The 115,343-nt window shown below is 47.8% G+C and carries 92 protein-coding genes, 17 tRNA genes, 4 rRNA genes and 1 riboswitch (2 of these 114 only partly in view); of the genes, 91 read left to right on the forward strand and 22 right to left on the reverse strand.

Going from position 1 to position 115,343, the window contains the following annotated elements; translation table 11 throughout:
• The 23 genes from MHI14_RS28150 to MHI14_RS28260 form a co-directional block, all read left to right on the forward strand.
• Positions 1-273, forward strand: the end of a protein-coding gene (locus tag MHI14_RS28150; RefSeq protein WP_047841485.1) for a hypothetical protein. The gene continues 759 nt to the left of window position 1, outside the view; only the last 273 of its 1,032 coding nucleotides appear in the window; the start codon falls outside the window, past its left edge; it ends in the stop codon at positions 271-273.
• Positions 270-1,070: a TPM domain-containing protein gene (locus MHI14_RS28155; protein WP_091038678.1), complete on the forward strand. Its 801-nt coding sequence runs from the start codon at positions 270-272 to the stop codon at positions 1,068-1,070. The genes MHI14_RS28150 and MHI14_RS28155 overlap by 4 nt, the downstream gene beginning before the upstream one ends.
• Positions 1,071-1,118: 48 nt before the next feature.
• Complete coding sequence (locus MHI14_RS28160; RefSeq protein WP_076210220.1) at positions 1,119-2,162, forward strand: SPFH domain-containing protein; 1,044 nt, start codon at positions 1,119-1,121, stop codon at positions 2,160-2,162.
• 245 nt (positions 2,163-2,407) lie between these two features.
• A complete protein-coding gene (locus tag MHI14_RS28165; RefSeq protein WP_341131828.1) occupies positions 2,408-2,638 on the forward strand; it encodes a DUF896 domain-containing protein in 231 nt (76 codons plus the stop codon).
• Positions 2,639-2,769: 131 nt separating this feature from the next.
• Positions 2,770-3,726, forward strand: a complete 957-nt coding sequence (locus tag MHI14_RS28170; protein WP_249913679.1) for a ring-cleaving dioxygenase — start codon at positions 2,770-2,772, stop codon at positions 3,724-3,726.
• A 240-nt stretch (positions 3,727-3,966) separates the two neighbouring features.
• Positions 3,967-5,055, forward strand: coding sequence for a low temperature requirement protein A (locus MHI14_RS28175; RefSeq protein WP_339311693.1), 1,089 nt, complete (start codon positions 3,967-3,969; stop codon positions 5,053-5,055).
• Positions 5,056-5,549: 494 nt separating this feature from the next.
• On the forward strand, positions 5,550-8,333 hold the full coding sequence (locus MHI14_RS28180; protein ID WP_341131829.1) for a glycoside hydrolase family 3 C-terminal domain-containing protein: 2,784 nt from the start codon (positions 5,550-5,552) through the stop codon (positions 8,331-8,333).
• A 187-nt stretch (positions 8,334-8,520) separates the two neighbouring features.
• The gene (locus MHI14_RS28185) at positions 8,521-8,712 is read left to right on the forward strand and encodes a hypothetical protein (protein ID WP_062837718.1); all 192 of its coding nucleotides are present in this window, start codon (positions 8,521-8,523) and stop codon (positions 8,710-8,712) included.
• Positions 8,713-9,166: 454 nt separating this feature from the next.
• Complete coding sequence (locus MHI14_RS28190) at positions 9,167-9,931, forward strand: copper homeostasis protein CutC (protein ID WP_341131830.1); 765 nt, start codon at positions 9,167-9,169, stop codon at positions 9,929-9,931.
• 30 nt (positions 9,932-9,961) lie between these two features.
• Positions 9,962-11,437: an alpha-L-fucosidase gene (locus MHI14_RS28195; RefSeq protein WP_341131831.1), complete on the forward strand. Its 1,476-nt coding sequence runs from the start codon at positions 9,962-9,964 to the stop codon at positions 11,435-11,437.
• A complete protein-coding gene (locus tag MHI14_RS28200) occupies positions 11,425-13,206 on the forward strand; it encodes a glycoside hydrolase family 35 protein (RefSeq protein ID WP_341131832.1) in 1,782 nt (593 codons plus the stop codon). The genes MHI14_RS28195 and MHI14_RS28200 overlap by 13 nt, the downstream gene beginning before the upstream one ends.
• Positions 13,207-13,296: 90 nt before the next feature.
• Entirely contained in the window at positions 13,297-13,419 is a 123-nt protein-coding gene (locus MHI14_RS28205) for a hypothetical protein (RefSeq protein ID WP_341131833.1), read from the forward strand.
• Between the two features lie 54 nt (positions 13,420-13,473).
• A complete protein-coding gene (locus MHI14_RS28210) occupies positions 13,474-14,340 on the forward strand; it encodes a sugar phosphate isomerase/epimerase family protein (protein WP_341131834.1) in 867 nt (288 codons plus the stop codon).
• A 255-nt stretch (positions 14,341-14,595) separates the two neighbouring features.
• On the forward strand, positions 14,596-15,654 hold the full coding sequence (locus MHI14_RS28215; protein WP_341131835.1) for a Gfo/Idh/MocA family protein: 1,059 nt from the start codon (positions 14,596-14,598) through the stop codon (positions 15,652-15,654).
• Between the two features lie 800 nt (positions 15,655-16,454).
• On the forward strand, positions 16,455-17,867 hold the full coding sequence (locus MHI14_RS28220) for an alpha-L-fucosidase (RefSeq protein WP_341131836.1): 1,413 nt from the start codon (positions 16,455-16,457) through the stop codon (positions 17,865-17,867).
• A gap of 314 nt (positions 17,868-18,181) precedes the next feature.
• On the forward strand, positions 18,182-19,159 hold the full coding sequence (locus MHI14_RS28225) for an ABC transporter permease (protein WP_074093076.1): 978 nt from the start codon (positions 18,182-18,184) through the stop codon (positions 19,157-19,159).
• A 15-nt stretch (positions 19,160-19,174) separates the two neighbouring features.
• Positions 19,175-20,083 (forward strand): carbohydrate ABC transporter permease, encoded by a 909-nt coding sequence (locus MHI14_RS28230; protein ID WP_082763028.1) that lies wholly within the window; start codon positions 19,175-19,177, stop codon positions 20,081-20,083.
• Between the two features lie 129 nt (positions 20,084-20,212).
• Complete coding sequence (locus tag MHI14_RS28235) at positions 20,213-21,850, forward strand: extracellular solute-binding protein (RefSeq protein ID WP_083679689.1); 1,638 nt, start codon at positions 20,213-20,215, stop codon at positions 21,848-21,850.
• Positions 21,851-22,026: 176 nt separating this feature from the next.
• Positions 22,027-24,243 (forward strand): helix-turn-helix domain-containing protein, encoded by a 2,217-nt coding sequence (locus MHI14_RS28240; RefSeq protein ID WP_341131837.1) that lies wholly within the window; start codon positions 22,027-22,029, stop codon positions 24,241-24,243.
• A gap of 45 nt (positions 24,244-24,288) precedes the next feature.
• Entirely contained in the window at positions 24,289-26,601 is a 2,313-nt protein-coding gene (locus MHI14_RS28245; RefSeq protein WP_339311712.1) for a glycoside hydrolase family 3 N-terminal domain-containing protein, read from the forward strand.
• Positions 26,598-29,705: an alpha-mannosidase gene (locus tag MHI14_RS28250; RefSeq protein WP_339311714.1), complete on the forward strand. Its 3,108-nt coding sequence runs from the start codon at positions 26,598-26,600 to the stop codon at positions 29,703-29,705. The genes MHI14_RS28245 and MHI14_RS28250 overlap by 4 nt, the downstream gene beginning before the upstream one ends.
• Before the next feature lie 17 nt (positions 29,706-29,722).
• A complete protein-coding gene (locus tag MHI14_RS28255; RefSeq protein ID WP_091038699.1) occupies positions 29,723-30,598 on the forward strand; it encodes a sugar phosphate isomerase/epimerase family protein in 876 nt (291 codons plus the stop codon).
• 12 nt (positions 30,599-30,610) lie between these two features.
• Positions 30,611-31,483, forward strand: a complete 873-nt coding sequence (locus MHI14_RS28260) for a sugar phosphate isomerase/epimerase family protein (RefSeq protein WP_091038701.1) — start codon at positions 30,611-30,613, stop codon at positions 31,481-31,483.
• 48 nt (positions 31,484-31,531) lie between these two features.
• On the opposite strand, the gene MHI14_RS28265 is transcribed toward MHI14_RS28260, so the two are convergent.
• Together MHI14_RS28265 and MHI14_RS28270 are read right to left on the reverse strand one after the other, a co-directional pair.
• A complete protein-coding gene (locus MHI14_RS28265; protein WP_339311719.1) occupies positions 31,532-32,293 on the reverse strand; it encodes a MerR family transcriptional regulator in 762 nt (253 codons plus the stop codon).
• 16 nt (positions 32,294-32,309) lie between these two features.
• On the reverse strand, positions 32,310-33,185 hold the full coding sequence (locus MHI14_RS28270) for a CPBP family glutamic-type intramembrane protease (protein ID WP_339311721.1): 876 nt from the start codon (positions 33,183-33,185) through the stop codon (positions 32,310-32,312).
• A gap of 177 nt (positions 33,186-33,362) precedes the next feature.
• Between MHI14_RS28270 and MHI14_RS28275 the strand changes: the two genes are divergently transcribed.
• The 3 genes from MHI14_RS28275 to MHI14_RS28285 all read left to right on the forward strand — a co-directional run bounded on the left by MHI14_RS28275 (position 33,363) and on the right by MHI14_RS28285 (position 34,825).
• Positions 33,363-33,590 carry a hypothetical protein gene (locus MHI14_RS28275; protein WP_062837704.1) on the forward strand — a complete coding sequence of 76 codons (228 nt, stop codon included), beginning with the start codon at positions 33,363-33,365 and terminating at the stop codon, positions 33,588-33,590.
• Between the two features lie 79 nt (positions 33,591-33,669).
• On the forward strand, positions 33,670-34,230 hold the full coding sequence (locus MHI14_RS28280; RefSeq protein ID WP_339311723.1) for a hypothetical protein: 561 nt from the start codon (positions 33,670-33,672) through the stop codon (positions 34,228-34,230).
• A gap of 166 nt (positions 34,231-34,396) precedes the next feature.
• Entirely contained in the window at positions 34,397-34,825 is a 429-nt protein-coding gene (locus tag MHI14_RS28285) for a VOC family protein (protein WP_091038708.1), read from the forward strand.
• Positions 34,826-34,942: 117 nt separating this feature from the next.
• Here MHI14_RS28285 and MHI14_RS28290 read toward each other — a convergent pair whose 3' ends face one another.
• Positions 34,943-35,797, reverse strand: coding sequence for a hypothetical protein (locus tag MHI14_RS28290; RefSeq protein WP_091038758.1), 855 nt, complete (start codon positions 35,795-35,797; stop codon positions 34,943-34,945).
• Between the two features lie 416 nt (positions 35,798-36,213).
• Here MHI14_RS28290 and ytxJ point away from each other — a divergent pair, with 416 nt between their 5' ends.
• The 8 genes from ytxJ (at position 36,214) to MHI14_RS28330 (ending at position 46,421) form a co-directional block, all read left to right on the forward strand.
• Positions 36,214-36,753, forward strand: a complete 540-nt coding sequence (gene ytxJ, locus MHI14_RS28295) for a bacillithiol system redox-active protein YtxJ (RefSeq protein ID WP_256332447.1) — start codon at positions 36,214-36,216, stop codon at positions 36,751-36,753.
• Positions 36,754-36,830: 77 nt separating this feature from the next.
• The gene (locus MHI14_RS28300; protein WP_341131838.1) at positions 36,831-37,013 is read left to right on the forward strand and encodes a hypothetical protein; all 183 of its coding nucleotides are present in this window, start codon (positions 36,831-36,833) and stop codon (positions 37,011-37,013) included.
• 156 nt (positions 37,014-37,169) lie between these two features.
• Positions 37,170-38,849 (forward strand): potassium-transporting ATPase subunit KdpA, encoded by a 1,680-nt coding sequence (kdpA, locus tag MHI14_RS28305; protein ID WP_371129109.1) that lies wholly within the window; start codon positions 37,170-37,172, stop codon positions 38,847-38,849.
• Between the two features lie 208 nt (positions 38,850-39,057).
• Complete coding sequence (gene kdpB, locus MHI14_RS28310; protein WP_341132033.1) at positions 39,058-41,058, forward strand: potassium-transporting ATPase subunit KdpB; 2,001 nt, start codon at positions 39,058-39,060, stop codon at positions 41,056-41,058.
• A 61-nt stretch (positions 41,059-41,119) separates the two neighbouring features.
• On the forward strand, positions 41,120-41,680 hold the full coding sequence (gene kdpC, locus MHI14_RS28315; RefSeq protein WP_091038712.1) for a potassium-transporting ATPase subunit KdpC: 561 nt from the start codon (positions 41,120-41,122) through the stop codon (positions 41,678-41,680).
• Positions 41,681-41,772: 92 nt separating this feature from the next.
• Positions 41,773-44,112 carry a histidine kinase gene (locus tag MHI14_RS28320; protein ID WP_341131839.1) on the forward strand — a complete coding sequence of 780 codons (2,340 nt, stop codon included), beginning with the start codon at positions 41,773-41,775 and terminating at the stop codon, positions 44,110-44,112.
• A 7-nt stretch (positions 44,113-44,119) separates the two neighbouring features.
• Complete coding sequence (locus MHI14_RS28325) at positions 44,120-45,718, forward strand: ATP-binding protein (RefSeq protein ID WP_249913669.1); 1,599 nt, start codon at positions 44,120-44,122, stop codon at positions 45,716-45,718.
• 1 nt (position 45,719) lies between these two features.
• Complete coding sequence (locus tag MHI14_RS28330) at positions 45,720-46,421, forward strand: response regulator (protein ID WP_091038717.1); 702 nt, start codon at positions 45,720-45,722, stop codon at positions 46,419-46,421.
• 116 nt (positions 46,422-46,537) lie between these two features.
• On the opposite strand, the gene MHI14_RS28335 is transcribed toward MHI14_RS28330, so the two are convergent.
• Positions 46,538-47,839: an alpha-glucosidase/alpha-galactosidase gene (locus MHI14_RS28335; RefSeq protein WP_339311735.1), complete on the reverse strand. Its 1,302-nt coding sequence runs from the start codon at positions 47,837-47,839 to the stop codon at positions 46,538-46,540.
• 203 nt (positions 47,840-48,042) lie between these two features.
• Here MHI14_RS28335 and MHI14_RS28340 point away from each other — a divergent pair, with 203 nt between their 5' ends.
• A complete protein-coding gene (locus tag MHI14_RS28340; protein WP_133387237.1) occupies positions 48,043-48,870 on the forward strand; it encodes an AraC family transcriptional regulator in 828 nt (275 codons plus the stop codon).
• Positions 48,871-48,947: 77 nt separating this feature from the next.
• Positions 48,948-49,140: riboswitch (cobalamin riboswitch) on the forward strand.
• Between the two features lie 384 nt (positions 49,141-49,524).
• On the opposite strand, the gene csaA is transcribed toward MHI14_RS28340, so the two are convergent.
• The 5 genes from csaA to MHI14_RS28365 form a co-directional block, all read right to left on the reverse strand.
• Complete coding sequence (csaA, locus tag MHI14_RS28345) at positions 49,525-49,854, reverse strand: chaperone CsaA (protein ID WP_047841512.1); 330 nt, start codon at positions 49,852-49,854, stop codon at positions 49,525-49,527.
• Between the two features lie 112 nt (positions 49,855-49,966).
• Positions 49,967-50,599: a uridine kinase gene (udk, locus tag MHI14_RS28350; RefSeq protein ID WP_036616377.1), complete on the reverse strand. Its 633-nt coding sequence runs from the start codon at positions 50,597-50,599 to the stop codon at positions 49,967-49,969.
• A 200-nt stretch (positions 50,600-50,799) separates the two neighbouring features.
• Complete coding sequence (locus MHI14_RS28355; RefSeq protein WP_133387236.1) at positions 50,800-51,381, reverse strand: VanZ family protein; 582 nt, start codon at positions 51,379-51,381, stop codon at positions 50,800-50,802.
• Between the two features lie 32 nt (positions 51,382-51,413).
• Positions 51,414-52,538: a DUF4179 domain-containing protein gene (locus MHI14_RS28360; protein ID WP_289390873.1), complete on the reverse strand. Its 1,125-nt coding sequence runs from the start codon at positions 52,536-52,538 to the stop codon at positions 51,414-51,416.
• Positions 52,522-53,058 (reverse strand): RNA polymerase sigma factor, encoded by a 537-nt coding sequence (locus MHI14_RS28365; protein WP_249913665.1) that lies wholly within the window; start codon positions 53,056-53,058, stop codon positions 52,522-52,524. The genes MHI14_RS28360 and MHI14_RS28365 overlap by 17 nt, the downstream gene beginning before the upstream one ends.
• Positions 53,059-53,387: 329 nt before the next feature.
• Between MHI14_RS28365 and MHI14_RS28370 the strand changes: the two genes are divergently transcribed.
• The 4 genes from MHI14_RS28370 (at position 53,388) to MHI14_RS28385 (ending at position 58,812) form a co-directional block, all read left to right on the forward strand.
• A complete protein-coding gene (locus tag MHI14_RS28370; RefSeq protein ID WP_235200849.1) occupies positions 53,388-54,233 on the forward strand; it encodes a PRD domain-containing protein in 846 nt (281 codons plus the stop codon).
• A 138-nt stretch (positions 54,234-54,371) separates the two neighbouring features.
• The gene (locus tag MHI14_RS28375) at positions 54,372-56,300 is read left to right on the forward strand and encodes a beta-glucoside-specific PTS transporter subunit IIABC (RefSeq protein ID WP_341131840.1); all 1,929 of its coding nucleotides are present in this window, start codon (positions 54,372-54,374) and stop codon (positions 56,298-56,300) included.
• An 88-nt stretch (positions 56,301-56,388) separates the two neighbouring features.
• On the forward strand, positions 56,389-57,846 hold the full coding sequence (locus MHI14_RS28380; RefSeq protein ID WP_341131841.1) for a glycoside hydrolase family 1 protein: 1,458 nt from the start codon (positions 56,389-56,391) through the stop codon (positions 57,844-57,846).
• Between the two features lie 6 nt (positions 57,847-57,852).
• Positions 57,853-58,812, forward strand: a complete 960-nt coding sequence (locus tag MHI14_RS28385) for a 2-keto-3-deoxygluconate permease (protein ID WP_341131842.1) — start codon at positions 57,853-57,855, stop codon at positions 58,810-58,812.
• 103 nt (positions 58,813-58,915) lie between these two features.
• Here MHI14_RS28385 and MHI14_RS28390 read toward each other — a convergent pair whose 3' ends face one another.
• Complete coding sequence (locus MHI14_RS28390) at positions 58,916-59,599, reverse strand: type 1 glutamine amidotransferase domain-containing protein (protein WP_341131843.1); 684 nt, start codon at positions 59,597-59,599, stop codon at positions 58,916-58,918.
• Between the two features lie 384 nt (positions 59,600-59,983).
• Between MHI14_RS28390 and MHI14_RS28395 the strand changes: the two genes are divergently transcribed.
• Positions 59,984-60,448 carry a hypothetical protein gene (locus MHI14_RS28395; RefSeq protein ID WP_133387230.1) on the forward strand — a complete coding sequence of 155 codons (465 nt, stop codon included), beginning with the start codon at positions 59,984-59,986 and terminating at the stop codon, positions 60,446-60,448.
• 139 nt (positions 60,449-60,587) lie between these two features.
• Here MHI14_RS28395 and MHI14_RS28400 read toward each other — a convergent pair whose 3' ends face one another.
• Positions 60,588-63,608 (reverse strand): DEAD/DEAH box helicase, encoded by a 3,021-nt coding sequence (locus MHI14_RS28400; RefSeq protein WP_341132034.1) that lies wholly within the window; start codon positions 63,606-63,608, stop codon positions 60,588-60,590.
• Between the two features lie 5 nt (positions 63,609-63,613).
• Positions 63,614-65,389, reverse strand: a complete 1,776-nt coding sequence (locus tag MHI14_RS28405) for an SWIM zinc finger family protein (RefSeq protein WP_253504981.1) — start codon at positions 65,387-65,389, stop codon at positions 63,614-63,616.
• Between the two features lie 283 nt (positions 65,390-65,672).
• Here MHI14_RS28405 and MHI14_RS28410 point away from each other — a divergent pair, with 283 nt between their 5' ends.
• Positions 65,673-66,491 (forward strand): endonuclease/exonuclease/phosphatase family protein, encoded by an 819-nt coding sequence (locus MHI14_RS28410; RefSeq protein WP_133387229.1) that lies wholly within the window; start codon positions 65,673-65,675, stop codon positions 66,489-66,491.
• 162 nt (positions 66,492-66,653) lie between these two features.
• Here the strand turns inward: MHI14_RS28410 and MHI14_RS28415 are convergent, their stop codons facing one another.
• Positions 66,654-67,481: a methyl-accepting chemotaxis protein gene (locus tag MHI14_RS28415; RefSeq protein ID WP_133387228.1), complete on the reverse strand. Its 828-nt coding sequence runs from the start codon at positions 67,479-67,481 to the stop codon at positions 66,654-66,656.
• 370 nt (positions 67,482-67,851) lie between these two features.
• On the opposite strand from MHI14_RS28415, the gene MHI14_RS28420 reads away from it, so the two are divergent.
• The 36 genes from MHI14_RS28420 to MHI14_RS28595 all read left to right on the forward strand — a co-directional run bounded on the left by MHI14_RS28420 (position 67,852) and on the right by MHI14_RS28595 (position 95,509).
• Positions 67,852-70,095, forward strand: a complete 2,244-nt coding sequence (locus MHI14_RS28420) for a glycoside hydrolase family 88/105 protein (RefSeq protein ID WP_289392651.1) — start codon at positions 67,852-67,854, stop codon at positions 70,093-70,095.
• Positions 70,096-70,437: 342 nt separating this feature from the next.
• Positions 70,438-71,778 carry an ABC transporter substrate-binding protein gene (locus tag MHI14_RS28425; protein ID WP_341131844.1) on the forward strand — a complete coding sequence of 447 codons (1,341 nt, stop codon included), beginning with the start codon at positions 70,438-70,440 and terminating at the stop codon, positions 71,776-71,778.
• A gap of 47 nt (positions 71,779-71,825) precedes the next feature.
• The gene (locus MHI14_RS28430) at positions 71,826-72,776 is read left to right on the forward strand and encodes a carbohydrate ABC transporter permease (RefSeq protein WP_206105824.1); all 951 of its coding nucleotides are present in this window, start codon (positions 71,826-71,828) and stop codon (positions 72,774-72,776) included.
• Positions 72,773-73,621 carry a carbohydrate ABC transporter permease gene (locus tag MHI14_RS28435; RefSeq protein ID WP_036616400.1) on the forward strand — a complete coding sequence of 283 codons (849 nt, stop codon included), beginning with the start codon at positions 72,773-72,775 and terminating at the stop codon, positions 73,619-73,621. Before MHI14_RS28430 ends, MHI14_RS28435 begins: the two co-directional genes overlap by 4 nt.
• A gap of 28 nt (positions 73,622-73,649) precedes the next feature.
• On the forward strand, positions 73,650-75,518 hold the full coding sequence (locus tag MHI14_RS28440; protein WP_091038745.1) for a sensor histidine kinase: 1,869 nt from the start codon (positions 73,650-73,652) through the stop codon (positions 75,516-75,518).
• Positions 75,518-77,119, forward strand: coding sequence for a response regulator (locus MHI14_RS28445; RefSeq protein ID WP_091038746.1), 1,602 nt, complete (start codon positions 75,518-75,520; stop codon positions 77,117-77,119). Before MHI14_RS28440 ends, MHI14_RS28445 begins: the two co-directional genes overlap by 1 nt.
• A 52-nt stretch (positions 77,120-77,171) precedes the next feature.
• Positions 77,172-77,717, forward strand: a complete 546-nt coding sequence (locus MHI14_RS28450) for a GNAT family N-acetyltransferase (RefSeq protein WP_091038769.1) — start codon at positions 77,172-77,174, stop codon at positions 77,715-77,717.
• A 631-nt stretch (positions 77,718-78,348) separates the two neighbouring features.
• A 16S ribosomal RNA gene (locus MHI14_RS28455) occupies positions 78,349-79,901 on the forward strand.
• A gap of 310 nt (positions 79,902-80,211) precedes the next feature.
• Positions 80,212-83,140, forward strand: a 23S ribosomal RNA gene (locus MHI14_RS28460).
• Positions 83,141-83,215: 75 nt separating this feature from the next.
• Positions 83,216-83,332, forward strand: a 5S ribosomal RNA gene (rrf, locus tag MHI14_RS28465).
• Together the 16S, 23S and 5S rRNA genes with 17 tRNA genes alongside form the textbook arrangement of a ribosomal RNA operon.
• A 38-nt stretch (positions 83,333-83,370) precedes the next feature.
• A tRNA-Ile gene (locus MHI14_RS28470) sits at positions 83,371-83,444 on the forward strand.
• A gap of 35 nt (positions 83,445-83,479) precedes the next feature.
• A tRNA-Ala gene (locus MHI14_RS28475) sits at positions 83,480-83,555 on the forward strand.
• Between the two features lies 1 nt (position 83,556).
• Positions 83,557-83,632, forward strand: a tRNA-Asn gene (locus MHI14_RS28480).
• A gap of 4 nt (positions 83,633-83,636) precedes the next feature.
• Positions 83,637-83,708 (forward strand) — tRNA-Glu (locus MHI14_RS28485).
• A gap of 122 nt (positions 83,709-83,830) precedes the next feature.
• A tRNA-Val gene (locus MHI14_RS28490) sits at positions 83,831-83,906 on the forward strand.
• A 16-nt stretch (positions 83,907-83,922) separates the two neighbouring features.
• Positions 83,923-83,996, forward strand: a tRNA-Met gene (locus tag MHI14_RS28495).
• A 26-nt stretch (positions 83,997-84,022) separates the two neighbouring features.
• Positions 84,023-84,100 (forward strand) — tRNA-Asp (locus tag MHI14_RS28500).
• Positions 84,101-84,115: 15 nt separating this feature from the next.
• Positions 84,116-84,191 (forward strand) — tRNA-Phe (locus MHI14_RS28505).
• Between the two features lie 20 nt (positions 84,192-84,211).
• Positions 84,212-84,287 (forward strand) — tRNA-Thr (locus MHI14_RS28510).
• Between the two features lie 9 nt (positions 84,288-84,296).
• Positions 84,297-84,382: transfer RNA gene (locus MHI14_RS28515), tRNA-Tyr, on the forward strand.
• Positions 84,383-84,391: 9 nt separating this feature from the next.
• Positions 84,392-84,467: transfer RNA gene (locus MHI14_RS28520), tRNA-Lys, on the forward strand.
• A 6-nt stretch (positions 84,468-84,473) separates the two neighbouring features.
• Positions 84,474-84,554: transfer RNA gene (locus MHI14_RS28525), tRNA-Leu, on the forward strand.
• Positions 84,555-84,564: 10 nt separating this feature from the next.
• Positions 84,565-84,639: transfer RNA gene (locus MHI14_RS28530), tRNA-Gly, on the forward strand.
• A gap of 7 nt (positions 84,640-84,646) precedes the next feature.
• Positions 84,647-84,723: transfer RNA gene (locus tag MHI14_RS28535), tRNA-Arg, on the forward strand.
• A 17-nt stretch (positions 84,724-84,740) separates the two neighbouring features.
• Positions 84,741-84,819, forward strand: a tRNA-Leu gene (locus MHI14_RS28540).
• A 7-nt stretch (positions 84,820-84,826) separates the two neighbouring features.
• Positions 84,827-84,900, forward strand: a tRNA-Pro gene (locus tag MHI14_RS28545).
• A 10-nt stretch (positions 84,901-84,910) separates the two neighbouring features.
• Positions 84,911-84,981, forward strand: a tRNA-Gly gene (locus MHI14_RS28550).
• 393 nt (positions 84,982-85,374) lie between these two features.
• The gene (gene iolD / locus MHI14_RS28555) at positions 85,375-87,240 is read left to right on the forward strand and encodes a 3D-(3,5/4)-trihydroxycyclohexane-1,2-dione acylhydrolase (decyclizing) (protein WP_341131845.1); all 1,866 of its coding nucleotides are present in this window, start codon (positions 85,375-85,377) and stop codon (positions 87,238-87,240) included.
• Between the two features lie 53 nt (positions 87,241-87,293).
• The gene (iolE, locus tag MHI14_RS28560; RefSeq protein ID WP_339311761.1) at positions 87,294-88,196 is read left to right on the forward strand and encodes a myo-inosose-2 dehydratase; all 903 of its coding nucleotides are present in this window, start codon (positions 87,294-87,296) and stop codon (positions 88,194-88,196) included.
• Between the two features lie 198 nt (positions 88,197-88,394).
• Complete coding sequence (gene iolC, locus MHI14_RS28565; RefSeq protein WP_339311763.1) at positions 88,395-89,405, forward strand: 5-dehydro-2-deoxygluconokinase; 1,011 nt, start codon at positions 88,395-88,397, stop codon at positions 89,403-89,405.
• Between the two features lie 99 nt (positions 89,406-89,504).
• The gene (locus tag MHI14_RS28570; protein ID WP_341131846.1) at positions 89,505-90,980 is read left to right on the forward strand and encodes a CoA-acylating methylmalonate-semialdehyde dehydrogenase; all 1,476 of its coding nucleotides are present in this window, start codon (positions 89,505-89,507) and stop codon (positions 90,978-90,980) included.
• Positions 90,981-91,048: 68 nt separating this feature from the next.
• Entirely contained in the window at positions 91,049-92,101 is a 1,053-nt protein-coding gene (iolG, locus tag MHI14_RS28575; protein ID WP_289390885.1) for an inositol 2-dehydrogenase, read from the forward strand.
• Between the two features lie 108 nt (positions 92,102-92,209).
• Complete coding sequence (gene iolB, locus MHI14_RS28580) at positions 92,210-93,016, forward strand: 5-deoxy-glucuronate isomerase (protein ID WP_249913853.1); 807 nt, start codon at positions 92,210-92,212, stop codon at positions 93,014-93,016.
• A 122-nt stretch (positions 93,017-93,138) separates the two neighbouring features.
• Positions 93,139-94,146 carry a LacI family DNA-binding transcriptional regulator gene (locus MHI14_RS28585; protein WP_091039288.1) on the forward strand — a complete coding sequence of 336 codons (1,008 nt, stop codon included), beginning with the start codon at positions 93,139-93,141 and terminating at the stop codon, positions 94,144-94,146.
• 332 nt (positions 94,147-94,478) lie between these two features.
• A complete protein-coding gene (locus tag MHI14_RS28590; RefSeq protein WP_341131847.1) occupies positions 94,479-95,006 on the forward strand; it encodes a hypothetical protein in 528 nt (175 codons plus the stop codon).
• On the forward strand, positions 95,003-95,509 hold the full coding sequence (locus tag MHI14_RS28595) for a GNAT family N-acetyltransferase (RefSeq protein ID WP_091039285.1): 507 nt from the start codon (positions 95,003-95,005) through the stop codon (positions 95,507-95,509). The genes MHI14_RS28590 and MHI14_RS28595 overlap by 4 nt, the downstream gene beginning before the upstream one ends.
• A gap of 147 nt (positions 95,510-95,656) precedes the next feature.
• Here the strand turns inward: MHI14_RS28595 and MHI14_RS28600 are convergent, their stop codons facing one another.
• The 3 genes from MHI14_RS28600 to MHI14_RS28610 form a co-directional block, all read right to left on the reverse strand.
• A complete protein-coding gene (locus MHI14_RS28600) occupies positions 95,657-96,016 on the reverse strand; it encodes a hypothetical protein (RefSeq protein ID WP_338590089.1) in 360 nt (119 codons plus the stop codon).
• Positions 96,017-96,278: 262 nt separating this feature from the next.
• Positions 96,279-97,118 (reverse strand): DUF4261 domain-containing protein, encoded by an 840-nt coding sequence (locus MHI14_RS28605; protein ID WP_341131848.1) that lies wholly within the window; start codon positions 97,116-97,118, stop codon positions 96,279-96,281.
• 78 nt (positions 97,119-97,196) lie between these two features.
• Positions 97,197-97,553 carry a DUF1304 domain-containing protein gene (locus tag MHI14_RS28610; RefSeq protein WP_036608019.1) on the reverse strand — a complete coding sequence of 119 codons (357 nt, stop codon included), beginning with the start codon at positions 97,551-97,553 and terminating at the stop codon, positions 97,197-97,199.
• Between the two features lie 266 nt (positions 97,554-97,819).
• Between MHI14_RS28610 and MHI14_RS28615 the strand changes: the two genes are divergently transcribed.
• Entirely contained in the window at positions 97,820-98,353 is a 534-nt protein-coding gene (locus MHI14_RS28615) for an MOSC domain-containing protein (RefSeq protein WP_341131849.1), read from the forward strand.
• 17 nt (positions 98,354-98,370) lie between these two features.
• Here the strand turns inward: MHI14_RS28615 and MHI14_RS28620 are convergent, their stop codons facing one another.
• Both MHI14_RS28620 and MHI14_RS28625 read right to left on the reverse strand, forming a co-directional pair.
• Positions 98,371-99,210 (reverse strand): helix-turn-helix transcriptional regulator, encoded by an 840-nt coding sequence (locus tag MHI14_RS28620; protein WP_341131850.1) that lies wholly within the window; start codon positions 99,208-99,210, stop codon positions 98,371-98,373.
• A 28-nt stretch (positions 99,211-99,238) separates the two neighbouring features.
• On the reverse strand, positions 99,239-99,976 hold the full coding sequence (locus tag MHI14_RS28625) for a WecB/TagA/CpsF family glycosyltransferase (RefSeq protein ID WP_249913854.1): 738 nt from the start codon (positions 99,974-99,976) through the stop codon (positions 99,239-99,241).
• 256 nt (positions 99,977-100,232) lie between these two features.
• Here MHI14_RS28625 and MHI14_RS28630 point away from each other — a divergent pair, with 256 nt between their 5' ends.
• Positions 100,233-100,682, forward strand: a complete 450-nt coding sequence (locus MHI14_RS28630) for an SRPBCC family protein (RefSeq protein ID WP_017691129.1) — start codon at positions 100,233-100,235, stop codon at positions 100,680-100,682.
• A gap of 176 nt (positions 100,683-100,858) precedes the next feature.
• Positions 100,859-102,388, forward strand: coding sequence for a methyl-accepting chemotaxis protein (locus tag MHI14_RS28635; RefSeq protein ID WP_341131851.1), 1,530 nt, complete (start codon positions 100,859-100,861; stop codon positions 102,386-102,388).
• A gap of 141 nt (positions 102,389-102,529) precedes the next feature.
• Here the strand turns inward: MHI14_RS28635 and pyk are convergent, their stop codons facing one another.
• Positions 102,530-103,945, reverse strand: a complete 1,416-nt coding sequence (gene pyk, locus MHI14_RS28640) for a pyruvate kinase (RefSeq protein WP_062838171.1) — start codon at positions 103,943-103,945, stop codon at positions 102,530-102,532.
• A 112-nt stretch (positions 103,946-104,057) separates the two neighbouring features.
• On the opposite strand from pyk, the gene MHI14_RS28645 reads away from it, so the two are divergent.
• Positions 104,058-104,837: a helix-turn-helix transcriptional regulator gene (locus MHI14_RS28645; protein ID WP_133387565.1), complete on the forward strand. Its 780-nt coding sequence runs from the start codon at positions 104,058-104,060 to the stop codon at positions 104,835-104,837.
• A 134-nt stretch (positions 104,838-104,971) separates the two neighbouring features.
• Here MHI14_RS28645 and MHI14_RS28650 read toward each other — a convergent pair whose 3' ends face one another.
• A complete protein-coding gene (locus MHI14_RS28650) occupies positions 104,972-105,643 on the reverse strand; it encodes a phosphatase PAP2 family protein (RefSeq protein WP_249913857.1) in 672 nt (223 codons plus the stop codon).
• A 306-nt stretch (positions 105,644-105,949) separates the two neighbouring features.
• Between MHI14_RS28650 and MHI14_RS28655 the strand changes: the two genes are divergently transcribed.
• The 4 genes from MHI14_RS28655 (at position 105,950) to MHI14_RS28670 (ending at position 108,136) form a co-directional block, all read left to right on the forward strand.
• Positions 105,950-106,738, forward strand: coding sequence for a CPBP family intramembrane glutamic endopeptidase (locus tag MHI14_RS28655; protein WP_091039270.1), 789 nt, complete (start codon positions 105,950-105,952; stop codon positions 106,736-106,738).
• Between the two features lie 150 nt (positions 106,739-106,888).
• Positions 106,889-107,125 carry a DUF6953 family protein gene (locus MHI14_RS28660; RefSeq protein WP_036607962.1) on the forward strand — a complete coding sequence of 79 codons (237 nt, stop codon included), beginning with the start codon at positions 106,889-106,891 and terminating at the stop codon, positions 107,123-107,125.
• A 394-nt stretch (positions 107,126-107,519) separates the two neighbouring features.
• Positions 107,520-107,720: a cold-shock protein gene (locus MHI14_RS28665; RefSeq protein ID WP_024633772.1), complete on the forward strand. Its 201-nt coding sequence runs from the start codon at positions 107,520-107,522 to the stop codon at positions 107,718-107,720.
• A gap of 188 nt (positions 107,721-107,908) precedes the next feature.
• Positions 107,909-108,136 carry a cold-shock protein gene (locus MHI14_RS28670; RefSeq protein WP_017691121.1) on the forward strand — a complete coding sequence of 76 codons (228 nt, stop codon included), beginning with the start codon at positions 107,909-107,911 and terminating at the stop codon, positions 108,134-108,136.
• Between the two features lie 244 nt (positions 108,137-108,380).
• Here MHI14_RS28670 and MHI14_RS28675 read toward each other — a convergent pair whose 3' ends face one another.
• The gene (locus MHI14_RS28675; RefSeq protein ID WP_249913859.1) at positions 108,381-108,728 is read right to left on the reverse strand and encodes a hypothetical protein; all 348 of its coding nucleotides are present in this window, start codon (positions 108,726-108,728) and stop codon (positions 108,381-108,383) included.
• Positions 108,729-108,892: 164 nt separating this feature from the next.
• Between MHI14_RS28675 and MHI14_RS28680 the strand changes: the two genes are divergently transcribed.
• Complete coding sequence (locus tag MHI14_RS28680; RefSeq protein WP_341131852.1) at positions 108,893-109,627, forward strand: class I SAM-dependent methyltransferase; 735 nt, start codon at positions 108,893-108,895, stop codon at positions 109,625-109,627.
• Between the two features lie 57 nt (positions 109,628-109,684).
• On the opposite strand, the gene MHI14_RS28685 is transcribed toward MHI14_RS28680, so the two are convergent.
• Complete coding sequence (locus MHI14_RS28685) at positions 109,685-110,329, reverse strand: GntR family transcriptional regulator (protein ID WP_036671927.1); 645 nt, start codon at positions 110,327-110,329, stop codon at positions 109,685-109,687.
• Between the two features lie 322 nt (positions 110,330-110,651).
• On the opposite strand from MHI14_RS28685, the gene MHI14_RS28690 reads away from it, so the two are divergent.
• The 5 genes from MHI14_RS28690 to MHI14_RS28710 form a co-directional block, all read left to right on the forward strand.
• Positions 110,652-111,473: a transporter substrate-binding domain-containing protein gene (locus MHI14_RS28690; protein WP_341131853.1), complete on the forward strand. Its 822-nt coding sequence runs from the start codon at positions 110,652-110,654 to the stop codon at positions 111,471-111,473.
• Between the two features lie 23 nt (positions 111,474-111,496).
• Positions 111,497-112,153, forward strand: coding sequence for an amino acid ABC transporter permease (locus MHI14_RS28695; protein ID WP_338590123.1), 657 nt, complete (start codon positions 111,497-111,499; stop codon positions 112,151-112,153).
• Between the two features lie 141 nt (positions 112,154-112,294).
• The gene (locus MHI14_RS28700) at positions 112,295-113,515 is read left to right on the forward strand and encodes an ornithine--oxo-acid transaminase (protein ID WP_341131854.1); all 1,221 of its coding nucleotides are present in this window, start codon (positions 112,295-112,297) and stop codon (positions 113,513-113,515) included.
• Positions 113,505-114,470, forward strand: coding sequence for an arginase (rocF, locus tag MHI14_RS28705; protein WP_091039258.1), 966 nt, complete (start codon positions 113,505-113,507; stop codon positions 114,468-114,470). The genes MHI14_RS28700 and rocF overlap by 11 nt, the downstream gene beginning before the upstream one ends.
• A gap of 618 nt (positions 114,471-115,088) precedes the next feature.
• Positions 115,089-115,343: ribosomal RNA gene (locus MHI14_RS28710) — 16S ribosomal RNA — on the forward strand; it runs 1,298 nt beyond the window's last position.

Raw genomic sequence — 115,343 nt, forward strand, 5'->3', positions numbered from 1 at the left:
ACCGTATCCGGTTATAGCAGCGTGAGCTACACGGACAAACAGATTGATACTACGCTCAAAAATGCAGACTATGTGCTGCTCCCGGTGTGGATGGTCAACTATGACTATAATCGGGCACAGTATACCTTTGCCATGAATGGTCAGACAGGTAAAGTGGTCGGTAAACCGCCGATCAGCAAAGCCAAAGTGGCCGGCTGGTTCGCAGGAGTATCTGCGGTGTCGTTGCTGTCACTGAAGCTGGTTTCCTGGATGATGGGAGGTGGATTCTTATGAGAAAAAGAACCCCTCTGGCCGTGATGGCTACGCTCATTTTACTTATGATCACCTTTGTCGCACCGTCGATTTCCATGTCATCGGCATCCGCAGCTGATAGCAAAAACCTTATCTACGATGAGGCCAACCTGCTGAGTGAGCAGGAGAAAAGTGAATTGAATCTACTTGCGAATCAGTATGGTGCGGAACGGCAGACGGACTTTGTTATCTATACAACAAATAATGTTGAGAATCAGGATGTTATGCTCTTAACAGAAGATTTTTATGATAAGCAGGGGCTAGGGTACGACAAGAAATTTGGCAATGCTGTCATATTAACGATGGATATGAATAATCGCGAAGTGTATCTGGCTGGATTTTATAAGGCAAAAGAATATTTGAACGATCAGCGGCTTGATGCTATCCGTAATCGAATTACCTCTGAATTATCCAGTGGGGATTATAAACTCGCATTTGAGAAATACATTGAGCTCTCTTACAAATATATGGGGTATGAACCTGGTGTGAATCCGAACAACATTTTGTTCAACGGCTGGTTTCAGTTAGGAGTATCTGTGGTTCTTGGCGGTATTGTTGTTGGTGTGATGACCTATCGTTCTGGGGGACGTGTCACGGTCAATCGTGCGACTTATGAGGATTCAAGCAATTCCAGTGTCATTGATCGTCAGGATCGTTATATCCGTACAACCGTCACCAAGCGCAAAATAGAGAAGAACAATAACAACGGTGGCGGAGGAGGAGGCGGGGGTACCTCCCGAGGCGGTCATTCACACAGTGGAAGTAGAGGTTCGTTCTAGTCACTACGGAGTATGCGGATTTTTTAATTAGAAGGGATGGAAACGAGTATGGGATTTTTCAGAAATCAATTTTCGAATGTGGTGGAATGGGAAGAGTTCAGAGATGACATGATATTTTGGAAATGGAGCAACCGGGAGATCAAGAAGGGGAGTAAACTTATCATCCGTTCGGGTCAGGACGCCATTTTCCTGAATAACGGTAAAGTGGAAGGGATTTTCGAGGACGAAGGATCGTTTAATATCGATTCCGAGATCATTCCGTTTCTTTCTACCTTAAAAGGGTTCAAATTCGGATTCAACAGCGGCATGCGGGTCGAAGTATTGTTTGTAAATACCAAAGAGTTCACCGTGCGCTGGGGCACGCAAAGTCCAGTATTAATTCCAACACCACAGCTCCCGGGCGGTATGCCGATTCGAGCCAACGGAACATTTAATTTCAAAGTAAGTGACTATGTGACCCTGATTGATAAGATTGCAGGCATCAAACAGAGTTATCTGGTCGAGGATGTCAAAATCCGAATTACTTCCGTGCTGGATCAGCTTCTAATGAAGTGGATTAGCCGTGAAGGGAAGGATATGTTCAACCTGCAGGCCAATGCATCCGATATTGCCAAGGGGATTCAGGAAGATCTGGATATGCAGATGATGGACATCGGAATTGGGATTACCGGTTTCCAGGTGATGAGCTTCAATTATCCAAAAGAGATTCAGGACATGATTACAAAGACTGCTTCGCATGAGATGATTGGTAATCTGCAAAAGTATCAGCAGGTCAGCATGACAGACGGCATCTCATCCGGTAAAGTACAGGGCGGCGGCGCAGCTTCGGATATGGCGGGCATGATGATGGGTATGAACATGGCCAATGAAATGATGAAAAACATGAACCAGAACCAAGGCCAAAACCAGAACAATAATTCCAATTCATCTCAGAATCAAAATAACGACCAGAAACCAGCGGGAAATAGCAACGGTGATTCGAATACATCTTCATCTACAGAAGGCAACAAGAAGCCAAACTTCTGCCCGAACTGTGGAGCCAAAAATGAAGGTGCCAACTTCTGTCCGAACTGTGGTCAAAAGCTGGGCTAATGAATTAAATACATGAAGGGCTAGTTCAGCAAGGGTTGAGATATTGCGGAGCTATCCCTTTTTTGTTTGGAGTCATACTTAAAGCAACATGGAGTAGAGCAGAGGAACAGGTTCATTTATTTTATTTTAGATAAAAGAGTTGACAACCGATCACAAATCATTTATCTTTAACTTAAGATATTTAATTTAAATATAAATAGCAGCCAAGAACAAATATCTTTAATCCATTATGAGGAGAGATCAAGATGATTATCCCAACATTGACCAGAATAAATGAACTTTCTAGAAAAGCCAAAGAGGGCGGATTGACGGAGATGGAGAAAGAGGAACAGGTTCGTCTTCGCCAAGAATATCTGCAAACTTTTCGTGGTTCGGTCAACGACATTCTGCTGAATGCAACCATCTATGATCCAAACGGCGATGACGTGACTCCTGATAAATTGAAACAAGAACAGGCCAATCAAAATAAAAACTAGCATATAATTCGCCAGATCATATATCTTAATTTTAAGATAATACAAACTTACTATAAATCAATTAACTAACTCAAATACTCTAACATCTACTCAATTCAAAACATGCTTACCAAACCAAGGAGGAATTAATCATGACTATTCAAACAGCAGGTATTCACCATATTACAGCTTTCGCAGGAGATCCACAGGCCAACGTTGATTTTTATGCCGGAGTTCTGGGACTTCGTCTCGTGAAAAAAACAATTAATTTCGATGCACCTGATGTGTATCATCTGTACTTTGGTGACGAACACGGAAGCCCGGGTACCATCATTACCTTCTTCCCATCGGCTGGATCACCACGAGGCAAAATTGGCGGAGGTCAGGTCGGCATCACTTCCTATGTCATTCCTCCTGGGTCGATTGGCTTCTGGCAGAAACGGCTGGAACAGTATAACATTGAGGTAACCAAAACAAGTCGTTTCAATGAAGACCTGCTTCAATTCGAAGATAGCGAAGGCCTGCGGCTTGAGCTTGTTGAACGTGAAGAAGGAGCAACCAGCACTTGGGCACACGAAGGGATTCCAGCAGATAAAGCGATCAAAGGTTTCGGTGGTGCTGTCCTGTTCAGTGTAAATCCGCAAAGAACGATGGATGCTCTTGAGAAAATCATGGGATTTGTCAGAGTGAGTGAAAATGAAGAGTACGCCCGTTTCCGGTCCAGCGGGGATATCGGTAATGTCGTAGATGTTCCAGTGACCCGTATGGCTCTGGGGATGGGCGGCGCAGGAACCGTGCACCATATTGCATGGCGTGCCAAAGACGATGAGGAGCATGCACAGTGGAGCGAAGCTGTACGTGATTACGGGTACCAACCGACTCCAGTTCGGGATCGTCAGTACTTTAACGCAATCTACTTCAGAGAAGCTGGCGGCATTCTGTTCGAGATTGCTACCGATCCTCCTGGCTTTGCCAAAGATGAACCTGCTGATTCGCTCGGACAAAAATTGATGCTGCCAGAGTGGTTTGAGAAATACCGCCCTCAAATTGAGGACAATCTGCAACCAATTGTGGTAAGAACGCTCGTACCTGCTACAGCTGCGAATTAATAAGAGTTCTATTACTATATAGGTTGAACTATCCATTTACACAATAACGGAGAGGACAGAAAAAACCTGAAAAAGCGAAGCTACAAGCTTTCTGCAAGAAAGCTACTTCGAAAGCATACGCTATCCCCGGATTTTCACTTAGGAAAAGGGAATCAAAAAAATCTGGGGATAACAGCGATTGGAGGGTTATTCTGTCATCGGAGTGTATGTGTGAATTAAAACCTAAAGGAGCAACGAAGGATGATGGAGAAAAAGGTTACCTGGCTGGAGCTGTTTTACGATCTGCTCTTCGTAGCAGCGGTCTCCAAAGCGGGTCATGTCTTGTTACATGCCGAACATGGAGTAATTACGTTTGAATATTTAATGAAGTTTGTGCTTATTTTTATCCCTGTTTGGTGGGCATGGGTCGGTCAGACCTTGTTTATTAACCGCTATGGTCAAGATATCCTGATCCATCGAATATTCCTCATCCTTCAGCTTCTGTCCGTTATGGTCATGACGGCGAGCCTCTCTACCCATTTTGACCAATACTACCTGTCCTTCTTCATTGGATATATCGGCTCAAGGGCATTTACGGCGATTCAGTATCTGACAGCTCACAAGTCAAAAGGCGAGCATCAGCAGCAAGCCGCTCGTTACTTGGGTACATGTTTCCTCATTGGTATATTGATCTCATCGGGTTCATTATTCTTCGATTCCTGGCTGCGCTACTTGATTTTGTATGTGGGGATTGCAGTGGATATTGTGCTTCCGCTGATCGGACGCAAAAACTTGGTGAAAGTGCCAGTTCAGACCCATCACTTGTTGGAACGTTTCGCGTTATTTACACTCATCCTGCTGGGTGAATCGGTGGTGAGCATTATCGCTGTGTTGCAAGCCGATCATTGGGATATGAAATCGATTTTGTTTGCCGCCTTTACGTCCATCTTTGTCATTGCGATGTGGTGGCAGTACTTTGACAACGTGGAGAAAAAGGTCAGCAAAGAGATCCAGACTGCCGGGCAAGCGATCATATACGGTCATCTGTTCATCTACATCTCCATGAGTATGATCGCTGCTTCAATTCAGCTGTTATATCAGAATCAGTTAAACTATGTGTTCATGCTAGGGTTTGTATTTGGATCAACGCTGTTGTATTTCTTGTCGACTTCCCTTGTGTTTCATCGCTACAGACACGCACATCTGCGGTTGGGCCCGCGTCATCTGGCAGTCATGGTAGGGTTGCTTGTGGCATTTGTCCTTGTGGATCTGGTCTACCAGGTTCCGGGTTATGTCATCATGGGCGAAGAAATGTTATTCTTCCTGGTGTATGCAAAACTTACAACTTGATATGCGTAATCTAAAATGAAGAAAAGTCACGGACAACAGGCGTCCGTGGCTTTTTATTATGCTGCTAATCGAGGACAAGTTTTAATAATATAAATAAAGCACAAATCTAATTTAATTTCTTCTATAGAATCTGTTAATATGAGACTAGGTACAAGTGAATCTACCAGATCATAGAATATCTTTTTATAAAATGAGTGTACGTTTTGTTATATAAATTGAACTAAACATTTACACGAAACGGAGAGGACAGAAAAAAACTGAAGAAGCGAAAGTGTTCGCCTAAAAGCTTTCTGAAAGAAAGCTGCATCGGAAGCATACGCTATCCCCGGATTTTCCCCATATAAGGGGGATTCATAAAATCTGGGGATAACAGCGATCGGAATGTTATTCTGTCATCGGAGTGTCCAGTGTAAATATTCTTTAGTTCAATTTATATAGTTCATTTTATATATAGCGATTCGTAGGTATGGGGATGACAATCAGGAGGGAAATCATTGAGCACACATCAAATCGGAGTTCCATTGGAAGGGTTTGCAGAGTTTAGTCGTACGGTTGCCGCTGAAGGAGCCGTTTTACTCAGAAATGAGGGCCAAGTGCTTCCACTTCGTGAAAACGAAAACGTTTCAGTTTTTGGACGGATTCAAGTCAATTATTATCGCAGCGGCACGGGTTCAGGCGGTAGCGTTCATGTGGCCTATACAACAAATCTGTTGGATGGTCTTCGCAGCAAAAAGAATATTACGGTAAATGAAGAATTGGCAGCTGTCTATGAGAAGTGGATCGAGGAAAATCCATTTGATGATGGCGGAAAAGTATGGGCGGCCGAGCCATGGAATCAGAAAGAAATGCCTTTGACGGATGAACTTGTTGCACAGGCTAGAAGCCAATCCAGCAAAGCCATTATCGTGATTGGACGTACAGCAGGAGAAGACCAGGATAATGCGGATGCACCAGGAAGTTACCAGCTGACAGAAGATGAGAAAGCGATGTTGAAGCAAGTTACTTCGCAGTTTGAACACACAATCGTTGTGTTGAATGTCTCGAATATCATCGATATGAGCTGGTTAAACGAAACGTATCTACATCCAATCCAAGGTGTAATTTACTCCTGGCATGGCGGTATGGAGGGTGGCAACGCGATTGCCGATGTGCTGGCGGGGGACGTTACACCAAGCGGTAAACTGACAGATACGATTGCATATTCCATTGAAGATTACCCTTCGACAAGCAACTATGGCAATGAGTTCAAGAACCTGTATCAGGAAGATATCTATGTAGGTTATCGATATTTCGAAACGTTTCGACCTGAGCGCGTTCAGTTTGAATTCGGTTACGGCCTGTCTTATACGACGTTTTTGGCCCAGCACGAAGAAGCAAAATCCGTGTCCAAAGACGGTGATACCTACATTGAAGTTCGTGTAAATGTGACCAACTCAGGTACAACATATGCGGGCAAAGAGGTTGTGCAGGTCTACTATGAAGCACCACAAGGCAAACTGGGACAACCGGTGAAGGCTTTGGTGGCTTTTGGAAAAACAGGATTGTTGCAGCCGGGCGAGTCAGAACTTCTGACGATCAGTTTCCCGATCCATGCGATGGCCTCTTACGATGATGCGGGTGTTACAGGTTATGCTTCCGCGTACGTTCTGGAAGAAGGCACATACCGACTGCACGTAGGAACCAGTGTGAAACAAGTGCAGCATATCAGCATTGATGGCCAAGATGGCTATAGTATTGAATCTCTTCAATTGGTGGAGCAACTGCAAGAAGCGATGGCCCCAACTGAAGATTTTACACGGATGAAACCAGGTTCGCGCAAGGAAGATGGATCTTATGAACTGACTTATGCAGAAGTACCGAAACGTAAGATTTCCATGTCGAACCGGATTGAGCAGAATCTCCCGCAAACGCTGGAGCAGACGGGCAACCAGGGCCACAAGCTGAGTGATGTTAAGGCTGGCAAAGTGAGTCTGGAAACCTTTATCGCTCAACTGAGTGATCAGGATCTGGCGGCGATTGTCCGTGGCGAAGGTATGAGCAGTCCGCTCGTTACTTCGGGAACAGCATCTGCATTTGGTGGTGTCAGCGACAGCCTGTTTAACTACGGTATTCCGGTAGCATGTACGGCAGATGGCCCGTCCGGTATTCGTATGGATAGTGGCGAGAAGGCAACACAGGTATCCATTGGTACGTTGCTTGCGGCGACATGGAACAAGGATCTCGTTGAAGAGTTATATGTGATGGAAGGACAGGAATTACTGAGAAATCAGGTGGATACCCTGCTCGGACCTGGACTTAATATCCGCCGGAGCCCGCTCAATGGCCGGAACTTTGAGTACTTCTCTGAAGATCCACTGATCTCGGGTGTATTTGCCGCAGCGTGTACAAAAGGTATTATGAAGGGTGGTTCCAATGCCACACTGAAACACTTTGCCTGCAACAACCAGGAGAAACACCGCAGTAAAGTAGATGCTGTTGTCTCCGAACGTGCACTGCGTGAAATTTACCTGAAAGGGTTCGAAATCGCTGTAAAAGAAGGCGGAGCGAACTCCATCATGACTTCCTACAACCCGGTTAACGGACACTGGGCGGCATCCAACTACGACCTGAACACCACAATTCTGCGCGGCGAATGGAATTTCGAGGGGATCGTAATGACCGACTGGTGGGCAATTATGAACGATGTGACCGAAGGTGGAGAAGCTGATCGCAAATACACCAACTGGATGATTCGTGCGCAGAATGATCTCTACATGGTTGTACCGAACTACGGCGCAGAGATCAATGGCTGGGACGACAACACGATTGAATCCTTGGAAAATGGAACATTGACTCGCGGAGAGCTGCAACGCTCAGCGATTAATATCTGCAAGTTCATCATGAATGCACCGGTGTCCGGTCGAAAACACGAAATTGTGGAGAACGTTGCTTCGTTCCAAGCGAATGCATCTATATCTGCTGCACAAGCTCAGGCGCTGGTTGAAAACGCACAGGTGAAACCTGCGGTAGCTGAACCCGTCTACATGAAAGTGGATGAGGCAGGCCATTACCGGATTATCGTACAGATCATGTCCCCTGAGCCGGAACTCGCTCAAAGTGCATGTAACCTGCTCCTGAATGACCAGTTGGTAACCACCATTCAAACGAATGGTACGGAAGGCAAATGGATCAGACAGAAACTTGTCAAAGTAGATCTTGAAGCAGGACTGTATGAATTGAAACTGGACTTCACCAAACCAGGCCTCGAGATTGACTGGATCGAATTCAAACAGGTGTAGAAGATAATCGGAAATATCAGGTGATAAGAGCAATCGAAAGGTTGTTCTGTTCCAAAGCAGAATACGTTGGTATATCACAAAGGACACTGTACGCGGGTGTCCTTTGTTGTAACACAGAATAGCTACTGTTATGATAGTGTTATGAGATTCGTAGTTCTGAACAATGGGGTCAGGGGTGTTGCGAGGAATGAGAAATTATAATTTTTTGAGTCCAATCCTGCTGGTTGTGGTGGCGCTGATTGTGAGAGGCCTGGTGACTAACCTGGGAGTGCTTTTCGGATTATCACAAGAAGTGGCGAGTAATATTGCCATGATAGCCATGATTATTGCTGCTCTGATTATGTTTAATCGAATGACGAAGGCTCGGCGTAAAAAATAGAAAAAGCTCGGATAACCGGAAGGTTATCCAAGACACGAAGACACCCTCCGGGTGTCTTTTTTTGTATTGACGTTCTGATCCTAACGTTTTAGACTATTGCTAATAAATAATAACATTATAAATAACAAAAATAACAAAATTCATTAGATGAAGTGATGAAATCGGTTGCGCTCTCTTTTTGCCAGCCTCCCCCATTCGGTCCTCAAAGGAGAATCCAATCATGAAGATCATTGCCTACAAACAATATATCTTTCAGGAAGGTCAGCCTATTCGGATTGCGTTCCGAGAAGCTGACCGTCGCCCATAATGATGAAGAAGGACCGCAGGAGCGCTGATGAAGCGTTCAGTCGGTCCTTTATGTCATGGATCAGGCTGTGTGCAGTTCGAGTGATGTCTATCGATAAGGGTTAACGGTTCTGGAATAATCTACGATGAAGTGAAGGGAGCGATCCTTATGAAGAGACAGCCTGTATTGGAAGTCATTGCTGTGGATGTGGAAGATGCCAAGGCAGCTGAGGAGGGAGGGGCTGATCGGATTGAGCTGGTGTCTGCGATGTCTGAAGGAGGACTTACTCCCAGTTATGGCGTCATGGAGCATGTGCTGTCTCAAGTCTCCATCCCAGTGTATGTCATGATCCGTCCGCATAGCCGCTCGTTCCGCTATAGCGCAGATGACATCCACGCTATGACCAGGGATGTACGCGTGGCGAGGGAACTTGGAGCCGCTGGCATCGTGATCGGCGCTCTTACAGGAGCTGGTGAAGTCGACCTCATATCCTTGCAATCATGTATGGCCGAAGCACAGGGTTTGGGCGTTACGTTTCATCGGGCAATTGATGTGAGCACAAGCCTGACTGAGGCGCTCAAGGCCATTAACACATTGGGAAACGTGGAGCGTGTGCTTACATCGGGAGGGAAACAGACAGCGCCTGAAGCCATACTGGAACTGAAACAGCTCCAGGACCTGGGGCAAACCTTGAACATCGCTGTCATGGCAGGGTCGGGGGTCACCATAGAGGGAATTCAAACGCTAGTGAGTCAGACGGGTATCACAGAGATACATATGGGATCAGGCGTGAGGTACAAAGGCAGCTTTAATTATCCCATTGATCCACATTTGGTTGAAGAAGCTAAGCAGCAGTTATTGCTTGCATCACAGCCATTCATGGACAGTAGTGTACTGAGTAGCGGTCCAAGCAAGGGTGGTCCAATGATATAGGGATGCGCTAAATAAAAGGAGTGATACGCCATGAATTATGAACTGCAACCAGCCGAATGGATTAAGTCCGCAGCACAGGTCAGCCCATCCGAACGCCAGCTGAGATGGCAGGAGATGGAGTTCTACGCGTTTATTCATTTTACGGTAAATACATTTACGGATCAGGAATGGGGCACTGGGGAGGAAGACCCGGCGATTTTCAATCCTTCTGAACTGAGCGCAGCGCAATGGGTGCAGGCGTGCAAGGCTGCCGGGATGAAGGGACTGATTTTGACGTGTAAGCATCATGATGGATTTTGTTTGTGGCCAAGCCAGTTTACAGAGCATACGGTTGCAGCCAGTCCGTGGAGGAACGGTGCGGGGGATTTGGTTCGGGAAGTCGCCGATGCCTGCCGTGAGGGTGGATTGAAGTTTGGCGTGTACCTGTCTCCTTGGGATCGGCATGAAGCCACTTATGGAGATTCCGAGAGGTATAACGAGTTTTTCCTCCATCAGTTGCGCGAGCTACTCACGAATTATGGCGACATCTTCTGTGTATGGTTCGATGGTGCATGTGGTGAGGGTCCGAATGGCAAAAGGCAGGTCTATGACTGGGACACCTATTATGCGCTTATTCGTGAACTTCAGCCCGAAGCTGTCATCTCGGTATGTGGCCCGGATGTACGTTGGTGTGGCAATGAAGCGGGACATACGCGTGATTCGGAATGGAGCGTTGTGCCAGCGCATATGCAGGATAATGAGAAGATTCAGGAGCAATCGCAACAGGTGGATGATGGTGAGTTTGCCACAAGGATCAATACGCAGGACAGTGATTTGGGAAGCCGAGAGGTCATTCGTTCCCAAGGTGACCAACTGATCTGGTACCCTGCCGAGGTGAATACCTCAATTCGCCCGGGATGGTTCTATCATGCCAGTGAAGATGATCAGGTCAAAACACTGGAAGAACTGCTCGCCGTCTATTACGGCGCAGTGGGGGGCAATGCCACCTTTTTACTCAATCTGCCACCTGATACGCGTGGTCTCATTCACGAAACGGATGTTGAGCGACTACAGGAATTGGGAGATTCGCTGCGCACCATTTTTCAGGAAAATTTCGCCTTGCAGGCGCTGGTAAAAGCATCGGAGACGATGGATGAACAACATGCCGTATCGGAAGTGCTGACGGAACGCCGGGAAACGTATTGGTGTCCTCACGAAGGAACGGAGCAGGCTTGGATCGAGCTGGATTTGCAGGAGGAACGATCGTTTGACCGGGTGGTACTGATGGAACATATCCAGACAGGCCAACGGATTGAGCGTTTTACACTGGAGTCGCAGAGAGCAGATGGTGGTTGGGAAGAGTTTTACAAGGGGACGGTGGTGGGGTATAAGCGAATTTGCTGTTTCCCACAGGTCACATCGAGAAAGATGCGATTAACCATTCATGAATCCAGATGGTATCCTACGTTGTCCGGGTTAGGCATATATCTGAGCGAGCGGGGAGGGGGGGCCAAATGGCGTTGCTAACGTATAAAGGTTCACAATTCATGTATGATGGCGAGCCCATTCGGATTTTGTCGGGTGCCATCCATTATTTCAGAGTGGTCCCCGAATATTGGGAGGACCGGCTACTCAAGCTGAAAGCCTGCGGTTTCAATACAGTGGAAACATATGTGCCGTGGAATGTCCATGAGCCGAAGCCGGGGCAATATCGTTTTGAGGGCATGGCTGATCTCGAACGTTTTATTCGCATTGCGGGAGATGTTGGTCTGCATGTGATTGTTCGTCCAAGTCCTTATATATGTGCCGAGTGGGAGTTTGGTGGGCTACCTTCCTGGCTGCTCGCTGATGATGATATTCGTCTGCGGTGTAATGATGCAAAATTTCTGGCGAATGTGGATCGTTATTATGATGTGCTTTTGCCCAGATTGAAACCTCTTCTTAGTACCCAAGGCGGACCGATCATCGCGATGCAGATTGAAAATGAGTACGGCAGCTTCGGGAACGACGCGAGTTACCTGCAATATTTACGGGATGGCATGGTGGAGCGCGGTATGGATGTGTTGTTATTTACCTCGGATGGACCGACAGACCACATGCTGCAAGCGGGATCAGTGCAGGGGCATCTGGCTACAGTCAATTTTGGATCAGGGACGCAGGGAACGTTTGCCAAGCTGCGTGAATATCAGGCAGAAGAACCTTTGATGTGCATGGAGTATTGGAACGGCTGGTTCGACCACTGGGGTGAGTCGCATCATACCCGAGAAGCCGCAGATGTGGCTGTTGTGTTTGAGGAGATGCTTCGAGCAGGAGCTTCGGTTAACTTTTATATGTTCCACGGTGGAACAAACTTTGGATTTTACAATGGGGCGAACTGTCAGCAGAAGGATCAATACGAACCCACAATTACAAGTTACGACTACGATTCACTGCTCAGCGAATCCGGGAAGCCGACAGCGAAGTTCCATGCGGTGAGGGACCTTATTGCTCGGTATAGCGACAGCGGTCTGGGTGAGCTTGTGCTGCCAGAATCGAAGGGGACTATCGGCTATGGGCGATTGGAGTTAAATCAGCAGGCGCCATTACTGGCGCAGTTGGACCGGATATCAGTCCCGTTGCATCGTACGAATCCAGAACCGATGGAGAAGCTGGGTCAAGATTATGGATTTATTTGTTATCAAACCCGAATTTCCGGGCCTAGAGAGCGACAGGAACTGGTGATTCAGGAGGTGCGTGACCGTGCGCTTGTGTTTGTTGATGGGCAATTTCAGGGCGTGCTCGAACGGGGGAATACCGAATTATCGGTATCCTTTGCAGTGCCGCCAGAGGGCGTAGATCTATTGATCCTTGTCGAAAATATGGGACGAATCAACTATGGCCCGTATCTGAGAGAGCCGAAGGGGATTACGGAGGGTGTGCGACATGGATTTCAATTTTTATATGATTGGACGATTCATTGTCTGCCATTAACTAATCTGTCGGGTTTGCAATTTAGTAATGTGATTAGCGAAGCAATTAATGAAACAATTAATGAAGTACAGGGACCAGCATTTTATCGAGGAGAGTTTAATATCACGGATGTAAGAGATACTTTTCTGCGACTGGATAGCTGGACCAAGGGAGTTGTATTTGTAAACGGATTCAATCTGGGGCGCTACTGGAATAAAGGACCGCAAAAAACGTTGTATGTACCTGCCCCGCTTCTTCGTGAAGGTGATAATGAAATCATCGTATTCGAGCTTCATCAGACGGCTGAACTGGCCGTAACGTTTGTGGATACACCGGATTTGGGCTAGGAAAAGGAAAATAGTAGAGCCAAACGATTATTGATAATTGTCGTGTCCGCCAGAAAAAGGTATACGTTGGGTATGGACATCGACTAGGGCGTGTCTGAAAACTCCGAAGGACGCAGATTTTCCCGAATTTTCGTTCCAAGCAAGGAGATTTTCCGCAGGCGTGCCGGGGCACGTCAAGGGAAAGTGACGCAGCAGGGGGCGAAAAGGCGGTAAAAGATGCACTTCAGTGAGTTTTGAGACACGTCCTACAGGAGAGGATGAGGGAAAATGAAAGTTGGACTCAGCACTTACAGTCTGCAACAAGCATTGGATCGTAAAGAATTAACCGTGCCCGATGCCATTCGCTGGATTGCCGATCAGGGCGGAGAACATGTGGAGATTGTTCCGATGGGATTCAGTCTGATCGATAATCCGGAGTTAGTTAATGAGATCAAAGCTGTGGCAAAAGAGGTAGGAATCGATATTTCCAATTATGCTATCGGCGCTAACTTTGCTGTGCAGGAGGACGCCGAAGCGTTGGAGCAAGAGATCCAGAATGTGATGCGACATGTGGACGTGGCTGCAGCGCTCGGCGTGAAGTTGATGCGTCATGACGTGGCTTTCCGCCCTGCACCAGAGGGAACTTTAGCACAGTTCGAGATCGACCTACCGGAACTGGTGAAAGCCTGTCAGCGGATAGCCGATTATGCAGCAGGTTTTGGAATCACAACAAGCGTCGAGAACCATGGGTACTATGTGCAGTCAAGTGAGCGAATTCAGCGTTTGTTACACGAAACAGCGCGGAGCAACTTCAAGACCACACTGGATGTGGGCAATTTCCTCTGCGTGGATGAAGATCCGGTGAGTGCCGTAAAAAATAACATTCCGTATGCGTCGATCGTGCACGCCAAAGACTTCTACTGGAGACCTTCGTACCGAAATCCCGGTGAAGGCTGGTTCCAAACCTCGCATGGCAATTACCTCCGCGGTGCCATTGTGGGCCATGGCGATATCGACATGCCTGAGGTATTCCGTGTGTTGAAACAATCCGGGTATGACGGATATATCTCGGTTGAATTTGAAGGCATGGAAGATTGCAAAACGGCCTCACGCATTGCCATGGATAACGTCCGCCGCCTATGGGAAGAGGCATAGGGCTGAGTACTTGTTTTAAATGAAATATGACTTGTTACGTATGGTTCAAACAGAAAGTTAGTTCAGTCAGGAAAAGTAGTGGAGGGGGCGAAATCGATTCTGAAGAAACGAAGTGTTCGCCTTTATCACCGGATTTCCCCTTTGCAATAAGGGGATTAAAGAAATCTGGGGATAAGAGCGATCGGAAGAACGATTCGCAACCGGAACGTCTACCCGCTGGACGTCAATTATTTTATTTATGGAGGAATCAGCACTATGTCCAAATTGAAAGTCGCCGTCATCGGTGCCGGATCCATATCCGATTGCCATTTGCAAGCCTACGCTAGTAACCCTGACGTTGAAATATACGCTATCTGTGACCTGAATGAAGCACGTGCCACAGAAGTGGCAAAGCAATATGATGCACCTCATGTGTTTACCGATTACAAAGAATTGCTCGCACTGCCCGAGATTCATTCCGTCAGCATCTGCACATGGAACGACTCCCATGCGGAGATTAGTATTGCTGCCCTGGACGCGGGCAAAAACGTGCTGTGTGAGAAACCACTCTGCCAAACGGTGGAGGATGCCCTCGAAGTAGAAAAAGCGGTCCATCGCAGCGGAAAGTTGCTACAAGTTGGTTTTGTTCGCCGCTATAGCGACAATGCACAGATTCTGAAGAAGTTTATTGATGAGGGTGAACTGGGCGAGATCTATTATGCCAAAGCCTCCAGTCTGCGTCGTCTGGGCAATCCGGGTGGCTGGTTCTCGGATGTCAAACGCTCTGGCGGCGGCCCGCTGATTGATATCGGGGTGCATGTGATCGACATTTGCTGGTATCTGATGGGTAGACCGAAGGTGAAATCCGTCTCCGCTAACGTGTCCAACCGATTGGGGAACCGCTCGAACATTAACAATCTGTCGTTCTACAAAGCAGCCGACTATGACGCGGAGCAAAACACCGTAGAGGATATGGCAAATGCCCTGATTCGTTTCGAGAACGGCGCGAGCCTGCTCGTGGATGTCAGTTTCACGCTCCATGCCAAAGCGGATGAGACTTCGGTCAAACTATATGGCGACAAAGGCGGTGCCGAGCTGGAGCCGGAAATTTCGATCATCGGTGAGAAATTCAACACCATTTTGAACATGACTCCACAGGTAGATTTCAAATCATTCGACTTTATGGGTTCGTTCCGCAATGAAATCAACCATTTTATCGATAGTACACAGGGCCGCAAAGAAACACTTAGTCCCGTCGAGGACGGCGTCGAAGTGATGAAAATGCTCTGTGCCATCTACGAATCAGCCCGTCAGGGTCGCGAAATCACGCTGTAAAGGGGCTTTGCAATACGGAGATGCTCCAAGTTGATACTTTACTACTCCCGTGGCATTGAACGTTATGAGCAATTCGCTCCTTTTCAATGAAAGGCTCCGCTCCGGGCGGATTCGGAGTCGTCCTTCCCGCTCGCCGTTGGAGCAGAGTAGGGAGCGAGCGCTAACGAATCTGAGGCGTCTTATTCAAGGATTTGAAGCGCTAGCAGAAATCTAAGGAACCTAGCCCACGCTATATAAGAATAAACAGCAGTTTACAGCGTTTTTACCACCTAATTTCGGGAAATAACGTGTCTGATGTTCCTTACAATTTAAAAAGAGGACCAAAAGGCTAAATAAGACGCCCTGTGTTCCTTAGAAAATTCTCTACCCATTCGCCAGGATCAGCCGCTTGGATTTCCCTATAGGAAGAAGGGAAATTCCATAGTAGTTGGAGAGGCACCGCAATCGAAATAACGGAGTTACTACGCCCCTTAATAGTTAAACCTACCGTTCACGCCAAAACGGAGGGTGCAAAATCAATCCGAAGCAGCGAAGCTAAAGCTTCGGAAGATCCTACCACGCTAACAGTGACAGGGCTTACTATGTCCTTCTTAGTTGAACTAAACGTTACACGATAACGGAGAGGGCAGAGAAATCTGAAGAAGCAAAGCGCTCGCCTTTATCCCCGGATTTTCCCTTTAGGGAAATAATCAAAAAATCTGGGGATAACAGCGATCGGAAGATTATTCTGACCGCGTAGTGGCCGAGTGTAAAGCAATGTGTTCAGCGTATGACATCCAATCCAAAGGAGATGAAACAGGATGAGCGAAACCAAAGAAACCGTACTGGAGCAGGAAGAGCAGATTGTCGAAGCCGGCGTGCACAATTTTAGCAAAGAGGAAGAGTGGATCAAACCGGAGGACCCGTTGCTGAATGAGCGGCTGGAGTGGTTCAAGGACCAGAAGCTGGGGCTGATGATGCACTGGGGGCCGTATTCCCAGCTTGGCCTCGTAGAGTCCTGGGCGCTGAGCGACGAGGATGGCGATTGGTCGCGCGATGACATCGACTGGACGGATGACATGGAAGACTTCAAGCGGGAATATTTCGATCTGAACAAAACTTTCAATCCGATTCGCTTCCAGCCCGAGGAATGGGCACAGATGGCGGCAGATAACGGGTTCAAATACTTCCTGTTCACCACCAAACACCATGACGGTTTCTGCATGTGGGATACCAAGACGACGGATTACCGGATTACGGGTAAGGACACGCCTTTTCATACCCATAAGTATGCGGACATCTGTCGATCACTATTTGACGCTTTTCGGGCCAAAGGACTCGGCATCTCAGCGTATTTCTCCAAAGCGGACTGGCATACTCCGTATTACTGGGCACCGGGCATGGAGCGTGGACGTCATATGTGGCGCGGGCCTTCGTATGATCCCCATAAATATCCGTGGCTGTGGGAGAAATTCGTGGAGTTCACGCATGAGCAGATCATGGAGCTGCTGACGAATTACGGGCGAATCGAATGTCTGTGGCTGGATGCTGGATGGGTGCGCGAAGGTCGCCATGGTCAGGATATCAGGCTGGGAGAAGTCGTGGAACGGGCGCGTCAGACCACACAACCTTGGCTCCTGTCTGCAGATCGCACCGTCGGTGGACCGTATGAGAATATCGTTACCCCCGAGCAGACCATACCGGAACATCCGATGAACATTCCATGGGAAAGCTGTATTACCGTGGGCAACTCCTTTGCTTTTGGTTTCGATGATCAGTATAAAACGGGAAGACAGCTGGCACATATTCTGCTCGAAGTCGTGTCCAAGGGTGGTAACCTGGCGCTGAATGTAGGACCGCAACCCGATGGGCGTCTGCCAAAAGGGGCAATTCGAGGCATCAAGGGCCTCGGTGAATGGTTAGGTACTCATGGAGAAGGCGTCTATGGAACCCGGATCTGCGGGCCATATTTTACGAAAGATTGGGCTTTCACACAGAAAGAAGAGATCAACACCGTATATGCCTTCCGTATATACCGAAATGAGAATGAGACCGTACAACCACAGTTGGTCATTCCTTATCTGGAAAAGGTAGAGCGGATCGAACTCATCGGTAGCGATGACGTACTTTCGTATCAGCATACGGAAGTCGGACTTCTCGTGGAACTGCCACAATCCGCTACAACCATTGAAGCGCCGATCACACATACGTTCAGGCTGGTCACAAGCACATAGAATGCCATGTCAATTCCGGGGGAGATATAACCACCTCCGGGATTTTTTTATTCATACATAAGGGACACAATTCCCAATAGAAATGGCTCGCAATTGCTTGTCACACAAGGGTTTGTGGAATAAAGAGAAGTCGGAGAAAATTGCAAATTGATAAAAGTTTACCGTGCGATGTACTATCAAATCAAGAAAGCGCTACCTGATATGAATGTTTACATCATCTTTGTTGAACAAGGAACTAGGAACAGAAAAAAGGATGTTTAAGGGATGTAAATGTAATGTATTATTACACTTGAGGTGTAGAAGGAGTGACGCAAATGAGTCGAGCTACGGAAAGCATACCCGCCAAGATGGAACTCCAGCAGAGGAAACATGTGGAGCCCAAGCGGCAGCATCCATTCATCAAAAGCCTCAAGAAACACTGGGAGCTCTACCTGCTCGTGCTGCCCCCGGTGTTGTATCTGTTGATCTTCAAGTACATCCCTATGGTGGGTGTCCAGATCGCCTTCAAGGACTTCAGTGTGGTCAAAGGAATCTGGGGAAGCCCGTGGGTCGGATTCAAACACTTTGAGGCCTTCTTCCAATCTCCAAACTTCTGGCTGTTAATCAAAAACACGATAGGCATTAGCTTCTATTCCTTAATTGCCGGTTTCCCTATTCCGATCCTGCTGGCCCTGGCGCTGAATGAGATTCGAACGGGTTACTTCAAGAAGACCGTACAGATGGTTACCTACGCTCCGCATTTTATCTCCACCGTTGTCATGGTATCCATTATCATTCTGATGCTCTCCCCACATGTGGGCGTGGTAGACAAGCTGTTCACACTGCTCGGCTTCCCGATGACCAATTTCATGGGCATCCCGGAATACTTCAAATCGATCTATGTCTGGTCAGGTGTGTGGCAGGGCATGGGATATTCATCAATAATATATATCGCAGCTCTTGCTGGTGTTGATCCATCTCTCTATGAAGCAGCAAAGATGGACGGCGCATCAAGGCTTCGGAAAATATGGCACATCGACCTGCCATCGCTCGTTCCAGTCACCGTTATCATGCTGATTCTGAGTCTGGGCAGCATTATGGGCGTGGGCTTCGAGAAAATATACCTGATGCAGAATCCACTCAACACAAGCGCTTCGGAGGTCATCTCCACGTATGTGTACAAGGTGGGTCTGATCGGAGCGAATTTCAGCTTCTCCTCGGCAGTAGGGTTCTTCAACTCCATTATCAACCTGATCCTGCTGGTTATCGTCAACGGCATATCTCGCAAAGTATCCCAGAACAGCTTGTGGTAAAGGAGGAGCTTATCCATGTTCAACCTGATTAATCGTAACCGGATCAAGGACCCGCTCGGTGACCGCATTTTCATGACACTTAACTACATCTTTCTGTTCGCCATACTGCTAACGGTGTTTTACCCGCTCTTGTATATCATCAGTTCTTCGTTCAGCTCTTCACGAGCCGTGACATCCGGCCAGGTGTGGCTGTTCCCGGTAGACTTTAACATTAAGGCGTACATCTCCATTTTCAAAAGCCAACAGCTTATGCTCGGTTTCTATAACACGATCATCTACACCGTGGTGGGTACGTTCATTAACGTGGTGCTGACCGTCATGCTGGCGTATCCTTTGTCACGAAAATCGTTTTATGGACGAGGGGCCATCATTATTTTCATGATGATCACGATGTTCTTTGATGGTGGTCTGATTCCCACCTACCTCCTGATGAAGGACTTACACCTGCTGGATACACGTTGGGCAATGTGGTTGCCCGGGGCGCTCGCGGTGTTCCAGGTCATCGTGGCAAGGACGTTCTTCCAATCTTCCATCCCGGAAGAGCTTGGAGAGGCCGCAGAAATGGATGGTTGCCGGGATATCCGGTATCTGATCAGCGTGGTTCTTCCCTTATCAAAGCCCATTCTGGCGGTCATGACACTCATGTATGCCGTAGGTCACTGGAATGCGTACTTTGATGCACTGATCTACCTGCGTTCCGAGAAGTTGTTCCCTCTGCAATACGTGCTTCGCAATCTGCTCATCCTGAACGCGGCTGATCCGGCGATGCTTGCCAATACCAGCCAACAGATGCGGGACCAAGGGTTCGAGCAGGTGTTGAAATATGCACTGATCGTTGTCGCGAGTATTCCAATTCTGATCATGTATCCATTTGTACAGAAGCATTTTGTTAAAGGGGTCATGGTGGGTTCCCTCAAAGGTTAATCCTTGTGAATTAAGCCCGGTTGCCTCTTGAAAGGAGGTGGAAGGAACACGCCGGCTTCCGGGGTCGATTTTATATACGTGCAGTACAAGTCAATAATTTGCCGTTATAAACAAAAAGGAGGAGTCAGATTGAGAAAATCTTGGATTTCGATGTTGTTTCTGGTCTTTGCTTCGATGGCTTTGTTGTCCGCATGCAGTTCATCCGAGGAATCGGGTGGAAGTAGCGACGGTAGCGGGGAGAGCGGCGGTCCTGTAACCATGACCCTCTTTGCTCCGCAAGGCAAAGCGTCCATGGAAGAGAATGAATTTACCCAATTTATCGAAGACAAGTTCGACGTTACCCTAAAATGGGATCTGGCCCCAACGGACGCTTTGCAGGATCGCAGACAATTGCTGCTAGCCAGTGGTGATTATCCGGAAGTGTTTCTTCACGGCAAGTTCACCACCTCAGATCTTCAAACCTATGGAAAACAGGGCGTGTTCCTTCCGCTACAGGATCTGATTAAGGAGTATGGTCCGAACCTGACCAAGATTATGGAAGAGAAGCCATACTTCAAAGAAGCCATCACGGCACCGGATGGCAACATCTATGCTTTGCCAATCTTCAATGAATGTTACCACTGCACGTATGCACAGAAATACTGGATCAACACGGAGTGGCTCGATAATCTGGGTCTGAAAATGCCAACCACAACTGATGAACTGTATACCGTTCTAAAGGCGTTTAAGACACAAGATCCGAATGGTAACGGGAAAGCGGACGAGATTCCACTCACGGGCGCACCGAACAAGTATGTATGGAATGGCAACATTGATGCCTACCTGATGAATAGCTTTATATACAATGATAACGACAAATACCTGATCGTGAACGATGGCAAGGTGAGTTTTGCCGCCAATCAGGAAGGCTGGAAGAAAGGGCTGGAGTACATGAACAAGCTGTATGCAGATGGCCTGATTGATCCGGCTTCCTTCACGCAAAACGATCAGGCGATTGGACAGCTGGGGAACAAGGAAGGCGATGAAGTGGTCGGTTCCATTACGACGGCGCTGGTCAGTTATCTCGTGAATACCTATGACAAAGACATCACCCGTCACCAGCACTGGGAGATCGTTCCTCCATTGAAAGGACCCGATGGAGTGCAGACGACAGGCGCCACGCAGAGCGTAGGTGAGTTTGAGTTTGCCATCACCAACAAAGCGACAGAAGCACAGCAGATTGCCGCTATCAAAATTGTAGACTACATGTTCAGTGAAGAAGGTGCGCTGTACGCGGAGTATGGTCCAACTGAAGGCAAAGGCTGGAAGAAGGCAGATGCCGATGAGAAAAACATCAATGGCGAGCCGGCCAAATACAGCTACTACAACCTGCCTGAGCGTGATCCGAACGTTGTTGTGAACGAGAGCTGGTCACAGATCGGAGCGCATGACTTATCCAACACGTTCCGTAATCTGTTTGCGGAAGGACAGAATCCTCTAGAAGCAGAGGGTTATGGTACACGTCTGGCTCAAGCTACCAATGTGTATGAACCTTATGCACCCAAAGAAGTATACCCTGCGAACGTATTTATTCGTCCAGAGGATACGGAATCAGCTGCACAACTGACTACGGCCATCAAGGATTATGTGCAGACAAATATGGCACAGTTCATTATTGGCAGCAAGAGCATTGATAAGGAATGGGATTCGTATGTCAAAGGCTTCGATGGTCTCGGACTGAGTAATTACCTTGAGATCTACCAGCGTGCCATTGAGAAGAATCAATAATTGAAGGATTCAATATAGAGGCTGTCCCGTCTGTCACCCGTGACCGGGACGGTCTTCTCCTATGACAACCCCACGTCATCCGATATAATGTACTGAATATTTATGGAAAATTAGCGATCAGCACAGATGTTTGTCGTCATTCAGCATGAACAGTAATGGTGGGGGGATCTTCGGAGATGAACAACAATTGGTTTAGGCGTTTGCTGTTATCGTATCTGCCTGTTTTCTTTATTGTGACGACCATTCTATTCTTTATTTTCTTTCAAGTATTCAATGAACAGAACCGTAGAGAAGCGCTCAAGGCCAATGAATTTTTGGCCTCACAGGTTACGCAATATCTGGACAACTCCCTGCGTTCCATCGACTTCAAGGTACTGCGTGAGATTTTGACCAACCCTAACTTGAAGAATTATTTCTCGGTATCTGGCAGCGATGATGTGTATGCCGGCATTCAGGCGGTCCAGGTGGTTGATGAATTGAAAATAGAGTATCCGCTGATCGATTCAATTTATCTCGTTCGTTATGGTGATGGCACGGTCTTCAGTAACGGGAAGGCAGTTCCGATTGAAGAGTTCCCGGATGCAGACTTTATTGCAGATAGCCGGTCAAGGGATGAACAGAAGTGGGCAGGGGCACGAGCGTTCCGAGCTTTTCCTTCGCAAGCGACTGAGCAGGTGATTACGATTGTGCGAAGTGTAGGAAACGGCAAAGGACTTGTGGTGACAAACGTGGACCTAAGTACCCTGAGAAAATCCATTATGCAGATGTATGATCCGGAATTTACGTTTGTGAACATCTTCAACCGTTCGGGTGGCAATCTGTGGGATAGCAGCATGCCAGGAGGGGTTGCAGCTTCTACTAAAACCACGTCGGGAGAAGTTTTCTCCGAATTTACGTCGAGTTATAGCGGTTGGAAGGTGCAGACAGGTCTCAATAATGGAAAAATCGTCAAATGGGCTCTGCAATTTTATAATATCTGGTTTGCCTTTGCTGTAGTGGTTGTGTTGATTGGCGTGGTGTGGGTGATCTATGTGACCCGCAGAAACTACAAGCCGATTCAGCAGATTGTCACGTTAATTCAGACCGTCTCTTCGCAGAAGCAATCCGGACTGAACTATGGCAAAGAGAATGAGTTCCGCTTCATCCATACAACGCTGGAACGCATGATTGATCAGACGAGACAATATCAGGAGGAACATGAAGAGAATCTGATTTTACAGAAAAGAATGTTCTTTCAGGAGTTGCTGGAGGGCACACGAGACTTTACGAGCATGGAGCTGACAGCGGAGATGAAAAAGTTCAAACTGCCTGAGCTGGAGCATCGCTGGGCCGTCATGGTAGTTGAGATGGACCGGTATGATGCATTTGTGACGGAGTATCATCAGGACCAATCCCTCCTGAAATTTGTGTTATCCAGTATTCTGCAGGAGAGTGCGCGCCATGAAGGAACGGAAGTATGGGCTGAATGGATCTCCGATCAGCGTCTGTACGCCATCCTCTGGATTCCGGACATGGAACAGGCTGAGGAGACGGAGCATCGATTGCTCGCTGGTTATCTGGACAGAATCGATCAGTATCTGAACTTCACCGTGACCATTGGTGTTGGTCGGGTTGCTGTCGATATTCGGGGGCTGAAAGCTTCATTGAAAGAAGCTGTGCACGCGCTGGAGTACAAGGCTGTACTGGGGATAAATCGTATCATTCCGTGTAGCGATGTGCCAAATTCGACCAATGATGTGTATGAGTTCCTGAAGACCATCTCACTGCTGGTACAGGCGATGCGTTTATCGGACGATGTGTGGGAAAAGCATTTTGAAAGACTGTTTGAACAAATCAGTGAGTCTGTTCTGTCCCGTCAGGAGATTATGAATACGATCCAATTGTTATTTCAACATTACAATCGGGAATTTGCCGAACTTCCACGGGAGTATCAGGATTCGTGGGCCGTTATATTCACCCCGCTTCTCCCAAGGCTTGAGGGCTGGGAGACGTTAGATGACCTGCGTGAGCTGTGCTGGGAAGGGTTCAGAGAACTGGCGCTGCAGATGCAGACGCTGCATTGTTCCCGAAAACACAGATCACATATTCTGGAGATTCGCAAATACATCGAAGAGCATTACAACAATCCTGATCTGTCGCTGAACTACCTTAGTGATCTATTCGATATTAATCCGAAGTATCTGAGCAAGCTTTTCAAGGATGAGATTGGGGAGAAGTTTGTGGATCTGCTCATTAGTCATCGCATCGAAAAAGCCAAGCTGCTCATGCAGGAGACCGATAAGGCCATTCAGGAGATCAGTGAAGAAGTGGGATATACGAACTATAATTCCTTCAACCGGGCTTTCAAGAACGTGGTGGGTGTGGCACCAAGTGACTACCGCAAAGCCATGTGAGTGCATGCGCCTAACTAATTCCGAACGCATAAGGAGAATGTGCATATGGACTATAAAGATGCTTCGCTTCCCATTCAGGAACGGGTTCAGGATCTAATCGGACGGATGACAACGGCAGAGAAGATTGGACAACTCATCCAGCCGATGGGCTGGAAGACGTATGATAAAGCAGCTGATGGTACAGTACGGGTGACGGAAGAGTTCAAAGCGGACATGGAACAGGGCGGTGTCGGTTCTCTGTATGGTGTGCTTCGGGCCGATCCATGGACTGAAGTGACGCTGGAAACGGGGCTTACTCCACGGCAGGGAGCCGTTGCCACAAATGTCATTCAGCAGTATGCCATGGAGCATTCTCGGCTAGGCATTCCCATCTTGTTCGGAGAAGAATGTTCCCACGGGCATATGGCGATTGGGGCGACAGTATTTCCGGTACCGTTAACCGTGGGCAGCACGTGGAATATGGAGTTATACCGCAAGATGTGTGAAGCCATCGCTGTGGAGACCCGGAGTCAGGGGGGAGCGGCAACGTATTCCCCGGTGCTGGATGTCGTACGTGACCCGAGATGGGGACGGACCGAGGAATGTTTTGCCGAAGATCCATACCTAATCGGTGAATTTGCAGTGGAAGCCATGAAGGGACTACAAGGTGAGCGTCTCGATTCCAACCGGACGATTGTGGCGACACTTAAGCATTTTGCGGCTTATGGCAGTTCAGAGGGTGGGCGTAATGCAGCACCTGTGCATATGGGCTTACGTGAATTGCATGAAATAGATCTGTTGCCGTTCAAAAAAGCAGTGGAAGCCGGAGCTTGCTCCGTCATGACCGCTTATAACGAGATTGATGGTGTACCTTGTACGTCCAGTACGTATCTGTTGAATGACCTTCTGCGTGAGCAGTGGGGGTTTGATGGATTCGTGATTACTGATTTTGGCGCCATTCAGATGCTGGTCCATGGACATAACACCGCTGAGAACGGGGAGCAGGCCGTAGCACAGTCCCTTCAGGCAGGTGTAGACATGGAAATGTCCGGGTACATGTACCGCAAACATCTTGGTCAGGCGCTTGAGCAGGGATTAATCGTAGAGAAGGATCTGGACTTGGCTGTGTGGCGGGTGCTGGAGATGAAATTCAGACTTGGGCTATTTGAACAGCCTTTCGTAGATCCAGAGTTTGCCGAACAAGTCATCGGATGTGAAGACCATATTCAGTTGGCAAGGGAAGTCGCACAAGAGGGAATTATTTTACTGAAAAATGAAGGGGCTACCCTCCCACTCGGCAAAACAGGTACAAAGCTAGCTGTCATTGGTCCGAACGCGAACCATATCTATAACCAACTTGGAGACTATACCTCGCCACAGCCGAGAGAACAGATCGTTACCGTACTGGATGGCATTACGCGCAATCTTGGCGCGGATTCGGGTCAGGTGCTGTACGCACCTGGTTGCCGGATTAAAGGCGATTCCAAAGAAGGTTTTGCACAAGCGCTCGCCTGTGCGGAACAGGCCGATGTCATCGTGATGGTGATGGGCGGGTCCAGCGCCCGCGATTTTGGTGAAGGTACCATAGACTTGCGGACAGGAGCGTCTGTGGTAACGGATGATCCATGGAACGACATGGAGTGTGGCGAGGGCATTGACCGGGCTTCCCTGAATCTCATGGGTGTTCAATTGGAGCTGGTGCAGGAGCTATATAAGCTGGGAAAACCCGTTATCGTGGTCTATATCAACGGCCGTCCCATTGCTGAACCTTGGATTGATGAGCATGTCCATGCGATTGTGGAAGCGTGGTACCCCGGGCAGGAAGGTGGTAACGCGATTGCGGATATTCTGTTCGGTGATGTGAATCCATCTGGCCGTCTTACCGTCTCCATTCCCAAGCATGTTGGGCAACTTCCGGTCTATTATCATGCCAAACGCACTCGTGGCAAGCGGTATCTGGAGATGGATCTTGCGCCGCAGTATCCGTTCGGATATGGACTGAGTTATACCGAATTCAAATACGAGAACGTAAGGGTTATACCGGATGTGATTGGGCCAGAAGATGAGGCACAGGTGATGGTTGAAGTCACAAATACCGGAGCGGTTGCGGGAAGTGAGGTTGTGCAGTTGTACATCGCGGATGTGTCGGCTTCGGTTACGCGGGCTGAAATGTCACTTAAGGGTTTTCGTAAAATCCATCTGGAGCCAGGACAGACTCATACCGTTACGTTCCCTGTGCAAAAAGAACACCTCGCACTTATCGACTCTCGTCTCCAGTCTGTCGTGGAACCGGGTGAATTCAGGCTCATGGTTGGCCGCAATTCGGCTGACTGGACCGCTTGTAGTCTGCATATCCAGAAGGTGGGGGTAGAGGTATGATTCGAATTCAGCGATTCATTGAAGATATGAACCGATCGCAGTGGCTGGATACGATCGAGCTTACGGCGTGGGAGATGCAGAAGGCCAGATACATTCGACCAGGGGAATACGAGTACGAGCAGGCAGACAAGGCAATGCAAAGCTTGAATCCGCTGAACAGCGTACACGGAACGACGTATTTTCTGAGCAAACGTATGGAGATTCCGGAGGAATGGCAAGATCAGGCTATTGGTCTGATCTTCGAGGCCGGAGGAGAAGGGCTGTTGAAGGTGAATGGCATGCCTTATCATGGATTGGATCGGAATCACTGGTTCGTACCCCTTCCGAGGAGTCGTGTTGGTAATACGCCGCAGTTGGAGATTGAACTCTATGATCCGATTCCAGAGCCGCATGACCCACTCAACCGACAAGCTGTTATTCAGCCGCCTATTCAGGGCATTCGGGCAGCATTGGTTCATGTTAATCAGCCACTGCAGAGCCTGATGTACAGCGTGACGGTACTCGCTGAGTCGCTCCGGGCATATAACGAGAAGGAGCCCAAGCGGATGGCTCTTATCCAGGCCATTCATCAGGTGATGGATGACATGTACAATGACCCGGAACGCTGGAGTGATGCAGCTTGGATACAGAACTTCGAATATGCATTAGCACAGTCGGTACAGCAGGAAGACCCGGAGGAATATCGAAGTGGCTTCATGCATCTGGTTGGACAATCCCACATTGATATTGCCTGGCTGTGGCCTGTACGTGAGACGGTTCGCAAGTCCAGTCGCACGTTTTCGACCATGTGTACCTTGATGGACACGTACCCGGATTTTGTGTATTCCCAGAGCCAGCCGCAGTTGTATGCCTTCGTGAAGGACCATTACCCGGAGTTGTATGAGCGAGTAAAAGCACGCATTGCTGAAGGACGCTGGGAGCTGGTCGGAGGCATGTGGGTGGAGCCGGATCTGAATATTCCGAGTGGTGAGTCGTTGGTTCGGCAAATTCTGTATGGACAGAACTTCTACCAGGCGGAGTTTGGCAAACGCTCCAACATCGAGTGGTTGCCCGACACCTTTGGCTACTGCGCTTCCTTACCGCAGATGCTGAAGCTTGCGGATATTCCTTATTTTATGACCACCAAGCTGAATTGGAATGACACCAATGCGTTTCCGTATGACCTCTTCAATTGGGTAGGCATAGATGGTACTTCGGTGCTGGCGTATCTGAACCATGGAGTGAATGAGCATACGCGGCCCAAAGATGTGGATGAACACTGGCAATCGTATAAACAGAGGGATGTGCATCCTGAGCAGATGTTGCTCTACGGACATGGTGATGGCGGTGGCGGTGTGACGAATGAGATGGTGGAGTTTGCAGAGCGATCCCACTTGATGGTGGGACAGCCAATCAGCAAATTCAGCACAGCAGGGGCTTTTTTTGAAGACATATCATTAAATAATCCGACGTTGCCAAAGTGGCACGGGGACTTGTACCTGGAGCTGCATCGAGGAACCTATACGACCCATGCAAGGAACAAACGTAGCAACCGTAAGGCAGAGGTATTGTACCGGGAAGCGGAGATCTGGGGGCAATTTGCCGGAGCTTGCGCCGCACACACGAAGAATGATCTGGATGAAGGCTGGAAGCTGATCATGCTCAACCAATTCCATGACATTATTCCGGGAACGTCGATTCCAGAAGTTTACGTAACGTCCACCGAGGAATACACGAAGGTATTTGCATTAGGTACATCCGCACTGCGGGAAACGCTGGATACCCTTGCGGAGAACATTACAACAGATGAGGTGGATGGTCTTCCCTACATTATATTCAACAGCCTTGGCTGGGAACGCGGAGAGAATATCACCATTACAGGCGATGCCCACCTCGCCGGGGTGGCTGCATTCGATCGTCAAGGGAACCGTCTGGCCTGTGATCTTGAGCAAAAGGAAGACAAGTACACGCTGCTCGTGTATGTTCCATCGATTCCTGCTTTTGGGTATACAACCATATGGCTGCGCGAGGCATCGGATGTTATCCTTCCAGTAAGGGAAGAAGAATCTTTCCCTTCCACATGGGAAACCGAATTTTACACTCTTGAGTTCAATGACTTGGGAGAGATCACGAGGTGGTATGACAAAACGGCAAGACGCGACTGGCTGAAGCCCGGTGATCGGGCGAATGAGTGGCAGTTTTTCCATGACAAACCGACGTACTGGGATGCTTGGGATATCGATCCGCGGTTTGAATCCCAGCGCGCAGGTGCGGTGCAGTTGATCTCCAGAGAGATTGTACAGCACGGGGCTACGCGAGATGTACTGCGTTTGGTCTGGAAGCTGAATCAATCCGAGATCAGCCAGGATATCATTTTGCATCGTTACCAGCGGCGTGTTGATTTCCATACAAAAGTGAAGTGGAATGAAAGTCATAAGCTGCTCAAGGTAGCATTTCCGGTGGATCTGGTGGCAGCCAAAGCAGCCTATGAAATCCCGTTTGGAGCGTTGGAGCGTCCAACCCATAACAACACCAGTTGGGAGCAGGCGCAGTTTGAGGTCTGTGGACATCGCTGGGCGGATATCTCGGAGGGCAACAGCGGTGTGAGTTTGCTGAATGATTGCAAGTACGGATACGACATCAAGGATCGGACGATCCGCCTGTCCCTGCTTCGTGCCCCGAAATGGCCGGATGAACATGCCGATCAAGGCCATCATGAATTCACGTATTCAATCCTGCCCCACCAGGGCGATTGGCGACAAGCTGCCGTCGTTCGCCGGGCGATGGAGCTGAATCATCCGGTGGAGGTTGTGACAGCGAGTCCATCTTCGGGTCACTTGCCATCTGAACACGCTTGGATGGAGTTTCGCAGTGAGCATGTCATTCTGGATGCAATCAAGCCCGCAGAAGACGGCTCGGGAACGGTGCTGCGTTTCTACGAATCATCAGGAGGTCGGGAAACAGTACAAGTTGAGTGGGCTGAAAAGGAAATTAAGGCGTCCATCATTAATCTGCTGGAGGATGAGATCCATCCGTTGGCTTGTCCAAACGGCACATTCGAGCTGACATTTAAACCCTATGAAATTAAGTCGGTGAAACTTGTTCCAATGAATCCAAATACGTAATCTTCAGGAGGTATGACATGAAATTAACGAATAAGATCGGTGTCATCGTGGATAGCTTTGGCGTAGGTGTACGGGAAGGGTTGAACAAGGCCAAAGACGTAGGTGCAGAAGGTGTGCAAATCTATGCCGTCAAGGGAGAGATGGACCCTGAAAATTTGTCGCCTGCGGCGCGCAAAGAGCTGAAGAGTTACATCAATTCGTTGGGTCTCGACATTTCAGCCCTGGTTGGCGATCTGGGCGGACACGGGTTTCAGGTCAAGGAAGATAATCCGTGGAAAGTAGAAAAGTCGAAGCGGATCGTGGATCTGGCCCTCGATCTGGGCACCAACATTGTCACAACACATATCGGTATTGTTCCACATGATCCTTCATCGGAAGTTTATGCTACGCTGCATGCTGCTTGTGAGGAACTGGGCCAATACGCCAAAAGCGTTGGCGCATACTTTGCCATTGAGACAGGACCGGAAACGGCTGCTGACTTAAAAGGATTCTTGGATACGTTGTCCACCAACGGAGTATCGGTGAATTTTGACCCGGCGAATATGGTGATGGTGACCGGAGATGATCCGGCGCGGGGCGTTCATCTGCTCAAGGATTACATCGTACATACCCATGTGAAGGATGGTGTGCGACTGAAGGAAGTTGACCCACGAGACGTATACGGAGCGGTCGGTTATGCGCCTATGGATCACGAAAAGATTGCCGAGATGGTCTCGTCCGGAACGTTCTTCCGTGAGGTGCCACTGGGCGAAGGTGGCGTTGATTTTGACGGATACTTTGCAGCGCTTCAGGAGATTGGCTACACCGGTTATCTGACGATTGAACGTGAAGTAGGCCATCAGCCGGAGCAGGATATTCGCAAGGCTGTTCAATTTATCCAACAATATCGATAGGGAGCTGAGCAGATGAAAGTGGGCCTGAGCACGTATAGTTTGTTGAACGATTTGAATTCGGGTGAGATGACGGTGCTGGATGTGATCGACTGGATTGCGGCGAACGGCGGCGAGCATATGGAGATGGTACCTTACGGTTATACCGTGGAGGATAATCACGATCTGGCGGATGCGATTCGGGAGCGGGCGGCGACTGCGGGTATTGAACTGTCCAACTACTCGATGCCAGCGAATTTTGTGCAGGAGACGGAAGAGGCTTTTGCAGAAGAGATGGCTCGGGTCAAAAGGCATGTGGATGTCGTACACCGAATGGGTGTAAAACATATGCGGCATGACGTCACGGCGTTTACCCTGCCAAAGGAGAAGATGACCATCACCTGGTTCGAGGAACATCTGCCGCTGATGGTGAAGGGAAGCCAGATCATTGCGGACTATGCCGCGCAGTTTGGCATCACCACAACCATTGAAAATCACGGCTTCAGCGTGCAGGCGAGTGATCGGGTGCAGCGTGTTCTGCATGCTGTAGATCGTCCGAACTTCAAAACAACACTCGATATTGGCAACTTCATGTGCGTGGATGAGAATCCGATCATCGGTGTCATGAAAAATCTGCCGTACGCTTCTCTGGTTCACTTCAAAGATTTCTACTTCCGTCCTTATGATGAGCATCCGGGTGAGGGTGAATGGTTCACGACAGCCTACGGTAACTTCCTGCGAGGGGCCATCGTTGGACAAGGTGACATTCCAATTCGTAAAATTGTAAAGTTGATCAAAGACTCCGGCTATGATGGCAACATTACGGTGGAGTTCGAAGGCATGGAGGAATGCAAATCCGCATCCAAGATCGCCATGGACAACCTGCGCCGCTTCTGGGAAGAGGCGTAACGAAGCATAAAGAGGGAATGGATCAAGGGCCACTTTTCGAAGTGGCTCTTATTGTTGATCATCAGGATTCTGGACTGCCCATCGATCCAGGATCATTTCGATGTAACGCATGGTATCCGTTGTCATACCATATACACGAGCTGACTGATCATCCTCTGGGGTGATATAATCCCAATATTTTTCTGCCAATTCTGCATTCCCGTGAAAAGTCCTTTCAGCATAATCAGAGATTCGGATGGCCAGTAACCGTGAGGCTTCGGAATCCGGAGGTTCCATCTTGCATGTATGAATATCTTTAAGAATATCAGCCCATTCCATGGATAATGAATTGTTCTGATTATTCAGAGGTAACGATTCCATTTCTTCAGGTGTAAAAACATCCTGACGGAACCTGCCCGGAGGTTGATCCAGTTCACGGATGAAACCCAACATCTCATCCAGACTGATTGTACCGGAGGCTCTGATGGCATATAGGGTTGAAAAAAGAAGATGCTCGACCTTGCTTAATCTCTCCTGCTGTTCCTTGACAACGGCCAGTTGTTGTTCCAACGTATTATTCCATAAAGTGAGTGTGCTCTCTGGTTCGGAACGAACAGCATCCTGATCGAGGAATTCTCCAATCTCATTCAATTTAAAATGCATTTTCTTCAGAATGGTAATCTGCTGAAGCCGTAAAATATCCTTTTCACCATATAAGCGATACTGATTGTTCTCATTACGGGCCGGTCGCAGTAAACCCAGCTTCTCATAATAATGCAGTGTTCGGATGGATACTCCGGTATGTTTGGATAGTTGTCCAACGGTATACAACAGGCAGATCCCTCCCTCATGATTTATGTATTCTCCACCAGCGCCATGCATTGAGTACCGCCAGAATGATCGCACCGACAAAGATTATCATCATATACAAAATAAATATTTCGGCCAACCCATTATCTTGCGCAGTATAGTTTAACAATGCCGGTCTATCACCTGGCATAACAACGAATCGGGCTACTTCCAGGTAAGCGATATGAAATCCGATGGAGGCCCATAAAGATCCGGTCAAACTCCGCAGAAGCTGTAACGTAATACCATAGGTCAAAATCAGGATCATATAATCCAAGGTTATCCGGTTTCCCGCATCCATTCCGACGAGCTCTTGCAATAGGCTCACACTAATCGGAACCAGCAGGAAGAGTATGACTTGAGTTACATAAGCGAAAAACACAGGAAGTCGCAGTCTGTAGCGTAATCCATCATAGACCATGCCTCGCATGGATAGTTCCTCTGGCAAAGCTTCATACAAGAAAGCAATACAACTATTAAGTACGACAGCAAGGAAGAGCTCGGCTGAGAAGTGCCACTCCGTAATCGTAATCCAGTTGTTCATACTGGCTATCGCTAACCCGATGAAGGCCAGAGAAGTGGCAAATAATGCGCCAGAGAGCAAGTGAATTATGCTTTTTCCTGTCAGAGGAAGAAGAACGGACTTCATATGGAAGTGTCTTCGAATGACGAATAGTACGGGCAAGACGATACTAATAATGACAACAGCTTGGGTGAGATGAACCATCCAATCATCAGCACCAATAGTGCTGACAAACTTCCCTGCGAGTGTAGCAAAAAACAGACCCAATGTCATCGTTAACCAACTCATTCCAATAATAGCTATTCCACTGCTACGTCGTTTCTTGGTTACATGTTCAGGTGACATACTCATGCTAATCCCCTCCTGAAGCCAGTATAAACCCTCGAGTTAACGTCAGGGTCAAGCAGGAAATATGCCTATCAGAATATGGTTCTGCGCAAGGATTAAGTTACGAGTAGCACAAGTGTGGTATACTGGATATATTCAGCCTGATAATAACTGGCTATGGATAGGAGATGTCACTGATCTATGCAGGTATTCGAGGACTGGAATCAGAAAGTAAAGAAGACGTTTAATGCTACGAACCCAGAGGTAGTGTTGACGGTATCGGAAGCTGGAAGTTTGCTTGGTTTGACCAAAGACCAGATGAAACTGTACGTGGACAAGAACAAACTAACGAAGGTCCCGATCATGAGAAGTGTTCACCGATACCTCTTATTGAAAAGTGAAATAGATAACATCGTTCAAGCTCGATAACTTCATAGGATTGAACACAACCATTTTACCGACAGGATTCGGGAGAGTGGTCTTTTTTTTATCGGAAAGGGGACAGAACGTGCTGAAAAAAGTGTCAAATTGGTTCTATCAGCGGGTGAATTGGAAATGGGTTGCAGCTGCGGTTGTTGTATTTGCTTGTTTTATTGCATTCATTCTGCCCTGGCAGGCGGCAAAGTCGGAGGAGGCCACAGGTGGTGGGCAGTCCCCGGATTCCTCTTTTCTGTACACTGCAAATGATCTTTATCAGATGGCTGAGCAGTATGGTGAAGCAGGGCGGAGCGCCTATATTCAGGCACGATTCACATTTGACCTCATATGGCCCTTGGCCTATCTGTTCCTCTTGGTTGTTCTGTTATCGATACTCTATCGCGTGCTTCCGGTAAAGAGTTGCTGGCGTTGGGTGAATCTGATTCCGGTCTTAGGTTGGGCTATGGACATGCTTGAAAATATAGGTGCGTCCCTGATCATGTATCGTTATCCTGAACGTACGCCTGTGCTTGCTGAACTCACTCCGATATTTACCCTGTTGAAATGGTGTCTGATCTATGCCAGTTTTGCAGCACTGGTTCCGGGTGTTCTGATCACGGTTCTCTACTATATACGCAGGCGCAAGAAGTAGTGGGAGAGGGATGGATTAAGAATATGTTGGTAACCCTAATCGTGTAAAGGTCCGCAGAGATAAGTGGAGAAATATACGCTTGTCAAAGGACAACCTGTTCATATATACTCATGTCGCAAGTGGCGTGAATCGTGTAATTACAAGAGCCCAAGGAGATGAAGAACGCATGTCGATCAGCTTGAATGTGTATCTGGTAACAGACGGTAATGGACGTGAAGCGGTAGAATTCTATCAAAAGGCATTTGGAGCCGAAGTGCTCGCGCTTCAAACATTTGGCGACGGTCCATCTGACCCGAATCACCCCATCCCGCCCGAAGCGAAAGACCGTATTATGCATGCTTCTTTGCAGATTGGCAGCTCGGTATTAATGTTGTCCGATACATTTCCAGGCATGCCGTACACTGTAGGTAATCATGTTACGGTTACGGTGAATACGGATACGGCGGATGAGGCCAAAGCAATTTTCAACCAACTGCAAGATGGCGGCGAAGTGAAAATGCCGATACAAGAGACGTTCTGGAGTCCAGCCTACGGCTCGGTTGTCGACAAATTTGGTGTACAGTTTCAAATTAGCGCTACGCCAGGACAAGCTTAAGAGCGTACTGTGCGTTAATATAACCTTCAAATGGAAAAAACCTCCGCGGTCTGCTTTGAGCAGTTGTGGAGGTTTTTTTGCTTTTTTTTGTAATGACTCGTGATTAATTTTCCTTGATTAGCCTTCCTTTTGAATCTTGGAAGGGTTGTTGATTTTATAAGGAACCGGGTTACGTGTCAGCTTCTTCTTGATAATTTTTGCTTCAAACGTAATGACATCTCCCACTTCCAGTTCTTGTTTCTTAACGGTGGCACTGTGGCTCGACCAGGCTTCCCCAACATCGATGACGTCTGGCTCTGTAATGGTAACTGCTTCATAGATAATGACCTCATCGTCATTGTCCGAGAAGTGATTTGGTACAGTGGTGAACTCTTTGACAACGGCACTCATCTTCACTTTACCTTCGGGCAGATCAATCTTAACGGTCTTGGCTTTGCTTGCTGTTTTGGCTTTAGGTTTGGCTTCACTGGCTGCCCCGGTTTGAGGTCCAACATACTCTTCTACGAGCCCATCCGGATCACCCTTCAACCCAGAGGAGAATTCATCTGTGTCCGTGTCGTACGAATCATCCTGATCCGCCGGAATTTCATCCGGGTTAACCAGGGCACCGGGAGTTGGCGTAACATCAGCAGCGACTGGTGCGACTGTATCCGAAGTTGTCGATTCTGTGCTTTGATCTGATCCGGCTGTGCTTATACTTCTGGCATTGTAGCTGGACGCTTGCATTTCTTTCAGATACGACGGGTGAATACAATGCTTTTGTCCATTATCCAGTTGAATAACGGCTGCCATGTGATCCACATATCCAATGATGGTGCACGGCATGTTTAATCCGTTTCCTTTATAATAGAACGTTTTGAGTTTGGTTGCTTTACCCGAAAGCAAGCCCCACTCCTGACATTTCTCAATCAGTTCATCTTCGTTATCCAGCGCAATAAAATCCTGCGGTTCAATCATAAACGCGTATGTCATATGGAATTTCCGCCCTTCCAATCCATTCTTCATGTTCATCGTTTCCAAATTACAACCAGTGTATCACAAATGAGCATTTTGCATAAATCCAAACGCTAAAATCTGTATTCGGAGATGAAGATTCTCAACGCCTGCTCACAGAGGCCTATGCTATAATTTGATCAGAATGTAAGGTGAGAAGTTGCTACTATATATGTTGAACTAAAGATTATTTACACAGACACTACGATGACAGAACAACCTTCCAACCGCTGTTATCCCAAGATTTTTTCGATTCCCTTTTTCTAAAGAAAAATCCGGTGATAAACGCGAACGCTTCGCTTTCTCAGGTTTTTTCTGTCCTCTCCGTTATCGTTTAAATGGTTAGTTCAATTTATATAGCCTTGATATACATATATCAGGAAGGGAAGATTCGTATGGGTAAAAAAGTAAATCATCAAGCCGTATGGCTTGCTATAGGTGTTGCCATGGGAGTCAGCATTGGTACGGCTACACAACAACTTGGACTTGGCATTGCTTTTGGTTTGGCGCTTGGCATTGTGATTGGTTCGGTGGTTAGCAAACGTGCAGGGTCAGACTCAGAACATATGCTCAGCGAACATGTCCGTGAATTGCATAAACCAGATGACTGGGAAGAAGCGCTTCATCGCTCGCAGGATCATCCGGTGCTTATCCTGAAACACAGCACAACTTGTCCGACCAGTGCGAGAGCGTACAGAGAGTTTATGGCGTTTGTAGGCACCAATGCATCAGATCCCAAACAACCTATGGACTACCGCATCGTCAAAGTGATTGAAAATCGCTCGTTGTCCCGCTACATTGCGGAAGAGACAGAGGTTCATCATGAGTCACCACAGGTGCTTCTGCTCGATCAGGGGCAAGTTGTCAAACATACCTCCCATGGCAAAATCACGAAGAAAAGATTATTGCAGTGGGCACAGAATCCATTTGGATAAATAGTACACCTTATAGACCCGTTCTTTTCAGCCCAGAGCTGAGGAGAACGGGTCTTTTTTACGCTTTTTTTACACCTGTGGAGGCATTTCTTTACCCCTTTTTTACAGCGTTTCATATTACGATTTTACATGTAGCAGGTGCAGAGAACGGTAGAGAGAGGGAGGAAGGGCGCATGGTGAATGATGCCACGATGATTGGATTGGTTGTGCTGCTGTTTGCGGTGTTTTGGGGATTCTTGAAATTCTGCGAAAAGGCTTGAGGGCAGAGAGGGGGAGCGGAATGATTGTCATCGGCATGATTGTACTCGCACTGGTGATTTATCTCGGTTATGTGCCGGTGAAGCCAGAAAAATTCTGATGCTGACGATGTACGTAATGCGGAACAAGGGAATGTCGAATAGGGAGGAAATGCGGATATGGGTATCGGTGTAGTGCAAGTAGCGGTGACGCTACTAATCATCCTGCTGCTGGTGAAACCGGTGGGAAAATATATAGTGAACGTGTTCGATGGACAGCGAACGGGGCTGGATCGGATTTTTGGTGGGCCGGAGCGACTGCTCTTTCGATTGATGGGAGTACGCGAGAACGAATCCATGGGGTGGAAAAAGTACCTCACGGCCGTTCTCCTCTCCAACTTTGTAATGTTGGTATTGATGTTTCTGGTGCTGCGACTGCAAAAATATTTACCACTCAATCCGGATGGCATCGGCAATATGCCAGTGGCGCAGGCATTTAATACGGCCGTTTCGTTCATGACCAACACGAACTGGCAGTCGTATACGGGCGAGAACGCCCTGTCGTACCTGTCACAGATGCTGGCAGTGACGTTCCCGATGTTTACGTCGGCAGCGACGGGATTTGCAGTGGCCATTGCGTTTATTCGCGGGCTGGTAGGCCGCCGGGATGAACTGGGGAACTTTTACGTCGACCTTGTACGGTCGATTACGAGAATTTTTTTACCGCTGAGTTTCATCGTGGCCCTGTTCCTCGTGTTCCAGGGTGTGCCCCAGACGCTCGCGGGAGCGGTGAACGCAACCACGCTGGAAGGTGCGCAGCAGACCATCTCACGTGGACTGGTCGCCTCACTGGAATCGATCAAACACATTGGCACCAACGGTGGTGGCTGGTTTGGAACCAATGCTGCACATCCATTTGAGAATCCGACGGCCCTGAGCAATCTGGTGCATATCGTCTGTATGATGCTGTTACCGACTGCACTGGTATACGCCTTCGGCTTGATGGTCAATAACCGGAAGCAGGGTTGGGCATTGTTCGCAGCGATGAGTTTTCTTTTCCTTGTGATGTTGACCACCGTATTTGTCTCCGAATATCGCGGTGTACCCGCGTTGGATGCAGCAGGTCTGCAGGGCAATATGGAGGGGAAAGAGGTCAGGTTTGGCATACCCGAATCGGCTTTATTCACGGCAGTCACGACAGCGGCCACTACAGGTTCTGTCAACAATATGCATGAGTCGCTTACTCCACTTGGAGGCATGGTATCACTGGCTCAGATGATGCTTAATAACGTGTTTGGTGGCAAAGGGGTAGGACTGATCAACGGACTGTTGTATGTGATTCTGGCTGTGTTTATCTGTGGATTGATGGTGGGACGAACACCTGAGTTCCTGGGCAAAAAAATTGAGGGCAAAGAAGTGAAGCTCGCATCCATCGCCTTGCTCATTCATCCTTTGATTATTCTGGCGCCAACGGCAATCGCGCTTATGCGGCCCGAAGCTATTGCGTCCATCTCGAACGGGGGCATGCATGGCCTGACCGAAGTTCTCTATGCTTTTGCCTCGGGTGCAGCCAATAATGGATCGGCCTTTGCCGGACTGAATGCCAATACAGACTTTTACAACATCGCGATTGGTATCGTTATGCTGCTGGGAAGGTACGTTTCGATGATCGCCATGCTGGCTATTGCGGGTTCACTCGCTACGAAACGGGTTGTACCGGTAACCACGGGCACCTTGCGGACACACACACCTCTCTTTGCTGGGATTCTGGTCATGATGATCGTTGTTGTCGGCGCACTCACATTCTTCCCGTCGCTTGCCCTTGGACCGATCGCAGAACACTTGGCAATGATTCAATGAGGGAAATGACAGGGGAGCAACAGAGGAATTGGTATAAGGACGTAACGTACGGAGGTGGCGGTGCATGATGAATGCAGTCGAACGAAAGAAGGAGCAGACGATGCAACATATGGATACAGAAATGTTTAGTACGAAGGGCAATGAGCCGGATAACAACCGAGGTAATATTCAACGTGATCCCGGATCAAAACGGTCTTTAAGCAAGGATATGATACTTCAGGCTTCGCTGGATGCGTTCAAGAAGCTAAATCCGGTGGTCATGATCAAAAATCCGGTTATGTTTATTGTTGAGATTGGCACATTCATTACGCTCTTATTATGCATTAATCCCGATCTCTTCACCGCATCCGAGGCTGGACGCGGGTACAACATTGCCGTATTTTTCATTTTGCTGTTCACGCTGCTGTTCGCTAACTTCGCGGAGGCACTTGCAGAAGGGAGAGGCAAGGCCCAGGCGGATACGTTACGCAAGACGAAGTCGGACACCATGGCCAATCTGGTGCAGAAGGATGGAACAATCCGGCAAGTGTCTTCGACCCAGTTGAAAAAAGGCGATATGGTCCGTGTGGAAGTCGGTGAACTGATCCCGACGGACGGTGAGATTGTGGAAGGCTTGGCCTCCATTGATGAATCGGCCATTACGGGAGAATCCGCCCCGGTTATCAAGGAGGCAGGAGGCGATTTCTCTTCCGTTACCGGGGGGACACGTGTCGTGTCCGATTACATCGTCATGCGTGTTCAGACGGATCCGGGTGAGTCATTCCTTGACCGGATGATCTCTCTGGTTGAGGGTGCTCAGCGCCAGAAAACACCTAATGAAATCGCGCTGACAACCCTGCTCGCCGTATTAACTCTGATCTTTCTGATCGTCATACTCACGATGGTTCCAATGGCAAATTACCTGGGTATTCGACTAGATCTGGCGACATTGATCGCACTTCTCGTCTGCTTGATCCCCACCACAATTGGTGGATTACTGTCTGCCATTGGTATTGCCGGGATGGACCGGGTTACGCAGTTCAATGTGCTCGCCATGTCAGGTAAAGCGGTGGAAGCGGCCGGGGATATTGATACATTGATTCTGGACAAAACGGGGACGATCACATACGGAAATCGCATGGCATCTGAGTTTATTCCCGTTCAGGGCATTACTTCGTCAGAAATGACGCAAGCTGCTTTACAGGCTTCTGTGCGAGATGAGACCCCGGAAGGACGTTCTGTTGTGGAACTGGCAGGTAAACAAGGCCAGAGCTGGGCTGAGACAGAGTATGCTAATGCGGAAAATGTGGAATTCACGGCAGAGACACGGATGTCCGGTCTGAATCTGAGCAGCGGAATGAAAATCCGCAAAGGTGCGGTGGATGCGATCAAAAGATATATTACTTCCGAAGGAGGCCGTATACCTGGTGATCTGGATGAGATTGCAAATCGAATTGCGAAGGCCGGGGGCACGCCGCTTGCTGTGGCCATCGATGAACGAATCTACGGTGTGATCTATCTGAAAGACACTGTGAAGCCAGGGCTGAAAGAGAAGTTCGCCGAGATGCGCGCCATGGGTATCAAGACCATTATGTGTACAGGTGACAATCCGTTAACCGCAGCGACCATAGCGCTGGAAGCGGGCGTGGATGATTTTATTGCTGAAGCGAAGCCCGAGGACAAGATTGCGGCGATCAAAAAAGAGCAGCAGGAGGGCAAGCTCGTCGCCATGACGGGCGACGGTACGAACGATGCTCCTGCTCTGGCGCAGGCCGACGTGGGCCTGGCGATGAATTCGGGCACCATGGCGGCCAAAGAAGCGGCCAACATGATTGACTTGGATTCGGACCCGACCAAGTTATTGTCGGTGGTCTCCATTGGCAAGCAGCTGTTGATTACACGCGGCGCACTCACAACCTTTTCGATATCCAATGATATCGCGAAATATTTTGCCATCATCCCAGCCATGTTTATTCTCGCCATGCCGCAGCTTCAGGCGCTGAATATTATGAATCTGGCTTCACCGCAGTCTGCGATCCTGTCGGCGCTGATCTTCAATGCCATTATTATTCCGTTGCTTATTCCCATCGCGATGAAAGGGGTTAAGTATCGGGCGATGTCAGCCGAACGATTACTTGGCCGCAATGTGTTCATCTATGGCGTAGGTGGTGTGATTGTACCTTTTATCGGAATTAAGCTGATTGACATGGTACTGTCGGGGATTCTTTAACGAGATAACAACGCTTATCAAAATTGTTCTTTTATCCTAATGAATTCAGGAAGTGATCTGTATGAACATGTTCTTACCCGCCATAAGGCTATCTGTTGTGCTTATGCTGATATGCGGCTTAATCTACCCGCTTGTAACAACTGGTGTAGCCCAACTTCTCTTTCCTGCGCAGGCGAATGGCAGTCTGATTACGCAAGATGAGAAAATCATCGGCTCGTCACTGCTGGCGCAGGAAATCCAATCGCCGGGGCTGTTCCAGCCCCGGGCATCAAATGCCGGTTATGACCCAACGGCTTCAGCCGGTTCAAATCGCGCTGTAGCTTCGGAGGAATATATCGGCGAGATGAAGGAAAAAATGGCTCAGCTCCAGCAGGAAAACCCGGGATTGAAGCAGATCCCCGCTGATCTCGTGACGGGTTCAGGCTCTGGACTTGATCCGGATCTCTCTCCCGAAGCCGCTGAGGCACAGATCCCACGTATTAGCGAAGCTACGGGGCTTAGTGAACAGCAGCTTGTGCAACTTGTAGATGAGCATATGGAAGGTCGTCAGATGGGTATATTCGGGGAACCGCGTGTAAATGTAACGGCTCTGAATCTGGCGCTGATAGCAGAAATGAACTAATGAACGAACATATTAGCCTGCTCGCGATATATCGGGAGGGGCTTTCTCCATTTTTTTCATCCTATTTTTAAAGGAAAGGGGGAGAGGGACGGATGGAAGAAAGCTTCAAGCGCAAGTCACCGGAAGAGATGTTGAAGATGATTACGAAGCTGCAGCAGGGTACGCTCAAAATCTACATCGGCCCAGTCAGCGGATCGGGCAAAACGTATCACATGTTACGAGAAGGGAATACGTTGCGTGAGCAGGGCATTGATGTGGTCATCTGCGCCGTCTCCACAATGCGCAGACCGGAAACGGTGGAGCAGCTTGGCGCACTCGAACGGATTCCAAGCATTCACTGGTTACGCGAGAGTGATGATGTAGAGATGAAGGATCTGAACTTGGATGCACTACTGGCACGTAATCCGGAGGTTGTGCTGGTGGATGGTTTGGCACATCGCAACAGAGAAGGCGCTCGCTATGCTACCCGGCTGGAGGACATTCAGTTCTTGCTCCGAAACAACATCAGTGTCATGACAACGGTGAATGTGTATGAGCTGGAAGGGTATACCGAGCTGGCACGACAACTTACAGGGATCGCAGCAGAACATACGGTACCTGCCGATACATTGGAGCTTGCGGATGAAGTGAAGCTGATAGACGTCACGCCGGAAACGATACTGAGCCGTCTTGCAGAAGGTCATTTGCAGGGGCATGAGGGAGAAGCTGTATTTCGTCAAGGCAATCTGGGTATTCTGCGCGAACTGGCACTGAGATTGGTGGCAGAAGGGGTGAATGAATCCCTGCGTGAGCATCGGGAAGAGATGGGAATTACCGTCACAACAGGCATCATGGAACGGATTCTGGTGTCCACGCAATATCATTGGAACGGCTCGATCTATATCCGGCGCGGACAACAGATTGCCAAACGGCTGAATGGGGATTTGTGCGCCGTGGTTTTTCGGAATATGAAGCAGCCATTAACCAAGGAGGCAACCGTATTTCGACGGAATATGATCAAACTGGTGGAGAAGTTTGGCGGCCATATGGAGGAGCTGTCTATATTACACCGTCGCAACATCCCGTCTACGCTGGCACGTTACGCCATGGAGCACCAGATTACCCGGATTGTGATGGGACACTCCCGGCGTACGCGCTGGCAGGAACTGTGGCAGGGGTCCGTTGTTAACTCGCTGCTGCGCAGATTACGTGGTGTGGATCTGTTTCTGGTTGCTGATCGAGCGGCCAGGGAGGGTGAACGGGTGGTTCCGGCCAAGGTAAACGATGTGGAATCACTGACATACCGCAGACTAAGCGAGCAGGAAATGAAGGATCAGATTGGCCAGATTCAGCGCGGCACATTCAAAATATATATCGGAGCCGCACCAGGTGTAGGCAAGACCTACATGATGCTGCGAGAAGGCAATGATTTGCTCCGTAAGGGCATCGATGTGCAAATCGGCTTGCTGGAGACACATGGGCGGGCAGAAACCGTGGAGCAGATGGGTCACCTGTCTGTGATCCCTCGCGCGAAGCGCGATTATCAGGGAACTCGTCTGGAAGAGATGGACACGGAGGCCATTCTGCATCTTTGTCCGGAAGTGGTGCTTGTGGATGAACTGGCACATACGAATGTACCCGGGAGTGTCCGACAAAAGCGTTATGAAGATGTCCTGCTCCTGCTGAATGCAGGCATCTCGGTGATTACCACAATGAACGTACAGCATCTCGAAAGTCTGAATGATGCCGTTGAACATATTACCGGTGTTCGTGTCCGCGAGACCGTACCGGATCGGATCATTCAGATGGCGGATGAGGTGCAGTTGATTGATGTGGCGCCTCAGGCCTTGCGGCAGCGCATGAGGGAGGGTAAAATCTATGCAACTGCCAAGGTCGAGCAAGCCCTTGCGAATTTCTTCAAAATTGGCAATCTGATTGCCTTGCGAGAACTTGCTCTGCGCGAGCTGGCGGACGATGTGGATGAACGGCTTGAAGCACAGCAGGCCAAAATTGCACTTCGAGGACCTTGGCGCAGACAGGAAGCGGTCTTTGTATGTGTAAGCAGTGATCGTCATGCCGAGCGGCTGATCCGGCGTGGATTCCGCATGGCTTTTCGTCTAAAAGCCATCTGGCATGTACATCATATCCACATCGGTGAGTCCATGAGTGACGAAGTGAAGTGCCATCTGGAAGCGTTGGAGCAGCTGACGATTCGGCTTGGCGGTCAATTTCATATTCATCACAGTCCAAGGCTGCGCGATGTACCTGAGATTTTGGCAAGAAAGGCATCGGAGGCGAGAGCAACCCAGTTGGTAGTCGGGCAGGCAAGACGGGTGTGGTGGCTGAATGGCTACCGCGGCTCAGGATCGGTGGTCAACCGACTTGTACGCTTGTCGCGGCATCTGGATGTATTGATCGTTGCAGATTACGATTATGAACTGAGCGGGATGTGAATGGATATTGTCTGAACGAATAAAAAAAGAAACACTGCCATCCCATGGGAAACGGATTCCGGCATATGTATGGGTGACCCTTGGGGTGACGCTGCTAACTTTGCTGCTTCATGCCATCGGCATGAGCGGTGATCTGGTTAACGTAGCGCTTGTATACCTGTTTCCCGTACTGGTGAGTGCCGTGTATTGGGGAATGGGGCCAGCTGTATATGCCGCCAGTTTTAGCGTCATTATGTTTGACTTCTTTTTTGTACCGCCGTATTTGAGCTTTACGGTTGAAGACTTGAGGTATCTCATTTCCTTTGTCGTGTATCTTGCGGTGGCGATCCTGACAGCGAGTCTTGCAGGTCGATTGCGACAACAACTGGAGATGGTAAAAGCACGCGAGGCCACGACTAACTCCCTGTACGCATTGAGTCGTCAGATGACAGCCATTACGGATCTGAATACGTTGCTGGTTAACATTGCAACCCAAGTATCGCTTACCCTGGGTAAGCCGGCGGCTGTGTATCTTCCGGATGGACAGGGGGATTTGCTGGTTACAAGCTCTTCCGCATCCACACCCGCATCAGAAGGGGAAAAGGATGGCTGGGGAGATGGGGAGTCGGAGATTGCCATTGCCAAATGGGTGTATCATCACGGACAGGTCGCTGGTAAAGGATCATCCACTTTGCGGGAATCTCTCGGGCTATATGTACCGCTACGCACAGAGGAGCAGGTTCATGGCGTGCTCGCCGTGAGCATGGACGCTGGCGAGATTCATGAGCAGCAAGAACAGCTTCGTCTGTTGGAGGCATGTGGTGGGCTGGCCGCAGGTGCCATTGCCCGAGTGAAGCTGGCTGAAGAGGCCCGATTGGCGCAGATCACTGCTGAATCGGAGCGCATACGCACAGCACTGCTGGATTCCGTCTCCCATGAACTGCGTACGCCCCTAACCGCCATTATCGGCTCGGCTACGGGATTGTTGGAGAATGATACTCTTTTTACACCCGAGGATCGGAGAGAATTAACAGGCAACATTCGGGATGGGGCCTTGCGTATGAATCGTCTCGTCACAAATCTGTTGGGCATGGTTCGGCTGGAGAGCGGCATGTTGCAGCTGAATCGGAAATGGTGTGACGTGGGAGACATGATCAGCGTTGTACTGACACAGGTTCGGGGATTCAGTCCGCATCGCAACATTCAAGTTGACCTGCCTGATGACCCTGCCTTCATTTACGGAGATGAAGTATTGCTGGAGCAGGTACTGGTCAATATCGTCAGCAACGCCATCAAATATTCGCCTGATGAGAGCCAGATTGTCATCACTGTGGCAAGCGATAAGAGTACAGATCAATTGACGATCTGGGTAGCTGATCAAGGCATAGGTATACCGGAAGCGGAAAGATTGCGTATATTTGATAAGTTCTATCGCTCAGAGTCGACTCAACATGTCACAGGAACGGGGCTTGGTCTGGCAATCTGCAAAGGCGTTGTGGAAGTCCACGGAGGTACCATTGTGGCAGAGCCGAATCCGGGCGGGGGAACGAGAATGCGCATAGATATCCCCATGGAGGCTCACGGATCGTCGTTTTCCTATTCAGAACAAGGAGAGGTTGAAGAATAACATGAACGCACCACTAGGGGCTCGCATACTGGTGATCGATGATGAGCCGCAGATTCGCAAATTGCTCAAGGTCACCCTTCAGGCACACCAATTCGAACTTCACGAGTGTGGGGATGGCGAGGAGGGCGTTATTCAGGCCAGTATTGTACATCCGGATTTGATCATCCTTGATCTTGGTTTGCCGGGCATGTCTGGCATGGAGGTCCTTCGCCGGATTCGCGAATGGTCGCAAGTGCCGATTATAGTGCTGACAGCGAAGGATCAGGAGGGAGACAAAATTGCCGCGTTGGATGGTGGTGCAGATGATTATGTGACCAAACCATTCGGAATGGGTGAGTTGGTCGCCCGTATTCGGGTGGCGCTTCGTCATGTAGCCAAAACGACGGATGAGCCGATACTGCACTTCGGATCACTCACGATTGATCTGGCCCAAAGGCAGGTCGAACTGGAGGGGGCTTTGGTCAAATTAACCCCAACGGAATATGAGATGCTGAAGGTGCTTGCCTCCAATGCAGGGAAAATCATCACTCAGCGCCAGCTTTTGCAGCAAGTATGGGGAGGGCATCATCATGAGTCCGACAGCCATTATCTTCGGGTATATGTGGGACATCTGCGTAAAAAATTAAATGAAGATCCAACAAATCCGCGATATATTCAGACGGAGCCAGGCATTGGTTATCGCTTTTTGCTCCCTGCCGAATAAGGTTCAAGGGAGCGAGACATTTCTTAACAATGATGTGATGCACGCTTCAGCGGGTGAGCGCTATAGAAGAACAAAGCACCGTCCCCTTTTGCAGCAAAGGAAACAGTGCTTTTATATTATGACGTGTATTTTGGCAACCAGTCGCCGTGAGCCTCAATCAACTCATCACACATCGCTACGATGTCATCGATAGACAACTCGGCAGCCGTATGTGGATCAAGCATGGCGGCGTGATAGATATGTTCTTTTTTTCCAGTGATTGCTGCTTCAATCGTCAGCAGTTGCGTGTTGATGTTTGTCCGGTTCAATGCCGCGAGTTGTGGAGGCAGATCCCCAATATACGTAGGGCTGATTCCTGATCCATCCACCATACAAGGTACCTCGACACATGCTTCACGCGGCAGGTTCGTAATCAGTCCGTTGTTCATGACGTTGCCGCCAATCTTGTACGGGTTATTCGTCTCCATCGCTTCGATAATATGCGATGCGTATTCACGGCTACGGGTATGTTCAATATTTTCGCTGGCAAACAGCTTGGTACGCATTTCTTTCCAGCCCTCAATCTGGTTTACACAGCGGCGTGGATACTCATCCAGTGGAATGTTGAAGCGTTCAATCAGCTCCGGGTAATTCCGCTTGATGAAGTAAGGGTGGTACTCGGCATTATGCTCAGAGGATTCCGTTACATAATAGCCAAAACGCTGCATCAGCTCAAAACGAACCATGTCGTCATGCTGTTCCTTCTGTTTTTCCTTCGCCAGACGTTTAATCTCAGGGTACAGATCCTGCCCGTCTTTGGTAACTTCGAGTAGCCACGCCATGTGGTTGATCCCTGCAATCTTAGCCACAACACCTGTCTGATCGATCCCCAGTGCATCAAACAGATGTGGTACACATACCTGTACACTATGACACAATCCTACGGTTTTGATCCCACCATGTACGTTCATGACGTTGGTAAGCACAGCCATCGGGTTGGTGTAGTTCAGGAACCACGCATCCGGACATACTTCCTGCATATCTCGGGCGAAATCCAGCATAACCGGAATCGTACGCAGATTACGGAAAATTCCGCCAATACCGAGTGTATCTGCAATTGTTTGACGCAATCCGTATTTCTTCGGAATTTCGAAGTCCGTAATGGTACATGGATCATATCCACCGACCTGGATGGCGTTGATGACATATTTGGCCCCGCGCAGCGCTTCTTTGCGGTCATGATATACGTTCACGACGCAACGACTTCCGAGTGAACGGGCCAGACTGGTCAGCAAACGCTCTGAATCGCTCAAACGTTCAGCATCGATATCAAACAATGCCAATTCAAAATCCTGCAGTGCTTCGGTCATCATGACATCACCCAATACATTTTTAACAAAGACGGTGCTGCCTGCACCGAGAAAAGTAATTTTGTTCATCTTAAGTTCAGCCTCCCTGAAAAATGTTGTACCCCAACTATAGGCCGATTCGGCACATATAACTATGGCTCAACCCCTTTCAAACATGTCATAATCCCATTTTTGTTCCCGCTTTCAACTAATATGGAAGCACTTTAGCTGTTATAATATAAATGGACTAAATGAAGAGGTAAGCGGAACGAAGTCAGGATGGAGGGCGAAAAATGAGTCGCATTGAGATGAATGTGGTTCCCGCAGGCTGGACACAGATGGAGCTGATGTTGTTGTTTTTTGGGTGGGAGGCATGTGACCCTGCGCATTATTGGGGACCGGGTGTACGTGATTCTTACATTGTGCACTACATTCATGAAGGACGGGGCACCGTGTACATGGGGGATCAGGAATACAAACTTAGCGAGGGACAGGGTTTTGTCATTCTCCCGGACACACTTATTCATTATGAGGCAGATCCGCAGGAGCCCTGGACGTATTCGTGGTTTGGTTTTAAAGGCGTACAAGCCAAAGCATTCATGCAACGTGCCCAATTAAGCCCGGAGCGTCCGATATATGATGCCCAGGATACAAATACGATGGAACAGTTGTATACGGAGTTGGTCCAGGCTTCTACGCGTCCAGGAGGCGATGTGATGAATCAGAGTCTCTTGTATCGCTTGGTGGCAGAATTAATCTCTTCTTCGCCTGTGAAGGAAGAAATAGGGCAACTCCTTTCGAACAAAGAGACGTACATCCGGCAGGCGGTGCAGTTTATGGAGAACAGGTACAGCCAGCGAACTTCCATTCTGGATATTGCCCAAGCTGTGGGGCTGGATCGCACGTATCTATCGGGATTGTTCAAAGAGCGATATGGCATGTCGCTACAGTCCTTTTTCCTGGAGTACCGTATGAATCGGGCTGCCGAACTTCTTCAGAATCCAGGGCTGTCGGTAAGTGAAGTGGCACATTCGGTTGGCTATACAGACCCATTACTGTTTTCCAAGATGTTCAAGCGAGTGACGGGTGTGTCTCCGAAGGGTTCGAGAAATCGAGATTAGACGTATTTCAGAGTTTCAAATTTGAAAGAAAAGTTCTGATCATTATCGTCATCCCGCTATTCTGATACAGAAGTGTAATTGAATATGTGGAACTTGGTGCTTTGCCCGTGAGGGTGGAAGCTTAATAGGGAAGTCCGGTGTGATACCGGCGCGGTCCCGCCACTGTAACAGAGGAGTCAAGTAGCGATAATCCACTGCTTTAAGCCGGGAAGGAGCTGCAAGTGACGATGATTCTGGAGCCAGGAGACCTGCCAGGTTTAACAAACACAGTAGTACCCTACGGGAGATAGGAAGGTGTTTAGAGAGCATGATTTTTTCTGAAAATCTGTTTATTTAAGGCGTCTTCATCCAGTAACACGGAGAGAGACGCCTTTTTTGATAGAATTTATAAGTTTTCAGCGGAGCTGTGGACGAAGAACATCATGGAAATCATCATTTTTCTCATGAATTTTACTCCTCTCAATTGTGAATTTCTCTCCTTGATATGTACTTTTCAGGCCCTCGAAAAAAAACAAAAAAGGCCACGAATCCGCAGATTCATAGCCTTATGCTTTAAGGTCTCCAACATACGTAGTTCCATCAATAATCAATAAATCAAGAATACTCGATTTCCAAACATTTGAAAAGCACATATTCTTCTTACTCCAAATAAAGTCAGGCTATCGGTGTTCCATTAGGTAATGGGCTATCCGGTGAGAGCAAGACAACATCGCCTTCACCAGGCACGCCGCCCAGCACAAGTACTTCAGAGACAAAACCGGCAATCCGCCGGGGTGGAAAATTAACTACAGCAACGACCTGTTTGCCAATGATCATGTCAGGCGTGTATCGCTGAGTAATCTGAGCACTAGAGCGCTTAAGACCAAGTGGTCCGAAGTCGATCGTCATTTTAATAGCGGGTATGCGAGCCTTGGGGAAGGGTTCGGCTTCCACCACGGTACCAACCCGGATGTCATGCTGCATGAACTCTTCAAAAGTAGCCATAGGGGTAGATCTCCTTTCAACTATTGGGGACTATTATAAATGAAAAATCAACAAAAAATCCAGATTACGCTGTATCGTAACCTGGATTTCTGTTGTGTTGCTTTGAAACAAACTAAGCGCCGTTCCAATTTTCCCCGGTGAGGTATTTCTCGGTGAGGATGGATAACATCTGAATACCTACTTCATTATGTCCGCCTTCTGGAATAATGATATCAGCATACTTTTTGGATGGCTCGATAAAAGCATCGTGCATTGGTTTTACCGTTTCGAGATATTGTTTGTATACGGATTGGATCGTGCGTCCGCGCTCTTCAATATCCCGCAGGACTCTCCTTAGAATCCGAACATCAGAATCAGTATCAACAAATACTTTGATGTCCATCAGACTGCGAAGATGTTCATCAATCAGCACATGCAATCCTTCTACAATGACAATATGGTTCGGTGCCAGTTCAACCGTCTCATTGGCAGCACGGTTATCTATGGTGAAGTCATATACGGGAGCATACGCCGCTTGGCCTTTTTTCAACAGGGTGAGATGCTCAATCAACAGATCATTATCGAATGCAAACGGGTGATCGTAATTGGTGAGTCGGCGTTGCTCAGGTGTGAGCTGCGACTGGTCTTTGTAATAATTGTCTTGGGATATAAAAGTAACTTTAGCTGATCCCAGACGGTCTATGACGGAGCGAGCTACCGTCGTTTTACCGGAGCCGGTTCCTCCGGCGATACCAATAATGAGCATGGTTGTTCCATAAGCCTCCCTAAAATGGCAGCATGATGAATGGATAAAAGCCCATCAGAAATCCTTCGTTCATGGCCTTTATCCACATGTCTGTCTCTGAATACACAATTCTTTCATTGTACCATAGCACACGACTTTTTTCATCTTGGTGTATGGACCATGTTTTGCCTTCAAGGGGGTTATGCATGCTAATATTCATTTTACTGTATATCTTTGGATGATACTCCCCGTGGTGACTCCCGCAGCGTCATGAGGCGCTGTCCGATGGAACTTTTTGTGAACAGATTTAGGATGACAAAACCAAGTACACTTCCCGTTGTATTGGCTATTATATCGTTCAGATCAGTACTGCGACCGTTGCCCAAGGTTACTCGGAGCAGCAACTGTGTTATTTCAATGAGGATACTTACAGCCAATCCCGCTAATGCTGCTGTTCGCTTCGAATGAATCCAAGGCTTTATGAAAGGAAGTATGAACCCCAGTGGCATAAACAGCACGATGTTTAGGAGAAAGCTAGGTGCATCCGCGGTCAGGAGCGGAATCCATTGAATGCTTTGATACCATGGAGTCTGATTGGCATAGATTCCGATGTTCACGTCGATAGGGAAGAATACAAAATGCATAACGCCCAACATATATATGGCAAATGCGAGCATCGACACATACTGTCTGACCGTATACCTGGTTTTACTCACCCTGGCGTGGAGCATCAGGGCGAGCAGGACCAGAACGAATAATGGGCCAAGTACGATAGGAGATGAGATTGAATATTGGATGGACATGAAATGACCCCTTCATAAGGAAATGAGATCAGCTATTGAAGCTGAATCTTCATTTCCATTCCCTTGATGAATTGTGTGTCTTTAACCTCTTCAGCGAAGTCATCCTTGATCTCGAAAGGTTTCACTATCAGGTATTTCACATCCTTGGCTGTTGTGGCATATATGCGTTCCGATTTCAGTTCGTTACCCTCGTATGTGCCCTCGCCGCTAAGTGAGGTCAGTTGCCGCCCCTGATCATCATAGACGGCAAATCCGATGTGACTCAGCTTTTCCTGCTCTTTTGCCGTAAGAGTACTCTTATCGTTCAAACTGATAACAGTAGTTAGACGAGTAGTGACAGGGGTAACCAAAGCTTCCGTAACAGCAGCAGTATACAGATCGTTGGTCATGGCTGTGTTAGGCAGAACCTGATGAATGTTTTCTGTTGATTTGGCAAAAGGAACCGTAAGCTCGAACTCATGATCGATGCCCTGCAACGTCAATTGAACTTGAGCATCAAACTGATCCGGCCAATGTGCCGTTCCCTGATCGGAGGAAATGACCTGCTCAAAGAGCAGTGTATCTGGCTGCGTTTCTCCTACCGAACTATAGAACAGTCCGCTATTCGGAAGAGACCCGTCGACTTTGAAAAAGACATTCTCAATTCCGCTACTCAGTTTCACGATGTCCTTGCCATTGTCATATTCGCCTTGATTCAGATTAGGCGCAGTGAAATGAACCAGAAACGCAGCACGGGTACCATCATATACCGCTTCAAGCACTTCCAGCTTCACATCCTGGTAAGCGACCTTGCTGTTAACAGGGGTAGTCAAGCCTTCGTTGCCCGCCGTTCGCAGACCCATATCGGCTTCTATCGAGCTGAAGAGGCTACCCACGAGTGGGATATTGCGCAAGGAGGCAGCCATGGCCGGTGATACAAAGCCGGATGCAAATACGGTCACGCCCAATACTCCGGCTGCAATCGTCGCAGCTGCAGCCTTGTGCCATCGCTTGTTCTGGCGACTGGAGCGCAAAGTCTGTTTGGTTTTCAATGTGTCTGGCGACGCCGGCAGAGATTCCAGCGTGGCATCAATCCGGTTACGAACGAGTTCAGACATCAGAGGACGCTCCTTCGCTTGGTTCTTTAATTCCTGATCGATATTAAACGGGTTTGACATGTAAGTTTACCTCCCGAAAATTTTTGAATTTCTGATATAACTCCTGCCTTGCCCGAGTAAGTCTCATTTTCACTGCACTTTCGGAAATATTCAGGGCATCGGCGACTTGACGGAGAGACAGGTCTTCAAAATAATGCAAAACGACAACAATTCGTTTCGATTCCTCCAGACGGTCCACCGCTTCACGCATATCGACCTCATCGTAAGGACTGGAATGCTCCCGCTTTTCTGAAGGTACTTCCGCATAAGCGGTGGAGAGAGAGCGGCGGGACAGCATCGTGTTGCATTCATTGAGGAGGATGCGAAACAGCCAGGTTTTGAAATACCGGGGTTCCCGGAGTGTATGCAACGATTTGTATGCGTTCAGGATTGTCTCCTGAATGGCATCGGCCACGTCCTCCTCTTTTCGCAGCATGGATTTTGCCGTATTGTACAAGGAGTTTTCAATGTCTCGAATAAGCCGGATAAAGGCTTCACGATCTCCTTGGATGGCCTGGTTAACGAGATCGGTTGAACCCATGGATAACAGCTCCTTTCGTATTGGAGGGATGAAGCCAGCACTTGGCTGGTTTTTATATGAATTAGACTGGCGAGTAGGGCATATGGTCACATTTTCTTTTTATAGTTTTAAAAAAGGGCGTTGTTATATATGACGTATCGGGTCTCTACGTTCCCTTCAATGATAAGAGTGGCTGATTTTTCCCTAAGATTGGATGATTGACTTTTTCAAAAACAGCACTATAATAAACTTATATTCATAACACGGACTGTTACTGGGGAAACCAGGCATGACCGAATTCGATTGCTTTACTGTAATCGCTTTCGGTCTTTTTTTATTTTTGTTGGGGGGTGAGAACATTGAAGGTTATCAAGAAAGTAAACAATAACGTGGCCATCGCTATTAATGAACATAACGAAGAGGTTTTTGTCGTAGGTAAGGGTGTAGGATTTCTGAAAACGCCCTATGAGCTGACGGAGACGGACTTGGTGGAGAAAATATTCGTAGCACCAAAGAACATCCGTATGTATGACCTGCTGAACAGTATTCCAATTGAGGATATTTATCTTGCTGAGGAAGTCATCAAGCTGGGCAGTCAGATCTTGAATAAAACATTTAACCCGAATCTGCTTCTCACCCTGTCCGACCATATCAGTTTTGCATTAACCCGAACCAGAGAAGGCATCCGTATCAAAAATCCGCTGGAATGGGAAGTGCGGACACTCTATCCGGACGAGACCCGGGTGGGGGAGGCTGCGCTGAAGCTGATTCAGGAAAAAACGGATATCGCTCTGCCAACAGCCGAAACAACACTGATTGCTCTGCATTTTGTTAATGCACAGGTGGGCTCTGGAGAGATGACGGATACCACCAAGGTAACCACAGTTACGGGCGAGATCCTGTCTGTGATTAAATATGCGCTCAAAATTGATTTTCAAGAAGACTCCATTCACTTTATGCGATTTGCCACACATATCCGATATTTCATTCTGAGGCAGATGAGCGGTAAATCGCTCAAAGACGAGAATGAATCTCTGTTCCTGATGGTGAAGGAGAAGTTTCCGAAAGAACTCGCTTGTGTGGAGAAGATTGCTGATTTCCTGAAAAATAATTATGGCTGGACCTGTTCCGATGATGAAAAATTATACTTGATTCTGCATATCCAACGATTGATTTCGAATGAACCAACGGAATGAACTAGTGAAGGAACTAACCGAATAATCCATATTGGACTGTTACTGATTCGATCAGGCATGACCAAGCGTAGGGAATGACGATTCCCCGGCTTGGTCATTTTTTATATATCCAATTTATTCATGTAGAGGAGAAGGGTCATGAACAACAAAGATTTGGCTAAAAACGTACTTGATCTCGTTGGCGGCGAGCAAAATATATCGGGTCTGACACACTGTGCAACCCGTTTGAGATTCGTATTAAAGGATGATAACAAAGCAGACCTCAAGGCGTTGGATCAGCTCGAAGGCGTGCTCAAGGCACAAAATTCCGGTGGACAGGTTCAGGTTGTTATCGGTGCCAAAGTAGACGCGGTATACAGTGAAGTGAAGAATTTAACTTCTGACAAGATTGGCGAGCTTACGGAGTCTACAGACAGTGGACCGAAAAAGAGACGTAACCCCGTCAATGTAGTGCTTGAAACCATCGCAGGTATATTCACACCTGTTCTGCCAGCACTTGTTGGTTGCGGGATGATCAAGTGTTTGGCTACCGTTATAACTGCCATGGGTTACCTGGAAGGCTCCGGTTTCCTGACGATCATTAACATGATCGGGGACTGCATTTTCTACTTCATGCCATTCTTCCTGGCTGTTAGTGCAGCAAATCGTTTCAAAACCAATCCCTACTTGGCGGTAGCTCTTGCTGCGGGACTAATGCATCCAACCATTTTGAACGCTGCGGCTCAGATTGCTGAGACGGGTGTAAACAGTATTGATTTTCTCGGCATGCCGATTCTGTTGATGAAATATTCCTCTTCCGTCATTCCAATCATTTTGGCGGTATGGATTATGAGTTATGTGTATCCGATCGTCAATCGAGTGATTCCCAAGTTTCTGCAGGTCCTGCTTACCCCAATGATTGTTTTGTTTATTATGATTCCAGTGGAACTAATCGTGCTTGGCCCAGTAGGATCATATATCGGTGACTGGTTGACCAATGGTATCAACTCATTGTTCTCAACCGCAGGTGTTCTTGCTGGTGCGATTCTTGGATTTTTCAAACCGATCATGGTCATGTTTGGTATGCACTATGCCATCATGCCAATTCAGGTTCAACAAGTGGCTACATTGGGTGCAACCGTGCTGTTACCAACAGCACTGGCAGCAAATTTGGCACAGGCTGGAGCAGCCTTCGGTGTGTTTGTCCTAACGAAGAGTAAAACGATGAAATCAGCGGCTGCTTCGAGTGGATTCACCGCGTTGTTCGGGATTACCGAGCCGGCGATCTATGGTGTAACGCTAAAATACAAACGTCCGTTTTTCGCAGGTTGCCTGGCAGGTGGATTAGTCGGTGGATTCTACAGCTTGGTGCATACAACAGCGAATGCAATTTCACTTCCAGGTGTATTGGCAATTGGCACGTATACATCTGATCGTTACATGTATGTTGTTATTGGTTGTATTGCCGCAGTTGTACTCGGGTTTGTGTTCACGCTGTTGGCTGGCATCAAGGAAGATACAGATGGAAATAAATCGAAGCAGCAAGCTACGAATAAAGTAAATAGCAATCAGGCGGCAGTTGCAACGGACACTACTCCGGAGTCAGTGCCATCACAGACATCCACATCTTCTGACATGCTTATCGTTAGTCCAATGACAGGGGAGATCAAACCGATCTCTGAGGTGGAAGATCAGGCATTTGCCCAAGAGTTGATGGGTAAAGGCATTGCAATCGTTCCGACAGATGGCAAGGTATACGCTCCATTTGACGGAGTAGTCGAAGCACTTTATCGCACTAAGCATGCCATCGGATTGAAAGCTGCGAATGGTGTCGAGATTCTGATTCATATCGGAGTGGATACCGTCAGTTTGAAAGGCAAATATTTTAACGCCCATATCGAGCAGGGACAGACAATCAAGGCCGGGGATTTATTGGTGGATTTTGATCCGGAGGGCATTACTTCAGCGGGCTACAACACCATTACGTCCATTGTCGTTACCAACATGCAACAGTACGGAGACGTGTTGACTACAGCGACCAGCGGCCCGATCCGAGAGAGTGGACCTTTGATTAAGCTGATTCCGTAAGAACTGCTCATCTTTTCATTAAGCTACAAGTTACAAGCTAGATGGTCTTAATAAGACTTAATAACACGTAATAACAGGAGGAACTAAAATGACAAATTCCAATTTTCCAAAAGGTTTTTTATGGGGCGGTGCACTGTCTGCCTGTCAGGCCGAGGGAGCTTATAATGTGGACGGCAAGAGTCTGACCATCCCAGAAGTGATGAAATTTAACGAGAAGAACGATCGCAAAGTGACCAAGCAGATCAGAGTGAATTGGGAGATGATTGAAGAGGCCAGGAATGACCCGGATACCGTGAAATATCCGAAGCGCCGGGGGATCGATTTTTATCATAACTTCCGTGAGGATATCGCTTTATTTGCCGAGATGGGATTCAAAGTCTTCCGTTATTCCATTTCATGGGCCAGAGTATTTCCAGGTGGCGACGATGCCGCTCCAAACGAAAAGGCACTAGAGTTCTATGATCAGGTTATTGATGAATGTCTAAAACATGGTATGGAGCCCCTGATCACCATCAGTCACTTTGATACGCCAATTGTACTGATGGACAAGTTCGGAGGATGGTATAACCGCAAATTGATCGATCTGTATGTGAACTATTGTGATGTGTTGTTCAATCGCTACAAGGGCAAAGTGAAATATTGGGTGACGTTCAACGAGATCAACATGAGCGTGAAAGCATCGGCCAAAACGCTGGGAATCATTGATTATGATGCTCCGAATTATGAGGAAATGCTGTTCCAGGGGCTGCATCATCAATTTGTAGCTGCGTCCAGAGCAACTAAGATGGCCCATGAGATTGATCCGAATAACCAGATCGGAAGTATGGTGGCATATTTTACAACGTATCCATACACATGCAAGCCGGAGGATGCCCTTCAGATGCAACAGGATGATCAGATGAAAAATCAATTCTATCTCGATGTGCTTAATAAAGGCGAGTACCCTTACTATAGTAAAACGTATTTCAAAAACAAGGAGATCCAGTTGAACATCGAGGACGGCGATTTGGATAGCATTCGTGCACATACGGCTGATTTTGTGGGGATGTCGTATTACAACTCCATGATCTCCAGTAGTGATACCGAACAACTTGAATTAACAGCCGGGAACGTACACAGTGTCTACAAAAACCCGCATTTGCCTGCAAACGAGTGGGGGTGGCAGATTGATCCAATCGGCCTGCGATATACGCTGAATCTCGTTTATGATCGGTATCAAAAACCAGTCTTCATTCTGGAGAACAGCTCAGGCTTCTACGACAAGCTGAATGAGGACGGAACGATCAACGATCCATACCGGATTGATTTCCTGAGCAAACATATCGAACAGATGGGACTCGCCATTGCTGATGGGGTCGAGGTGTTGGGATACACGATGTGGGGGCCAATCGACATGATCAGTTCAGGGACTTCCGAGATGAGCAAACGGTACGGATTTATCTACGTCGATCAGGACGACTATGGCAATGGTACGCTGAAAAGATATCGTAAGGATTCCTTCTTCTGGTATCAGAATGTGATCCGTACCAACGGAGCAGAACTGTAACGCACCATGAACATTCTGGGTCGTATCAAAAAAATACCCGGCGGCTTGCTGATTGTTCCTATGCTGGCCGCTGCGGTCATCAACACGGTGTTTCCATCGTTTTTTCAGATCGGAGATCCAACGACAGCACTGTTCACATCGAAAGGTACCATGGTGCTGATCGGCATGATTTTACTGATATCAGGAACACAACTCAACTTGTCACAGCTTCTGGTGACCTTGAAGAGAGCAGGGGTGCTCTGTATCTCCCGTATCTTCATCAGCTGCCTGTTCGGCTGGGCGTTTGTACACTTTTTTGGCATAAGTGGGGTCGGAGGAGTTTCTGCGGTAGCTTTCATCGCCGTTCTGACCAGTTGTAATCCGGGATTATATCTGGCCTTGATGAACACGTACGGAGATGATGTGGATCGTGCTGCGTTTGGCATTCTGAATCTGATCGCCGTACCGGTTATTCCGGTTATGATATTAAATTCGGCGAGTGGTGTTGGTATTGATTATCTCAGTGTACTTGCTACGCTAGTACCTTTCTTGATCGGGATACTGCTTGGTAACCTGGATAGCAACATCCAGAAGATGTTCGCTCCGGGAACACTGATTCTGCTGCCTTTCCTGGGTACCAGCTTCGGGTCCAATATTGATCTGCGTATTGCATTTCAATCCAGTCTATCCGGTTTGCTGGTCACGGTATTATTTTTGCTGATCTGCATGCTACCGCTCATTGGGATCGATCGTGCGATACTAAGACGGCCCGGTTACGCAGCGGCTGCGACATGTTCGGTTGCTGGATTGTCCATGGTGGTGCCTTCGATGGCTGCCGGGTTCAATCCGGCGTATGCGCCATATGTGGACACAGCTATCGCTCAGATTGCCTTTGCTGTGATCCTGACGTCGGTGACCGTGCCTTATATCGTGAAGCGCTTGGCTGGAGGAACAACGACGGAAGCTTCTGCATCAACAAATCACTAGAAAAAACAGCACGTGTTCTGTCAGGTCATGACGGATCACGTGCTGTTTTGCTTTATACATCTATATGATCTCCTGGGGGAGGAGGGGGATAGATCGGTTTATTTTACAGACCCAGCAATTGTTTAACACTTTCGGCTACAGCTTTGCTGGATTGCGGATTCTGTCCTGTGACCACGCGGCCATCTGTTGTGACATAAGAGCTGAAGGCAGCCGCTTTATCGTATTGTGCAGCGCGTTCTCTCAAAGCATCTTCCAACAGGAATGGAACATACTCGGTTTGTTGAGCCAATGCTTCTTCTTCATTCGTGAAGCCGGAAACGGTTTTGTCGTTGATCAAAAGCAGGCCATTGGACAGCTTCACATTCAACAGGGCTGTAACCCCGTGGCACACGCCGGATACAACGCCGCCTTTTTCATAGATTTCACGAGAAAGCTCTTGAAGTTCGGCATTGTCCGGGAAATCCCACATTGTACCGTGACCGCCTGTGAAGTAGATTGCATCGTAGTCACGTGCATTCACTTCGCTAGGTTTCAACGTATTTTTCAATTGGTTCATGAACGTTTCATTCTCGAAATAGGCTTTGGTGCTCTCATCGAGCGAGTCGCCCAGACTTTTCGGATCAAGAGGTACGTTCCCACCTTTAGGGCTAACCAGATCGATTTGAACATTGTCATTATGGTCAAACTCTTCAATAAAGTGAGTCGCTTCGCTCAGCCACAAGCCAGTAGGCTCGTCCTTCGTTGCGTATTGATCTACATTTGTTAGAACAACCAGTATCTTTTTCATATAAAAAACCTCCCGTAAAATATATAACATCAATTTATATTAAATAATACAAAATTAAATTGTGTAAAATATATTATTAAATATAACATAACCATTTTTCAAAGTAAAATCATGAACGTATCATCGATCTCCAATGTGACTTTCAAGCGTAGGAGTAAAGAACAATCTAGTCGTAGTAAATATGCCCGTAAGAATGCACTTTTACTTATAATGCCCTGTTTATTTTACTCATATTGTAAGCGGAGGTAGGCGTGTGTAAGGGATCTCGAAATTAATTCAAATTTGAAGTTAATTTGATTGAACAACTAGTACTTTTGATTTAGAATGACGGAAGATACCAACAAAAAACTGGTACATATTACATATGGACTCGGAGGAACAGTCATGAAACGTTCAGGTAAATTTTTCGCTTCATCCGTAGTTGCTGCTGTCGCTGCAGTATCTATCGTCTCTTCAGCTTCAGCGAGCACAGTTTCCGTCTCCAACATCTCTGGCGTAACACCTATCAACTTTAGCAATATGGATATCGAAACAGCTTTGATGATGGTCCAACAAGAACGTACCAAATTACTGGATGCACAATTGCAAACGCAAATCCAGGAGGTGCAGAACCGTAATCAACAGATCGCGGATTTGAACGCTCAATTGCAGATAGCCCAGCAAAATGGGGATGAAGCAGCTGTTCAAAAGCTTAAAGGCCAAATTGATGCAGCGAGCAACTCCCAACAGATGGACATGCTTCGTCTGCAATCCATGTCCAACAAGCGCAATGAAGCGTTTGATGTTATGACGAACTTTATCAAAAAAATGCAGGATTCAAGATCATCCATCATCGGTAACATGCGCTAAGAACGGATGATTAACTGCAACAATACAAAAAGAGCGAAGCCGGGATTTACTTTCCGAAACTTCGCTCTTTTTGTGTTTCTTATTTATTTGATTTCTCTGAAATCTGATTTTTGGCCTGTACTGTAAATCTTCTATCAAGTTAGCCCGACCAGTCACGACGCCGAGTGAACAGGTCTTTCAGCTCATCCGTCGACAATTCGGTAATCCAGTTCTCGGAGCTTGTGATGATGTTATCGCTGAGCTGCTGTTTGCTCTCCAACATCTCGTCGATCCGCTCCTCCAATGTGCCAAGAGAGATGAACTTATGCACCTGAACATCCTTGGTCTGACCCATCCGATAAGCCCGGTCGGTGGCTTGATTCTCAACAGCCGGGTTCCACCAGCGGTCAAAATGGAAGACATGATTGGCTGCGGTCAGATTCAACCCGACACCGCCAGCCTTAATGGACAGAATAAAGACCGATGGTTGCTTATCCTCAGGCAATGTACGGGATTGGAATTCCTCAATCATACGATCCCTTGCTGTCTTGGATGTGCCCCCGTGCAGGTAAAGCACAGGCTCTTGCAACTCCTGACGCAGTACCTGTTGCAGCATCTGTCCCATACCGATATATTGGGTGAAAATCAGGCATCGCTCGCCCTCGTCCCGCAATTCTCGGACAAGCTCCATCAGTCGTTCCAGCTTTGCGGAGCGGCTGATCAGCATCGCCATATCCTGCGGGCTGTACACGTCATAAGCAGATGTCAGTGCACCGTCTTCCGGCAGTTCCTCCGGCAAAGCTTCTTTCGTTAACAGCAGAGGGTGATCACACAACTGTTTAAGCTGGGTTAACGCCGATAGAATTGCACCTTTGCGCTTGATGCCTTCCAACTCTTTCATTTTATCCATCAGGGCCTGCACGGATTGGTCATACAATGCACTTTGTTCGCCCGTAAGGTGAATGTAAGTTTTCATCTCGTTTTTGTCCGGCAGATCAAGCTGGATATTGGGATCTTTTTTCTTTCGGCGCAGCATGAACGGCTTCACGAGCTGTTGCAGATCCTGCATGCGCTGTTCATCTTTATCTTTTTCAATGGCACTGATGAAGCGAGTCTGGAATGCCCGGGCGTTGCCCAGATATCCTGGATTGATAAAGTCATAGATCGACCACAGCTCGGACAACCGATTCTCGATCGGCGTACCTGTCATGGCAATGCGGTGTTTCGCCGGGAAACTGCGGACAGCCAGCGACTGTTTGGTCTGGGCGTTTTTGATATTCTGCGCTTCATCGAGACAGATGCATGCCCAGGTATAGGTTTGTAACATCTCCTGATCCAGTGTAGCCGTAGCAAAGGACGTGATAATAATATCCACCTGCTCGGTCTGCTCCCGGAATTCTTCTCCACTTAATCGGCGTGCGCCATAATGCAGACTGACATTAATGGAGGGTGCGAAGCGGCTAATTTCCTTTTGCCAGTTGCCCAGTACGGAAGTTGGGCAGATCAGAAGTACCGGGGCTTGTCCCGGCTTACGTGGTTCATGATCCTTGATGTGTAACAGATACGTGATGAACTGAATGGTTTTCCCGAGACCCATATCATCGGCAAGACATGCCCCAAGTCCGAATCTGCGCAGGAAACCAAGCCATGCAAAACCTTCCTTCTGATACGATCGCAGCTCGGCATGAAGCCCTGTAGGAATGGGCAGGGAAGGCGCACCGCCTTGTCCGCCCCCCAGTTGTGCAATGACCCGGTTCAGGTGTTCGTTAAGTTCAACTTCCAGCCGAATGTTCTCATTAGCCTGTGGTTGCTCTTCCTCTTCGGCTTGTTGTCCTTCCTTCCATTTCTGGTTGCGGTATTCCCGTTGCTCATTATGCAGCAGATGCAGGTGCAGAATATCCTGAAATGAGAGTCCCTGTTCCCGGTCTACACCGCCCATGGCACGACGTATCTGTTCCAGCAGGTCGGGGTCGAGAGGAACCCATTCTCCGCGGAAGCGAACCAGTCGTTCATTACGGGCAACAAGGTCGGCAAATTCATCTTCGCTAAGATCCGTGTCACCAATCGCAATTCGCCAGTCAAAATGAATAATCGAGTCCAGTCCGAAGAACGACTGTCCCCGCTCACTGCCTTCCTCCGGCTGCACCTTAGCACGCAGCTTTGGTTTCTTCTTACGGGCTGCTTCCCACCAACCAGGCAGCAGAACTTGCCAGCCCGCTGCGAGCAACCGCCCGCTATCCTGCGTCAGGAACTGCCAGGCTTCCTGATCTCCCAAAGGATCACTCAGCACATCGCGTCTACCGCTAATGGAGCTTCCAAGACGCGGTAGATGTGCGCGAAGCTGATCCAACCATCCGGCGGAGCGATCCAGAATGAACGGTGTCCATACCTCTGGCCATTCGCCTTCAAGTCTGCCCCGTGAATCCAGCATAACGGGCACCAATACGGCGGCATCCAGCTTGTTCTGCAATACCAGTCGCAGCCGCCAAGATGGCTCATCCTCGTCTGGCTCCTGCAATTGCAGCATGGGTCTGAATGGGGCGGCATCTGCTTTCCAGCCAATGGATACGAGCCAGGACTGAGCGTCCATCCCTGCTGTCTTGGGTAGAGTGCCGCGCTCTGGGAACAACTGCGGGAATTCACGCCGCAGATCGGTTGCCGCTTCCTCCGAACTGTACCAGCGCTGGAACACAAAGGCGGAGTAGGCTGCCCCAAGTCCTTCGGCATAACTCTCGTCTGTCTGTTGAATCGCTTTGGTAAGCGATGCCCGATCCTGCTTTTTCAAGCTGTCCGGGTCCCACGTCCACTGAAGCTGTCCTGCACGGTAGGCTTCAAAGCTGGGCACGTATTTGCGTTTCTCAATGGAGGCTGCGAGTGCTGGTGCCAGTCGAATCAGATGTTCCGCTTGCTCGTCCCACTTCCATTCAATATGAAGCAGGGTATGCATCTCGGCAAAGAAGGGGATCACTTCTTCCGCAGGCAGAACAACCAGCTCAATCTCCTCAATCTGCCGAACTTCCAGTTCGGTACCGTAGAAGGAAGGCGCATGCCAAGCGAACAATCGCTGCTTAAGTGACTGTCCTGATACAAAGTGGTGTGTGTTGAGTGCTCCGTAAAACAATGCATCGCCATATCCGGTTAAAGCGACGTGAACCTCAATCGTTTCAGTGTAAGGATGAATTAAGCTCATGAGATCAGTTTACCTTTCCGAAGCTCTTCCTGCAGGGCGCGCAGCCGACTGTTACGAACGGCGAGTGTAGTGATGAATTGCTCCCAGTGCGCTTCTTGCTTCAACTTTTTATAGATTTTGGACAGACGTTTCAGCAGTTTCACCGCTGCTTTGTATCCGTCCCTGTTTTTGTGTCCGATATAACGCTCCACTGCCTGATGATAGAAGGGAAGCAGCAGCTCAGGTGCATCTTTTTCGATCGGTTGCAGCATCGCTACGCGGAATTCGAGAGGTTCTGTTCCCGTACTCAGCTGAAAATCAATCCATCTGCGCCACTGTCCACGCGAATGCATGGCATCCTCGTAGGCGGGACGGGAGTGGGGAAGCATACTGACAAGCGTGTCCCACATGCGGTTCTCTGCATCGGGCAGATGTTGAATGGCCGTATCCCACAGATGCATGTAATCATTCAGAGGTGTATTACGCCGATTCGCCAGAAGGGGGCCAAGTTGTACCAACCAATCCCCAAGCCTTTTCCATTCAGCCGAATCTGCGAGTACATGGAGAAAATGCAACAGTTGTTCTGGCGGGAAACCGTAGGCCGAACTTCCATGGATGAGTCGCTGCCATGCCTGATCATCCTGCCCCAGATGGAAGTGCATCCAGCTCTGCGCGAGTACGAGTGGTAAAGGCAGTGTCACTGCTTTGCTTGATCTTTCACTACTACTTCCATTACTCTGAGCAATACTCAAGACACTTCCACCTGACTGGGAAGGTGGCGAAGATAGGGTTATATTGTGCTCTATATCATTTAAGATAACCTGTTCCGACGCTAACATGTCCCGCGACCCCTGAAGTTCAGGCACAATCCAGTTCAACCACAGTTGTCGATAGATCGGAGTGAAGAACATCATGCTGGCTGTCTCAGGCATCATCTGTTTGCGTAAATAAGCCGAGGTTTCAGACAGTCTGTTCCAAAGTTGTTCAAGCTTGTTTCCCTTTAGACCCGACAGGTCTAGTGGATGGTTAAAGATCCGTTCAATGTCTTTCTGAAGTGCATCCACCGCGAGCTGGGCAGGGTAGCTCAAGTACACGGGGGTATGCGTGATGGAGTTACGGGCCGGAGGCACGCAGAATCGGATGAGGTGCAGCTGCACATGTAGTTCAAAAAGCTGGTCCATCGCAGCGTTCAGCCTTGGCTTAATGGCATACAGCTCGTCCGTTGCTTCCTGTACGTAGGATGTGCTTGCTGTGCCGGTACCCAGCCGTCTCAGACAGGAGTGGAATAACTCATGCCATTCCGAGATTTCGAGATCGGCAAGCTCTGTTGCACGCTCCTTGATCTGGCTGTATTGGTTGTCGGGAAAGTCCATATCCTGTTGTTCATCGGCATCTGTATAGCTGGATAGTCCTGCGGACATGGCCCCGACAGGTTTGGTCGTTTGTTTGAGCGCAGTACTGGAGTGCGCATTCACAATCGCATGCACAGGTCGCTCCAGTTGCTCGGCATAACTCATCAAGACAGCCGTCATATGTTTGCATACGGAACTCACCGGGCAGGTACAATGACTTGTAGTAAGGGATTGCATGCTCAATGTTACTTCGTACTCTTCCGATCCTTGTACAACGGCCGAAATCCCTTGTTGTTCTGAATAGGTTAATGGTCCGACACGTTTTTGTTTATAATATTGGAATCCGCGCATGATCGTCAGGTTGTTAAAATGCTCTGCAACTTCCCGAATTAATTGTTGCCACTGCGCATCATCCATCCTCATGTTATTGGGTATGTTCATCATTCCATCTCCTGGGGTAAACATAAGTTCAGTAATCACCACGTCTATGACGTGATGTTGTAAATTTGTTGTATCCATCATATCAGTTATGAGCCAATCCGTGCATGGGTTATGAAGAATTTGAAGTTATTTTAGACCAACTGGAATCAGGATGAACACGTCGGTTCTGCTGGAGGCCGACATGCAAGAATGCACCATATTGTGTATGCTTATGGTATGTATTCCTATCAGGAACGATGCAGGCCGGGGAAACGGCCATATTACACACAACAGGAGAGAGCATATGAAAATACTTACGTTAAACACACACGCTTGGGCGGAAGAGGATCAACTGAACAAGATCAGTCAACTGGCTGATTTTATTAATACACATCAATTTGATGTGATCTCCATGCAGGAGGTCAACCAATCCATGCAGGAAGCGGCGCTTTCTGAAGAAGAACTGAAGATGTATTATGCTACTGAATCCGATGCTGTGATTAAAAAAGACAACTATGCCTACGTTCTGCTTCAGCAGCTGACAGAGCAATATCACTGGACGTGGATTCCCGCGCATGTCGGGTTCCAAAAATACGATGAAGGACTGGCGATCCTTAGCCGGACGCCGATTACACAGGCTTTTGGGGAATACGTGTCCCACATGAGGGATTATAACAATTACCGTACACGCAAGATTGTGGGAATCCAGACGGTCGTCCAAGGTGAAGCAACCTGGTTTGTGAACGGACATTATAACTGGTGGGATGATGCGCAGGAACCTTTTAAGGGACAGTGGGAGTTGACGGAGAGCAAGCTTGCCCCCTACATGGATCAGCCGTTATATATAATGGGTGATTTTAATAATGTCGCGGAAGTGCGTGATGAAGGTTACGATTATATGATGAGCAAAGGATGGAATGACCTGTACACCACAGCATTGCAAAAGGATGAAGGAGCAACCGTGGTGAAGGCCATTGCCGGCTGGGCAGATAACAAACGCGATCTGCGGATCGACTATATTTTCTCCAATCGTCCGATTCAGGCTAAATCTTCTACCGTGGTCTTGAACGGTAAAAACGGACCGGTCGTGTCTGACCATTTTGGCGTAGCTGTAGAGATATAACAGCCATTTGACCATAAACCATAAAGGTGATATCACCGCAAATACGAAACAAAGCCTCCGCTGACTTCCTGCAAAGGGAAGTCGCCGGAGGCTTTTCACATTCTAAATCATTTTCTATGTACATTTCATATCGTTTGTTCTTTCTGTTGTGGAACTGTATTATTATTCGAGCGCCAGCATCTGATGTACAAACTTTTTCAGATTCGCGCTTGTCTCACTAAGCTGTTCGATACTTTCCATGAACTCGGTAACAAGTTTGGCCTGATCCACTGTTGCAGTTGTAATCTGACCGATCTCCTGCTCCATATGTTTCATGGAATCTTGTACACTACCGAGGGATGTTTCGATATCAGCTGCTGCTTGTTTCGTGTGATCCGACAGCTTGCGTACTTCACTGGCAACTACACCGAAGCCGGCTCCCTGATCGCCCACACGAGCTGCCTCGATCATGGCGTTGAGTCCAAGCAGATTGGTTTGTTCCGATACTTCACGAATGACGTTTGTTACTTTAGACACACTGACGGAGTTCTCTGAAGCTTTTTTGGAGTTGCGTAGAATCTCTTCCGATGTCGCGGAGAGTTCTTCGGAATGTGCCGCAATCTGCTGAATGCCGCCGACGAGCGCATTAATGGTCGTTTCATTTTCACGGATCAGCGTTTCCAGTGTCATGTGACTGTCCAGTGCGTAGTTCACACCCAATATACCCACGACCTGATCGTTTTCCTTAATGGGAATAAGGATGGAGTCGAAGGGTCTGCCTTGCAGATCACCAGGCATACGTGCCACGGTACGCGTATCCTTGTTGGTGAGCATTTTGAAATTTTTATAATCGTCATGCAGCTCATCTCCAACCTTCACGCCAATCTCCAGACTTTTTGCTTCGGAAAAATACAATACTTTCTCATGATCATTAATGGATATGGATATGTCGTCACGGAACATTTGGCTAACAAAAGGCATAGCATTTACCAGAGATTCAAGAGTATTCAATGTGCATCTTTCCTTCCCGATACAAAAAGTGGAATTTTTCAATCTAGTATTTATATCGGTAACGTTTTCTCGTTTTTAAACCATTGTTTAAATTTAAGTTAACCTAGAGAGAAAAGGCGGCTAAATCCAATATAATTGTAAGCGTAATCAAAAATCTGTAGCCACCACCGAACATGTCAGTTATACTGGGATTATTATTCGGCTATTCAGAAGATAACCAAGGGACATACCTACTTCCCGGTAAGGGGATTACCCACCTAGGTTAAGCGCTATACTTTATTACTGCATATTAGTTTGGTGCTCCAGTGTGGATGGTATGAATGCAATGATATAAGACTTTATTTCAACGGGAGAAGGATGTGTGCCATCGATGACGACCTATTTCAGTGAACCGCAGAGCATGTATTACCGATTTGGAGAAGATCAGGATCAGGTGTTGAAGGTACTGGCCGAGAGGTATATTGGAGCCAATGCGCAGGCTGATTTTGTATATCGGGTATTCCAGAAGTCTGGTATTTTGCAAAATGAAAAAGGGCTTTATGATCTGAATTTAGGTAAACGCTTTCCTGATGCACCTAAAGACCATATATCCTACGCAGCTGCACTGGTTTGGGGTGACGAGGACCGAAACCTGGATGTGCTGGTCCGTTGTTATGGCCCTGTTCGTTTCTATTTCAATGAGCAGTTGGTCTATCGGTCTACCGTAATGGATGAGATTAGTCCTGATGCAACGGTGAAGCTCAGCATTGACATCAAGCCCGGTTGGAACACCATTTGGCTGGAAATGAAAAATACTCCTGCCGGATTTGGCTGCCAGTTCGGATCAGATGAAGGTAAAGTGCGAATTTTGAATGTATTTGCTCCATTTCAGGAGAGACAGGGGCAAGCGGGGTGGGTATTCTCCCAACCGAACCCAGTCGCGAGTAAGCAACTAGACCTGCTTGGAAAAGAATCAGACTACAGCTTGAACTGGCTGCCTGAGACAGGCTGGTCTGATGAAGATAAAACCAAGCCAGCTTTCGAACGAATATACGGAAATCTTCCTGGAAAACATGCTTATGCTTGGACCCATCTGAACAATAACGATTCAACCGGAAGTCAGGTACGATTGTCAGGTCAATCCTCCGGTTCTCTAAGTATTTGGATTAGCGGCAAGCCTGTGGCGCAAGTGAAAGAGGCAGGACCGTTCGAGGTGGATGTACCAGCCTCTTTTGGACGGAGCGACCTGCTTGTCCGAAGTGAATGCAACGCTACCGAGGGACCTTGGCATTTTAATTTGAACGCAACCGTTTCGGGTAAGCCACTTTCACTGGAGCTTCCTCAGCGTGTACACGGTGCTTCCGGAGAGTCTTGGTTATATGTCGGACCTTTTGAATCGGAGGTTGAACCGGATTTGCAGGATCTGACCCGAACAGACCGAGTGTACCAAACGGGGTTAGAACAGACGTATTGGCGCTTAGATCGCCCGGATGCTTGGATCAGACCTTATTATGAAAATGCCATGTTAAGCAACAAATGGACAGTGGGCAGTGTGACCAATTATGGTCGCTGGGATTATCCATTAGGTGTCACTGTATATGGTCTATTACGGACTGGGCGTTATTTGCAGAGACCGGACATTACACGTTATGCGGCTGAGCATGTGCAGGCATGTACCCAGATGTATGAGTACTCATTATGGGATCGGGAGCAGTACGGTTTCCCTGCAGTCAATCAACAATTGGTCATGCTGAAAATGTTGGATAACTGCGGTTCTTTTGGTTCAGCCATGCTGGAAGCGTATTCAGAGTGTCATGAACCAACGTTTCTTCCGATTGCTGAACGGATTGCAGATTTCATGCTTTCCCGTCTGGAACGGCAGGAGGATGGGGCATTTTATCGCACATGTGTAGGGGAGTATGCCGAGAATACCATGTGGGCAGATGACCTCTATATGAGCACGCCGTTTCTCGTTCGTTATGCACGGGTGACAGGCAACTCAGCCGCATTGGATGAAGCCGCCAGACAATTTTCATTGTATAGGAAGTATCTGTTTATGCCTGAGTTCAAGATCATGTCCCATGTGTATGATTTCAAATACGGGCAGGCAACGCAGATTCCATGGGGACGGGGGAATGGCTGGACACTGTTTTCCTTGACGGAGGTACTGGAAGCTTTGCCAGCAGAGCATCCCGAGCGCCCGGCTCTAATTAATTTCTTCAACGAGCTGTGTGAAGGGTACGCAGCGCTTCAAGGGGAAAGCGGGTTGTGGCATCAGGTGTTGAATGTTCCGCAGACGTATGAAGAAGCCTCCTGCACGGCGATGTTTGCCTATGGTTTTGCGAGAGGTGTACGCTTTGGCTGGTTCAAAGACCCTGAAGTTTACGTCACAGCTGCCGAGCGGGCTTGGAAGGGACTCATCTGCAAAGCCATTGACCGTCAAGGGAATGTGCATGGCGTGTGTAGCGGATCACGATATGCGTTTACGGCAGAATATTATGATCAGGACTTGCGTACCGTCACCAATGACAATCACGGAATAGGCATTATGATGCTGGCAGGAACTGAGGTAGCCAAAATGAAGAAACATCTGGCTGAGCACAGGGTATCTTCACCTGCCGTCTCACATTCCTGACAGACCATATCTATACGGAATACAACGGGGGTGGGTGGTGACAGCTCATCGCCACGCAATGAGTCTGATTGATGTAAAAGAGATATGAGGTCTGATTTTCATACATTGTTCCTATACAACAAGTTGTCTTCTGCTCCACGTAATACGGTTGTATACCCGTAATCATATCTGAGACGGGAACATCACCGCCGGGAATGGTATTCCCGGTGGTTTTTGATTCCTTCAACTCCTTACTTTTTTGACAGGAAAGCTTACTTTTGTTTATGTCATGTGCAGCAATGGACCGATACAATAGATTTTGTAAGCGATTCCATAGATGCAAGAAGGGGAGGAAATTCATTTATGATGATTACAAAAAAGTGGGTAACCCTGTTCTGCCTGTCCCTGTTATTGTTCGCTACAGCCTGTTCTGGAGGGGCCACCGATACACCATCTTCTTCTGGAGAAGCAAGTGGAAGTGAAGGAGATTCATCAGGCAAGATTGAACTGCGCATGAATTGGTGGGGATCACAGACTAGACATGATTTGACGACCAAAGTGATCCAATTGTTTGAAGAGAAACATCCGGGAATCACCATTAAACCTGAATACTCCGGTTGGGATGGTTATTTTGACAAATTGACTACACAGGTAGCCGGTTCGAATGCACCAGATATCATCCAGATGGATTACGCATTTCTGACTGACTTTGCCCGGCGTGGGGCCTTGCTTGACCTGACCCCGTTTGCAGAGAGCAAAGAGCTGCGGACAGAGGACCATGATCAGAGCATGATTACAGCCGGATCAATTGACGATAAATTATATGCGATTACCCTCGGAGTAAACGCACCAGGTGTCATATATGACGCCACCGTATTTCAGGAATTAGGTATTGAAGAACCACAAGAGAGCTGGACATGGAAGGACTTTGGAGATATTGCAACCAAGATTGCCGCAGCCAAAGGTGAGGGGTTCTATGGATCTGCAGACATTTCCGGTACAACAAACATGTTTGAAGTGTTTATCCGGCAATCCGGGAAAGGATTGTTCGACGGTGGCACAATGACCGCTACCAGCGAGGAGCTTCAGCAATGGTTCGATATGTGGGGCGCACTACGCGAGAATGGTGGAGTGACCACAGCGGAGATAACGGCATCCACAACCAATGCGCTGGAGACACGCCCGATCTCGCTAGGTACAGCTGCCATGGATTTTGCATGGTCCAATCAATTGCTGACATTCCAGCAGGTGAACAAAAACCAGGATCATAAGCTTGGCATACAAGTGCTTCCGCATGGTGTTAACGAGAAGCAAATTGGCGAGTACCTGAAACCAGGCCAGTTCCTCTCCGGTTATGGCAAAACCAAACATCCAAAGGAAGTTGCCATGTTCATTGATTTCATGGTCAATGATCCGGAAGCAACCGCTATTCTTGGTTCTGAACGTGGTGTGCCGGTTAACTCCAGCATTCGTGAGCAGATGCAGCCAACGCTGCCGGAAGCGGAGCAAGTCATTTTCCAATTTATCGATACCGTATCGAAGCACTCCAGTGAGATTGATCCACCGTACCCGCAAGGATTTGCTGAAGTGGACACAAGTTTCAAGAGCGCAAGCGAGCAGATCGCTTTCGGTCAAGGCAATACGCCAGATGTCATTGCCCAGTTTATTGAAGGAGCCAAGGCTACGCTTGGATCGAGTCAATAACGATTGAAACTGTCTCAGACTTCTAATTCTGCGGGGAGGTTGCGAAGATGACGACATCACAGGTCAGTCAAGCCCGAATCGAGCGTGTAGCTACCCGGCGGGTCAAACGGAGATATGCGCATAATGGAGCCGCGCTTCTGTTTCTCGCCCCATGGCTTGTCGGATTGTTATTTCTCACCTTGGGTCCAATGTTGGTATCCTTGTACATTTCGTTCACCGATTACAGTATCCTGGCCGCCCCTTCCTGGGTCGGTCTGGATAACTACACAACGATGTTTACATCGGATAAACTGTTCACCCAGTCGCTCAAAGTCACCTTCACGTATGTCGCTGTATCCGTACCGGTCAAGTTGATCTTTGCGCTGCTTGTAGCGATGTTGCTCAATAAAGGGATTCGAGGATTAGGTATTTATCGGACAGTGTATTACATCCCAACATTGCTTGGAGGTAGCGTGGCGATTGCAATGTTGTGGCGTAAAATGCTGGGTGGGGACGGGCTACTCAATAGTGTGCTTGCCATGGTGGGCATTAAGGCGCCCGATTGGGTGGCTAATCCGAAGTATGCCCTGTACTCCATCGTCCTGTTATCCGTATGGCAGTTTGGATCATCCATGATTATTTTCCTGGCAGGTTTGAAGCAGATTCCACCTGAATATGATGAAGCCTCAGCGGTAGATGGTGCAGGTCCTCTGCGGAGATTCTTCTATATAACGTTGCCGATTCTGTCACCCGTTATCTTCTTCAATCTCGTCATGCAACTGATTACGTCTTTTCAATCATTCACACAGGCTTTTGTTATCAGTAATGGTAGCGGAGGACCAGTGAACTCAACCTTAATGTACTCTCTGTATCTGTACAAAAAAGGATTCTCATTCTTTCAGATGGGTTATGCTTCCGCGATGGCCTGGGTGCTGGTTATCCTGATTGGCGTATTTACATTGCTCGTATTCCGCAGCAGCAAGCTGTGGGTGCACTATGAGGATGGTGGGAAATCATGATTGGACAACGGAACTCTACAGCATGGGTCGTCAGCAAACATGTGTTAATCTCAGGCATCGCCTTTGTCATGCTCTACCCGATCCTCTGGATGCTGGGCAGTTCATTTAAACCGGGACATATGATCTTTACGGAGACCTGGTTTTGGCCACAGGAATGGAATTGGCAAAATTATATGAATGGCTGGTCGGGTATTCAGGGCAATCCGTTCTCCCGCTTCCTGACCAACTCTGTCATCCTGTCGCTTGGTGCCGTGCTGGGCAATGTCATCTCCTGCTCAATGGCGGCATATGCCTTCGCCCGACTGAATTTTCGTTTCAAAGCCATCTGCTTTGGCCTGATGCTCATGACAATCATGCTGCCCCATCATGTGACGCTGATCCCGCAGTATATTCTCTTCAACCACCTGGAGTGGGTGAATACGTATCTGCCACTTGTCGTGCCAAAATGGCTGGCGACCGACGCCTTCTTCATTTTCCTCATGGTACAGTTCTTCCGGGGATTGCCCAAAGAGCTGGATGAAGCGGCAACTATTGATGGATGCGGTCCTGTGAAAATATACACCAAAATCATCATTCCACTTGCTTTTCCAGCGCTGGTTACCACGATGATCTTTACGTTCTTGTGGACATGGGATGACTTCTTCAGTCAGTTGATCTACTTGAGTGACGTGAGCAAATACACCGTGCCGCTGGGTCTGCGTTTGTTCCTTGATTCCAGTTCTCAATCCGATTGGGGTCCGATGTTTGCCATGTCGGTGTTATCGCTGGTGCCATGTTTTATCGTATTTATCGTGTGTCAAAAGTACTTCGTGGAAGGAATCGCGACCTCTGGGCTCAAAGGGTAATTCCAAGACGAAACGAGTTGATTTTTCCATGGGGAAAGGAAGATGGTCTTCATTCATTAATCAAAAGCTGCAACAAAGCAAGCTCTCCACGTTGATGGTGACTTGCTTTATTGCGTTTAACCTGTTGCTTGTCTCGGTTGTTGTCTGGCTGGCATATCAGTCTTTCTCTGCGGTCACATTTGCCGAGATTAGCAAAGCGCGTCTGGCTCTTCTGAACGAAAGCACACGTCGGGGATTTGATTTTATCACAGGGGTAACCGGAACTGCCTACGGTTTGGCAAGCAATCGGGAACTGTCCAATCTGCTCGAAAAGGCCGATACAGGCAGGCTTTCACAGATTCACCAGCGGAGAGAGGTCTCTCGAATCCTGGATCATACCATGGTTGTGAGTGAAGGCATCACCTCCATTGAATTGTATACGGATGTCTTTAATGAAGTGACAGTCACTATGGCTGATCGCATATTTCCGGTGGACACCATCACACACGACTCTTGGTTTGCTACGCTGGAAAAGGCTGATGCAGCTTGGGTTCCGTTGCGTGAGAACGAATCGGGCCAATCCCTGGTCGGATACGCTCAGCGGATTTTTGATAGTCGGGGCGGAACGGTTGCCTATGTGCTCATTCGACTGAGCAGAGCGGACATCGTACGCAGGTTTGCTGATGTACCCATGGTGCTTGATGGAAAAGTGTTGTTGGTCGATACGGCTGGTAATGTCGTAATGCAGATGGGGAGAGTTGATCCAACAGGGGAGAATGGACGAGCGGATAGAAGAAATGAAGCGAGTACAATTCAAGAAACGGTTGAAGCTTTAAATTCATCTTCTTCTATTATAGATAGTGCATGGATTCAGGAACATGTCCAACCAGGTGCAGACGGATACGAAGTAGTTTCCGGACAACCCGGAGGTGCACAATTGGTGCTGTACTCCAGGCCAGCCATGCTTCAGTGGCGCCTCGTACAGACTATTCCGGTATATACACTGTTATCTCCGCTTAGACAAGCGGGCTGGCAGATCCTCGGCATCGCGGTGCTGGGACTATTATGCTCAGCTGTGCTTGCGTACCTGTTTGTAAGGCAGATCATCCGCCCACTGCGACAATTGATCAAGCGAATGAGACAACTGGAGAAAGGGGACTTCGATACCCGGGTACAGCTTTCGTTTACGGAGGAATATGCCCACTTGGCTTATGGCTTTAATCACATGGCTTCACAGCTCACAACGCTGATGGAACAGGTGAAGGAGGAGAGCCGGGCCAAGCGTGAAGCCCAGACGGGCTTGCTTGAGGCCCAGATCAAACCCCATTTTCTATACAACACCCTCGACATGATCCACTGGCGTGCACTCGATTACGAAGCCAAGGATATCAGTCGCATGATTGTGCAGCTCAGTAAGCTGTTACGGATCGGACTGAGTGGAGGGAGATTGTTTATTCGGGTTCGAGATGAGTTGGAGCATGCCCGTTGCTACGTGAACATACAGGCAGAGCGGCTGCCGTTCTCCATTCAATATCAGGAGCAGATCGATCCGCGTATTCGCGGTTGTTATATTCCCAAAATCATTTTGCAGCCCTTTATCGAAAATGCCGTTATGCACGGGCACCCTGAAGAAGGCACACTTCGAATTCAGGTACATATGCACGAAGTGGAAGGCCCGCAGGAGGATATCGTCATTCGTATCACGGACAATGGGCGGGGGTTGCCGGAGGGGTGGAAACTCGAAGAGACGTGTGGCATCGGTGTACGGAATGTACATCAGCGCATTCAGTTATATTGCGGGAAGAGGTATGGCGTTCAACTGGGCGATAGAGAGTCAGGTGGCGTGGAAGTGACCATTACGCTGCCGCGTATTGAGACCGACGAGCAATTAAATCTATGGCTGGACGGTGAAAAGTGATGAAGACCATTATGCTTGTTGATGACGATCCTCATATTGTAAAGGCATTAACAGATCATATCGATTGGCCTTCTCTGGGCCTCAGCATTGCAGGCACTGCATCCAATGGCTTGCATGCACTGGAGCTGTTTCACAGCATGCATCCAGATGTCGTTATGACTGACGTCTATCTACCGGGGATGACCGGGCTTGAGATCACACAGACGTTGCGACGTGACCATCCCCACCTGCCGATCATCATTCTTAGTGGATATGACGAATTCGAGAACGCCCGGGCAGCCATGCGCTGGGGGGTGAATCACTTTTTGCTGAAGCCGGCAGAGGTTGAGGAGATTGAGTCTGTGCTGCGGGAGGTGCTACTGGAACAAGATGTGCGAGAGCGGCATGAGCGACTGGAGCAGACGTACAAGCAGGAGGTCGGACGGGTACTTCCGTATTTGCGCAAACAATTTCTTCACGAACTGTTGACTACGCGATATCGGGCAGACGAGCTGCCTAAAGAACGCATGGACTATATAGGCATTCATATGTCCTCACAGACACGCGCAATTAGTCTGCAACTGAATCGCCCCGTATTTTTGACACGAATGAAAGAACGGGATTGGCAGCTTCTTCGCTATGGGGCGGCCGATATTATTCAGGAGACGGTGAAGGAGCAAGCGGCGCGCATGAATGGTCAGGTAGAGATTGTTGATTATTCGGATCAGGTATTTGTGTTGCTTCTATTAGGAGATAAAGATCATCTGGAGGAATGTCTGCCACTTGTGGAGCGGATGATCGATCAGATCTTTACGTATCTGAAAATTGAAGTGAGTGCTGGAATCGGGAGATCCAAGAGTCACCCCTGTGAGGTGATAGATTCTTATCTCGAGAGCAGGGAAGCGGTGGAAACAGCAGAGTTTCAAGGTGGAAGTCGTATCTACCACTATGAAGCGTCCGAGGATACAGAACCAAGTGTGACCGATTATTCAGTATTGCTTCGTCAATGGAATGAGGCTTGGGCGGATATTAGACCTGATCTGGCGGAAGAGGTATGGCATCATATTTGCCTTTTGCTGAAAGAGGGCAACTGTGTTGGCATACAGGATGTACAGGTGGTGGCCGTCAGTCTGTTTGACACGTTGATTCATAGCTGGAACCGACTTCACCCGATGTTACCCCCGCCGCTGACGATGAGTGATTTTTTGCGTGAAATTCAATCGAAATATGCGTTGCATGATCTGGTAAGCTGGATGGATCGTATTATCTGCAACTGGCTGGAACAGATCCGCAAGGAGATGGGCGAGAAGAAAAGCAATAAACTTATCGAGCAGGTGAAACAGTATGTGGAGCTGCATTATGCCGAAGAGATTAGTTTTGAAGCGATAGCCAAGGGATTATTTGTACATCCGAAGTATCTGAGTCAACTGTTCAAAAGAGTGACCGGTGAGAATTTTGTGAGTTATTTGAACGGGTACCGAATTCAGAGAGCGTTGGAACTGTTGCAGTCGGGACATTACATGGTATATGAGGTGAGCGAGATGACCGGGTTCCGTAATGCGACGTATTTCAGCCAGGTGTTCAAAATGCTGACGGGCAAGAGTCCGTCTGAGGTGGGGTAGAGTGATACAGTTAAAGTATTTTAAATAAAGTGGAAGAGGCGGAATGGTTCTTATGATTATCAATCAGCAGGAATATAACATTAAAGGCTTGTCTTACTTCATTAGATTGGCAGAGGAAAAAGATGCTGAGGCCCTGTCTTCACTTCGTGTACAAATGGACGGGGAAACCGAGAACATGGATCGTGAAGAGGGCGAGGCTTATATCGACGCAGCCGGGTTTAGGCGGATCATCCATTTGGACACTGAGAAATCACGGAATCTGTTCCTTGTTGCTGTAGAGGCGGGAGAGATTGTGGGGTACTCCCGATGTGAAGGCAGAGAGTTGAAGCGCTTTTGCCATAAGGTTGAGTTCGGCGTGTGTGTAACCAGACAGTTCTGGGGACATGGAATTGGCAAGAACTTGCTGGAGAAGTCGATAGAATGGGCAGACCAGACTGGTGTAGAGAAGATGACGTTGAACGTGCTGGCATCCAACGATAAGGCAATCGAGCTATATCAAAAGTGCGGCTTTGGGATCGAAGGCATTTTGAAAAAGGATCGGCGACACGCGGATGGACAGTATCATGACACGATAGTGATGGGCAGATTTAAAGACTAATAGTATAAAAAGTGAAAAGCACAATCTATATAAAGCCCACAGGCTATGGAGTTCATTTATTAGATTTGATACCGACAGAATAGATAGCAGCGTTATTGAGTAGAGGTATTATGTTTCTTATTTTATAGAACGAATGTAATGATGTTGAATGGGTCTGTTCACAACCTATATTGAGACAGGTTAGACTGGTGAGTGTATATAGGATATAGTAAGAGGATATTGCCATTGGAAAAAGAGATTATGAAGAGATTGAATCAAATATATAGTTAGTTTGCTGATGGGATATTTTACAAGTAGTAATTGTATTGTGTATATGATATATTCTATTTCCTGCCAAAAAAACACGAGAAACAAAGTGCCGCAGGCAAAACAAATAAGCTTCGAAAGAAACTTAAAAAAAGAGCTTGCTAAGTTGGATCGGAAGTGTTATGATATAAAAGTTGCTGAGGAGAACAACGCTCGGTAACAAAACAAGTTTGATCTTTGAAAACTGAACAACGAGTGAGTAAACATTCTGCTTGCAGAATGAACGCGAAAGTTCGAGATAAGCCTTGGCTTGAATCGGCTGGAGCACAAATGAGATTTTTAATCTCGTCAGATTCAAAATGAGCTTATCGCTCTTTTCAATACTTTATTGGAGAGTTTGATCCTGGCTCAGGACGAACGCTGGCGGCATGCCTAATACATGCAAGTCGAGCGGACTTGATGAGAAGCTTGCTTCTCTGATGGTTAGCGGCGGACGGGTGAGTAACACGTAGGCAACCTGCCCTCAAGTTTGGGACAACTACCGGAAACGGTAGCTAATACCGAATAGTTGTTTTCTTCGCCTGAAGGAAACTGGAAAGACGGAGCAATCTGTCACTTGGGGATGGGCCTGCGGCGCATTAGCTAGTTGGTGGGGTAACGGCTCACCAAGGCGACGATGCGTAGCCGACCTGAGAGGGTGATCGGCCACACTGGGACTGAGACACGGCCCAGACTCCTACGGGAGGCAGCAGTAGGGAATCTTCCGCAATGGGCGAAAGCCTGACGGAGCAATGCCGCGTGAGTGATGAAGGTTTTCGGATCGTAAAGCTCTGTTGCCAGGGAAGAACGCTTGGGAGAGTAACTGCTCTCAAGGTGACGGTACCTGAGAAGAAAGCCCCGGCTAACTACGTGCCAGCAGCCGCGGTAATACGTAGGGGGCAAGCGTTGTCCGGAATTATTGGGCGTAAAGCGCGCGCAGGCGGTCATTTAAGTCTGGTGTTTAATCCCGGGGCTCAACCCCGGATCGCACTGGAAACTGGGTGACTTGAGTGCAGAAGAGGAGAGTGGAATTCCACGTGTAGCGGTGAAATGCGTAGATATGTGGAGGAACACCAGTGGCGAAGGCGACTCTCTGGGCTGTAACTGACGCTGAGGCGCGAAAGCGTGGGGAGCAAACAGGATTAGATACCCTGGTAGTCCACGCCGTAAACGATGAGTGCTAGGTGTTAGGGGTTTCGATACCCTTGGTGCCGAAGTTAACACATTAAGCACTCCGCCTGGGGAGTACGGTCGCAAGACTGAAACTCAAAGGAATTGACGGGGACCCGCACAAGCAGTGGAGTATGTGGTTTAATTCGAAGCAACGCGAAGAACCTTACCAGGTCTTGACATCTGAATGACCGGTGCAGAGATGTACCTTTTCTTCGGAACATTCAAGACAGGTGGTGCATGGTTGTCGTCAGCTCGTGTCGTGAGATGTTGGGTTAAGTCCCGCAACGAGCGCAACCCTTATATTTAGTTGCCAGCATTTCGGATGGGCACTCTAGATAGACTGCCGGTGACAAACCGGAGGAAGGTGGGGATGACGTCAAATCATCATGCCCCTTATGACCTGGGCTACACACGTACTACAATGGCCGGTACAACGGGCTGCGAAATCGCGAGATGGAGCCAATCCCAACAAAGCCGGTCTCAGTTCGGATTGCAGGCTGCAACTCGCCTGCATGAAGTCGGAATTGCTAGTAATCGCGGATCAGCATGCCGCGGTGAATACGTTCCCGGGTCTTGTACACACCGCCCGTCACACCACGAGAGTTTATAACACCCGAAGTCGGTGGGGTAACCGCAAGGAGCCAGCCGCCGAAGGTGGGATAGATGATTGGGGTGAAGTCGTAACAAGGTAGCCGTATCGGAAGGTGCGGCTGGATCACCTCCTTTCTATGGAGAATCGTTTCCCGAGTGGAAACATTCAAATAGCAGACTAGATCTGCACAAACTACTCACTCGTTGTTCGGTTTTGAGAGCTCAAACTCTCAAAACAGCTTGCTTTTGCATGGAGCTTGTTCTTTGAAAACTAGATATCGAAACGAAACAAACGCGAATTAGAACATTCCTTTAAGCTGATCTTGTGTAAACAAGTGAAGTGTTTTTATAAGGTAGATTGCACGTACGATGGTATCGAATGGGAGCGACTTTTGGCTTTGCGTAAGCAAAACAAGGGAAGCGAGCAGTCGAAACCGGAGCACGAGGTTAAGCTACTAAGAGCACACGGAGGATGCCTAGGCGCTAGGAGCCGATGAAGGACGTGGCGAACAACGAAACTGCCTCGGGGAGCTGTAAGCAAGCTTTGATCCGGGGGTGTCCGAATGGGGAAACCCAGCTGGGGTAATTTCCAGTTACTCATAACTGAATACATAGGTTATGTAGAGGCATACCAGGGGAACTGAAACATCTAAGTACCCTGAGGAAGAGAAAACAATAGTGATTCCGTCAGTAGCGGCGAGCGAACGCGGAGAAGCCCAAACCAGAGAGCTTGCTCTTTGGGGTTGTGGGACGTCTCACATGGAGTTACAAAGGAACCGGTTAAGCGAAGAGGTCTGGAAAGGCCCGCCAAAGAAGGTAAAAGCCCTGTAGTTGAAAGTCTGTTCCCTCCGAGACGGATCCCGAGTAGTGCGGGGCACGTGAAACCCCGTATGAATCCGGCAGGACCATCTGCCAAGGCTAAATACTTCCTAGCGACCGATAGTGAAGCAGTACCGTGAGGGAAAGGTGAAAAGCACCCCGGAAGGGGAGTGAAATAGAACCTGAAACCGTGTGCTTACAAAAAGTCAGAGCCCGTTTTAGGGGTGATGGCGTGCCTTTTGTAGAATGAACCGGCGAGTTACGTTCCCGTGCAAGGTTAAGGTGAAGAGCCGGAGCCGCAGCGAAAGCGAGTCTGAATAGGGCGAATGAGTACGTGGACGTAGACCCGAAACCGGGTGATCTACCCCTGTCCAGGGTGAAGGTGCGGTAACACGCACTGGAGGCCCGAACCCACGCATGTTGAAAAATGCGGGGATGAGGTGGGGGTAGCGGAGAAATTCCAATCGAACTCGGAGATAGCTGGTTCTCCCCGAAATAGCTTTAGGGCTAGCCTCGGAAAACAGAGTCGTGGAGGTAGAGCACTGATTGGGTGCGGGGCCCGCAAGGGTTACCAAGCTCAGTCAAACTCCGAATGCCATAGACTTACTTCCGGGAGTCAGACAGTGAGTGCTAAGATCCATTGTCAAAAGGGAAACAGCCCAGACCATCAGCTAAGGTCCCCAAGTGTGTGTTAAGTGGGAAAGGATGTGGAGTTGCACAGACAACCAGGATGTTGGCTTAGAAGCAGCCACCATTGAAAGAGTGCGTAATAGCTCACTGGTCGAGTGACTCTGCGCCGAAAATGTAACGGGGCTAAACACACCACCGAAGCTATGGCTTGATGCTTTGCATCAGGGGTAGGGGAGCGTTGTATAAGGGTTGAAGGTGTACCGTAAGGAGCGCTGGACATTATACAAGTGAGAATGCCGGTATGAGTAACGAAAAGATCAGTGAGAATCTGATCCGCCGAAAGCCTAAGGGTTCCTGAGGAAGGCTCGTCCGCTCAGGGTAAGTCGGGACCTAAGGCGAGGCCGAAAGGCGTAGTCGAAGGACAACAGGTCGAAATTCCTGTACCACCGTAAGCCGTTATGAGCAATGGGGGGACGCAGTAGGGTAGTGACGCGGACTGATGGATGTCCGTCTAAGCAGTGAGGCTGATGTGTAGGCAAATCCGCACATCATTAAGGCTGAGCTGTGATGGGGAGCGAAAATTATAGTAGCGAAGGTCATGATCTCACACTGCCAAGAAAAGCCTCTAGCCAGGTGAAGGTGCCCGTACCGCAAACCGACACAGGTAGGCGAGAAGAGTATTCTAAGGCGCGCGGAAGAACTCTCGTTAAGGAACTCGGCAAAATGACCCCGTAACTTCGGGAGAAGGGGTGCCCCGGTAGTGTGAATAGCACGAGGGGGCCGCAGTGAAAAGGCCCAAGCGACTGTTTAGCAAAAACACAGGTCTGTGCGAAGCCGTAAGGCGAAGTATACGGGCTGACGCCTGCCCGGTGCTGGAAGGTTAAGGGGAGTGGTTAGGGAGTAATCCCGAAGCTGTGAACCGAAGCCCCAGTAAACGGCGGCCGTAACTATAACGGTCCTAAGGTAGCGAAATTCCTTGTCAGGTAAATTCTGACCCGCACGAATGGCGTAACGACTTGGGCGCTGTCTCAACGAGAGATCCGGTGAAATTTTAATACCTGTGAAGATGCAGGTTACCCGCGACAAGACGGAAAGACCCCATGGAGCTTTACTGCAGCTTGATATTGAATTTGGGTACGATCTGTACAGGATAGGTGGGAGCCTTTGAAACGTGAGCGCCAGCTTGCGTGGAGGCAACGTTGGGATACCACCCTGATCGTATCTAGGTTCTAACCTGGTACCGTAATCCGGTGCGGGGACAGTGTCAGGTGGGCAGTTTGACTGGGGCGGTCGCCTCCTAAAGAGTAACGGAGGCGCCCAAAGGTTCCCTCAGAATGGTTGGAAATCATTCGAAGAGTGCAAAGGCATAAGGGAGCTTGACTGCGAGACCTACAAGTCGAGCAGGGACGAAAGTCGGGCTTAGTGATCCGGTGGTACCGCATGGAAGGGCCATCGCTCAACGGATAAAAGCTACCCTGGGGATAACAGGCTTATCTCCCCCAAGAGTCCACATCGACGGGGAGGTTTGGCACCTCGATGTCGGCTCATCGCATCCTGGGGCTGAAGTAGGTCCCAAGGGTTGGGCTGTTCGCCCATTAAAGCGGTACGCGAGCTGGGTTCAGAACGTCGTGAGACAGTTCGGTCCCTATCTGTCGTGGGCGTAGGAAATTTGAGAGGAGCTGTCCTTAGTACGAGAGGACCGGGATGGACGTACCGCTGGTGTACCAGTTGTTCCGCCAGGAGCACCGCTGGGTAGCTATGTACGGACGGGATAAACGCTGAAAGCATCTAAGCGTGAAGCCCCCCTCAAGATGAGATTTCCCAGTATGTAAGACCCCTTGAAGACGACGAGGTAGATAGGCTGGGGGTGGAAGTGCAGCAATGCATGGAGCTGACCAGTACTAATCGGTCGAGGGCTTATCCAATAGCAAGTTCTAAATCGCATGTTTCGTTTCGAATCTAGTTTTCAGAGAACAACACTCTGAAATGTAAGCTACGCGTTTGGTGGCGATGGCGGAGGGGTTCCACACGTACCCATCCCGAACACGACCGTTAAGCCCTCTAGCGCCGATGGTACTTGGACCGCAGGGTCCTGGGAGAGTAGGACGCCGCCAAGCGAAACCCCAATGGGGTATTTTTTTTCGAAAATTGATAAGGGCCCTTAGCTCAGTTGGTTAGAGCGCACCTCTGATAAGGGTGAGGCCGGTGGTTCGAGTCCACCAGGGCCCATAGCAAGACCACAACAAAGAAATACACCAGAGTATGGGGCCATAGCTCAGCTGGGAGAGCGCCTGCCTTGCAAGCAGGAGGTCAGCGGTTCGATCCCGCTTGGCTCCACCATTCCCTGATAGCTCAGTTGGTAGAGCACTCGACTGTTAATCGAGTTGTCACAGGTTCGAGCCCTGTTCGGGGAGCCAGTAAGGCCCGTTGGTCAAGGGGTTAAGACACCTCCCTTTCACGGAGGTAACAGGGGTTCGAATCCCCTACGGGTCATAGCAATACCTATTGCTTCAACAAGGGATGAGAATCCCAAAGGTTCGTCGGAGGATGTACTTCGATAGCAACAGCTTCGCAGTCTCGAACGAAGTGAGAGTATCCCCTACGGGTCATAAAATGGAGGCTTAGCTCAGCTGGGAGAGCATCTGCCTTACAAGCAGAGGGTCGGGGGTTCGATCCCCTCAGCCTCCACCATATAACTTTATAACGACGCGGGGTGGAGCAGCCCGGTAGCTCGTCGGGCTCATAACCCGAAGGCCGCAGGTTCAAATCCTGCCCCCGCAATTATACTTTCCTTGAGAAAGTGATCTGGAACCGTGGTGTAGTTGGCCTAACATGCCTGCCTGTCACGCAGGAGATCGCGGGTTCGAATCCCGTCGGTTCCGCCATTTTTATTCTAGTAAGGCTCGGTAGCTCAGTCGGTAGAGCAGAGGACTGAAAATCCTCGTGTCGGCGGTTCGATTCCGTCCCGAGCCACCATTTATAACACCATGTAATACGCCGGTGTAGCTCAACTGGTAGAGCAACTGACTTGTAATCAGTAGGTTGGGGGTTCAAGTCCTCTCGCCGGCACCATGTAATCCTGGAGGATTAGCGAAGTGGCCAAACGCATCAGACTGTAAATCTGCTCCCGTACGGGTTCGGTGGTTCGAATCCATCATCCTCCACCAGTTTTCTATGAGTCATTAGCTCAGTTGGTAGAGCACCTGACTTTTAATCAGGGTGTCGAAGGTTCGAGCCCTTCATGACTCACCATTATATGCGCGTGTGGCGGAATTGGCAGACGCACTAGACTTAGGATCTAGCGTCTTTGACGTGGGGGTTCAAGTCCCTCCACGCGCATCCCTTATTTGCGGAAGTGGCTCAGCGGTAGAGCATCGCCTTGCCAAGGCGAGGGTCGCGGGTTCGATTCCCGTCTTCCGCTCCAATATTTTGCGCCCTTAGCTCAGCTGGATAGAGCGTTTGACTACGAATCAAAAGGCCGGGAGTTCGAATCTCTCAGGGCGCGCCATTATAACTTCATATTTTGCCGGCGTGGCGGAATGGCAGACGCGCTCGACTCAAAATCGAGTGGGAAACCGTGGAGGTTCGAGTCCTCTCGCCGGTATAGATAACGGGATGTAGCTCAGCTTGGTAGAGCACCTGGTTTGGGACCAGGGGGTCGCATGTTCAAATCGTGTCATCCCGATTGTTGTTATGCGGGTGTAGTTCAATGGTAGAACTTTAGCCTTCCAAGCTAATAGCGTGGGTTCGATTCCCATCACCCGCTTAAATATTTAAAAGAAAGAGATGGTACTCACCGTCTCTTTCTTTTTTTTGCATTCATAGGTTTATTGGTAATTTAGTACGTGGTGCTCTCAGAGAGTATATGGCTCTTTATCCTGTACCAGGATGTATTCCGCACTTGCATAAATTTCCCCACCTTAAATTTGTCCTTGTTAATTGTGGACGCTATTCAAATGGAACAGATCTAACGCACCGTATAACGCCTGGATATACTCTTCTTTATCACATTTTATAAAAACGCTTACAAAAATAGCTTGCGTAAATCATTAACCTGTAATACCATATCAATTAAGCGCTTAACCTTTAGGGGTAAGGCGTTTAAACTTAACGTAGATTAAGCGCTTAACCCGTAAAGGAAAGGACGGCGATCAAACTCATGAAAACAATTCGACTAACGATGGCTCAGGCACTGCTTCGATACCTGGATCAGCAATATATCTCGGTTGACGGGGTGGAAACCAAGTTTGTGAAGGGAATCATCGGTATTTTTGGACATGGCAACGTAACAGGCATTGGAGAAGCGCTGGAGCGCAGTCCGGGAAGCCTAACGTATATGCAAGGGAAGAACGAACAAGGTATGGTGCATACGGCAGCGGCCTATGCCAAGCAGAAGAACCGTAGACAGATCTATGCATGCACTACATCCATTGGACCTGGTGCTTTGAATATGATTACAGCAGCGGCTACTGCAACGGTGAACCGGATTCCGGTTTTATTGCTTCCAGGAGATAACTTTGCTACACGGGAACCAGACCCGGTACTGCAGCAGTTGGAAGTGAGCAGTGATTATACAATCTCAGCCACTGATCCATTCAAAGCCGTCAGCAAGTACTGGGATCGCATTGTTCGTCCCGAACAGCTGATGATTGCTGCTACACAGGCCATGCGTGTGCTTACCGACCCGGCAGAGACGGGAGCTGTTACGCTCGCGCTACCGCAGGATGTGCAGGCAGAGGCGTACGATTATCCTGAATCGTTCTTTGCCCGCAAAGTACATTATCTGGACCGTCGCCCCCCGGTACAGGCAGCCATTGAACGGGCCACGGAGCAGATTGCTCGTGGTAGCAAGCCGCTGCTCGTTGCAGGCGGCGGTGTGTTGTACTCTGAGGCGTCCGCCCAACTCGTGGAGTTCGCCGAGGCATTTGGTATTCCGATCGCCGAGACGCAGGCGGGCAAGAGCGCAGTTTCTTGGGACCACCCACTGAATGTGGGGGCCATCGGGGTTACAGGTTCTCTAGCAGCCAACAGGCTGGCGAGAGAAGCGGATGTGGTGATCGGCGTCGGTACTCGTTTCTCCGATTTTACGACGGCGTCCCGCTCTGCTTTTCAACATCCGGAAGCTTCATTCATCAACATTAACCTGAACGGCATGGATGCCGCCAAGTTAGGCGGGGAAGCCATTCTGGCAGATGCTCGCGAAGGATTGCAGGCTTTGCAGAAGGAATTGCAGCAAAGACAATACCGCAGTGCATATGGTGCATCTGAAATCGCTGATCTCCGCGCTGAGTGGAATGCAGAAGTGGATCGGCTGTATGCAGCTCAACATGAAGCAGGGCTGGCACAGACTACAGCAGTCGGCATAGTTAATCGGACGATTGATCCTTCCTCCGTTATTGTGTGTGCGGCAGGCAGTCTGCCAGGAGACCTGCATCGTCTGTGGCGTGCGGCTGAACCAAAGACGTATCACATGGAGTATGGATTCTCCTGTATGGGGTACGAGGTAAGTGGAGCGTTCGGAGCAGCACTTGCCGAGCCGGATCGTGAAGTGTACGCCATGGTCGGTGATGGCAGTTATCTGATGCTGCATTCGGAGTTTGTGACCAGTTTGCAGGAACAGAAGAAGATGACCGTTCTCTTATTCAACAACAATGGATTCCAATGTATTCATAATTTGCAGCGGGAACATGGTAGTGACGGGTTCGGCAATGAGTTCCGTTATCGGGAATCCGAGAGTGGACGACTGACCGGGGATTACATGCCAATGGACTTTGCAGCTCACGCCCGAAGTATGGGAGCAAAATCCTATAGAGCGGAGACAGCAGAACAGCTGGAACAGGCACTCCGAGATGCGAAGAACGAAACAGTGAGTACGTTAATTGAGATTCCGGTCGTGCCTGGAAGCAACGCAGGTGGATACGAGTCGTGGTGGAATGTAGGTGTTCCAGAAGTATCTGCCGAGGAAAAGGTAGTTCATGCTCATCACACGATGCAAGCCAACCGTGCCAAAGCAAGACCGATTTAATCCGGTTTAATATAGTGAACCATAATGTTGAACGACAAAGGAGACGTGGAGCAATGAGCAAGCTGCCATTCCAGCTTGGGATTCATCCGATCAATTGGGTCGGTGAAGATGTGAAGGAGCATGGTGATGCGACAACGTGTGCACAGATTCTGGATGACATTCAGCGTCTTGGGCTGACAGGCACAGAGATGGGACGCAAATATCCAACCGATCCTACTATTTTGCGTGAGGAATTGAGTAAAAGGAATATCAAGCTGGTCTCTCAGTGGAAATCAGTACTTTTCTCCGATCCGGCGTATCGTCAGTCAGAGCTGGACAGTTATCGCAGACATGCGGAATTTTTGCAATCAATGGGCAGTAAGGTGATCAGTACGGCCGAAGTAGGCGGGTCACTTCATTTTGATCCAAGACGGACACCGAATGAAAAAGAAGTACTCAGACTCAATGAATCTGAATGGCATATCCTTGCTGAAGGGTTGAACGAAGCAGGAGCTATTGCACGTGAACATGGGTTGAAGCTTACGTACCATCATCATGGAGGCACAGTGGTAGAGCAACCGGATGAGATTGATCGACTGATGGAGTTGACGGACCCTTCTCTCGTGTATCTACTCTATGACACAGGTCATGCCTACTATGGCGGAGCCGATCCACTTGAACTGCTGCGCAAACATTATGATCGGATCGCTTATATCCATCTGAAAGATATCCGCCCGCATGTGCTGGATGAAGCACGCGCGGAGCAATCTGACTTTGTCGGCTGTATTCGTAGAGGTGTGTTCACCGTACCAGGAGATGGATGCATTGATTTTGCACCAATTCTGCAAGAACTGATCACACGAGGATACGATGGCTGGGCGATGCTTGAAGGAGAACAGGACCCTGCGATTCATAACCCGTATGAGTATGCGAAGCGATCTTTGAACTATATGGAATCGTTATACCAACACAGCTGATTCGTTCAGCATTGCAGCGGTCAGAGGCACACCTATGAAGTGAAAAAGGAAGAAGGCCAGCAAGAGTATAATGTTACGATTGGAAAATAAAACTGACCTACTCTAGCCGTTTACAAGTTCTTACGATGGAATGAGTAGCTAGTCTAGATATCCATATACAACATGGAAAATCCCGCCACAGAAAGGGGCTCACATGCAATGACTTATGTATCCTTTCCGGTATCCAGGAAGAAGGATTTCACCGCGATTGGCCGCTTGTGCATCGACTTGAACGCTAATGAGATCAATCGCCCGATGGAAGAGACGATGACGTTCACGAAGTATGTTGGCGGCTCTCCGGCCAATATTACGATTGGCATGTCCAGACTGGGTATGGAGACGGCTTTTATCGGTAAGATCGCCAATGACCAGATGGGCAGATTCATCCAGAGTTATTTGGAGAAGAACGGCATCGACACATCAAATGTAGTTACAGATGACACCGGAGCGGTGACGGGGCTTGCTTTTACCGAAATCAAAAGCCCAACGGATTGCAGTATCCTGATGTACCGGGACAATGTAGCTGATCTGTTATTACAGGCGCAAGAGGTGCAAGAGCAGTTGATTGCTGACTCCAAAGTGCTGCTAATCTCAGGCACAGCCCTCGCGCAGAGCCCATCCCGTGAAGCCGTATTACAGGCACTAACGTATGCGAAAAAACATGGCACGGTTATTGTGTTTGATCTGGACTATCGCCCATACACTTGGACATCGGACGAAGAGACAGCGGTCTATTATAACCTCGCAGCCGAGAAATGCGATATCATCCTGGGTACACGTGAAGAGTTCGACATGATGGAGACATTCGACCACAATCCGGATCATAGCGATCAGGTAACTGCACAGAAATGGTTTGATTTCTCAGCGAATATTGTTGTAATAAAACACGGCAAGGAAGGCTCCATTGCTTATACACGCGAAGGGCTTTCTCACCGTGCGGACAGCTATCCGGCAAAAGTGGTCAAAACGTTTGGTGCAGGCGACTCCTATGCGGCCGGGTTCCTGTATGGATTGATGCAGGGCTGGACGATTGAGCGCAGCATGGCGTATGGCAGTGGCGCAGCAAGTATCGTCATTTCGAGCCACAGTTGTTCGGATGCGATGCCAACGGTGGAACAGGTGAATGACTACATTGAACGTTGCAATCGGGGCGAGATCACCGTGTCTTGAAGCTCGTTGCAATACTTTGAATAACACACTCATACAGATCAACATCAATGATATAAGTTGAACATACGGGATCACACATAAGTGAAGGGAGACAGGGCTATGGGAAAAGGAATTTCTGAAGCGTCTGCAACAGCGACAATGGTACAAAACTGGATCGGAGGTGCCTGGGTAACCCCAGTGGCAACTCGTACGGAGCCGGTTGTGAATCCGGCTACAGAAGAGGTTATTGCACATGTGCCACTCTCCGAACAAGCGGACGTGGATCTGGCGGTTCAGACAGCACGAGAAGCGTTCAAATCATGGAGCAGCACACCGGTTCCACGCCGTGCACGTATTCTGTTCCGCTACCAGCAGCTGTTGGTAGAGCATTGGGAAGAGCTCGCTCGCCTGGTGACGCTGGAGAACGGTAAAAGCTACGCCGAAGCGTACGGCGAGGTATTGCGTGGTATTGAGTGCGTCGAATTCGCGGCAGGTGCCCCGAACCTGATGATGGGCAAACAACTGCCTGACATCGCGACAGGACTGGAGTCGGGCATGTACCGCTACCCAATCGGCGTAATTGGGGGGATTACCCCATTCAACTTCCCGATGATGGTGCCGTGCTGGATGTTCCCGCTGGCTATTGCGTGTGGTAACACGTTTGTCCTGAAGCCGTCCGAGCGTACACCACTACTGGCAGGCCGCCTGGCAGAGCTGTTCAAGGAAGCAGGGCTTCCGGATGGCGTGCTCAATATCGTACACGGTGCACATGATGTCGTGAACGGGTTGCTGGAACATAAGGATGTTCAAGCGATCTCATTTGTCGGATCACAACCTGTGGCTGAATACGTCTACACCACTGCATCCAAGCATGGCAAACGGGTACAGGCACTGGCTGGCGCCAAAAACCACTCCATCGTTATGCCGGACGCCGATCTGGATTTAACCGTGAAAGAGATTACCAGTGCAGCCTTTGGCTCAGCAGGGGAACGTTGCATGGCATGTTCGGTTGTTGTGGCTGTGGGCGATGTGGCTGACGAACTGGTACAAAAGCTGGTGGAAGCAGCAGACCGCATTACCATTGGTAACGGTATGGATGAGGGCGTGTTCCTCGGTCCTGTCATCCGTGGACCACATAAAGAACGCACACTCAGTTACATTGAATCCGGAGAGCAGGAAGGCGCGGCCTTGATTCGGGATGGACGTAAGGATCAGGCGACAGGTGAATCCGGTTATTTTGTAGGGCCAACGGTATTCGACCAAGTTGATAGCAATATGAAAATCTGGCAGGATGAGATCTTTGCTCCAGTACTCTCGGTGGCAAGAGTGTCTACGCTGGAGGAAGCCGTTGAGCTGGCGAATCGTTCCGACTTTGCCAATGGAGCGTGTCTGTTCACCCGCAGCGGAGCGAGTATGCGTCAATTCCGTGAAACGATTGATGCGGGCATGTTGGGTATTAACTTGGGCGTACCTGCACCAATGGCATTTTTCCCGTTTTCCGGTTGGAAAAAGTCCTTCTATGGTGATCTGCACGCTAATGGCACGGATGGTGTTGAATTCTACACTCGCAAGAAGATGGTAACGGCGCGCTGGTAACAACCAGAGCATCACTCGGGCTAAGGGAACGCCTAGCCCATATGGACGCACATAGGGAGGATAACGGAATGGGCAAGGACAAAGTGAGAATTGGCATCATCGGTGCTGGACGGATCGGCAAAATTCATGCAGACAATCTCCTGCGCAACCCGCATGCCGAGATTGTGGGAATCAGTGACTTGTTTGCAGGTCCTGATTTGGAGGCTTGGGCCTCCAGTCGTGGCATCCCTGTTGTAACGACGGACAGCAGCGAGTTGATCTCGATGCCTAATGTAGACGCGGTGCTGATCTGTTCTTCAACTGATACACATGTGCCGCTGATTGAACAGGCCGCTCAGGCGGGCAAACACATCTTCTGCGAGAAGCCGGTTAGCATGGATCTATCACAGACCCAAGCAGCTGTATCAGCGGTTCAGAAGGCTGGTGTGAAGCTGCAAATTGGATTTAACCGTCGCTTTGATCACAACTTCAGACGGATACGTGCACATGTGCAGGATGGTACGATTGGTGATCCGCATATTATCAAAATTACGTCTCGCGACCCGAGTCCACCGCCTGCGGAGTATATCCGGGTATCTGGCGGGATCTTCATGGACATGATGATCCACGATTTTGACATGGCCCGTTATCTGTCCGGGAGTGAAGTGGAAGAAGTGTACGCTCAGGGCAATGTGCTGATCAATCCGGTTTTTGCGGAACATGGTGACGTGGATACAGCTATTGTAACGATGACTTTTGCCAATGGAGCGATTGGTGTCATTGATAATAGTCGTCAGGCTGTATACGGGTATGACCAGCGTGTTGAAGTATTTGGCTCAATGGGCAGCGCCGCAGCGGCGAATGATCATCCGAATACGGCTGAGATCAGTACAGCGGCCGGGCTCATGCGCGACAAACCGTTACACTTTTTCCTGGAACGCTACAATGAAGCGTATGTACAGGAGACAGCTCTCTTTATCGATGCAATCCTCCATGATACACCAGTTATCGTAGATGGCCACGATGCAGTACAGGCAGAACGAATTGCGCTGGCAGCAAAAATGTCCATGGAGCGGGGAAGACCTGTGAAGCTGAGTGAAGTCCCTGGGGTATCACTGGAATCGCAAACGGCAACGCCATAGTGGATGATTAAAGCCACTTTTTCTAATAGAGGGCATGAATAGTCCAGGTTTTTGCTTTTATGAGTATCAGGTTGTTGTGGACGATTACAGAAAGGAGTGGATGACAAGATGTCAGAACGTATTGTGAAACCCGTGGTCAACCCGGAGGGAGACGGTACACTTATAGACGTAACACCGGAGTCGGCGGGTTGGGAATATGTTGGCTTTCAGGTAGCGAAGTTGGCAGAAGGGGAGACGCTAACCCGTGAGAGCGGTGATCAGGAACTCTGTGTGGTGCTTCTCAGTGGTTTCGCCAATGTAAGTACCCGGGAGCACACATGGGATAATATCGGAAAAAGAATGAGTGTTTTCGAGAAAATTCCGCCGTATTCAGTCTACGTCTCAACTTCCGATCAAGTACAGATCACAGCACGTACCGAACTGGAAATCGCTATATGTGTTGCACCCGGTAAAGGCACGTACCCGGCTCGTCTCATTGCACCCGAAGATGTAGGGGTAGAGGCAAGAGGGTATGGTAATCTGGAACGCCAGATTCACAACATTTTGCCGGAACAGAAGGAAGCAGACAGTTTGCTTGTTGTTGAGGTATTCACACCAGATGGGCATTGGTCCAGTTACCCGCCACATAAGCATGATCGGGACGCACTCCCTGACGAATCTTTGCTGGAAGAAACGTATTATTTCCGTGTGCAGCCTGAGCAGGGGTTTGCCATTCAGCGCATATACACGGATGATCGCTCTGTGGATGAGACGCTAGCAGTGAAGAACGGAGAAGTGGTGCTTGTTCCGGACGGATATCATCCGGTAGGTGCTCCTCCGGGGTATGAGGTCTACTATCTGAACGTGATGGCTGGACCAACCCGGACCTGGAAATTCCATAACGACCCTGACCATGAGTGGTTGATGAAAAAGTAAAACAGTTCATGCTACGCACATTTTGCTCGCTTCAAGTTGCGTATGCAGACTTCCCCCTGCATAATGAGAAGAAGAGAACAATTATCTATGTATATTATATATAGCACAAATGGGGAAAAACAATGAAAGCAACCATATACGATATAGCACGCGAGGCGGGTGTATCCATTGCAACCGTCTCGCAGGTCATTAATGGCAAAGGCAAGATCAGTGAGAAGCGGCGCGCCGAGATTATGGAGATCATGGAACGCCTTCACTATCAGCCCAGCGCGATCGCAGCTGCACTTACAGGCAAGCAGACGTATACATTGGGGCTGCTCGTACCGGACATCTCAAACCCGTATTTTGCAGAACTGGCGAGAGCGGTCGAGGATCGAAGTCGTCAATTGGGCTACAGCGTGGTCATCTGCAGTACGGATAATAAGGACGAGCGGGTAGAGCGTTATCTAAATCTGCTTCAGCAAAAAAGGGTCGATGGCATGATGATCGGAACCGGGATCGATAATGCCGAAATTTTGTCACCCCTCTTGCAACAGTCGATACCTGTTGCTCTGATTGCTCGTCATATGCCATCGCTGTCGGTACATACGGTCACTATTGACGACATACTCGGCGGAGCACTCGCAGCGGAGCATCTTCTTGAACTTGGGCACACCCGTGTAGCGGTATTGTCGGAACCGTCCAAAGTCAGCAGCAGTCAGGAACGTGTACGCGGATTCCGTGAAACCCTGATTAAGGCAGGTCATACACTGGAACCGACTCAGATCCGAGAATCCGCAGCTGACCTGAGCTCGGCCAAAAAAGAGGCGTTACTGCTGCTCGGTGAGAACGATCATCCCACAGGCTTATTCTGCTGTAATGACATTCAGGCCATTGGTGCACTTCAGGCAGCCAAAGAGCTGGGGCTACGCGTGCCAGAGGATGTGTCGATTATCGGGTTTGATAATACGATTCTGGCTTCGGTAACGAGTCCGCCACTTACGACCGTTGCCCAGCCAATTGAAGAACTGGGACATCGCGCTGTAGATCTGTTGATTGAAGAGTTAAAGGATGAACAAAAAGAGCCACAGAAGATTGTGCTGAAGCCTGAGCTGGTTATCCGAGAATCAGCAGGCCGTGTATTGGGCTGAGAACAAATAGTTTTCGGCGTACGCTGAACAGACGTGAGGCCAAGTCTACGTGTGTCATATTCATGGCTTGGGATAAGGGTTATCATCATACATGGTTCTGATTAGGTAATAAAACAATATAACAAAGTTAACAAACAAGCCGCGTTCACTCTATGGGAGAACGCGGCTTGTTCATTTAAATCTTTAATTTTTAGTGTAGCCCAAAACGTCATCGTAATTGAGGGACCAGGGATAGGAAATGACATTGGAACAAAAGGAGTGAGATGTTATACTGGAATATATCAATAATTACCAATTTATATGTTTTGTGTAGGTATAGAGAGGGGATTGGGATGAGTAGACGAATCAAGATGATTATGGGTATCGTCACGATTATTGTTGTTGTAGCTATTGCAGTGCGTATGTATACCTCTGGTCAATATGCTATGTATATCCCCAGCAAACATACGACGTTTCGAGCAGAGGTCACAGATCATATGACGATGCTGGATACATTGGATCGACTGACGATTAGGAAAATTTCCGACAATGAACCGTATAATGAAGATGATGAAATAACGATTACAGATCCCAAAGAGATTAGAGACATGCTGAAGCTATTAAAGGATGTTGAACTTAAAAGAGTACGGGAATTCGACGTTTCCGAAAGGAATCCGCAGTACTATGAGTGGCGACTTACCATAAATAAAGAAGGCCGCTTTACCGATGGATTCGGACTGACGTTTTATAATGAAAAGTCCATCTCCATCTACAGCGAGGCGAAAACGAGAGACCAACTTGAGGACTACGAGATTACCAATGAGTTTAATCTGAATGAGATGGACCGCCTTTTTGAAAAGCTGAAGGAGGAGAAAACATGACCAAGACTGACTACCTTGTACGCCCTATTGAAGAACAGGATATCCCCTTTCTATGGGAGATGTTATACGCATCCCTGCATAGAAGAGAAGGTGATGCACCTCTTCCAATCGAAAGTATTCATACTCCCGGACTGTCCAAATACGTTGAAGAATGGGGAAGAGAAGGGGATTTTGGGTATGTTGCAGTTGACCAGCAAGGCAAGAGACTAGGTTCAATAACGTTAAGATTCTATACGGACCAAAATGCGGGATACGGTTATGTGAATGCAGCTACGCCAGAGATGGGGATGGCTGTAACGGAAGATGCGCGTGGAAAAGGAGTAGGTACCTTACTGCTTCAGACCGCATTAGATGAGGTCGAACGGCGGGAAATTGCAGCAGTCTCGCTCAGTGTTGACCCGGATAACCAAGCGATTCGCTTATATAAGCGGTTAGGTTTCGTGGAGGAGTCTCTAAATGGTACATCTGTAACGATGGTGCGTGTAAGTAAACTTGAATCTTAAATGATGAGCGGTCGTATCACTGGCAAAACGGAGTAAGCCACGTGGAACTGCAAAAGAAAAAGGCGCTTCCTCACGGGGAACGCCTCTTTCTGTGTGCAAGGTACAGCATTAGTAGCTCTCTTATACTGAGTCCGTATCACTTCAATATTATTTCAACAAAAATGCCAAAGCCTCGTCATACGTTTCCCATTGGAATTCAGTCTGGTGCGCCGATTCTTTGGAAATCCGATTCAATTGCATTTTGGCGATCGCACCACCTACGGCTACACTGGCTCGCTTCATACCCCATTGCGTCAGTAGTTTCTGGTGCTCCACAATTTTTTCTTTTGTATCCTGAGGGAAAGCCTTCATGTTCCGCATATCTACTAACACATCAAACGAACTTCCCAATTGTTCCGCTATCCTCTGGATTTCTGTATTCGCTTGTTCGACATGTTCAGGAGAAACAATACCTTCCCAGATAATTTCAATAATAGGTTTAGTTGAATCCAAACGTCTAACAGACATGTAGGCAACTCCTCGATAATAATATAATATGTAATATATGAGACTATAAGCCTATTAATTATACCTTTTTAAATCACGAATGAAAACTTAATTCATAATTAAGTGGTTCTTATGAACTACTTCTTCCTAGTGAAGTTAAAATCAGGGATTGCTTCCATATCGTCATATGGAAGGAACCTGAATGGCTAAAAAGCCGCCCAGAGTATGAACTCCGGACGGCTTCTACAACTGTGACACGATAAAGTTAAGATAACTACGTAAGTTAGAATCCAATCTTCAAACTGTTACCTTCCGTTGCTACACCTTTGGAAAGGGAAATGCTCAGCTTTTGTTCTGCCGAGAAGCCTAGTGTTTCCCCGTCATGCAGTGTGACGTCGTTCTCAACCACATACGTTGTGGTCATGAACATCATCTCAAATACATCGCTTAAGGATTCCGACGATTGCATAATCTCCATCTCTTCTTTACCAAAGTTACGTAGTCCGTAAGTGTAAGCTGAGGCACCTTCGGCATTTTGGAATAATCCGATGAAAATCCAGAGCGAGACTGGCAACTCATCATGTTTGATCCCACGGCTGGTTTCGACATATTGACTGGCTTCAACAACAAGTGGGGCCATGTATATGGCCAGCGCGTGATCCAACTGTAATAAGGCACTCGCTGTTTGAGTGAACAGAACATGTCCCTCAATAGCATTTGTTGCGTTCAGAACAGAGACAATAATCTGAGACTGGTGCCGTGAGGTAACTTGCTCCGCTTCTCGCCAAAGGATGTTTAACTTGGCATTCTCCTCAACTTCACGGTCGGGTACAGGCGCCGCAATGTGAGCACATACCACCTGCATCCCATTCACTTCGAAAAAGAGATTGCCCTCCTCCGGGCGTTCTTCAATCTCGATATCCCATTCGTTCTTCATGTTCCTGATGAAGAGGTCAAAATCACAATCGTCATGCTCCAGCAGGACAAAACCCACGATGGTTTCACTGTAATTCGTCGATTCGACAGCACCACCTGCAGGTACCTTCTCCTTTTTGCGCCGCCGAAGCTTGTCAAACAATCCCATGACATGTTCTCCTCCCGATCCCAGATTGATTCTGGTCATTGTACACTGCTATCTATTCACTACCTTACCATAAAGGAGTTAAACATGAATCGCAGCAATGCACCTATCGACAGGAAATTAGAGGAACAGGACCAGCAACAATGCAATGATTGCAGGCAATCCTTGTTTGATAATGATCGACCGTGAAGAAGTCGCTCCTCCATAGAGAGCCGCGATAATCACACACGCCAGGAAGAAAATCTGAATATGCTGTCCAACGGCAGCATCCGGATATACAAGTCCCCAGATCAGACCTGCCGCAAGAAATCCATTGTAAAGACCTTGATTGGCCGCGAGAGATTTGGTGGATTTGGCGAATTCCGGCGTAAGATTAAAGGTTTTCATTGTGCGTGGACGAGTCCACATAAACATCTCCATCACCATAATATAGAAGTGTTCGACAGCTACAAGAGCTACAAAAATGATACTAATCAAAGGAAACACCTTGCTTTCTGATATGTAATTTATTTACTTGTCCATCCTAGTATAAATGTTTGCAACAAGAACGGAAAGAGCAAATTTAATTTGTAACAATTTAATTGTGTATTATTAAAATTATTTATCGTTTTCCAGTTGAGTTATGATGTTGAAATTAAAAAATAGTTACAAAGGTAAGCATACGCCGATTGTCGACAATCCATTCATTGGGTAATAATGAACAATAAAGAAGTGATATTGCTCAGGAAAGGGAGGAGATTACTATGGGAACGGTTCAATTCGTCTTGTTGGCTGATGATCCATCCACATTTGTGACCCGAGTTGTACCTTTTATCGACATTGAGCTTGCAGGAATTCCGGGTGACTGTCATTATGGTCTGCTTCGTCCGGCGGACTCGCGTCAGAAAATCTACAAGCGTGGTACACCGATTGCGAATCGCCGCCAAATCAGTATTGTTTCCGAGGAAGAATGTGCTCTTATTGCTGAGAAAATGAACATTCCTGAAGTGCGTCCAGAGTGGCTTGGTGCCAATATACTGGTCCGTGGCATTGATCGATTGACGGAACTGCCTGCTGGAACGCGGCTCCTATTTCCGAACGGGACAGGGTTAATATGCGAAGGGGAGAACCTTCCCTGTATACATCCGGGGAAAATGATTGAACAATTCTACGAACAGGACGGTTTGCGTAAAAAATTCGTGCCTGCGGCTCGCAAAAAACGTGGGATTGTGTGCTCGGTCGAACGGGAAGGTGTCATTCATACGGGGGATACCATAGAAGTCATTCGCCTGTCCTGATTTTCAGGACAGGTTTCTTAATTGATCAGCCCTCGGCGCTCACCATTCGGATGTTTAGAGTGTAAGTACTCCTCTGGTGTACTGCCAATAATGGACTTGAAATCTCGGATGAAATGGGATTGATCATGATATCCAAGATCCTGAGATAGCTTAATCAGGTCACAGTGAAGACCGTGGTCCATCCATTCTGCAGCATTTTGCAGACGATACAACTTGATTACGGTTTTGGGTCCGATGCCCACATACTGATTGAACAGGCGTTGAAGCTTTCGGGTATGCATATTCCAATAGGAAGATAGATCATCTACTCTCAGCATCTCCCGGTTCTGTTCAATCTGTTGCACAATATCGTTTACCATTCTCGCTTGATCATCTTCAGCAGGAAGGTGTGCACATAATAGCTGGTCGATGTAACTGGTTTTATCCGCATCATCCCCCGTCCCAAGAAGCCGGTCTTCCAAGGATTCCGCTGTGACGTCAAGAATATTGGATACATTCATCGGCTGTCCGTACAATGAAGAGACAGGAACCCGGAGGAAAGGATAAAACCCTCCTGGTCTGAACTTCACGCCAAATACACGACCTTTTCCGCTCACAAGATAGGAGAATTTACGTCCCGATGGTCCGAAGAAAAACGTATTATTCCGTTCCACAACCAGATTGACACAGGGGTTAGGCACGACATGTTGGGGATACGGTTCAAGTCCAGTCAGATCCCACGATACGATCCAGTAATGTTTAACAAAAGGGCGAAGTGCTTCGGAAGGAGCATGGCGTGTCAGTTGATATTTATGATCACCTTTATTCAGATCCAGCAGGCCCATACTTGGTCTGTCTCCTTGTTCTACCTGTTTCATTCGAGTCATCCCTCCTGCTCATCTCAAATTATTTAGGTTCTCTGAACAACAATGCCCGCACAGCAAAACGGGGTAAAATGAGTTGCCTGCGCCATCTCGAAGGTTGACTGAAGAGGCGATAGAGCCATTCCAGATTAAGTTTCTGCCATATCGCAGGGGCACGTTTGGTTTTGCCTGCCACGATATCTAGACTGCCTCCAACACCTATGGCTACACGAGCGTTCAACTGGTGGCGATACTTGTTAATCCAGTGTTCCGCATGGGGTGCGCCAAGAGCCACGATAAGAAAGTCTGGTTGAGCAGTACAAATCTCTTCCACAATCTGTTGTTCCTCATCTACCTGGAAATAACCATGGTGTCTGCCTTTTACAACAACTCCCGGATAACGTTGCGCAATAACTTTCACGGCCTGTTCACTTACGCTTTCCTCTGCTCCCAGCATGTAGAATGACCAGTGTTTTTGATCGCCTTCCTCTAATAAACGAAACAGCAGATCACAACCGGTTACCCGTTCAGTTAATTGTCCGCCCCGAAAACGGGATACCATCACAATGCCGGCACCGTCAGCCGTGACCAACCCGGCTTGATCGACGACTTTGCGAAGAGAGGCATTCTTTTGACAGGACATAACAATCTCGGGGTTACCTGTGATGACATGGAATAGTTCATTGCTTTCCTGACCTACGACTTCACCAAGGATTGCAACAGTTTGATTCATCGTTACATTGGGAAAAGGGATGCCCATAATATTCGTTGATTGGCTCATATCTCAATTCCTTTCAAATTTCGTCCTATCACCTTGAACAGTCCTGTTATTTCATTCCAGTTTAGTATATCTGATCTTCTAGGAAAGCACTATATGGGCGCAACCCGTTTGGATCATGGTATAACATCCCGAAAATATAAAGAGCTTATATTTTACCTGATGTCGCGTTTTTACAATACGGCCTTTGGGGTATAACGATAGGATAGGAGTGCGAGGTTGGCAGATCGCTTATCCAATACATAAAGGGAGTGAGTCCATGGAACTGAAATATGAATTCTATATCAACGCAGGACTGGAAGAGGTGTGGAATGCTCTAATATCACCAGATGGCACACGGAATAGTTTTTTCGGCAGCGAACTTCGCACCAATTTCCAACCAGGCCAGCCATTTGCTTATGTAGGGCCAGGTAATGATGGTGCAGAGACTGTCCATGTGTATGGAGATATATTGGAATTTGAACCGTTGTCCAGACTTAGTTATCAGGAGCATCCCGGACCGTCATACCATGCCAATCATGCCGAGCTGCAATCCAGAGTGGTCTTCCAGTTGGAAACTGTGGGGGAGTGTACGAAGCTGACACTGATTAATGATCAATTTACAGATAACCATCCTTCCATTGCGAATGCACAGAGTAGTTGGTGGATGATTCTAAGCAGCATCAAAACTTGGGTGGAGACGGGGAAAACACTGAATTTTGGCTGGTAGCTGGTAAGAGGCAGTCATTTAAGATTCATTTTCAAAAAAATAAAGGCATTTAATATAAGAACCAGTGCTGATTCAGCGCTGGTTCTTGTTTTTATGCAAAATTAAAACCATTGCTCTACATTTAATGTCTGATAATGTCGAAATATATAACATATGAGCTAAGAGGAGAAATGAGCATGTTTCGTAAACGTACTGAATCGACTAAACACCTTCGTACAGATGCGCATCAGAATTTACTGGAGTATAGTCGTAAACTGGTAGCAAACGCAGAAAAGGGCGACTATGACGCATGGATCGAAGATGGCATTGAGTTTCAGGATACCGATGAAATAGCTAGTAATATCAAAAAAGCAGTACATATGATGAAAGCACAAAACGAAGCCGTGGAAATGCGCCTTAGAATGCTGAATCAGGCAATGAATGTGGGATTATGGGAATCTGAAATTGTTGCTGGTGATCCACTGGATAACAATAATATCGTTTCATTTTCGAATGAATTCCGCCAAATGTTAGGATTCCATAATGCCAAGGATTATCCCGATTCATTTGCAAGCTGGGCCAAATCGATATATCCGGATGACAGACCCCAACTGGTGCAGGAGATTATGAAACATGTGAATGACACAAGAGCAACAACTGCCTATAACGTCATCAGCCGTATGATTACAAAAAGTGGAGAGATTCGCTGGTTCCGATGCCTTGGACAAGTCATCCGAAATCAGGCTGGAGTTCCGGTCAAACTTTTGGGCATCATGTTTGATATTCATGAGGAGAAGAGCAAGTCTGATGAGCTGGAAGCACTCGTCACCCGATATGATCTGGTTAACCGCGCCTTGGTGGAGGCACCGTGGGATATGACCGTTGTGGCTGGAGATGTGGTTAATCCAAATAACGAATTTTGGTGGTCACCCCAATTCCGTAGAGAATTAGGGTTTAAAGACGAGCAGGATTTCCCGAATGTGTTCAGCAGCTGGAGCAGCCGACTTCATCCGGAAGACCATGATCGGACGATCAACGAATTTGCCAGACATATGAACGATTACAGTGGTCGTACACCGTACGATCTGGATTATCGTTTGCAGCGCAAAGATGGGGAGTACCGTTGGTATCACGCGGGTGGGGAGACCATTAGGGATCAGGATGGAGTACCGCTCCGTGTAGCTGGAACCATTCGGGATGTCACCCATGAGAAGAATAAGGAACAGATCGTGGAAGCCATGAATCTGAAAACAAAACAATTGTCGGAGTCCATTGGCGAGATGGTACGTGGAATCAACTCAATTACTGATCAGGCACAGGATCTGGTTACTGCTCAGGAGTTATCTGCCGATGCAGCTATTCAAGTGAAAAGCAGTGCAGATGATACGAAGAATATCACGGTGTTTATTCGAGAGATTGCCAGTCAGACCAATCTGCTGGGGTTGAATGCAGCAATTGAAGCTGCACGAGCGGGAGAGCTGGGACTGGGATTTGGCGTCGTTGCAGGTGAAGTGCGGAAACTGGCTGATCACAGTTCGGAGGCCACAGTAAATATCGAAGATAGCATGCAGAAGATGAAAACACTGATTGATCAGATTCTTGAACATATCGGTAATATGTCCACGTTAACGCAAAATCAGGCTGCCCTGACACAGCAGGTGAATGCTTCAATGGATGAGATCAACACCATGTCACAGGATCTGGTTGATTACTCGCGGAATCTATAATCTCGAATTCGTTTGTTGTAACATCACGATCATTGGCACACAGCATCAACAAAAAATCCACCGGGATGCATTTCTGCTCTCGGTGGATTTTTGTATTTCTATATATAGCTAAGATCTATAGCTTCAGTTACAGCTATTGAATTAAACTTGTTGAACTTTGATCAGGTTTGTATTACCGGATTGACCGATTGGAACACCAGCGGACAATACAATGATGTCACCTTTTTCAATGTAACCTGTTTTGATTGCGTTACGCGTAGCAGACTCGAACATTTCATCCGTAGTGGTTACTTTGTCGCCCATAACCGGAATGACACCGGAGAGCAGGCAGATTTTCGCCAATACTTCTTCATGTTGTGTAACTGCGATGATTGGCGCTTTTGGACGATATTTGGAGATCATGCGTGCTGTGAATCCACTCTCAGTCGAAGTGATGATTGCTTTTGCATTCAGTACGAGGGAAGAACTTACAGCGCCCTGACTGATAACTTCAGTAATATCAGCGATTTGTTGAGCCGATTTTTGTGCGAATTGCTCTTTGTAATCGATCATTGTTTCAGCACGGCGAGCAACAGCAGCCATCGTACGCACGGATTGTACCGGATATTTACCAGCAGCTGATTCACCGGACAACATCACAACGTCAGCACCTTGAAGTACAGCGTTTGCCACGTCACTAACTTCGGAACGAGTAGGGCGTGGGTTCACTTGCATGGACTCCAGCATGTGTGTAGCTACGATAACCGGTTTACCAGCGCGGTTACATTTATCGATCATTTCTTTTTGCATCATCGGCACGTCTTCGATGGGTACTTCAACCCCGAGATCTCCACGAGCTACCATGATACCGTCAGATGCTTCAATAATATCGTCCAGGTTAGTCATACCTTCCTGGTTTTCAATTTTGGAGATGATCTGTACGTGGTCTACACCGCGTTCTTTCAAAATGCTGCGGATTTCACGGATGTCATCGCCTTTACGAACAAAGGATGCTGCGATAATTTCGATATCGTTTTCGATTCCAAATCCGATGTGCATAACGTCACGCTCGGTTACACCTGGCAATGTCGTTTTGATTCCTGGCAAGTTAACCCCTTTGCGTGGTTTCAGAATGCCGCCACTGATGATTTTACAATGGATATCGGATCCTTCCACAGACAGTACAGTCAGATCCACAAGGCCATCATCGATGAGGATACGATCGCCAGGTTTCACAACGAGGTTCAGTTCTGGATAGTTTACCGAGATACGCTCAGCGTCACCAAGAATTTCTTCGGTAGTCAGGATCAGCTCTTTACCGGCTTGCAGATGGCAGGATGCTTCTTTCAGTTTACCGATACGTACTTCCGGCCCTTTGATGTCCATCATGATCGGTACATAGGTGTTCAGTTCGGAAGCTGCTTTACGGATATTGTTAATCCGTGTCACGTGATCTTCCAGTTCGCCATGAGCCATGTTCAGACGGGCAACGGTCATACCTTCCTGAATCATTACTTTTAACAATTCGATTGAGTCACAAGCAGGTCCCATGGTACAAATAATTTTTGTTTTTAACATGCTAATTTCCTCCTCATATTTAAGCTTATATGTGTATTGTAGCGTTTTCTGTCGAATCAGGGTATGAACTATAGTACAATGATTAGAGTATAGTCCGATAATGAGGTGTGTTATGGTCACTCCACTTGAAGTACGACATATTAATGGTGTCGGTTGGTACGAAAAAGCTGTACAATCTCAAGAAACTTGGCGGCTTAGCTTGGTTACTTATGGAAAATGTGTATATTGGGTGAACGGTGATAAACAGATCATGGAAAAGGGTGAATTGCTCCTCATTCCAGGTGGTACCCCATATTACGGCAAGAGTATTCCTACAGTAACGCACACACAGATTGTAATTCAACTGCAACGCGACCATACGGAAACTCTGCCTGCACTGGAACGGTATGAGGCTTTGCGGCATAAACCTGGATGTTACGAGCTGATCCATCAACGCATGAGCGCTATTTATCAACAATGGCAGGAGCGTCCGTCTTATTATGTCATGATGAGCCAAGCCTTATTGATGGAAGTGTTGATTTATATGAACAGGGAGCTTGATCGTGGAGTTATCCCGCCGGAGAGGCATAATCATGTTGAACGGATGAAGCGGTATATTGAGCGGCATTATCGGGAGAAAGTAACGAAGGAAGAACTCGGGGATGAGATCAATAAAACTCCCAATTATGCTGCTGCATTATTCAAAAGCATGACAAATCAGACCATCAGTCAATATGTCCATGATCAAAGGATGAAACGAGCCATATATTTGCTCACTGAGTCACAACTCTCCATCCAGGAAATTGCCGAATTTCTCGGCTACCGGGATCTGTCTTATTTTTACCGCATATTCAAACGTATAACCGGAAGTCCACCGTCTGACCTTCTTCATGAACGGCCACCTATAGCATGAAACGCGTAGTCGAACCCAAATAAAGTTCTTCTATATAAGTAGGTTTAATTAAATGAGTACAAAAAAAGAGGGCCTATGCCCTCTTTTGCTGTATAACAGGATCATCATCCCACCTGTTACATATATAAATGTCGTTATACATGACTGCTTGGATTAGAAGCTGTGAGTGGCTGCTTGCTTTTTTTTCGTGCCTGCCCAAGACGAAGAGCAAAGACATGTACAGTCCAATACGCGGCCTCAGCAAACAAAATGCCTCCTGCGATGTCCAGCAAGGAATGCTGTTTTACAAACACCGTCGAAGCAATAATCAACCACAGCCATACCGACCAAGAAATCCGTGCCAAAGGCTTAAAGTTCAAGTGTCTGTTGATCACAATAAACAGCAAGTAGCTGGTCAGAACGTGAACACTTGGGAAACAGTTGAAGGGCGCATCATTAGTATAGATAAACTGTACTAACACGCTGCTCAGATCGGTTCCGCCGACCTCCGGGCGCGGGACATGGGTAGGGAACACCGCAAAACAGACATTGGCAGCCATGACACCAACATTATAGGTAATCAACGTACGCCAGAATAGCGACTTGTTCGTCAGACCCAAATAGAGAAATCCAAGATACAGAATGGGCATCCAGCTAATGTACGGATAAATAAATTCTTTGAGAAAAGGAATCTGCGTGTCAATCCAAGCATAATTGTAAAATACATCACTTCCGGTGTTGCTGCCTAGAAATACGTAAATGGAGCCTTGGAGCGGTATGCACAGAATAGCCAGTAAATGCCCCCAGCGCTGAAAGAATGCTTTCATAGTATCCCCCTGATTTCATTATGCATTGTGAAGCTATCGTTAATTGGTACTTCATAGATATATGACGTTGAAAAGTCGCGACACCCCTGCAGCATTGAACTCTTGTAATACTATAATGGACAGATAAAGGTATAAGCCATACCTGATTTTAGGGGAAAAGAAGTCAAGATAAGTCTCTTTTTTGTTACTTTTATAGTTTTATCCATAATAGGGATATTCAATATACGGATGATGTGATACAACTATATTGGCATATAAATTCATATGACAACGAAAAAAAGCAAATGAAACGAGGTAGGGAAATGTATGATTAATCCGCAATCCAAGCCAAAACATTCCTTTTCCGAGCGCAAACCTGTGCTCACCGTTGTAATTATTGAGCTGCTTCTCCTGTTAGCCGTATTTGCAGCAGGGGCCATTGCAACGATAAAACAACTGGACTACACTTCCCCTGTACTCATTTCCTTTACACCCATCGCAATTGTTCTGATGACCTATCTGACGTTAAGGCGCAAATGGGGAGAGACTGGATTCCGATCTTTACGAAGTATCCCAGCTGGCCACGCAAAGTATTATATTCCACTACTCCTTGTACTGGGTACACTTGCCCTGAAAGGATTTGAGGAGCTGAGCTTGTCACGGCTAGCCTTTTTCATCTTTTTTACCTTGCTCGTAGCTTTTGTTGAGGAAACGATCTATCGTGGGCTTATTTTCAAGACCTTGCTTCAAAAAAGTGCAGTGGCCGCAGTTGTGACCTCAAGCATATTGTTTTCGATTACACATCTGTTGAACGCATTGTCTGGTCAGGATATGACGGATACGATCATGCAATTGATCTATGCGCTGCTCCTGGGAGCTGTACTGGCGTTATTGATGCTGAAGAACGGAAATATCATACCGCTTATATTGTTTCATTTCATACATAATCTGATTCAATTTTTAGGGAATGATCTGGAGGATACAGGTACACTTCCTTACGATCTGTTAATACTGGCAGTACTGATTGCTTACTGTGCATGGTTAGTGTGGAGCATTCGAACAAATTCGTCTATTCCATCCAAAGGGAGTGAGCAAGCGAATACGGTTGTTCATTAAGGCTATTGCGGGTATTGCTTGAAAGTAGTTATCATACAGTTTCCCGTCAGCAGTTGGATCATGGTATACTTCAGTCTGGCGGGAAGACAGATATGTTCATGATACGAGGTCTGCCTATCCGTACATTAAGTTTAGACAGTAGGTGATATAGTGGAGAAGACAGCACAAGGTGTAGCAGAATGGATGGTACAGGAGATTAAATTCACAGGAACACTTCATCAGGAAGCTGCCATAGAATATGTGAAGACCCATTTTGGGGAAGAGTTTGTTTTTGTGAACGAGAACGGCAATACGTCATTGTCCAAAGAAGTGAAGAAAGCTTTCCGAAAGCTTCATCGTGGGCAGATCGCCTGGGATCGGGATGCATTTATGTGGGCATGGACATAGTGTGTTAAACTGGAGTAAGATGATTCATTGGTTGTGTTGGATATGCATGTCAGAATATTATATAAAAATGTATAAGATGGATTAGATCTGCATATCCTTTCATAAGACCGTACACAAGCGACCAGGCACATAAGTGTGATAAACCCTGGCCCCACGCGTGTTAATAACATGTATTTCCAAAGCTGTTTGAAAAGAAAATACAAAGATTTGCTTTTTGGCTGAATTGGAGTTATAATAAAAACAAGTTGTAGAGAGTGGAAAACCTAATTCATATATTGTAAAGGGAGATCACTTATAGGTTTATGACTGGTACCTTTTTCAATGTGTGAATTTTTATTTGCTTGCTGCAAAGAACAAAGGAACATGTTAATCTTTATTTGGAGGTGTAATTCACATGCAAAACGGAACAGTAAAATGGTTCAACGCTGATAAAGGCTTCGGTTTCATCGAAGTTGAAGGCGGAGAAGATGTATTCGTACACTTCAGCGCTATTACAGGCGAAGGCTTCAAAACGCTGGACGAAGGTCAACGCGTGCAATTTAAAATTGTACAAGGAAACCGTGGTCCTCAAGCAGAAGAAGTTGTAAAACTGTAATTAAAGCATAGCTGCCTTTAACATGTTATAATGGTAAAGGCAGCTTCTTTTTTTTGATCAGTTATATAAAAGTCGACCCATTAGTTGTCGAGGCAGAAGTTCGGTGGGACGTGAAACTTCCGCTAAGTGTAGGCTTCTGTGAAATAACGTCGGTTAGATGTTTTTCCATAACAAAGGGGGTAGAAGTCATGTATAATCGCAAAAAACCGTTGGAAGAGATTCCACAAGCTGATGCGGCAATCTGGGAATGTACGAGTGATACGTGCAAAGGATGGATGCGGGACAATTTTGCGTTTGATAACGTACCTACTTGTCCGATATGTGCTTCTGAGATGGTCAGCACGACTAGGATGCTACCATTGCTTGAGAATTCGAATAGTAATCTGAAAACGATGCCTAAAGGAAATCGGATTTAACATAGCTTACCCGCCTCTAACGAGGTGTTTTTTTTTAAGATCAAACAGACACCCTGTGCGAAGGTAAGGGTATTAAATATGAAGTTCCCGGCATTCGTTTTAGCGAATGCCTTTTTTTGTATCTTTTTTACAGAAAGTATACTGTAATTGAAGGAAATCATATGAAAAAGACAAAGACCCTTTTCGCTATAAGCCAAAAGGGTCTTTGTTATGACTACAATTATACCGCTATCAGATTTGAGTTTTAAATGAACAGGAATGGCAGTAAAAACAGAGTTGCTACCAGAGCCAGATCAATTCCTGCTCCATAACCGTAACCCCCACCGTATCCTCCATATCCATATCGACCGTAGGCTGAAGATTTAACTTTCTTTGATGCAACAGCTTTTTTCTTGCCGCTGTTTACCAGCTGCTGTTTGGACTTGACTGAACACAACCGTGGTCCCTCAAAACACCCGTTCAAATAAACTTTGCCATCACGACATTGACTAAGCGTACCATACATATGCTTACCGTCTTTCATAACGAGACAAACGGAACGTCCAACGTGCGGAGAAACCGTTTCTTCACATACCCGATTAATTCTGTACATGCAAATCCTCCTCATTAGATGCGGTTGCCGCTTGAATTCAACGGTTTGTATATCATAGTAAAAAGAAGACCAATTGGTATGGACGAGTACCCGGGAAATCGAATAGGGAGGAGCCGTTTTTGAGTTTATTCCATACACTGGGAGGAGTGAGGAGGGGATGTCGCGTGGATTATCATGACATGCTGGCTCGGTTAGGGGAGGGGAGTGCCCATCCCGGAGGTTTTTTGGCAACGCTGAAGTTGCTGGAGAGTTTATCTCTGCCTGTGGATAGTCATATCCTTGAGATAGGGTGTGGCACTGGGAGGACTGCGTGCTACCTGGCTAAAAGGGGTTATCAAGTAACGGCCATTGATCTTAATCGCCAGATGCTGGATAAGGCCGTTCGGCGAGCAAGACGAGAACGGGTGGATGTTCGATTTGTTCAGGCTGATGTAGCATCGTTGCCTTTCCCGGAAAATCATTTTGATATGGTATTCGTGGAGTCGGTTACGATCTTTACTCCATGGCGGAGTGCACTAACTGAGTATAGAAGAGTGTTGAAGCCCGCTGGACTTTTGGTGGATCGGGAGATGGTTCTATCAGGCCAGAAGACCGAATTGATGTGTCGCAGGTTAAAGCAATTTTACGGTATACGAACTCTGGTAACGGCCACAGCATGGAGAAAACGCCTCAAGCAGTGTGGTTTCACCAAGGTAGAGGTCAAGGAACATTCGCGATCCATGGGAAAATGGGGCGCTGATCATGATCCGCATCGCGAGATCGATATGAATTGGTTTGAGGATGAACGTATGCAGCGAATGAGTCAAACCAATGATCGGTTGCTCGCGAAATACGGCAAAAAGTTGGGGTATGCTGTTTTTGAAGCAAGGGCACCGTTGGAGGTCAAAAAAGAAAAATAGGAAAAGACAACTCACACATTAGTGTGGGTTGTCCTTGTTTTGTTTCGACAGAAGGTACTAAAGCATATCGTTGTCGATAATCCGCCAGTGGTGTTTGAGCAGGGCTTCCAGTTGGTTCTTATCTTTGGCTCGAAAAGCACTTAAAATTTGCCGGTGCTCTTCATTAACTTCGAGCAGTACCTCAGATAGCTTTGGTTTATTATCACTAACATACGACTGCCGGATGAAACTGTTCTTCAATGTGTTTAACATCTCAATGACTGTGGCGTTACCACATCGCTGAATGTACAGATTATGGAACTGATATTGGTTCTTGTTGTAGGCAGCAAGATCAAGCTGGCTAATATCTTCGTCCATTCGAACAACGAGAGTTTCCATCTCCAAAAGTTCAGATGGTCTGAGATGGTCTGCTGCAAGTGTAGCAGCAAGTGCCTCCAGCACACCGATCGCTTGGGAGAACTCCAGTTTTTTGCCTGCATCAAAAGGAGTGACTATAAATCCCCTGCGTGGGATGTATTGCAGCAGATTGTCTGAAGCCAGCTGGAAAAGGGCCTCCCGAGTAGGCGTGCGACTGATGTCCAGCTTTTTGCATATTTCGGCCTCGTTGATCTTCTGGTTGGGAAGTAACGTCCCGTCCTGAATCTTCTGGGCAATGTAATCGTATACGTGATCTTTCAAGGACCGGTATTTGGGTACCTCCATACCGAATCCTCCTTTCTATGTATAGTGAATAAATAGATGGGTTTAAGGCCGTACTGTACGCGCCGTTCAGGAGTTTCAAGTTTTTATCATCTTAACACCGAGGGGGGAGTTGGGCAAGCAAACTTCATGTTTCAGCCGATGTAAATGCTGTGTTATATATAGCACATTTTATGGAATTAAAGCGTATAAATGTTTAAATAATGATTGTGATAAACCAGAATGTTTGTTAGTATTACTTACATATAAGTCCATATATTGTCTTATGTATATTGTATACAAATTATTGTGCTACTCATTCAAAAAAAGAATAGGGGTATGATGTGTGAAAAAAGTACTGTTGCCAATGATGCTGTTGTTAGTGGTTGTATTCATGTCCGCATGTGGGCAGGAAAAAACGACAGAGACCGGATCAGACGCTACTTCGTCTTCGGGCAGTAGCTCTGCGGAAAAGGAAGTAATTGTACTTGGAACCAGTGCGGACTATGCACCCTATGAATTTCATAAGAAAATCGATGGTAAAGATACCATTGTAGGTTTTGACATCGAGATTGCGAAAGCAATTGCGGCTGATCTGGGAGCCGAGCTGAAGATTGAGGACATGGACTTTGATGGCCTTCTTATGGCCCTCGGTACAGATAAGGTTGATTTTGTAATATCAGGCTTAACCCCTACCGAGGAACGAAAGAAGAACGTTGATTTTACGGATATCTACTATTATGCAGAGCAGGCTGTACTTGTTAGAGAAGGGGAAGATACGGCATTAAAGTCCATAGATGATCTATCAGGCAAGCAGGTTGGCGTACAAAAGAGTTCCATCCAGGAAGGGATTGCTCAGGAGATAGAGGGAGCAAAGCTCACTTCTCTGGCCAAAATACCTGAGCTGATTCTGGAATTGCAGACGGGGCGTGTAGACGCACTCATTCTGGAGAAGCCGGTGGCTGAACAGTATGTGAAGAACCAAGAGGGGCTTGTTGTGGCAGGTGTGGAGATTGAACAGGCTGAAGACGAGGGTGGTTCGGCCATCGCGGTGAAGAAGGGTAATCAGAAGCTGCTGGATCAGATCAACACTACATTGGAAAAGCTCAAAACGAACGGAGATATTGAACGGTTCGTCGTTGAAGCGAATGAGATGCTCGGTGAATAAACCGGACGAGTGAGGGATATGCCGTGAATTTAGATTTTTCCTTTCTATTAGAACATTGGCAGGATTATGCACGAAGTGCGTGGGTCACGCTTGAGCTTTCCTTTTTCGGCGTATTGTTTGGTACGTTGCTTGGTGTAATCATGGCGCTAATGCGAATATCCCGGATATGGCCAATTAAATTTGTGGCATCGGCGTATATTGAACTCATTCGAGGAACACCGATGCTCGTACAGATTCTTATTATTCATTATGGTCTGACGGTTGTAGGTGTGAACTTGCCGGCATTTATGTCGGGGGTGGTAGCTCTGACGATGAACAGCTCCGCTTATATGGCGGAGGTGTTTAGGGCCGGGATTCAAGCGATTGATAAAGGACAGACCGAGGCTTCGCGCTCCCTTGGTATGACGCATGGTATGACACTTCGCTACATTATACTGCCGCAGGCCTTTCGTAACATGCTTCCAGCTATCGGCAATGAATTCATTATTATCATTAAAGATTCTTCACTTGTCTCCATGATCGGCATAGCCGAGATTATATACACGGCCAGAACGATTCAGGGTGTTACGTTCCAGCCGCTTGCTCCGCTGCTTGTTGCTGCCGGCCTCTATTTTATAATCACATTTACACTGGCTAATTTACTCTCTTGGTTGGAACGTAGACTGTCTACTTCTCGCTAACTATTGATAAAGGATTGGATTCGAAAAAGGCTTGGAGTAGGCTGGAGTGGAAAAAGAGAGATGTAGTCGTAAATGGGGATGGTATCGCATACATTGTTATTGTATTTTGTATACAATATTTTGGAAAGGTGTTGGGTGTGTATGTCAGATTCCAAAATGTTAATGGATTGGTCGGAGCGTTATGCTGCACCTAATTATCATCCACTTCCTATTGTTATTGAACAGGCGGAAGGGATATGGGTGGAAGACCCTGAAGGCCGCCGTTATATGGATATGTTAAGTGCATACTCTGCATTGAATCATGGTCATAGACATCCTGTGATCATACAGGCGCTCAAGGATCAGGCAGATCAGGTCACGCTGACCTCAAGGGCATTCCACAGCAGCTCCGCTTCTCTTTTTTATCAGAAACTCTCACAATTCACGGGCAAATCCAAGATTCTTGCCATGAATACAGGAGCTGAAGCGGTGGAGACTGCCGTGAAGGCGGTACGCAGGTGGGCTTATCGTCGCAAAGGTGTACCGGAAAATCAAGCCGAAATTATCGTATGCTCTGGTAACTTTCATGGAAGAACTCTGACGGTTACTTCCTTTTCTTCTTCAGCGGAGTATAAAAAAGATTTTGGACCGTTCACACCTGGATTCCGGATTATTCCCTATGGAGACATTGAAGCGCTGAAGCAGGCCATTACGCCAAATACGGCTGGTTTTCTTGTAGAGCCTATTCAGGGCGAAGCTGGAATCGTTATCCCGCCTGATGGATATTTGGCTAAAGCCTTTGCTCTGTGTAAGAGCCAGCAGGTGTTGACTGTAGCTGATGAGATCCAGACCGGATTTGGAAGAACGGGTCGCCGTTTTGCCTCCGACTGGGAAGGGGTTGAACCAGATATCTGGATTATGGGCAAAGCGCTGGGGGGAGGAGTCATGCCCATCTCGGCTATCGCTGCTGATGCGGAGATACTTGATTTGTTTGAGCCGGGGTCTCATGGTTCTACGTTTGGGGGTAACCCACTCGCCTGCGCCGTGGCTATGGCAGCTCTGAAAGTTCTTGAAGATGAGAAGCTTGCCGAGCGATCGGAGCGTCTGGGGAACTATTTTATGAAAAGACTTCGAGATATTCGCAGTTCAGCCATACGGGATATTCGGGGTAGAGGGTTATTTATTGGTGTTGAGCTGCATGAATCAGCACGTCCCTATTGTGAGCGATTGATGTCTGCTGGTTTGCTATGTAAAGAAACCCATGAGACGACCATCCGATTTGCTCCACCACTGACGATTAAAGAGTCCGAGATTGACTGGGCACTGGAGAGAATTGAGCAGGTGTTGATCAACAATGAGGGAGCTGACCTAGATGAAAAATGATGATGATGTACATGGTGGAATAAAAGATACTTCTATTGATACAAATCAAACATCTGTGCAACGTAATATTGCTATCATTAAGGTTCCTTTTGGACTCGGTGGAGCAAGAGGTGGAGCGGAGTTGGGGCCTGATGAATTGATTACAGCTGGACTGAAGCGGGAGATTGCGAGTCTTGGGCTAGTGCTTTCCAAAGAAGTGCGGGTAGATTGTCCTTCTGAACCTGCTGCCCCTATTGAGCGAAATCGTGTAAAACACTTAAATGAGGTACGTCAGGTCAGTGAGAAGGTGTGTAGTGAAGTATCAGGTGCAGTAGAGGAGGGGGCTTTTCCACTTGTGCTTGGGGGAGATCATAGTGTAGCGATTGGTACTTTTGCCGGGCTAACAGCGCACTATTCGAATTTGGGTGTGATCTGGTTTGATGCACATGCAGACTTGAATACGGAAGAACGGAGCTTGTCCGGTAATATGCATGGTATGAGTGTGGCTGCATCCTTGGGGCATACTGCATTCAATCTGTCGCACATTGCTGGAGCAGGCGCGTTTATTAATCCATCCAACTTGGTCTATATTGGTCTGCGTGATCTGGATGACTATGAGAAAGAGCAGATTAAGGGACTGGGAATCCGAGCATTTACGATGCATGATATTGACCGGATGGGAATACAGCAAGTTATTGAGGAAGCAATAGCTACAGCGGGTAAAGGGACAGATGGTATTCATGTCAGCTTTGACATGGATTGTCTGGATCCGCGGGAAGCTCCGGGTGTGGGCACCCCAGTACCGGGTGGTTTGAATTATCGAGAGGCACATTATGCATTGGAGATACTTGCTTCCACAAATCAAGTTACGTCGATGGAACTGGTTGAGGTGAATCCGTTGTTTGACCACAATAGACATACGGCAAGGCTTGGTGTGGAACTGATCGCTTCGTTACTTGGTAAGCGCATATTGTAAGCACTGAGAAGTGATGCGGAGTGTGCAAGCTTTGCCTAAGGATTATAATTTCTTATCTATTTAATAGAAGGAAAGAAAACTGAGATCTTCGAAAACCAGGGCTAGTCACAATCAATTGTTCACTGCAATCGCAGTGGAAGTGGCTTCCCTGGTTATGTTTAATGGATAAGTATATTAGAAGCGTCGTAATGAGGATGCGGAGAGTTATTTCTAAAGTACAGGAGCGTCAGATTACATATTGTGCTGATGATGTGGGTTGATTATCATTTTTGAAAAAAGACTTGCAATTGAAATCTGTACATGATATATTCTAATTCCGGCCAAGAAAACACGGTTTACACGGTGCGGCAAGCAAATGAAATAAGCTTCGAAAGAAACTTAAAAAAAGAGCTTGCAAAGTTGGTTCGGACATGATATCATATAAGAGTTGCTGAAGAGAACGACATTCGGTAACGAAACAAGTTTGATCTTTGAAAACTGAACAACGAGTGAGTAAACATTCTGCTTGCAGAATGAACGCGAAAGTTGGAAACAAGCCTTGGCTTGGATCGGCTGGAGCACAAATGAGATTTTTAATCTCGTCAGATTCAAAATGAGCTTATCGCTCTTTTCAATACTTTATTGGAGAGTTTGATCCTGGCTCAGGACGAACGCTGGCGGCATGCCTAATACATGCAAGTCGAGCGGACTTGATGAGAAGCTTGCTTCTCTGATGGTTAGCGGCGGACGGGTGAGTAACACGTAGGCAACCTGCCCTCAAGTTTGGGACAACTACCGGAAACGGTAGCTAATACCGAATAGTTGTTTTCTTCGCCTGAAGGAAACTGGAAAGACGGAGCAATCTGTCACTTGGGGATGGGCCTGCGGCGCATT

Origin of the sequence: Paenibacillus sp. FSL K6-2393 (assembly GCF_038002545.1) — a bacterium.
In the GTDB taxonomy this organism is placed as follows: domain Bacteria; phylum Bacillota; class Bacilli; order Paenibacillales; family Paenibacillaceae; genus Paenibacillus.

What these genes read in the sequence shown, in the direction of transcription:
- MHI14_RS28155 (WP_091038678.1), top strand. Translation starts at nt 270, where the DNA reads ATGAGAAAAAGAACCCCTCTGGCCGTGATGGCTACGCTCATTTTACTT.
- MHI14_RS28160 (WP_076210220.1), top strand. Translation starts at nt 1,119, where the DNA reads ATGGGATTTTTCAGAAATCAATTTTCGAATGTGGTGGAATGGGAAGAG.
- MHI14_RS28165 (WP_341131828.1), top strand. Translation starts at nt 2,408, where the DNA reads ATGATTATCCCAACATTGACCAGAATAAATGAACTTTCTAGAAAAGCC.
- MHI14_RS28170 (WP_249913679.1), top strand. Translation starts at nt 2,770, where the DNA reads ATGACTATTCAAACAGCAGGTATTCACCATATTACAGCTTTCGCAGGA.
- MHI14_RS28175 (WP_339311693.1), top strand. Translation starts at nt 3,967, where the DNA reads ATGATGGAGAAAAAGGTTACCTGGCTGGAGCTGTTTTACGATCTGCTC.
- MHI14_RS28185 (WP_062837718.1), top strand. Translation starts at nt 8,521, where the DNA reads ATGAGAAATTATAATTTTTTGAGTCCAATCCTGCTGGTTGTGGTGGCG.
- MHI14_RS28190 (WP_341131830.1), top strand. Translation starts at nt 9,167, where the DNA reads ATGAAGAGACAGCCTGTATTGGAAGTCATTGCTGTGGATGTGGAAGAT.
- MHI14_RS28195 (WP_341131831.1), top strand. Translation starts at nt 9,962, where the DNA reads ATGAATTATGAACTGCAACCAGCCGAATGGATTAAGTCCGCAGCACAG.
- MHI14_RS28200 (WP_341131832.1), top strand. Translation starts at nt 11,425, where the DNA reads ATGGCGTTGCTAACGTATAAAGGTTCACAATTCATGTATGATGGCGAG.
- MHI14_RS28210 (WP_341131834.1), top strand. Translation starts at nt 13,474, where the DNA reads ATGAAAGTTGGACTCAGCACTTACAGTCTGCAACAAGCATTGGATCGT.
- MHI14_RS28215 (WP_341131835.1), top strand. Translation starts at nt 14,596, where the DNA reads ATGTCCAAATTGAAAGTCGCCGTCATCGGTGCCGGATCCATATCCGAT.
- MHI14_RS28220 (WP_341131836.1), top strand. Translation starts at nt 16,455, where the DNA reads ATGAGCGAAACCAAAGAAACCGTACTGGAGCAGGAAGAGCAGATTGTC.
- MHI14_RS28225 (WP_074093076.1), top strand. Translation starts at nt 18,182, where the DNA reads ATGAGTCGAGCTACGGAAAGCATACCCGCCAAGATGGAACTCCAGCAG.
- MHI14_RS28230 (WP_082763028.1), top strand. Translation starts at nt 19,175, where the DNA reads ATGTTCAACCTGATTAATCGTAACCGGATCAAGGACCCGCTCGGTGAC.
- MHI14_RS28240 (WP_341131837.1), top strand. Translation starts at nt 22,027, where the DNA reads ATGAACAACAATTGGTTTAGGCGTTTGCTGTTATCGTATCTGCCTGTT.
- MHI14_RS28245 (WP_339311712.1), top strand. Translation starts at nt 24,289, where the DNA reads ATGGACTATAAAGATGCTTCGCTTCCCATTCAGGAACGGGTTCAGGAT.
- MHI14_RS28250 (WP_339311714.1), top strand. Translation starts at nt 26,598, where the DNA reads ATGATTCGAATTCAGCGATTCATTGAAGATATGAACCGATCGCAGTGG.
- MHI14_RS28255 (WP_091038699.1), top strand. Translation starts at nt 29,723, where the DNA reads ATGAAATTAACGAATAAGATCGGTGTCATCGTGGATAGCTTTGGCGTA.
- MHI14_RS28260 (WP_091038701.1), top strand. Translation starts at nt 30,611, where the DNA reads ATGAAAGTGGGCCTGAGCACGTATAGTTTGTTGAACGATTTGAATTCG.
- MHI14_RS28270 (WP_339311721.1), bottom strand. Translation starts at nt 33,185, where the DNA reads ATGAGTATGTCACCTGAACATGTAACCAAGAAACGACGTAGCAGTGGA.
- MHI14_RS28275 (WP_062837704.1), top strand. Translation starts at nt 33,363, where the DNA reads ATGCAGGTATTCGAGGACTGGAATCAGAAAGTAAAGAAGACGTTTAAT.
- MHI14_RS28285 (WP_091038708.1), top strand. Translation starts at nt 34,397, where the DNA reads ATGTCGATCAGCTTGAATGTGTATCTGGTAACAGACGGTAATGGACGT.
- MHI14_RS28290 (WP_091038758.1), bottom strand. Translation starts at nt 35,797, where the DNA reads ATGACATACGCGTTTATGATTGAACCGCAGGATTTTATTGCGCTGGAT.
- ytxJ (WP_256332447.1), top strand. Translation starts at nt 36,214, where the DNA reads ATGGGTAAAAAAGTAAATCATCAAGCCGTATGGCTTGCTATAGGTGTT.
- kdpA (WP_371129109.1), top strand. Translation starts at nt 37,170, where the DNA reads ATGGGTATCGGTGTAGTGCAAGTAGCGGTGACGCTACTAATCATCCTG.
- kdpB (WP_341132033.1), top strand. Translation starts at nt 39,058, where the DNA reads ATGATACTTCAGGCTTCGCTGGATGCGTTCAAGAAGCTAAATCCGGTG.
- kdpC (WP_091038712.1), top strand. Translation starts at nt 41,120, where the DNA reads ATGAACATGTTCTTACCCGCCATAAGGCTATCTGTTGTGCTTATGCTG.
- MHI14_RS28320 (WP_341131839.1), top strand. Translation starts at nt 41,773, where the DNA reads ATGGAAGAAAGCTTCAAGCGCAAGTCACCGGAAGAGATGTTGAAGATG.
- MHI14_RS28330 (WP_091038717.1), top strand. Translation starts at nt 45,720, where the DNA reads ATGAACGCACCACTAGGGGCTCGCATACTGGTGATCGATGATGAGCCG.
- MHI14_RS28335 (WP_339311735.1), bottom strand. Translation starts at nt 47,839, where the DNA reads ATGAACAAAATTACTTTTCTCGGTGCAGGCAGCACCGTCTTTGTTAAA.
- MHI14_RS28340 (WP_133387237.1), top strand. Translation starts at nt 48,043, where the DNA reads ATGAGTCGCATTGAGATGAATGTGGTTCCCGCAGGCTGGACACAGATG.
- csaA (WP_047841512.1), bottom strand. Translation starts at nt 49,854, where the DNA reads ATGGCTACTTTTGAAGAGTTCATGCAGCATGACATCCGGGTTGGTACC.
- udk (WP_036616377.1), bottom strand. Translation starts at nt 50,599, where the DNA reads ATGCTCATTATTGGTATCGCCGGAGGAACCGGCTCCGGTAAAACGACG.
- MHI14_RS28355 (WP_133387236.1), bottom strand. Translation starts at nt 51,381, where the DNA reads ATGTCCATCCAATATTCAATCTCATCTCCTATCGTACTTGGCCCATTA.
- MHI14_RS28360 (WP_289390873.1), bottom strand. Translation starts at nt 52,538, where the DNA reads ATGTCAAACCCGTTTAATATCGATCAGGAATTAAAGAACCAAGCGAAG.
- MHI14_RS28365 (WP_249913665.1), bottom strand. Translation starts at nt 53,058, where the DNA reads ATGGGTTCAACCGATCTCGTTAACCAGGCCATCCAAGGAGATCGTGAA.
- MHI14_RS28375 (WP_341131840.1), top strand. Translation starts at nt 54,372, where the DNA reads ATGAACAACAAAGATTTGGCTAAAAACGTACTTGATCTCGTTGGCGGC.
- MHI14_RS28380 (WP_341131841.1), top strand. Translation starts at nt 56,389, where the DNA reads ATGACAAATTCCAATTTTCCAAAAGGTTTTTTATGGGGCGGTGCACTG.
- MHI14_RS28385 (WP_341131842.1), top strand. Translation starts at nt 57,853, where the DNA reads ATGAACATTCTGGGTCGTATCAAAAAAATACCCGGCGGCTTGCTGATT.
- MHI14_RS28390 (WP_341131843.1), bottom strand. Translation starts at nt 59,599, where the DNA reads ATGAAAAAGATACTGGTTGTTCTAACAAATGTAGATCAATACGCAACG.
- MHI14_RS28395 (WP_133387230.1), top strand. Translation starts at nt 59,984, where the DNA reads ATGAAACGTTCAGGTAAATTTTTCGCTTCATCCGTAGTTGCTGCTGTC.
- MHI14_RS28405 (WP_253504981.1), bottom strand. Translation starts at nt 65,389, where the DNA reads ATGAACATACCCAATAACATGAGGATGGATGATGCGCAGTGGCAACAA.
- MHI14_RS28410 (WP_133387229.1), top strand. Translation starts at nt 65,673, where the DNA reads ATGAAAATACTTACGTTAAACACACACGCTTGGGCGGAAGAGGATCAA.
- MHI14_RS28420 (WP_289392651.1), top strand. Translation starts at nt 67,852, where the DNA reads ATGACGACCTATTTCAGTGAACCGCAGAGCATGTATTACCGATTTGGA.
- MHI14_RS28425 (WP_341131844.1), top strand. Translation starts at nt 70,438, where the DNA reads ATGATGATTACAAAAAAGTGGGTAACCCTGTTCTGCCTGTCCCTGTTA.
- MHI14_RS28430 (WP_206105824.1), top strand. Translation starts at nt 71,826, where the DNA reads ATGACGACATCACAGGTCAGTCAAGCCCGAATCGAGCGTGTAGCTACC.
- MHI14_RS28435 (WP_036616400.1), top strand. Translation starts at nt 72,773, where the DNA reads ATGATTGGACAACGGAACTCTACAGCATGGGTCGTCAGCAAACATGTG.
- MHI14_RS28440 (WP_091038745.1), top strand. Translation starts at nt 73,650, where the DNA reads ATGGGGAAAGGAAGATGGTCTTCATTCATTAATCAAAAGCTGCAACAA.
- MHI14_RS28445 (WP_091038746.1), top strand. Translation starts at nt 75,518, where the DNA reads ATGAAGACCATTATGCTTGTTGATGACGATCCTCATATTGTAAAGGCA.
- MHI14_RS28450 (WP_091038769.1), top strand. Translation starts at nt 77,172, where the DNA reads ATGATTATCAATCAGCAGGAATATAACATTAAAGGCTTGTCTTACTTC.
- iolD (WP_341131845.1), top strand. Translation starts at nt 85,375, where the DNA reads ATGAAAACAATTCGACTAACGATGGCTCAGGCACTGCTTCGATACCTG.
- iolE (WP_339311761.1), top strand. Translation starts at nt 87,294, where the DNA reads ATGAGCAAGCTGCCATTCCAGCTTGGGATTCATCCGATCAATTGGGTC.
- iolC (WP_339311763.1), top strand. Translation starts at nt 88,395, where the DNA reads ATGACTTATGTATCCTTTCCGGTATCCAGGAAGAAGGATTTCACCGCG.
- MHI14_RS28570 (WP_341131846.1), top strand. Translation starts at nt 89,505, where the DNA reads ATGGGAAAAGGAATTTCTGAAGCGTCTGCAACAGCGACAATGGTACAA.
- iolG (WP_289390885.1), top strand. Translation starts at nt 91,049, where the DNA reads ATGGGCAAGGACAAAGTGAGAATTGGCATCATCGGTGCTGGACGGATC.
- iolB (WP_249913853.1), top strand. Translation starts at nt 92,210, where the DNA reads ATGTCAGAACGTATTGTGAAACCCGTGGTCAACCCGGAGGGAGACGGT.
- MHI14_RS28585 (WP_091039288.1), top strand. Translation starts at nt 93,139, where the DNA reads ATGAAAGCAACCATATACGATATAGCACGCGAGGCGGGTGTATCCATT.
- MHI14_RS28590 (WP_341131847.1), top strand. Translation starts at nt 94,479, where the DNA reads ATGAGTAGACGAATCAAGATGATTATGGGTATCGTCACGATTATTGTT.
- MHI14_RS28595 (WP_091039285.1), top strand. Translation starts at nt 95,003, where the DNA reads ATGACCAAGACTGACTACCTTGTACGCCCTATTGAAGAACAGGATATC.
- MHI14_RS28600 (WP_338590089.1), bottom strand. Translation starts at nt 96,016, where the DNA reads ATGTCTGTTAGACGTTTGGATTCAACTAAACCTATTATTGAAATTATC.
- MHI14_RS28605 (WP_341131848.1), bottom strand. Translation starts at nt 97,118, where the DNA reads ATGACCAGAATCAATCTGGGATCGGGAGGAGAACATGTCATGGGATTG.
- MHI14_RS28615 (WP_341131849.1), top strand. Translation starts at nt 97,820, where the DNA reads ATGGGAACGGTTCAATTCGTCTTGTTGGCTGATGATCCATCCACATTT.
- MHI14_RS28620 (WP_341131850.1), bottom strand. Translation starts at nt 99,210, where the DNA reads ATGAAACAGGTAGAACAAGGAGACAGACCAAGTATGGGCCTGCTGGAT.
- MHI14_RS28625 (WP_249913854.1), bottom strand. Translation starts at nt 99,976, where the DNA reads ATGAGCCAATCAACGAATATTATGGGCATCCCTTTTCCCAATGTAACG.
- MHI14_RS28630 (WP_017691129.1), top strand. Translation starts at nt 100,233, where the DNA reads ATGGAACTGAAATATGAATTCTATATCAACGCAGGACTGGAAGAGGTG.
- MHI14_RS28635 (WP_341131851.1), top strand. Translation starts at nt 100,859, where the DNA reads ATGTTTCGTAAACGTACTGAATCGACTAAACACCTTCGTACAGATGCG.
- pyk (WP_062838171.1), bottom strand. Translation starts at nt 103,945, where the DNA reads ATGTTAAAAACAAAAATTATTTGTACCATGGGACCTGCTTGTGACTCA.
- MHI14_RS28645 (WP_133387565.1), top strand. Translation starts at nt 104,058, where the DNA reads ATGGTCACTCCACTTGAAGTACGACATATTAATGGTGTCGGTTGGTAC.
- MHI14_RS28650 (WP_249913857.1), bottom strand. Translation starts at nt 105,643, where the DNA reads ATGAAAGCATTCTTTCAGCGCTGGGGGCATTTACTGGCTATTCTGTGC.
- MHI14_RS28655 (WP_091039270.1), top strand. Translation starts at nt 105,950, where the DNA reads ATGATTAATCCGCAATCCAAGCCAAAACATTCCTTTTCCGAGCGCAAA.
- MHI14_RS28665 (WP_024633772.1), top strand. Translation starts at nt 107,520, where the DNA reads ATGCAAAACGGAACAGTAAAATGGTTCAACGCTGATAAAGGCTTCGGT.
- MHI14_RS28670 (WP_017691121.1), top strand. Translation starts at nt 107,909, where the DNA reads ATGTATAATCGCAAAAAACCGTTGGAAGAGATTCCACAAGCTGATGCG.
- MHI14_RS28675 (WP_249913859.1), bottom strand. Translation starts at nt 108,728, where the DNA reads ATGTACAGAATTAATCGGGTATGTGAAGAAACGGTTTCTCCGCACGTT.
- MHI14_RS28685 (WP_036671927.1), bottom strand. Translation starts at nt 110,329, where the DNA reads ATGGAGGTACCCAAATACCGGTCCTTGAAAGATCACGTATACGATTAC.
- MHI14_RS28700 (WP_341131854.1), top strand. Translation starts at nt 112,295, where the DNA reads ATGTCAGATTCCAAAATGTTAATGGATTGGTCGGAGCGTTATGCTGCA.
- rocF (WP_091039258.1), top strand. Translation starts at nt 113,505, where the DNA reads ATGAAAAATGATGATGATGTACATGGTGGAATAAAAGATACTTCTATT.